We start from the raw sequence: 115,343 nt of genomic DNA on the forward strand, positions 1-115,343 counted from the left end.
CAGAAGTAGAAAAACCAGAAGTAGAAAAACCAGAAGTAGAAAAACCAGAAGTAGAAAAACCAGAAGTAGAAAAACCAGAAGTAGAAAAACCAAATGAAAATAAAAAACCAGATGCTGAAACAATTAAAGATGGTGAATACAGCATCAATTTTAAAGCATTAAAAGATCAAACAGACGAAATTTCAATGATGAACACATATACAAAAAGTCCAGGTGTGCTAAAAGTAAAAGATGGTAAGAAGTATGTATCATTTACATTAACGAGCAGTTCTTGGATTACAAAATTTGAATTTGAGAAAAATGGTTCGTTTGTTGATGCAAAAGTAATAAGTGAAGATAAAAAAGCTGATACACGCGTAGTGGAAGTAGAAGTACCAGATTTATCGAAAAAGTTAAATGCAAAAGTAAAAGTAGATATCGATTCAATGAATTATCACCATTTTTACGATATTCAATTTGCATTTGATAAAGGTAGCATTAAGCCGTTAGATAACCAAGGTGGAAATAACAACCAAGGTGGAAACGACAACCAAGGTGGAAACGACAACCAAGGTGGAAACGACAACCAAGGCGGAAATAACAACCAAGGTGGAAACGACAACCAAGGCGGAAATAACAACCAAGGTGGAAACAACAACCAAGATAATAACACAACAATTGATCCAAAAGCTCTTAAAGATGGTGAATACAGCATTGGCTTTAAAGTGTTAAAAGATCAAACAGATGAAATCTCAATGATGAACACATACACAAAAAGCCCAGGTGTATTAAAAGTAAAAGATGGTAAGAAATACGTATCGTTTACATTAACAAATAGTACATGGATTACGAAATTTGAATTTGAGAAGAATGGTTCTTTCGTTAATGCAAAAGTGTTAAGTGAAAATAAAGAACAAAATACAAGAGTAGTAGAAGTAGAAGTAAACGATTTGTCTAAAAAATTAAATGCAAAAGTAAAAGTAGATATTGATTCAATGAATTATCACCATTTCTACGATGTTCAATTTGTATTTGATCAAGACAGTATTAAAGCTTTAGGGAACCAAGGAGGAAACGACAACCAAGGAGGAAACGACAACCAGGGTGGAAATGACAACCAAGGTGGAAATAATAACCCGAAAGTAATAGTTGATCCGAAAAATTTAGTAGATGGCCAATATGATATTACATTTAAAGTATTAAAAGATAAAACAGATGAGATTTCAAAGATGAATGACTATGTTGTAAATCCAGCGAAATTAATCGTAAAAGATGGTAAAAAATACATTGAGATGACGCTGAAAAATAGTGCGTGGATTACGAAATTCCAAACGGAAAACAAGGAACTATTCGCTGATGCGAAAGTAGTAAGCGAAGATAAAAATGCAAATACGCGAGTAGTACAGTTTGAAGTAGAAGATCTATTTAAAAAATTAAACGCAAAAGTAAAGGTAGACATCGATGAGATGAACTACCATCATTTCTACGATGTACAAATTCAATTTGATACAAATAATATCGGCGCGTTAGGAACTATTAAAGAGGAACCGAAAAATCCAGTGACTACACCGAAAGTAGATAATGTAAAAACAGTAGGTGCTCCTGATTTTAACCGAAATGCAGATGGTCAGAAGAAAAAAGAAGATACAAAAAATGATTCGAAAAAAGAGAAAAACTCAAAAACTGCAGATACAGCACAACTTGGTTTATACATGGTGTTACTGCTAGGTTCACTTGCTTTACTAGTTCGTAAATATAGAGCAGGTAGATTGTAATTTTTGGAGTCTTGATGCATGTTCGCGTGCATCAAGACTTGTTTCATATTGTATGGAAGGGAGTGGTGATTGAGAGTGAAGAAAATCGTAAGTGTACTAATGGCTATCATTTTGTTAATGAGTATAGCCGGGTGCTCATCACCAAAAAAAGAAACAGCAAAGCAGGTAAAGAGTGAGAGTAAGGAGCGCGTTGTTGCAACAACAGTGGCTGTTACTGAAATTATGGATGCGTTAGAAGTAGATTTAGTCGGCGTTCCAACAAGTTCTAAAACTTTACCGAAGCGATATAAAGGTTTACCTGAAGTTGGGAATCCAATGAGTCCAGATATGGAAAAGGTAAAGTCATTAAAGCCTTCAGAAGTGTTATCTGTGACAACACTTGAATATGAATTAAAGCCAGTTTTTGATGGTGTGAGTATGAAAGCAAACTTTTTAGATTTAACGAGTTTAAAAAATATGCAAAGTTCTATTAGCGATTTAGGTAAGAAATATGGACGTGAAAAGCAGGCTGAAGCAGTAGTAACTAAGTTAGATAAAAAGGTTGCTAGCATTCAAAAGGAAGTAAAAGGAAAGAAAGAACCGACAGTGCTAATTTTATTAGGTGTGCCGGGCAGTTATTTAGTAGCAACAGAGCATTCTTATATTGGAGATTTAGTGAAACAACTAGGTGGTAAAAATATTGTACAAGGTGAACAAGTAGAATATTTAGCTTCTAATACAGAGTATTTAAAGAAAGCTGATCCAGATATTATTTTACGAGCAGCTCATGGTATGCCTGATGAAGTTGTAAAAATGTTTGATAAAGAATTTAAAACAAATGACATTTGGAAACACTTTGCTGCGGTTAAAAATAACCGTGTTTACGATTTAGAAGAGCGTTTATTTGGAACGACAGGCAATTTAGCAGCAATTGAAGCGTTAGATGAATTGAAAAAAATGATGTATCCGTGATGCATTTTAATATAAAGGAAGAGCAGAATGAATAAAAAAACTTGGAGTTTCCTCATTGTTACTGCATTGCTCATTGTTATGACATCATTGTCAGCGATGAAAGGGAGTTTAGAAGTAGGTATTGTTGAACTTGTGCAAGGGATATTTACAGGTGGGAATGAAGATGTTGAAGTCATTAAAGATTTACGTTTCCCGCGTATTATTATTGCGCTGTTCACTGGAGCGGCTCTTGCTGTTTCAGGGGTGCTTTTTCAAGCTGTTATGAAGAATCCACTCGCTGATGCTGGGGTAATCGGTATATCTTCAGGAGCTAGTTTTATGACACTCGTTATTATTACATTGTTCCCGCAATTCTTTTTCTGGACACCCGTATTCGCCTTTTTAGGTGGTGCGTTTGCGTGTTATCTCGTTTATTCGTTTTCATGGAAGTCAGGGTTAAGCCCGCTTCGCATTATTTTAATTGGTATTGCCATTAACGCGATGTTTACTGGATTAAATGAATCATTCGTTACGATTTGTGGATATTTTATTAAGAGTATTAAGCAAACGACGACTTCTAACATAACAATGAAGACGTGGGGCGATGTAGAAATAATGGTGACTTATGGAACGATTGGTCTTATTCTTGCTCTGTTCGTAGGAGCTTGGTGTAACTTATTATCGCTACAAGATAAGACTGCGAAAAACTTAGGCTTGCACGTGACGAGAGTTCGTCTTATTATTTCTGCCATTGCAGTACTCTTAGCGGCAGTATCAACAGCGATTGCAGGTGTTATTGCTTTTGTAGGATTACTAGTTCCGCATATTTCAAGACAATTAGTCGGTTCAGACCATAAAGTACTAATTCCATTTTCTGCTCTTGCAGGCGCGTTATTAATTTTGACGGCGGATACGATTGGAAGGTTAATTGTGCCACCTAACGAAATTCCAGCAGCAACAATTATGGCGGTTATTGGTGGTCCATTCTTAATATTCTTGCTTAGAAAGAGTGATAAAGTTCATGGAAATTAAAAATGTAACCTTTTCATACGATAACGTAACAAATCGTTTAAAGTCTGTTAGTAGTGAAATAGAAATTGGGAAAATTACAACAATCATTGGCCCGAATGGATGCGGGAAATCAACATTACTTAGTGTCATGTCTAGAAATCACGTTCCTAGCAGTGGAGAAGTAATACTTGATGGGAAAGCGATTAGTGAATATAAACCGAAAGAGTTTGCTAGAAAGCTAGCAGTTGTCCATCAACAAAATGAGGCTCCAGCAGATATTACAGTGGAAAAGCTAATAAGCTTTGGGCGTATGCCATATAAAAATATTTTCTCTCCGCAAACAGATGAAGATAGAGAAGCGATAGAGCACGCACTAGTATGTACGAATTTACAAAGTAAGCGTGATAAGCCAATCTATGCTTTATCTGGTGGAGAGAGGCAGCGAGTTTGGATCGCAATGACATTAGCTCAAAATACACCAATGCTTTTCTTAGATGAACCGACAACATATTTAGATATTTACTATCAGCTAGAAATATTAGAGTTAGTGAAAGAGTTAAATGAAGTGTATGGGCTAACGATTGTAATGGTATTACATGATATTAATCAAGCCATTCGTTATAGCGACCATATTATCGTTATGAAAGATGGAGAGATCATTACGAAAGGTAATCCTAATGATGTAATAACAGAAGAAATGGTTAAAGCAATATATGGTGTAGATGTCATTGTAAAGCAGGATGAAGATACCGGATTGTACATGGTACCTATGGGAATCTAAAGGCTGAGCATAATCCGTTTTGAGGTGATAATTTGAATAGCAAGAAAGGACGGAAAAAGAATTCTTTTTTTCAACGCATACTTACAATTGCGTTTTTAGGAATCTTTTTCTATTCAATGTATGAGTTGGGCGGAATTTTCATGGATTATTATGAAAATCGTAAAGTAATGGCTGAGGCACAACATATTTATAAAAGAAGTCCAATGGAAGAAAAATCGGAAGACGGAGAGGTACGTAAACAGTTTCAGGATCTCCAGAAAATTAATCCAGAGATAGTCGGATGGATTACGATGGATGATACACAAATTAATTATCCAATCGTTCAAGCAAAAGATAATGATTACTATTTATTTCGTAATTATAAAGGTGAAGATATGAGAGCGGGAAGCATTTTTATGGACCATCGTAATGATGTGAAATCTCAAAATCGAAATACGATTTTATATGGTCATCGTATGAAAGACGGTTCTATGTTTGGGAGTTTAAAAAAGATGTTGGACGAAGACTTTTTCATGTCCCATCGTAAATTATATTACGATACATTATTTGAAGGATACGACGTTGAAGTTTTTTCAGTATACACGACAACAACGGACTTTTATTACATTGAAACGGATTTTGAAAATGATGCAGCATATACATCGTTCTTAAAGGAAATTCAAGAAAAATCACTGTACAAAACGGATACGGAATTGACGGCTAATGATGAAGTTGTAACACTTTCTACTTGTGACTATGCGCTTGATCCAGAGGCTGGAAGGCTAGTTGTACATGCAAAATTAGTAAAAAGAAATTAAAGAAAAAAGTATAGAATATGAGAAGTGATAGATAACGCTTCTCATATTCTATACTTTAAAAAAGAACTGTTTTTACTGTGCTGCAGCCATTGGCATACGTACAACTTTTACATCATAGTAAGCAATTTTATTATCAAGAATATATTCTGGCATCCCGCCTTGATGTGAATGAGCATCTTTAAATGCGGCGCTCTTTGTCCAACCTTGGAAATCTTCTTTTGCATTCCAGCGAGTGCTAATTGTTACTTCATCATAATCAACTGTATTTTGCGTTAAAAGAACTTCTAGACCTAAAAAGCCTGGCATCGTCTCAACTTTACCTACTTTATTAAAACGCTCAATTAATTTATGTCCATTTCCCTTTGTAATTTTAGCTGTATTTGTAACAATAATCATGTTTATTCCTCCTATAAATGTAGCTATATTTTCAAGAACTCATATACATTAAATGATAATGAAAATCATTATCATTGTCAATGGTAAATGTGAAATATATAATTTTTTTCTATTATTTTGGACAGTGAGATTTCCATTTCAAAACGTAGTAAATATGTGGCGGTTAAGTGCGAGAATGAGCGAGTTGTACTAGCAAAGCAATAATATGGTATAGTGAAACGAGGCTGTTTTTTCAGGCTCGTTTTTTAAATGCTTCCTATAGAGAAAGCATGCAAATGGAAAGGAAGTTATTATATGCGATCAGAAGTAACTATAAAAATAAAACCGAAATTTATAAAAGAAATTAAAAGTGGATATCCACTTATTTTAAAAGATGCAATTCAAAATTTAAACGATGTTCGTGAAGAAGGGACAATCATCAAAGTAGTAGATGAGAAGAACAACTTTGTCGGAAAAGGTTATTATGGAAAACAAAATAAAGGATACGGCTGGATTTTAACGAGAAAAGAGAGTGAACAAATTAATCAATCTTTCTTTGAAAGTAAAATCAAATCAGCCTTACATAAACGAAAACAATTTTATAAATCAAGTGATACGACAGCATTCCGTGTGGTGAATGGTGAAGGTGATGGTCTTGGCGGATTAATTATTGATTACTATGACGGATACTACGTAGTAAGTTGGTATAGTGAAGGGATTTACACTTTCAGAGATGAGATTATAGCAGCTCTTCAAAAAGTAGCAAACTTTAAAGGCATTTATGAGAAAAAGCGTTTTGATACGAAAGGGAAATACATTGAAGGTGATGATTTCGTAGCAGGAGAGCGCGGTGAGTTCCCGCTTATCGTAAAAGAGAATGGTGTGAACTTCGCTGTATATTTAAATGACGGAGCAATGGTTGGTGTATTTTTAGATCAGCGTAACGTGCGAAAACAAATTCGTGATAAATATGCAAAGGGAAGAACCGTGTTGAATATGTTCTCTTATACAGGTGCTTTCTCTGTATTTGCAGCGCTTGGCGGAGCGAGCAAAACGACGAGTGTGGATCTTGCAAATCGTAGTTTAAGTAAAACGATTGAGCAGTTTAGTGTAAATGAAGTTGATTATGAAGCACAAGATATTATTGTAGAAGATGTCTTTCTGTACTTCAAATATGCAGCGAAGAAAAAGATGAAATTTGATATGGTCGTACTTGATCCTCCAAGCTTTGCACGCTCAAAGAAATATACATTTAGTGCAGCGAAAGATTATAAAAATTTATTAAAAGAAACAATTGCTATTACAGAAAATAACGGGATTATCGTTGCTTCTACAAATTGTAGTGCGTTCGATATGAAAAAGTTTAAAGGCTTTATCGATACGGCATTTAAAGAAATGAATGGCAAATATAAAATATTAGAAGAACATTCTTTACCAGAAGATTTCCGTACCATTGATCAATTTAAAGAAGGAGACTATTTAAAAGTAGTTTTCATCGAGAAAATTAAAGGGTAATAAAGAAAAGGAGCTCGAGTTTACTTGAGCTCCTTTTCTTATTGAACGATATTTTGTACTCTACCGACTTGCCCGTCTTGCAATCGTACTTTAATGCCATGCGGATGGGAAGGGGAGTTTGTTAAAATATCTTTTACAATTCCACGTGTTAATTTGCCGGTGCGTTGATCTTGTTTTAATACAATATCAACTTCAAGGCCGGGTGCGATATTAGAACGTTTTTGTCCGTTCATTTATACACCTGTACGTCTACGTTGGTTGTTTGTTTTCTTCGTTTGTTGGTTTTGTAATTTTTTCGTTTCTTGGCTTTGATTTTTTGCATTTTGACCATTTCCATTTCCTTGCTTTTTCTTAGCAAGTTGTTCGCGCATTAAATCAGCTAAGCTTACTTTTTTATTCTCTGACATGATAAGTCTCCTTTATATAAAGTTAATTATGAACAATCGTAGTGAATTTCATCATATCATTGTTAAGGAAGGAAGGGAAGTTGGTTTGAAAATTCATATAATTGTTTCCAGCATTCATTCGTTGCGATACAATTGATATGTTAATGTTTGTAAAAAAGGGGATAGACATATGTCACATCATATTTTATTAGTTGAAGATGATATTTCAATTCAAGAGATGGTGGAAAAGTATTTAATAAAAGAGGGCTTTCAAGTTACAATCGCGTCTGATGGAGAGGAAGGCGTGAACACATATTTAAAAGGTTCATTTGATTTGATTATCCTCGACATTATGATGCCGAAGCTAGATGGATTAGAGGTTGTACGTATTATTCGTGAAAAAAGTGCAGTTCCGATTTTAATGATGTCGGCAAAAGATACAGATGTTGATAAAGCTGTTGGATTAGGACTTGGAGCAGATGATTACATTTGTAAGCCGTTTTCTATGATTGAATTGGCTGCACGTGTAAAAGCAGGTATTCGGAGGTCTACGAAATACTCGGCTACAGAAACAATAGAAAAAATGATTCAAATTGGTGATTTAACAATTGATCCAATTAATTTTACAGTTGAAAAAAACGGGAAGCCTCTCAAACTCACTTTAAAAGAATTTGAGATTTTAAAGCTATTCGTAAAGAACCAAAATCGTGTATTTACAAAAGCGCAAATATATATGTTAGTTTGGAATGAAGAGTATTACGGTGACGATAACGTTATTAATGTTCATATGAGAAGATTGCGTGAGAAAATCGAAAGTGATCCATCTAATCCAGAATATATTAAAACGTTATGGGGCATCGGCTATAAGTTGGAAGTGATGTAATATGGTCAATTTGTTAATAGGTATTATTTTTATATTGTTATGTGTTATTTATATGCAATATAGAATGAGAAAAAATAGTAGTAAAAATTTACGATACACATATGAAAAGTTAGAAAGTATTGTAAATGACAAAACAGGCGAGACGTTACTCGTTATGACAGATGATCTAGAATTGCAAAAATTATTAGTGGCAATTAATCAATTATTAGATGCAAAACAGAAAACGAATGCAGATCATGCAAAAGTAGAAATTTCGATGAGAAAAATGCTTTCAAATATTTCGCATGACTTGAAAACACCACTAACAGTTATTCTTGGATATACAGAAATGTTAAATAAGGATAAAACGATAAGTAAAGAAGAACAGCAAATATTACTTGAAAAAGTGCATACGAAAACACTAGAAGTGATGGAGTTAATTCATAAGTTTTTTGACTTGGCAAAATTAGAATCTGGTGACAAAGCAATTGAAATGACAAAAGTAAATATGAATGAAGTTTGCCGCGAGAAGATTTTATCTTTTTATGATTTAGTGACGACGAAAGGTTTTCAGGTTCATATTGATATACCAGAAAGAAATATATACGCACTTGGAAATGTAGAAGTATTTGGTAGGGTATTGAATAATTTAATATCAAATGCGATTACATATGGAGACGATGGAAAGGCACTTGGTATGACGTTAAGAGATGATGAAACGAGTGTGTATATAGACGTATGGGATAAAGGAAAAGGGATTGATGAATCTCATATTGATAAAGTATTTGAGCGTATGTACACACTTGAAGATTCAAGAAATAGATTGTACCAAGGAAGCGGTCTAGGATTAACGATTACGAAACGGCTTGTGGAAGCGATGGACGGAAAAATTCACCTCTCTAGTAAACCGTATGAAAAAACAATTTTTACAATTGTATTAACAAAGATGCAATTTTAGCTTGTAGAGCAGTAGATTCTACAAGCTTTTTTTCAGCGTAAGGAATTTGTAAGAAACGGGTAAGAAAAAAGAGATTTCCGTTGTCTATTATAGAAATATAGAGTATTGCGAAAGGGGAAAGTAACATGACATATATATTAAAAACAAACCAGTTAACGAAAGTGTTTAAAGGGAAAGAAGTTATTTCCGGTGTTAACATGCATGTGAAAAAAGGAGAAATTTACGGTTTTTTAGGACCAAACGGTGCTGGTAAAACAACGATTATGAAAATGATTACAAATTTAATAAAACCGACGAGTGGTGATATTGAAATCTTCGGTGAGAAATTAACAGATACATCTTATGAAGTATTAAAAAGAATGGGGACAATTATTGAATACCCAATCTTTTATGATAAATTAACGGCGAAAGAAAACTTAGACCTGCATTGTGAATATATGGGCTACTACGATAAAAATGCAATTGACCATGCTTTACATTTAGTGAAACTACAAGGGATAGATAATAAAAAAGTAAAAGATTTTTCATTAGGAATGAAACAACGACTCGGTATTGCAAGGGCAATCGTGACAAAGCCAGAATTGCTCATTTTAGATGAACCAATTAACGGTTTAGATCCAATTGGTATTAAAGAATTACGAGACTTATTTAAAATGCTCTGCAAAGAATACGGTATTACATTATTAGTTTCTAGTCATATTTTAGGTGAGATGGAACTAATGGCGGATACAATTGGTGTGATTCAAAATGGAAAACTAATAAAAGAAGTTTCAATGAAGAGTATTAACGGAAAACAAACAGAGTACATTGAAATCACTGTTCCTGATGTGAAACGTGCAGCTTATATTTTAGAAGATAAACTTGGTATAAAAAACTACAAAATAATGAGTGGAACCATGATTCGTGTGTATGATACGTCAGCGTCTCAGCAGGCCATTTCAAAAGCACTTATTATGAACGATGTGGAAATTGAAAGTATTAATAAGAAACATAGTTCCTTAGAAGAATATTTCTTAAATGTAATGGATGGAGAGGGTATTCATGCTTAATGGACTGTGGCTGAACCTGGTAAGTGGATTTATCGTAATGCTAATAAGTGGAATTTTATATTATAGAAAACCAGAGCGGAAATGGTTGTTCATTGTACTAGTGATAGGAATGTTAAGCTTCGTTACTGCTGGAATTAGAATGTTAGCAGCGTAGAGACAGGTATATAAAGAATGGAGGCGTAATTTATATGTTTAAATTAATGAAGCTCGAATGGAAGAAACATAAATTATCTAGTTACTTTAAAAGTGTAGCAATTTGTATTATAGCAATTTTCGCTGCAGTAAGCCTTATGGCATTGGGAATGAAAGCCGAGGAAGACATGCTCTTCTCTGACTTCACACAGAATATGGCTTTAGTAAATATTTTTATTAGGATAACATTCATTATTTTTAGTTCGGTCATTTTATCACGTTTAGTAATTGATGAGTATAAGAATAAAACGATACAACTATCATTTATGTATCCGCTTCAAAGGAAAATGCTAATGAGTGCGAAATTAACAATTGTTTTTTGTTTTTGTTTTGTGAGTACCATTATCGCGACTTTCATTATTAGTTTGCTCGTATATTTTGTGAGTCCAATGATGGGACTGATTGAAACACCAGCTACGATAGGTGAAATAATAGCTATCGTTCCAGGTACTATTATAAGTGCATTTATGATATCTGGTATAAGTTTAATTCCTTTGTTTTTTGGAATGAGAAAGAAATCGACACCGACAACGATTACTTCGGCAGTAATAATTGGTATGCTGATTAGTGGTAACTTTGGTCCTGGAAACGGTCAAGTAAGTATGTTTGATTTTATAGCTATCCCAATCGTGCTCTGTTTATTAGGAATTTTCATTAGCTATCTATCGTTTCGTAAAATTGACAAGATAGATGTGGCGTGAAGTAAGCCTAAAACAACAACGAACTGGGGTATAAATGGTGAAAAAAATAATAGTAATTGCAATATTATTCATTACAATTGCTAGTGTAGTTTTTGGTATTAAGGTATTTCAGGGGAAAGATTTTAAGAAAGAAAAGTCTTTTGAGATAAATAATATAAAAGCAATAGAAGTAGACATTGAAAACTGGAATCTTGAATTTAAAAGTACAGACGCTAATAAAATAGTAATTTCCGCTCAAGGTGAACAAGCAGATAAAGAGATAGATCCCGTCAAAATAGAAAATGATGAAAATAAACTTGTGATTAAGCAAAAACAAAAGGTGAACAGATTTTTTTATGGTTTTACGTTTAGGAAGAAAAATAGTATATCTATAGCTATTCCGAAGAAAGAAATAGATAAAATTGTATTAAATAATAAATCGGGTGATGTGAAAATAAACGATATAGTAGTAAAAAGCATCGTGACAAGAGGAAAATCTGGAGATGGAATGATTACAGGACTATCGGCAGAGAAGGGTGAATTTACATCCGAAAGTGGAGATTTAATGTTAAAAGATGGTTCATTACAAGAAGTAAATATAACTTCCACTACTGGTGATAATTATGTAAAAAATGTAAAAAACGAAAATATGAACATCACTTCAACATCTGGGGAAGTATTACTGAAAGATATGACAGAAGGAAAATCATTATTTGTAGAAACAAAATCAGGGGATATTGGCGTACGATATAAAGGTGTCCCGGCATCATTGAAGCTTATGGCTAAAAGTAATTCGGCTGACGTAATAGTGGATTTAAAAGGATTTAAGAAAGATAAAAGTACAGAAAAAATAAAAGTAGGAACCATTGGTGATGCAAAAAACAAAGTGGAGATTTTAAGTAAGACAGGGGTAATTTATATCGATTAAAATATAAATGAAAGGAGGACTATCATGCTACGTCTTATGAAGCTAGAAATGAAGAAGTTTAAGCTTGGATGGTATGTAAGGAGAGCGATTATTGCAAATATCGCTATACTGGCATTAATGATCTTTACGAGCATCGTTGCTCAAGTAGAAGGGGATCCGGAAATAAGGGATCCACAGATGATGTTGTTAACGGCTAGTACATTAGTAAGAGCAACATTTATTATTTTTGGTAGTGTGTTAATCGCAAGGTTAATAATTGGTGAATATAAAAACAAAACAATACTACTTATGTTTTCTTATCCTATTAATCGGAAGAAAATGATGATTAGTAAGTTGGTTATTACAGCAACATTAACATTTATAACAGTTATTGTATCTAACATTTTAGTAGTAGGAGTTTTCTTTGGGATAGATAGCTATTTTTCAATTCTTCCTAATCCATTTACAGTAGAGCAATTGACGCAAGAAGGAATAAAACTGGTTCCTTTAGCCATTGCCACTGCGGGAATAAGTTTAATCCCAATATATTTCGGAATGCGTAAACGTTCAGTGCCAGCTACAATTGTTTCGTCTCTTATCGTTGTATCAATTGCAATGAATACCAACCCAGCGTTTTCTACAGCAACTTTTCTTCCCCTTCAACTAGCACTTGCAGCAATTGGAGTTGTGATTGCATATTACGGCATTAAAAATATAGAGAAGGAAGATATAACTGTATGATAAGAATATACAAAAAAGAGTTGGCGTTACACCAACTCTTTTTTGTATATGTACGCTTCGTTACTACTCTGTAAATTTAGAGTGTGTGCTTAAATACTTTTGCACTTCTGGAGAAATGTTAAAGTTATTAGGACTTTTATATTCGATAGTAAACTCGCCGTCGGTACTTGTTTCAAAGGAGATTGCATAGCTATTCATTTTAGCATCGTAAGAAGTGTTTTTGACTTCTGCATCTAGATTAAAATATTTTGTAATATATTCTTTTGATTCCGTAATTGCTACTTGTTTTCCCCAAGGGGTACCATAATAGGTGAAATAAAGAGATACACTAATAACTCCAATAAGAGAAGTTAGTAAAATAGTTCCCATAGCTATTTTTTTATTTTTTGTATTCAATTTGGTTACTCCTCTTCGTAATATGTATTCATTTTAACCTATCTTTTCCATAAAACAACCATTTTTAAAAAATAGTTTCACATGAAACAAGTTACAGAAAAAGACAAGATATGTAAACATCTTGTCTTTTTTGTCGTTACATTTTAGGAGCTTCCATTCCAGCCGCAGCCCATTCTTCTTTTGCGGGGCCATATACGCCAGGAACTGTTAAGCCAGCTTGTCGCATTAAAACCGTCATTTGTCCGCGGTGGTGATTTTGATGATTAATGAGTGTCATTAAAAATATAGAATTCGGCATAGGGCGACCAAAGAAGTCATTAATAGTAGCTAAGTCTTTATCAGTCCATTTACTTTGAAGTGTTTCAACAAAAGCCGCGTTTACTTTACGGTATTCATCTGCAATTGTTTTTGCAGAAGTTGGAACAGGATAATCTTTCGATTCTCCTTCCAACTTTAGCCCTGTGCCAGATAGTATAACAGGAATTGCCGTCACGATGTGCCAAGCAACTCTACCTAACGTCCAATGTTCAGGTGCAATTTCCTGTGATAAAGATGCATCGGTTAATGAATCAAGCATTTTCTGAGTAGACTCTGCTTCGTATGTCCATGATTGCAAGAAGCCTTCAATTGTTTGGTACATTATTGTTATCCCCCTCTACTTATGTTCATAGATTAAGTTCGAGAAGAAATGACAAGTTCCCTTTATGTTTTAATGATGGTATTTAAAATTTTATATATAAATTTTATGATACTATTGAGTGTATATAGAATTATATTAATTTAGGGGGATATTATGAAAAGATTGATTTTAGGAATCATAATTTTATTTTTAATGGTAGGATGTAGCAATGAAACCTATAAAAAAGCAATGGATCAAGGGAAATTGGCGTTAGCGAGTAAAGAATATGACACGGCAGTAGCATCATTTGAGCTAGCATTAGAAGAGAAAAAGGATGATAAAGAAGCAAAGGTATTAAAAGACCAAACTACTAAGATGATAAGTTCGATAAAAGAGAAATCGAGTGGAAATATAGAACAAGCAATAGGTTTGTTTCAAGAAGTAGAAAAGATGAAAGATGGTTCCGCAATCCTTCAAAGTCAAGCGAAAGAACAAAAAGATTCGCTCATAGAGCATAAAGAGTTAAAAGGTCAATATATAGGTCAATTGGAAAAGGCAGAGAAGTTAAAGAATGATAAAAAGTATGAAGAGGCTAAAGGGATAGTAAATAAAATTGTTAACGATACTGGCCAAAATCAACAATTTATTTCGGAAAATCAACGGGCCGAAGAGCTGAATAAGCAAATAGATGGCTTACTAACTCAACAAGCAGAAGTTAAGAAAAAAGAGGAAGAGTTAAAAAATGAAAAGAAAAAAGAGGCTGATATTGGAAAGTTAAAGGGGTCTTGGATGTCATCAGAAAGTACAGACAGGCCAGTTGGGTTGGAAATAGAATCTATTAATAGTGAGAAAACAGGCGGAGAATTTATGGAACATAATATTTTTGGGAAAGGGACTACTATAGGAGACTTTCGAATATTAAGTGTGGACCAAGGGATTATTTCCATAGAGCTTGTATTTTTAATGGGAGAAAGAAAACAGAAGGTTGATTTGAAACTCGAGGAGAACACATTAACTGTACATCATGAGTTTATGGGAGGGACTAAATCTGTGAAATTAGTGAGATCAGAGTAATTTATCCCGCTATTCACCTGCAGTAAAATTCCCACCTCAAGATTCGGCTGGAGCAAAGAAGTTGGGTGGGAGATCCACTGCTCATAAAAGCCCAATTGGTTTGGGTTAATAATCAGTGGGGATGAAGAACCCCCCCACTAATTAAAGTTTCACTTTATTTAGTATATAAAAAGGAGGCTTCTAAAACGAAGCCGTCTTTTAATTAACCTTCTTCCCACTCTTCCTCATCAACCATAAGAAATAAGGCGCTCCAAGTACAGCGACGACAAGGCCAGAAGGGATTTCTTTCGGATATGCGATTGTACGTCCAAGTAAGTCAGCAACAGAAAGGAGGATTGCTCCAAATAGTGCTGAACAAACGAATAGTCTTTGATGGTTCATACCAACAACAATTCTTGCTAAGTGAGGTGCGACAAGGCCTAAAAAGGCAATTGTACCGACAGCAGCGATATTTACTGATGCAAGTAGTGTCGCTAGCACAATTAGAGCAAGACGTGTTTTATTTACTGGTTGCCCAAGTCCAGTTGCTAAATCGTCTCCCAGTACGAGAACGTCAAGTTGTTTTATTAAGAAAAAGATAATTAATACAAGAATTAGAGATGGATATAGAATGATATTTTCTAAGTGATTCCACCCTCTTGCATACGTACTGCCAGATAACCATGTTAAAGCAGCGGCAACATTCAAATTGGCTCTAACGATAAAGATTTGAATAATTGCTGAGCCAAGTGCAGAAATACCAATCCCTATTAAAGCAAGAGCTGTGGGGCTAAACCCTGATTTCCATGAGAAGAAGAGGACAATTCCTACTGCAAGTAGTCCACCAATAAATGCACCAATTGGTAGGAAGAAACCAGGAAGTGCAGGAAAGACATACATAACAGTTAAAGCACCGACACCAGCTCCCGATGAAATACCAATAATAGAAGGATCGGCAAGTGGGTTTCGTAATATACCTTGGAAAACAAGCCCACTTATTGCAAGGCATGCACCAGCAATAGCGGCAACGAGCATTCTTGGTAATCGAAGATTCATCATCATGTTTTTGTCAAATTGTGTTAATTGACCTGATATAACATTTGTAATGCTTTCGATATAAGTGTTACTACCGATTGTAACACCAAGAGCAATCGTCACAATACAAAGTGTGATAGATATAATGATTACCTTTTTATAAGAGTAATAGCGGGAACTAGCTCCAGCTGCATTCGCACCGTTATCATTCATATATTGTTTCGACTTCATCATTCGATAAACTAAGTAAATAAGCCAAGGAGATCCAATCATTGCTGTGACTGCCCCAACAGGAAGTTCTGCACCGGTTGGATCTATTAATCTACCGACAACATCTGCTCCAAGCAATAATACTGCCCCCCATAAGAAAGAAGAGAGAAGAAGAGTAAAGTGTTGACGGTATCCGATAAGGCGCATTAAATGAGGTGCAACTAAGCCGACAAATCCAATTGGTCCAACAACAGTAACAATTACTGCTGTTAAAAAGATTGCAGCAATGAAGGCGATAAGACGTGTTACTGCTGTTTTTTCACCAAGAGAAACAGCAACATCATCACCAAGTAAGAGAATGTTGAGTTTACGAGATATAAATAGTAAAACTAGGAAAGAAATAATGATAAATGGAAAAGCAAATTGAACGCCATCCCAGTTATTTTGAATAAGAGATCCAGCTCCCCATAAAAATAAACCAGCTGTTTCATTTTCATAGAAAAGCTGCATCGTTCCGGTAAAGGCAGAGAGCATTAATGTAACGACCATACCAGCTAATGCCATTCTGAGTGGGGTTCCCTTTTTTCCACCAGAAATACGGTATACAAATAAAGCAGTAATAGCACCGCCGATAAATGTGAACAGAAGAGAATTAATTTGTAAACCTTTCGGTAAGAAAATTGTAGCCGCTACTAGAAAGAAATATGCGCCAGAGTGAATACCCATTGTACTGGATTCAGCAAGTGGATTTTTCGTTAACGTTTGTAAAATAACCCCTGATGCAGCAAGAGCGCCTCCAGCTAAAATGGCAATTACGGCTCTAGGTAATCGAAGCATGATTAAAGTTTGATGTTCTAGCGATTGGTTCGGTGAGATAAGAGCATCAATAATCATACTATAGGAAATGTTTGCTTGACCTTGTCCGATATGAATAAAGAAAAGGAGGAGCAAGAGAGCTGCTCCTCCTCCGAATACAAGACTTGCTCGAAGTGTATGTTGTAAGCTATTCATTGTGTAATCACTTCTTCGCTGTCATTACATCTGCTACTTGTGTTGCTAAAGATGTTGCAGACTCAGGACCACCGAAAATCCAAGTGTCGCCTTTTAATTTATACATTTTGTTTTCTTTTTTGAACTTTAATTCTTCCCAAGCAGGGTTGCCTTTTAGTTGCGTGTCAAAAATGTTATCTTCATCCGCTACAATGTAAATGAAGTTTGAATCTTGTACACTTTGTAATGATTCTACAGTTGTTTGTTTGAAACCATCTGGCTCAGATTTTCCTGCTTCAAAAGTATTTGTTAAACCTAATTTTTTTGTAACTTGTAAAGCTAAAGAATTGTCAGTTAAGATACGGAATGTTGGTACGTTTTTAGCAGTAAATGCTTGTGCCATTGCGATGTTTTTATCTTTTAAGTCTGCTTTCTCAATTTTTGCTTTTGCATCAGCGAATGCTTTATCCATATCAGCTAATACTTTTTTACCTTCTTCTTCTTTTCCAACTGCTTTTGCAATTTGTTTAAATGTTTCTGTCATTTCAGCAAAGTGATCGTTATTGCTTGTTGATGGATCAAACATAACTGTTGGTGCAATTTGCTCTAATTCATTTTTAATTGCTTTACCACGGAATGAAGCTGTGATAATTAAGTCTGGTTTTAAACGGCTAATTTCTTCTAAGTTTGGTTGTTGACGTGTCCCTACATCTACAACATCTTTACTTGGTTTTGTTTTTGTATTTACCCATTTATTATAATTCTTAATGTCTGCCATCCCTACTGGCTGAACACCAAGTGCTAATAAGTCTTCTGAATATACCCACTCAAGTACAACTACTTTTTTCGCTGGTTTATCTAACTTCGTTTCCCCTTCAGCGTGTTTAATTGTTATAGCTTGATTTTTATTGTCCGCTTTTGTTTCTTTTTTCTCCTCTTTTTGCTGTCCGCATCCAACAGCGAATAGAAGAACTACTATGAAAATACTGAGAATTTTCTTCATCTTCTGCCCCCAAATTAAGTGTTTTTTGTAACTAGCACCATAAGTGAAAATGGTTATCAATTACAACACCCAAATCATACTATGAGGGTATTTTAAGTGTCAATATATTTTTAAAATTTTGACGAAAAATAACAAATTATATGAATTTTTATATATTATAGTCGTTATTTATCCCGTTATTTGCCCGGCTGTAAGATTCACATCTCAAAATTTGGATGGAGCAAAGAAGTTAGGTGGGAGTCGGGCTGATTAAAGTTTCACTTTATGGAGAGTAAGTCTCTTTACTAAAAAGATTGGCGAATGTGAAAAGTTTAAATGGGAACTTGGCTGTACGAAAGTGTAATGTGTATGGTTAATAATCTGTGGAGATGGGGCGAAAGTACAAGCAAAAGGAGTGAGAATCGCATGTAATAATTACTAGAATGTATGGAATAAACCTGTGTTTATCCCTAATAGGTAAAGTATTTCTTTGTTATTTAGATAGATGTTTTCTAACTCGGTGATTGTACTTAAAAGATTGCATGTAAAGGAAGTGATCAACATGTCTTCATGGAGCAATAACGTAAATGGATATTGTGGGTGTAATAATCAAAATGGTGTACATGTTGATTCATGCTGTTTTAGTTGCGATGGGACAGTTCCTAAGGTTGGTCCAACCGGTCCGACGGGGGCAACAGGTGGCACAGGCCCAACGGGGGCGACAGGAGTAACAGGCGACACAGGTCCAACGGGAGCAACAGGTCCAACGGGAGCAACGGGAGTAACAGGCGACACAGGTCCAACGGGAGCGACGGGAGCAACAGGCCCAACGGGAGCGACGGGAGTAACAGGCGATACAGGGGCAACGGGTCCAACAGGAATAACAGGAGCAACAGGCCCAACGGGAGCGACGGGAGTAACAGGCGATACAGGGGCAACGGGTCCAACAGGGGCAACGGGTCCAACAGGAGCAACAGGCCCAACAGGAGCAACAGGCCCAACGGGAGCGACAGGAATAACAGGGGCAACGGGTCCAACAGGAGCAACAGGCCCAACAGGAGCAACAGGCCCAACGGGAGCGACGGGAGTAACAGGCGATACAGGGGCAACGGGTCCAACAGGAGCGACAGGAATAACAGGAGCAACAGGCCCAACGGGAGCGACAGGAATAACAGGGGCAACGGGTCCAACAGGAGCAACAGGAGCAACAGGCCCAACAGGAGCAACAGGCACAAGTATAACGGCAACATACGCATTTGCAAATAATACGTCGGGTACAGCAATATCGGTACTACTAGGTGGAACAAATGTCCCGCTTCCAAACAATCAGAATATTGGTCCAGGTATTACGGTGTCTGGGGGGAACACAGTATTTACGGTTGCAAATGCTGGTAATTATTATATTTCATATTCAATTAATATAACGGCTTCATTATTAGTTAGTTCACGAATTACAATTAATGGGGCACCGCTTGCTGGGACTATTAATTCTCCTGCATTAGCAACGACATCATTTAGTGCGACAATTATTACGACTCTTGCGGCGGGGAGTGCAATTAGTTTGCAATTATTTGGTTTGTTAGCTGTTGCGACATTATCAACAACTACCCCAGGAGCGGTATTAACAATTATAAGATTAAGTTAATGACAAACTCTCTTACTCTTTTAAGATTAAGAGAGTTTCTACATATAATAAGAAGTTAATGAAGTAAAGCATAGTTATATAAAAGTCAGAATATTATGATTGTAACGTTATGGTGACTATAATATAATGAAAATAACCATCATGAATGAACATTCATTTATTTTTTATGTATTTGAAGGGGGAATGAAGGTGGAAAAACCATGGTTGAAAAGTTATCCAGAGGAAATTCCGAGTACGATTTCTTATGATATTCAGCCGCTTCATAGATATGTAGAACAGATGGCTTCTCGCTACCCAGAAAAGAAAGCGCTTCACTTTTTAGGGAAGGATATTACGTTTTCGGACTTCCATGATAAGGTGAAGCGGTTTGCAAATTATCTTCAAAAACTCGGTGTGGAAAAGGGTGATCGAGTTGCTATTATGTTGCCGAATTGTCCGCAAGCTGTAATTGGTTATTACGGTACATTACTTGCGGGAGGTATCGTAGTACAAACCAATCCACTGTATACAGAAAGGGAATTAGAATATCAGCTTCATGACTCGGGAGCAAAAGTAATTCTTTGTCTCGATTTAGTGTTTCCAAGAGTAACGAATGTTCAATCTGCTACAAAAATTGAGCATATTATCGTAACTCGTATTGCAGACTTTTTACCATTCCCTAAAAATCTATTGTATCCATTTGTGCAGAAAAAACAGTCGAATTTAGTTGTGAAAGTATCAGAGAGTGAAACGATTCATCTTTGGAATTCAGTAGAAAAAGAAGTGAATACGAATGTTGAGGTGCCTTGTGATCCTGAAAATGATCTAGCTCTTTTACAGTACACAGGAGGAACAACCGGATTTCCGAAAGGAGTTATGTTAACGCATAAAAACCTCGTCTCTAACACGTTAATGGGAGTTCAATGGTTATATAATTGCAAAGAAGGAGAAGAAGTCGTTCTTGGGGTTCTTCCATTTTTCCATGTTTATGGTATGACAGCTGTTATGAATTTAAGTATTATGCAAGGATACAAAATGGTCCTTATTCCAAAGTTTGATATGAAAATGGTTTTTGAAGCGATTAAGAAGCATAAAGTGACATTGTTTCCAGGGGCACCAACTATTTATATCGCTCTTTTAAATAGTCCGCTTTTAAAAGAATACGATATTTCTTCTATTCGTGCTTGTATTAGTGGATCAGCACCACTGCCAGTAGAAGTACAGGAAAAGTTCGAAAAAGTTACAGGTGGTAAACTAGTAGAGGGATATGGTTTAACAGAATCCTCTCCGGTTACACATAGTAATTTTTTATGGGAAAAGCGAGTGCCAGGTAGCATCGGAGTTCCGTGGCCAGATACAGAAGCAATCATTATGTCGCTTGAAACTGGTGAGGCATTACCGCCAGGAGAAATAGGTGAAATTGTAGTGAAAGGCCCTCAAATTATGAAAGGATATTGGAATAAGCCAGAGGAAACAGCGGCTGTATTGCAAGATGGCTGGCTCCATACAGGTGATGTTGGCTACATGGATGAAGATGGATTCTTCTATGTAAAAGATCGCAAGAAAGATATGATTGTCGCGAGTGGATTTAATGTGTATCCTCGTGAAGTTGAAGAAGTATTATATGAGCATGAAAAAGTGCAAGAAGTAGTGACAATTGGAGTTCCAGATCCGTACCGAGGAGAGACAGTTAAAGCATTTGTTGTGTTAAAAGAAGGTACGGAATGCTCTGAGGAAGAATTAAATCAGTTTGCACGTAAATATTTAGCGGCTTATAAAGTTCCGAAAGTATATGAGTTTAGAGATGAATTGCCGAAAACGACAGTAGGGAAAATTTTGCGCCGTGTTCTAATAGATGAAGAGAAGAGAAAGAATGAGGATGAGCAAACGGGCTAAGGCCCTTTCTTTTTGAAAAAATAGGATTGACACTTTTCTAAATAGTCAGTATTATAAGAATATGAATGACTATTCATTCAGTCATCTTCTTGAAGGGGACAGTAAAGTGAAGAAAAATAGACCGAAATACAATCAAATTATTGATGCGGCAGTCATTGTGATTGCGGAGAATGGGTACCACCAAGCGCAAGTTTCTAAAATCGCAAAGCAAGCTGGGGTAGCTGATGGCACGATTTATTTATATTTTAAAAATAAAGAAGATATATTAATATCCTTATTCCAAGAGAAGATGGGAGAATTTGTCGAAACAATTCGTCAAAAAACAGCAGGAATTGAAAGCGCTGTATCGAAGTTATTCATGTTGGTAGAAACGCACTTCTTGCTGTTGTCGCAAAATGATCCGCTTGCTATCGTTACGCAATTAGAGCTAAGGCAGTCCAATCAAGACTTGCGCCTTAAAATAAATGAAGTATTAAAAGGCTACTTACAAGTTATGGATGAGATTTTAGAGACTGGTATAAAACAAGGTGAATTTCAAGCAGATTTAAATGTTCGCGTGGCAAGACAAATGATCTTTGGAACAGTAGATGAAGTTGTGACCAATTGGGTAATGAGCGATCATAAGTATGATCTGGTCGCACTTTCAAAAACGGTACACGGGCTACTTATTGCAGCTTGTGGTTATCGTCAATAATGGGAGGGATCATGTTGAAATTCCTATCTGTAAGAGTTGAAGATCATATCGCGGTGGCGACGTTAAATCACGCACCAGCGAATGCGATGTCTTCACAAGTTATGCATGACGTTACTGAATTAATTGATCAAGTGGAAAAGGATGATAACATTCGTGTTGTTGTTATTCACGGTGAAGGACGTTTCTTCTCAGCAGGAGCAGATATTAAAGAATTTACATCTGTTACTGAAGCGAAGCAAGCAACAGAATTAGCACAGCTTGGACAAGTTACGTTTGAGTGTGTTGAAAAATGTTCAAAACCAGTTATTGCGGCAATTCATGGAGCGGCACTGGGCGGCGGCCTTGAGTTTGCTATGTCTTGCCACATGCGCTTTGCAACTGAAAGTGCAAAACTTGGTTTACCTGAATTAACACTTGGATTAATTCCTGGCTTTGCAGGTACACAGCGCTTACCACGTTATGTTGGGAAAGCGAAAGCTTGTGAAATGATGTTAACAAGTACACCAATTACTGGTGCAGAAGCATTAAAGTGGGGACTTGTTAACGGATTGTTCTCTGAAGAATCATTTTTAGATGATACGCTTAAAGTTGCAAAACAAATTGCTGGAAAAAGTCCAGCAACAACTCGTGCTGTACTAGAGTTATTGCAAACGACAAAATCGTCTCATTACTATGAAGGTGTACAACGTGAATCACAAATTTTTGGTGAAGTATTTACGAGTGAAGATGGAAGAGAAGGTGTAGCAGCATTTTTAGAAAAGCGTAAACCTTCATTTAGTGGCAGGTAGTTCAATTATTTTTTAATATAAATTAACAGAAAATTAAAATTGATAGAATCTTTCTGAAAAACAAGGGGGTAAATGGAATGAACATCTACGTACTCATGAAACGAACATTTGATACAGAAGAAAAAATCGTAATTAAAAACGGTGCAATTTACGATGGCGAAGCGGAATTCATCATCAACCCTTACGATGAATATGCAATTGAAGAAGCAATTCAAGTAAGAGATGCACAAGGTGGAGAAGTTACAGTTGTAACAGTCGGTGGCGAAGATAGTGAGAAAGAACTTCGTACTGCATTAGCAATGGGCTGTGATAAAGCGGTATTAATTAATATTGAAGATGATGTAGAAAATGGTGACCAGTTCACGACAGCAAAAGTACTTGCTGAGTATTTAAAAGATAAAGATGCAGATTTAATTTTAGGCGGAAACGTTGCAATTGATGGTGCATCTGGACAAGTAGGGCCACGCGTAGCTGAAGCGTTAAATATTCCATATGTAACGACAATTACAAAACTTGAAATTGACGGTACAAATGTGAAGATTGAGCGTGATGTTGAAGGTGATACAGAAGTGATTGCAACTGCATTACCAGTTTTAGTAACAGCACAGCAAGGTTTAAATGAACCTCGTTACCCATCGCTTCCAGGTATTATGAAAGCGAAGAAAAAGCCACTAGAAGAATTAGAATTAGATGATTTAGATTTAGAAGAAGATGATGTGGAAGCAAAGACAAAAACAATTGAAATCTATTTGCCTCCTAAGAAAGATGCAGGAAAAGTGTTACAAGGCGAGCTGCAAGATCAAGTAAAAGAACTTGTATCGTTGCTCCATACAGAAGCGAAAGTAATCTAATAAAATACGAAATTATATATGCAGGAGGGAAAATCTATGGCTCGTAAAGTATTAGTAATGGGTGAAGTTCGTGATGGATCGCTACGTAACGTTTCGTTTGAAGCGGTAGCAGCAGCAAAAACAATTGCAGAAGGCGGTGAAGTAGTAGGTCTTCTAATTGGAGACAGCGTTGCCTCTTTTGCAAATGAATTGATTCATTACGGTGCAGATCGCGTTGTGACAGTTGAAAATGATAAATTAAAATCATATACATCTGATGGTTATGCACAAGCGTTTTTAGCTGTACATGCTGAAGAAAATCCAGAAGGTATTGTCTTTGGACATACGGCACTTGGTAAAGATTTATCACCAAAATTAGCAGCGAAGCTTGAAGCTGGTTTAGTTTCTGACGTAACTGCTTTAGAGGTTGAAGGTGGAAATGTTATCTTCACTCGTCCAATTTACTCTGGTAAAGCATTCGAGAAGAAGATTGTAACAGACGGCATCTTATTTGCGACAGTGCGTCCAAATAACATTGCAACTCTGGAAAAAGATGAGTCTCGCAGCGGTGACGTATCTTCTATTACAGTTGATGTGAAAGATTTACGTACAATTATTCAAGATGTTGTCCGTAAAACAGCAGAAGGTGTGGATCTTTCTGAAGCGAAAGTTATTATCGCTGGCGGACGCGGTGTGAAGAGTGAAGAAGGATTTAAACCATTAAAAGAGTTAGCTGACGTACTAGGCGGCGCTGTTGGGGCATCTCGTGGTGCTTGTGACGCTGAATACTGTGAGTACTCATTACAAATTGGTCAAACTGGTAAAGTTGTTACGCCAGACTTATACATTGCATGTGGTATTTCTGGTGCGATTCAGCATTTAGCAGGTATGTCTAACTCAAAAATAATCGTTGCGATTAATAAAGATCCAGAAGCAAGTATCTTCAAAGTAGCTGACTACGGTATTGTTGGTGACTTGTTCGAAGTTGTACCTCTTTTAACAGAAGAGTTTAAAAAGTTAAAAGTACATTCATGATTTAAGTACCCTTGAGTTCCAAGTGAAGTACCCCTATATATAGAAAAAGGTGAGAGATCCCCTGTCTCTCATCTTTTTAGTATTTAATCCATATTTTTATATAGTATAAAGGAACATTTTTTTGTTACAATACATAACGATACATATTATTCGCCACGTATATAAGTTAATGATATACTCTTGGTAGAATATACTTGAAGGAGGAAATAAAATGGCAATTGTAAACGCAAATGACCAAAGCTTCGCAGCTGAAACTAGCGAAGGTGTTGTATTATTAGATTTCTGGGCACCTTGGTGTGGACCTTGTAAAATGATCGCTCCTGTATTAGAGGAAATCGATGCAGAACTAGGCGAAAAAGTAAAAGTAGTAAAAGTAGATGTTGATGAGAACCAAGAAACTGCTCGTCAATTCGAAGTAATGAGCATTCCAGCTCTTTTCGTATTAAAAGACGGTAAAGTAGTTGATCAAACGTTAGGTTACAAACCGAAAGAAGCGTTAGTAGAATTAGTTTCTAAACATTTCTAAAATAAAAAAGCTACCAGTTGGTAGCTTTTTTTATTTTCTTTTTTACAGTCTTTCCGTTACAATAAAAGAACGTATGTTGGGTGTTTGAGCATAGTATGTTTTCAAGGGAAAATAAAAATGCTAAGTATGTAGAAATGGAGGGAGACGAGTGCACGAACATTTGAAAGAGAAGTTGGCTATTTTACCAGATCAACCTGGTTGTTATTTGATGAAAGATAAGCAAGGAACGGTTATATATGTTGGAAAGGCAAAAGTGCTTAAAAATCGTGTGCGCTCGTACTTTACTGGTTCACATGATGGGAAAACACTGCGGCTTGTAGGAGAAATTGTTGATTTTGAATATATCGTAACCTCTTCGAATTTAGAAGCACTTATTTTAGAGTTAAATCTAATTAAAAAATATGATCCGAAATATAATATTCAATTAAAAGATGATAAAACATATCCTTTTATTAAAATTACGGCGGAGAAGCAACCGCGCTTACTCATTACTCGAAATGTAAAAAAGGATAAAGGAAAGTATTTTGGTCCTTATCCAAATGCACAATCTGCTCATGAAACGAAAAAACTGCTAGATCATATGTATCCACTTCGGAAATGTACGAATATGCCAGATAAAGTTTGTTTGTATTATCATATGGGTCAATGCTTAGCGCCGTGTGTGAAAGAAGTGACGGAAGAACAAAATAAAGAAATTGTAGATGAAATTATTAAGTTTTTAAATGGTGGACATAAAGAAGTTCGTTCAGAATTAGAAGTAAAAATGTATGAGGCCTCAGAGAAACTAGAGTTTGAACGTGCAAAAGAGTTGCGTGATCAAATTGCTCATATTGATGCGATTATGGAAAAACAAAAGATGATTATGAGTGACTTAGTGGATCGTGATGTGTTTGGATATGCAGTGGATAAAGGATGGATGTGTGTTCAAGTTTTCTTCGTTCGAAAAGGAAAGCTAATTGAACGTGATGTTTCTATGTTTCCAATTTACGATGAACCAGAAGAGGGCTTTTTAACGTTTATCGGCCAATTTTATGAAAACAGTAGTCATTTTAAGCCGAAGGAAATTGTCGTTCCAGGAAGTATAGACTCGGAATTAGTAGAGCGCTTTTTAGAAGTAGAAGCGACACAGCCGAAACGTGGTAAGAAAAAAGACCTTGTAGAATTAGCAAATAAAAACGCGAAAATTGCTCTTGAAGAGAAGTTTTACTTAATTGAACGTGATGAAGAACGAACGATTAAAGCAGTAGATCATTTAGGGAAGCAGCTTGGGATTGAAACGCCGTATCGTATTGAAGCGTTTGATAACTCAAATATTCAAGGAACAAATCCTGTTTCTGCAATGATTGCTTTTATCGATGGGAAACCGGCGAAGAAAGAGTATCGAAAATATAAAATTAAAACGGTTCAAGGACCAGACGATTATGAGTCTATGAGAGAAGTTGTGAGGCGCCGTTATACAAGGGCCCTTAAAGAAAATTCACCTTTACCTGATTTGATTATTATTGATGGAGGAAAAGGCCATCTAGCGGCTGCAAGTGATATTCTAGAGAATGAGCTCGGATTATATATTCCGATGGCAGGTCTTGTGAAAGATGATAAACATAAAACCTCCCATTTAATTATTGGGGACCCACCGGAACCTGTGATGCTTGAGAGAAATAGCCAAGAATTTTATTTATTGCAGCGTATTCAAGATGAGGTGCATCGATTTGCGATTACATTCCATCGTCAATTACATGGGAAATCTGTCATTCAATCAGCATTGGATGACATTCCAGGAATAGGTGATAAACGGAAAAAGGTATTGTTAAAACATTTTGGTTCATTAAAGAAGATGAAAGAAGCTTCTATAGAGGAATTTGTCGAAGCGGGTATGCCGAAAAATGTCGCGGAGACGATTTATACGTATTTAACAGATAAGAAGACGTTGTAGTTTACAACGTCTTCTGTTTTTTGGTATAATTTCTGAAGATTTAAAATAAATGAATCTAAATGAAAATACAAAAAAGTCAACTAAACTGATATGTCTAGTTGACTGTAGGTAATGCTTACACTTCAATGAGATCTTTTATATCCCATTTTACAAGAAATGTAATAGAGTCAGAACGTTTTTTCTTTTCTTCGTATGACTCTGCAACGACGTTCCGTTGCTTTTGAATTTGTTCAGCGATGAATCCAGCTTCTAGTTGATAAGAAGAATGTCGTTTTTGTTTTTGACGTTCTGCAATGAGTGTGCCTTTAAGTTGGAACTGCATTTCACGACGCTTATGTTCAATAATGCTTAAAGTGCCCCAGCCAGCTTTTTCAAAGAACTGAATGACTTCTTCAATTGTTTCTAGCGGATATTTTCTTGCAAGGTTTCTACCAGACCAGTATAAAATACCATCTAAATCGTTGCCGATTAAATCAGGTAGTAATTCTTCACGTAGCAATTCATAAGCGAAGGCGTTCAATGAAACATCTTCTAAAGATGTTATATCGATTGTATTTTTACTCACAATATTCCCCTCTTTCTATAGGGATTATTATATAACATTTTTCATTTATAAAAACAGATTTTTCTTTAGGGAAATCTGAATATCTAAGAAGAAAAAAAGAATTGCCAAATTATATGCAAATTATGTATACGTTTTCTTGACGCTTCGACAAAAATAGGGGTAAAATGAACTTGTTATCAAATTATGCTGAAATATTTCGAATAATTTTTTCAGTTTTTCTTATGCCAATAGTGAAAAAACATTATTGTTATAAATTAATCTGAAAACAGCAGTCAAACATTCAAGGGGGTAATGGGGACATGAAAGGCCGCGAGTATACGTTTCGTAAGTGGCACTCATTAATGGGGGTCATCCCGGTTGGTGTCTTTTTGACGCAACATCTAATTGTAAACAACTTTGCAACAAGAGGAGCAGAGGCTTTTAACAAAGCTGCAGGCTTTATGGAGCTCCTTCCATTCCGGTATGCGCTAGAAATTTTCATCATCTTTTTACCGATACTGTACCATGCTATATATGGCTTATATATTGCATTTACAGCTAAGAACAATGCGGTTTCTTACGGTTATTTCCGTAACTGGATGTTCGTTTTCCAAAGAATTTCAGGTATCGTTACGCTGATTTTCATTTCTTGGCACGTCTGGGAAACTCGTATTCAAGCAATGTTAGGTAAAGAGGTAAACTATGATATGATGGCAGATATTTTAAACAATCCAGCTATGTTTGCATTCTACTTAGTTGGTGTTGTTTCAACAATTTTCCACTTTGCAAATGGACTATGGACATTCTGCATCAGCTGGGGAATTACAGTATCTCCACGTTCACAAAGAATCTCTACTTATGTAACATTAGCTATTTTCTTAGGTCTATCTTATGTAGGTGTGAGTGCATTATTAGCGTTCATCGATCCACAGCTAGCAAATCAGTAAGGAGTGGGAGAGCATGAAAGGGAAACTTATAGTAGTCGGCGGTGGCTTGGCTGGCTTAATGGCAACGATTAAAGCGGCAGAAGCAGGAGTAAATGTTGAACTGTTTTCTTTAGTACCAGTAAAACGTTCACATTCTGTATGTGCTCAGGGCGGAATTAACGGTGCCGTAAATACGAAAGGTGAAGGGGATTCTCCATGGATCCACTTTGACGATACAATTTATGGTGGGGACTTCTTAGCGAACCAACCACCAGTTAAAGCAATGTGTGAAGCAGCACCTGGTATCATTCATTTAATGGACCGTATGGGTGTTATGTTCAACCGTACGGAAGAAGGACTTCTTGATTTCCGTCGATTTGGTGGAACGCAACATCACCGTACAGCATTTGCTGGTGCAACAACTGGACAGCAATTACTTTACGCATTAGATGAGCAAGTACGTCGTCACGAAGTAGCAGGACTTGTAACGAAATATGAAGGCTGGGATTTCTTACGAGCTGTTGTTGATGATGAAGGTGTGTGCCGAGGAATCGTTGCACAAGACTTACAAACTATGGAGATTAAAAGTTTCGGAGCTGATGCCGTGATTATGGCAACAGGGGGCCCTGGTATCATTTTCGGAAAATCAACAAACTCCATTATTAATACAGGCACAGCAGCTTCTGCTGTATATCAACAAGGTGCATATTATGCAAATGGTGAGTTCATTCAAATTCACCCAACGGCAATTCCTGGAGACGATAAATTACGTCTTATGAGTGAATCTGCACGTGGTGAAGGTGGACGTGTTTGGACATATAAAGATGGTAAACCATGGTACTTCTTAGAAGAAAAATATCCGGCTTACGGAAACCTTGTACCTCGTGATATCGCAACGCGTGAAATCTTTGATGTTTGCGTAGAGCAAAAACTAGGTATTAACGGTGAAAACATGGTGTACTTAGATCTTTCTCATAAAGATCCGAAAGAACTAGATATTAAACTTGGTGGAATTATTGAAATCTATGAGAAATTTACAGGGGATGATCCTCGTAAACTACCAATGAAAATCTTCCCAGCTGTTCACTATTCAATGGGTGGACTATGGGTTGACTATAAGCAAATGACGAGTATTCCAGGTTTATTTGCAGCAGGTGAGTGTGATTATTCTATGCACGGTGGTAACCGCCTTGGTGCAAACTCACTATTATCAGCAATTTACGGTGGTATGGTAGCAGGGCCAAACGCAATTGAATATATGAAAGGTCTTTCTAAATCATCAGATGCTGTTTCATCTACTGTATATGAGCAAAATGAATTAATCGAAACAGAGAAATTTAACAATATTTTAACGATGGATGGTAATGAAAATGCATATGTTCTTCATAAAGAGCTTGGAGAATGGATGACAGATAACGTTACAGTAGTTCGTGAAAATAAAAAGTTATTAGAAACAGATGCGAAAATTGAAGAGTTAATGGATCGTTACAAACGTATTAACATTAACGATACAGCGAGATGGAGTAACCAAGGTGCTTCATTTACACGTCAACTTGCAAATATGTTTGAGTTAGCACGTGTTATTACAATTGGCGCATATAACCGTAATGAGAGCCGCGGGGCGCATTACAAACCTGAATTCCCAAATCGTGATGATGCAAACTTCTTAAAAACTACTATGGCAAAATTTGAAGGAGAAGGAAATGCACCAGCATTCCATTACGAAGACGTTGATGTTTCATTAATTAAACCACGTAAACGTGATTATTCTTCAAAACATGATGTAGCTGCTAAGGGTGAAGAGAAGGGGGATAAACAACATGTCTGAGAAAACAATCCGCCTCATCATTACGAGACAAGATGGACCAGATGCACAAGAGTTTGACCAAGAGTTTGAAATTCCATATCGTCCTAATATGAATATTATTTCGGCGCTTATGGAAATTCGTCGTAATCCTGTTGATTCAAAAGGAAACCAAACAACTCCGATCGCATGGGATATGAACTGCTTAGAGGAAGTATGCGGTGCATGTTCGATGGTTATTAACGGAAAGCCACGTCAATCATGTACGGCTCTTATTGACCAATTAGAACAGCCAATTCGCTTAAAGCCGATGAAGACATTCCCAGTTGTACGTGATTTACAAGTTGACCGCAGTCGCATGTTTAATGCTCTAAAACGCGTTAAAGCTTGGATTCCAATTGATGGTACGTATGACTTAGGTCCAGGACCAAGAATGCCTGAGAAAAAGCGTCAATGGGCTTATGAGCTTTCAAAATGTATGACATGTGGTGTTTGCTTAGAATCATGTCCAAACGTAAACAGTAAGTCTGACTTTATTGGACCAGCGCCGTTATCACAAGCTCGTTTATTCAACTCACATCCAACGGGTGAAATGCATAAAGCAGATCGCTTACGTGCAATTATGGGAGATGGAGGACTAGCAAACTGTGGTAACTCTCAAAACTGTGTGCAATCATGTCCGAAGGGTATTCCTTTAACAACTTCAATTGCGGCATTAAACCGTGATACAACAATTCAATCGTTCAAAGATTTCTTTGGTAGCGATAATAACTATTAATAAATATTGCCTCTTCATCTTGAAGGGGCAATATTTATAACTTCATTTTTCAGTTTATTCTGTTTTTTTTTGGTAGGAAGGGGAGATAGCGTTGAAGAGAATTTCTTATATTGAAGACTTCGAGAAATGGGAAAGTGGTTTTTCATTTTACAATCCTGTAAAGGTTCGTTTTGGTGAAGTAGATATGTTTGGACATGTAAATAATGTCGTTGCTTTTACTTATTTTGAAGAAGCTCGTATCGGGTTGTTTAAAGAACTTGGATTTATGCAAGAGTGGACACATGCATCATCAGAAACGATGATCGTTGTTGCGGATTTACAATGTAATTTTATTAAGCAAATATATTTTGATGAACAGTTGAAGGTGTATGTAAAGGCAGGATCGGTTGGGAACTCTTCTTTAGATCTACATTATATGGTGAAGAATGCAGAAGGAGAGGTTTGTTTAGTAGGTCGTGGAATGATGGTTCAAGCGTCGAAAAAAACAGGAAGAGGCGAACCATGGCCTGAAGAATGGAAGAAGAAATTACTACAATGATAGAGTGAAAGAAAAATAAGAGAGCAATTTGCTCTCTTATTTTTTGTCTTCCATCGCTTCTTCTAATGTTAAGTGATGTTTATATAGGTATGTAGCGTATGGATTACCAACGTAGCGTAAGTGCCATGGTTCATATGCATATTCTGTTGTATCTGTTTTATCTTCTAAGTAACGAATGACAAAGCCGAATTCATGAGCGTGTTCCGCGACCCATTTTCCTTCTGCTGTCTCCCCGAAAATAGGCTCTAATTGAAATTTAGCTGTTTTTGAACTAATATCCATTGCTAAACCCGTTTGGTGTTCACTCGTACCAGGAATTGCGCTTACTGAATTAGCCTCAGCTTTTCCTTGACGTCTAACGTATGTATCATGCAACGATTTTTGGCGTTTGTATGAACGATAACCAGATACAGCTGTAAGATCAAGCCCTTCTTTTTTCGCAGCTTTGAACATGTTTTCAAGTGCCTCCGCAGCATCTTTACGTAGCAATGTTTTTTCTTTATCTTTTGGACTAGAAAATGGTACGTTTGGTCTCGTTAAGTCTTCAGGAATGTATCCATCTGGTAGTTTTCGATGTTTATTAATTAAGACAAGATTAGATTTTGGATTTGTTACAACTGAAAAGTCATTGTCTATTTTCTTTGCATTATGATCAGCTTTTGGAAAAGCAGGAATCTCTTCTTTTGGGTGGTTAGTATGTTTTTGACTTTCGACAGCTTTCGCTTCATTATGTAGTGGTGATTTAGAACCAAAGTAAGTGAAAGATGTGATACCGATTACAATAGTAGTGGCAGAAATAATTATTATCTTTTTCATAATGCCTTGTAATCACAGTCCCTTCTTAATAAAATGTGTATCGTTTTTTTATTATAAGTCTAGTTTGTTGGAAAAGGAATATAAGAGTCATAACGTAATAGAAATGCAAAGAAAATGTCAGAAAATGTGTGAATTTGTAGTATTTTTTTATATAATTCATTTCTTATCTTTCATGAATTGCATTTTTTATGTAATATATATACATAAGAAGATGTAGCGATTATCGAGAATAAAGAACTTCTTGTATAGACTAGGAGTGAATGGGAATGGATTTTGCAACAATTATTGGACTTGTTTTAGGATTTTTAGCAGTGGTAGTAGGGATGGTCGTCAAGGGCGCTGACGTAACAGCCTTATTAAATCCTGCCGCAGCATTAATTATTTTTATCGGTACATTTGCTGCAGTATGTATTGCATTTCCGATGAATCAACTAAAAAGGGTTCCAAAACTATTTAAAGTTCTTTTTGGTTCAAATAAAAAGGATTTAAGTTATGAACAGTTGCTAGAATTATTTGTTCATTGGACATCTGAAAGTAGAAAATACGGTATTTTGTCTTTAGAGCAACAATTAGACAAAATTCAAGATGAATTTCTTTTGCGCGGTATGAAATTTGTGATTGATGGCGTATCCGCAGAAGATTTAGAGCAGATTTTGGAATCTGAATTAGAGGCAATTGAAGAAAGACATGCAAAGGGAGCTGCTATTTTTTCACAAGCTGGTACGTATGCACCGACATTAGGAGTTTTAGGTGCTGTTATCGGTCTTGTAGCTGCGCTTGGTAACTTAACTGATATTGAAAAGTTAGGTCATGCTATTTCGGGTGCGTTTATTGCAACGATTTTTGGTATTTTTTCAGGTTATGTATTATGGCATCCATTTGCAAATAAGTTAAAGCAAAAATCTTCAGCTGAAATTGAGAAAAAACGTTTAATCATTGATTGTTTATTAATGTTACAAGAAGGTACATATCCGTTTATTATGAAGAACCGCATTTTAGGTGCACTTTCTGCAACTGAGCGTAAAAAGCTAGAAAAAGGAGCAGAAAAAAATGCGGAGTAAGAAAAATAGAAGAGGCAAAAAGAAAAAACATGATGAGCATATCGATGAAACGTGGTTAATTCCATATTCTGATATGTTAACGTTGTTATTTGCATTGTTTATCGTTTTATTCGCAATGAGTAGTATAGATGCTGCGAAGTTTAAACAGATGGCAGTTGCTTTTCGAAGTGAATTAGCTGGGGGAACAGGTAACAAAGAATTTTTAAGTGATCAAAAGCCAAATGAGGAAAAAGAATTATCAGCAAGTAGCCTTGAGGCAGAACAAGCAAAAAAACAAGAAGAAGCTAGAGCTAAAGAAAAAAAAGAGATGGATGAATTGAAAGCATTACAAAAAAAGATTGATCAATATATTAATGAAAAACAATTATCCTCTTCTTTTCAAACTAAATTAACTGAAAAGGGATTAATGGTGACAATATTAGAAAATATACTGTTTGATTCGGGGAAAGCAGATGTGAAATTAGAATCTTTAGGGATTGCGAAAGAGATGTCTAGCTTACTTGTTTCAGCGTCACCTCGTGAAATTACAGTATCGGGTCATACGGATAATGTCCCTATTGCCAATGCGCAGTTTGCGTCGAATTGGGAATTAAGTACGCAGCGGGCAGTTAATTTTATGCAAGTATTACTGCAAAATAAAGAATTACAACCAGAAAAATTTAGTGCGATTGGATACGGAGAATACCGTTCAATTGCTCCAAACGATACACAAGAAGGAAAGGCAAAGAATAGACGTGTGGAAGTGTTTATCTTGCCTTTAACAGAGAAAGTAAAATAAAAGAGGATGGCGAATGCCATCCTCTTTTATTTTACTTCAAATGATTTTAAGTTGTCGCGACGGATTTTATCTTTTTCTGCATCTGATTTTTTGAAATCATAATCATATAAAGCGCCTTCCCAATCGCCATACATTGGATTCGGGAAAATAATGAATTTCTCACCAAATTGTGCTTTTGAATCTTCTACTGTTTGGTTACGATCTTTTACAGATTTTCCATCAAAACCTGTGAAATCAGATAAGTTATCACCGAAGAATAAGACAATATCATGGGTTTGAGAAACGAGTTCACGGCGTTTTTCTTTTCCTTTTTCTTTCGGATCTTGTAGTAATATATGTTCTTTCGTTGCTTGAGGAGCACCTACACGCTCAAGATTTTTAATTGTTGCATCTAGTTGGTTCGTTTTACGATTTGAGATGTAGTAAATATCTACACCTTTAGACTCTGTATATTTTAAGAAATCAATTGCGCCTGGAAGGGCTTCAGCCTCAGCTTTATTAATCCAATCATCCCATTTGTAAGGATAGCCTTTGCCTGTTTTTACGCTCATTGCTTGATGAGGACTGTTATCTAAAACAGTTTCGTCTAAATCAAGTACGATAGCAGGTTTTTTCTCTGTCCCTTTTGCAAGAATTGCATCAAGCTTTAATTGACCAATGTTGTACCCTTGGTAGTAAAGTGCTTTCGTTTCACCGGCTGTTTGATACCATAAATCAGCCATTAATTGTTGTTCTGTTAATTTTACTTTCTCTTCTTTTGCCACTGTTTTCTCTGGTGTTCCTGAACATGCTACAAGTGATGTAGATAGAACCGCTACAGATAATAAAGTGGTAATGCCCCTCTTCATCTTCATATGTATCCTCCTTGATGTTAGAAAATCATTTTATATTATATATTAAAATATAATATTTTTATATGAACATTTGCATATTGTCTTTTGTATATGTAGTAGTATGTCCTATATTAGAAAGATGAACAAAGTGATGGGATTATTTTGATAGTTTTAACGTATTATCCGAAAGACGACTCCTTCCCAGGGCGTGTGTAAGACGATAGTCTAGTGGTAGGTGGGAGATGAATTTCGGTTTGGCGTAGCCAAACATTTGGTTTTCCTATTTATTTCGCCCCTGATATAATCAGTCTTATAAGAGGTAAAGTTTGGTATAACGATGAAGGTAGATAATAATCATGTAGTGTTCAAGTCGTGGAATCACCGTCATAGCTTATGGGAAATAAAGCGAAAAGTGAGGTGAATGGATATGACAAAGCAGAATAAGGCGTACAAGTTTCGTATGTATCCCACAGAAGAACAAGCACATCTTATACGTAAAACGTTCGGGTGTGTACGCTTTGTATATAATAAAATGCTGGCTGAAAGAAAGGAAGTATATGAAAAACACAAGGCGAATAAGGAAGAACTGAAGAAGCAAAAATTTCCTACGCCTGCAAAATACAAAGTGGAGTATGAATGGTTGAAAGAAGTTGATTCATTGGCATTGGCCAACGCTCAATTAAACTTGCAAGCTGCTTATAAGAATTTTTTTAGTGGTCAAAGTGATTTTCCTACATCCAAAAGTAAAAAGAGTAGAAAATCCTATACAACGAATCGAGTAAACGAAAATATTATGTTATTTCATGGTTATATCAAATTACCAAAATTGAAAATGGTGAAACTGAAGCAACATAGAGAGATACCGCAAAACCATATCATCAAATCGTGCACGATTTCCATGACACCAACTGGTAAGTATTACGTGTCTATTTTGACCGAATATGAAAAAGAAATCACTCCAAAAGAAGTAGAACGTGTAGTTGGATTAGACTTCGCAATGGCTGAATTATACGTGAGTAGCGAAGATGAGAAAGCCAATTATCCTCGCTTTTATCGTCAGATGTTAGATAGATTAGCAAAAGCGCAACGAGTATTGGCAAGACGTGTAAAAGATTCAGAGCGCTGGAATAAACAACGCATTCGTGTAGCGAAGTTGCATGAAAAGGTCGCCAATCAACGTAAGAATTTCCTTCATCACAAGTCTAAAGAATTAGCTGCGAATTTTGACGTTGTAGCAATCGAAGACTTACATATGAAAGGGATGTCACGAGCACTACGCTTTGGTAAAAGTGTAGCGGACAACGGTTGGCGGATGTTCACGGCATTTTTAGCATATAAGCTACAAGAACAAGGAAAACAACTTGTAAAGATAGATAAATGGTTTCCTTCTACAAAGATGTGTAGTCGTTGTGGAAATAAAAAGGAAATGCCATTATGTGAACGCACGTATGCATGTTCGTGTGGACTCACAATCGGCCGTGATTATAACGCAGCGATTAATATCAAAAAAGAAGCCATACGCTTATTAGCGCTGGCATAAATCGTAACAAAACAACCTTTGGAACAAGGGAGTTAGCTCGGCTGTCATAGGATAAATTCGTTAGCTATCAAAAGTAGCGATAAACCGAGAAGCCCTCACTTCCGGTAAGCTCGTAAGAGATACTAAGTGGTGGGTAGTTCACCTAAATAGAACAAATGATGGATTAATGACGGTGTTTACATATAAGAGGATGAAGTGTAGTGCTATATTTTTTCTTGAATAAACATAGTCTTTGAAAGAGAGTACGAATGATACTAAAGGGGAGGCTTTATACTTTGAGTTTACAAATTCAAAACTTAACGAAACAATTTGGGGAATCAAAAGCAGTTAACGGTTTGCAAATTTCGTTACCAAAAGGTGAAGTACTAGGATTACTTGGACGAAATGGTGCAGGGAAAACAACAACAATCAAAATGCTTCTCGGATTATTAACGCCTAATGAAGGTACGATTACGTGGGATGGAAAAGCATTTGGGGATAGTGGCGTAACAATTGGGTATTTACCAGAAGAAAGAGGTTTATATACAAAAAGTAGAGTAATAGATCAGTTGCGATATTTTGGTAGATTAGAAGGAATGTCGAAGAAAGAAGTAGATCAAGCTATTGATCATTGGTTAGAGCGTTTAGCGATACCAGAATATAAATTTAAAACGGCTGGAGAGCTTTCAAAAGGGAATCAGCAAAAAATCCAATTAATTGCTGCTCTTCTTCATAATCCGGAACTTCTCATTTTAGATGAACCATTCAGCGGCCTTGATCCAGTTAACGCCGGGATGTTAGCTAGTATTATTGAAGAACAAGTACAGAGCGGAAAGACGATTATTTTATCAAGTCATCGTATGGAACAAGTAGAGGCTTTTTGCCAACATGTATGTATTTTGAAAAAAGGTGAAGCAGTCGTAAAAGGACAGCTAAGTGATATTAAGAAAGAATACGGTTTCCGTAATTTAACGATTGAAGATACAGTAGAGAATGAAAAGGGATTAGAAGCTATACATGTATCGTATGAAAAACAACAAGGCCTTCTTTATGTGAAAGTACAAGACGATGCGGAAGCTCTCAAGATTTTGCAACAGTTGCAAGAGCAAGGTGTTAGCTTACGACAATTTAAAATGTTAGAGCCGACGTTAAATGAAATCTTTGTAGAGAGGGCGAAATAACGATGCGTAAATTTTCTCACGTATTTTCATTTTATTTTAGGGAAGCATTTTTATCTAAAAAATCATTAATTACGAGCGCGATTTTATTTTTAGTTGTGTTTGGGATTTTTGCATTTAATCATTTTACTTCAGGCGATGATAAAAATAAGGATAAAGATAAAATTGCAGTTGTAGTAGAGAGTTCCACATATAAAGTACAAAAAGATGAGCTAAATAAGCTATTGCCATCAGCAAAAATAACACTTGGTTCAAAGGATGATTTTGATAAACTGCATAAGCAAGTAGAAGAAGGCGATTTAGATGGTCTATTCCATGTGACGGAAAAGGGGGGGGCTCCATCGATTACATATATGTATAATGGATTTCCAAGCCAAGCAACTTCTGCAATTATGGCAGGATATTTAAAGCAACAATATACGATGGTGACAATTGCCAAAAATAATGTTTCACCAGAAATTGCACAGCAATTACAAACAGAAATTCAAGTAAAGCAAGAAGCGATAAAAGATCGTACATCTTCTTTCGGAATTGCCTATTTCTTTACATTTGCTTTATATATGTTTATTGTAGCGTTCGGAAATACAATCGCAATGAATATTGCATCTGAGAAGGCGTCACGTGTAATGGAAGTAATGCTTCCGAAAGTGAAACCTCTTACGATGATGTATGCGAAAATTTTAGCGGTTGTTTCAACGGCTTTATTGCAACTTGTCATATTGGCGTGTGGTTATCTTATTCCATATTTGTTAGGTTGGGTCGATTTAGAAAGTGCCTCACTATTTGGTATTCCAATTGACTTTACGAAATTAGATGCAAAGGTTGTAAGCATGTTTCTTGTTTATTTCATTACGGGATATTTACTTTATGCAATGATGTATGCTGCTGCTGGAGCTGTCGTGTCTAAGACGGAGGATTTACAAGCTGTATCTTTCCCGGTAATGATTTTAATTATGGCTGCATTCTTCATTAGTATTAAATCATTAAGTGATCCGAATAGTACTATCGTTGTTGTAAGTTCTTACGTTCCATTTTTTACACCGATGGTTACCTTCTCACGTATTGTAGCTGGTGAAGCAGGTATGCTAGAAATTACGATAACATTAGCAGTCTTATTGGCGACAATTGCGATATTAAATGCTGTTACAAGCCGCATTTACGTAAATGGCGTAATGAATTACTCAGATAAAGTGAAATTTAAAGATTTAGCGAAATTTATAAAGCGTCAATAATGAGAGAAAAGCATGATTTCCTATTGAAATCATGCTTTTTCTTTATGTATAAATTAAAAATAGTATATAATAATAAGAGTCGTCTTTTAATAGAATGAATAAAAAGGAGGGTGTGCAGATGGGGATTAGTAGTCGTTTTACAGTAGGTGTTCATATGCTGACATTACTTGCGATAGATCGAAACTCTCGCTGTACCTCTGAATGGATTGCCGGTAGTGTGAATACAAATCCAGTTGTGATTCGTCGCATTACAGGAATGTTGAAGAGAGCAGGACTTGTTGATGTACAAGCTGGTAAAGGTGGTACGACACTTGCTCGAGATTTAGAAGAAATTACATTACTTGATGTATATAAAGCAGTGGAAGTTGTAGAAGAAGGACAGCTATTTTCCTTCCATGAAAATCCCAACATTGAATGTCCAGTAGGAGCTAATATTCAATCAGTATTAGAAATTATTTTAATGCAAGCGCAAGAAGCGATGGAAAACGTGCTTGCAAATGTAACGGTAGATCAATTAGTTACAAATTTAAAGTCTAAAATGAAAGAATAAAAAAGCGAGCTTCCTCATAATGAGGGCTCGCTTTTTTTATTCAGAAATATTGAAAATTCTATTTTTCGGTATTTAAAATGAATTTACCTACGATAGCTGCGAAGATACCACCAAGAATTGGTGCTACGATGAATACCCATAGTTGAGAAAGTGCTTCTCCACCAACAAATAAAGCTGGTGCGATACTACGAGCTGGGTTAACAGATGTTCCAGTTAACGGAATTCCTAATAAGTGGATTAAAACTAATGTGAAACCAATTACTAGTCCAGCTAAAGAAGAACTTCCTTTTTTACCTGTTACAGCGACGATAACTAAAATAAATACGAAAGTTAAAATGAACTCAACTAAAAATGCTCCAGATAAACCAAGAGTTCCGAAACCATTTTGTCCTAAATTATCTAAAGGTGTTTTAGCAGATTTTAAAATTGTTACTAACGTTGCAGTTCCTAATAAACCACCTAAAATTTGAGCTAATACATAATAACAAAGTTCCATAGCGTTCATGCGTTTGTTGATGAACATAGCTACTGATACTGCTGGGTTAATGTGACATCCAGAAATTGTTCCGATGCTATATGCCATAGCTACAATAGATAAGCCGAAAGCCATAGCGATTCCTAATGTTCCAATTCCTTCGATTCCGCCGCCAGTGACAGCTACTCCAGTTCCGAATAATACAAGTACAAAGGTACCAATAAATTCAGCGATTGCTTTTTTTAACATAATTTACCTCCTATTAATGCGCATGAAACGTATTATAACATACGTTTTAGTATAAACAGCCAATGAAATACTATTCTGATAAGGCAAAATAGGGGGACAATAAAAAAGAGTATGGTTCATCTCTATAGAACCATACTCTTTTTTTATGCTGATTTTTTCTGTTTAACGGCTGGAATAGATCGGTTTAAAATACTATTTGCAACCATTCCTAACATAATAATAATCATTCCAAGTAGGGAAAGCCCGCCAGGAAACGAACCATTCAAGAAAACAATTTCTCCAAGTACGGTAAAGACCATCGTTCCAGCTTGTGTTGCTTCAACAGCTCCAAGTAAAGCCAGGTTATCTTTTGCTAAGTCAGTAGCAAAGAAAAATGTCATCGTTGCAATAACGCCGGAACATAATGCTAACAAAAATCCTTGAAGCATTTGGCTAGATGTTGGAATACCTGTAGTAGAAAATCCGTATACACCAAGCAAAATTGTTATAGGAAGACTTCCAATTGCCATTCCTAATACACGTTGGAACGTATCAAGGCGTCCGCCAACAAGCTCCATCATTTTTCGGTTACCGAACGGATATAAGAAAGCGGCTAATACGACAGGTAAAAAACCTGAAATGAACTGAGTCATTGTAATATGGCCTGCGGCAGTTGCTTGCATACAAATTACACCAAGTAAAATAAATAAAGCAACATATAAGCTACGAAGTGGAATTTTTCCACGTACAAGTTTCGTACCTGATTTTGTTTCTATTTTCACAAAAAATAGTGGTGATAGTAGTAAACCAGCTAAAATCGTAACTTGCCAAGTTCCAGCAACGAGCCAAGCTGGAGAAAAGACAGCTGCGAAACTTAATAAAGAATAAAAACCAATACCGGCAACAGAACCCCATCCGATCCACGCCAATGGATGTTTTTTTAACTCTTTCCATAATCCCCTAAAGTTTTTGCGAAATAAAACGATAAGGAATAAAATAGGGAGAGCAAATAAAAAACGGAAGGAAGCTGTCCAAGCCCAGCTCGTTCCAGATACATTCATTGCTCTATTAATAATAAAGGTTGCAGAAAAAAAGGCCGATGATAAAAGACCTAATAAAATTGCGCGCATGAAGTATAGCACTCCTTTCGAAAATAAATAATTATGTATAGTATGATATACTTTAATTTAATAAAAGTAAACTATTTTATACTTTGAGGTGGTTTTATATATGAAAGAAAATGAAGATATGCAAACGAAAGAAGTCATTCAACAAGTTGGACAATTATTGAGACAAATTCGAAATGAACAGAAATTAAGTTTAGAAGAATTAGCTCATAAAACAGGAGTTAGTAAATTAACATTAGGAAAGATCGAAAGAGGGGAAACAAATCCGACGCTAGCTGTCATTTGGAAAATAACGAAAGGGTTATCAATTCCTTTATCTAGATTAATGGTTTTTGGAGAACCAGTAGCCGTTGCGCGCTGTGGAGAAGGATTTGCAGTAGATGTAGGACAAGCATGGCATTTAGAAACGATGTTCCGTTATACGAAAGAAACAGGGATGGAAATGCACCGTGCTTGTTTACGATCAAATAGTATATATGAACCAGAAGCTCATCATGAAGGTGCGATTGAGCTTGTAACGGTAATGAAAGGGAAAGTGTCTATTCAAGTGGAGAATGATGTATATGAATTAAATGAGTTTGATTCCATTCAATTTGAAGCGAATAAGAAGCATATTTATAAAAATGAAGAAGAAGAAGTGGCGGTATTACATTTAACGATGAAATATTCTTCATGAAAAAATCCCCTATAGAAAAATCTATAGGGGATTTTGTATACACTATGCTCAAATATATGAAAGAATGTTATTAGTAAGAGCGTGGCATAAGTAATAAACAAATAAAATAAACTAAAAACCCCGTCCCAAAACATAAAACTGCAATGACCCAAAGTATGCGAATGAGAGTAGAGCTAATATCAAAATATTCTCCTAAACCACCGCATATACCAAATAGCATTTTATCAGTTTCGGATTTACATAATCTTTTTGACATCTTCCAATACACTCCTTTTTATAGCAAACTCTATACTTCTATTCTATATGGAAATCTATGAGGAGACTATGAGGTTGTATGACATTTTTTTAGGGAACAGTCATATTAATTGTCTTAATTTTCAGTTGATATTAAAATTATAGTAAGAGGTACTTTTAATAAAGGGTGGGGAAATAGAGATGACGGTATATTGGTTGACTAATGTAACGCTTGAATCGGGGTATACATATGAAGAGGGGAGAATTTCAAAAACAGAAACAGAGTTATGTAGTTTACTTATTGAAGAGGGACGAATTAAAAAAATTATAGCAGGGACTGTTCAAGAGGAAGGGGGACTCATTCTTGATGCTAATCGTTTATTAATTTTGCCCGCTTTCGAAGAGATGCATATTCACATTGATAAGACATATTATAGTGGTCCTTGGAAAGCTTGTATGCCAGCAGAAAGTATTTTTACACGTTTTAATGAAGAAGAAAAAATTTTACCAAAGCAATTAGCGACTGCCCAAAATAGAGCGGAAAATATGCTAGAGTTACTACTGCAAAATGGTGCAACGAATATTAGAACGCATTGTAATGTTGATCCAATTATTGGGCTTGGTAATTTGGAGGCGACGTTAGCGGCATTAGAAACATATAAAAATCGAGTGTCTAGTAGAATTGTTGCGTTTCCGCAACATGGATTATTGCGCAGTAATTCTGTACAACTCGTGAAAGATGCGATGCGTATGGGTGCTCATCTAGTCGGAGGCGTAGATCCAGCTACAGTGGATAATGACATTGAAAAATCATTACATACAATTATGGATATCGCAGTAGAATTTAATGCGGATGTTGATATTCATTTGCATGATGCGAATAATCTTGGAACATTTACGATGAAGAGATTGGCAAGTTTAACAGAAGAAGCAGGATGGCAAGGTCGTGTAACAATTAGTCATGCACTTGGACTTGGTGGTGTTACTGATAAAGAGGCTGAAGAAGTGGCAGAAAGACTCGCAAATGTAAATATTGATATTACTTCAACGGTACCAATTGGTAAACAAGTAATCCCAATTCCGTTATTAGATAAAAAAGGTGTTAAGGTTTCATTAGGAAATGATAGTATTACAGATCATTGGTCACCGTTTGGAACAGGTGATATGCTTCAAAAGGCGAATCGATTAGCAGAGCGTTTTGGGTGGAGTGACGAAAGGTCTTTAGGAAAAGCACTTCGCTTTATTACAGGAGGAAAAGAAACGTTAAATAATGAAGGGAAGCGAGTATGGCCGAATGTAGGGGATGAAGCGAGTTTTGTTTTGACAAATGCGACATGCGCTGCTGAAGCAGTAGCGCGTCAAACAGAAAAACGTTTAGTCGTGTATAAAGGAAATATTGTTGTTGGAAGTTTAAATGAGGTGGAATTAAATAATCTTGTGTAGAAGAATCGTTTAAATATTTTGAGGGGGGTTCTAATGGTAAGTCTAGAACTCTTCTTTTTTATTCTTACAGTATATTTTTTATAGGAAAGCTAGAAGGGATGAAAATTTTGGACAATCAACATAACCAAAATCATATTATGGGAACTTTGCAATGGTTTATATTTTTATTAGCAAATTCAATCGCACTACCAATTGTCGTTGGCGGATTATTTCATCTTACGACGGAAGAAATATTTTATTTAATGCAGCGTACGTTTTTTGTAGTTGGTATATCTTCTTTTTTACAAGGCTGGCTTGGGCATAGACTGCCAATTGCGGATGGGCCGGCTGGATCTTGGGTTGGTGTATTTACCGTGCTTGCTTATGCAACGGCCGGACAGGATCAATTACATAGTACACTGCAAATTTTAGAATTAGGAATGATAATCTCCGGTGTTATTTTAATAGGATTAGGAGTAACTGGTTTTATAGGACGTATTTTATTTTTATTTACGCCGCTTGTGACAGGGACGTTTTTACTTTTATTATGTTTACAATTAAGTGGTGTATTTTTAAAAGGAATGTTAGGGATTACAGCTACTATTTCTCAAATTGACGGATTTACAGCAATGATCGCGTTTAGTATATTTTTGTTCGTTATTATACTATCTAATTTCGGAAAAGGCTTTGTCAAAAGTTATGCAGTTTTAATAGGATTAATTAGTGGGTGGATTATTTTTCTCATTGCAGGAAAAGTGACAATCCCATCTCAAGTAACTCATTTTGTGCAACTTCCACATCTATTTGCTTGGGGACTTCCGAAATGGAATACAGGTATGGCTGTGTCAAGTTTCGTTATGGTATGTATTTTAGTTTCGAATACGGTGGCAGCTATTATAGCAATTAATCAAGCAACTATTCATAAAGCGACTATTGAACAAAAACAGTTGAAAGATGGAACATGGGTTGGGGGGATTTCACATATCATCTCTTCTGTATTTTCAACTGTAGGTGTCGTTCCGTTACCAGCAACGGCAGGATTTATACGTTTAACAAAACAAAAGTATATACGATCGTTCTTAATGGCATGTGCGTTACTAGTCGTAATGTCTCTTTTTCCAAGTATTATTCGTTACTTAGCATCTTTACCATCTGCTGTCGCATCGGCTGTTTTAATGGCTTCGTTCGTACAGTTAATTGGAATTGGATTTAATAATATAAAACAAGTGCCGATGAGTGAAAGGAATGTAACGATTTTAGGCGTTGCAGTATTATTTGGCAGCGGCGTTATGTTTTTGCCGTCTGGAGCACTCCAATCCTTGCCGTCTGTTATGCAATATATATTCGGTAATGGTTTATTTGTAGGTACGGTTGTAAGTATATTGCTAGAACAAATATGGCGCGTTGGAAAGTAAGTGGATAAAAAGAGTGTACGCACTGTATAAAAGTCTAAAATAACATAGGAAATAAAGCCCATTTTCATTCACCACCTGCACATTTCGTTCATACAATATCTTGACTAAATAAACACCCAACTTACACATACACAGCTCTGGCTTAAGCAAGGAGGGTTATACCAGTTGAAGGAAAAAGCGTATCAATCTAAACCTTTACTCACAAAGAGAGAAAGAGAAGTATTTGAATTACTGGTTCAAGATAAAACAACGAAGGAAATTGCAGGTGAACTTTTTATAAGTGAAAAGACAGTTCGCAACCACATCTCAAACGCAATGCAAAAGCTAGGGGTTAAAGGACGTTCACAAGCAGTTGTGGAGCTTCTTCGTATGGGAGAGCTCGAACTATAAGAAAGCAGCCGACTTTTATACAAAGAGTCGGCTATTTTTTTGTTTGCTTCACTTGCTATATGAATGATAAGAACACTCCATACATAAATAGGTAATAAGGAGGGGATAAGTTGAAAAGGATACTGTTAGTTTCAACAAGTGCTCATGATATGAATGGACACCCGACTGGTTTGTGGCTTGAAGAGCTCGCAGCTCCTTATCATTTATTTAAAAAGGCTAAGTTTGATGTTGATATTGTGTCAATAAAAGGCGGGAGAGTACCTATAGATAGAGTGTCTATTCCGAATGGTATACCTCGTGAATTCAAGCACGTAGCTTCTTTATTGCAAAATACGAGGCAGATTTCAAATGTTCATTTTTCGGATTATGATGCGGTTTTATTTGGTGGTGGGCACGGGGCGATTGTAGATTTTCCAGGTAATCCATATGTAGCAAATTTGATTGAGAATATGTATAAGAATAACCGGATTGTAGCGGCTGTTTGTCACGGAGTAAGCTCCTTAGTCGGTGTGAAAAATAAGGATGGCTCGTTTTTTGTTGCCGGTAAGCGTATAACAGGTTATACAAACGATGAAGAAAAAGCTGTACATTTAGAAAAGCGCGTTCCGTTTTTGTTAGAAAGTAAGTTGAAAGAAGAAGGAGCTTTGTTTTATGTAGCGCCTAATTTTACGCCGCATGTGGTAGTAGATGGGCATTTAATTACAGGGCAAAATCCACAGTCTAGCGTGGAAATAGGTAAGGCTATAAAAAGGGCTGTAAATAAATTATAGAAAAAGTACCCGCTACTAACAAAGGTAGTGGGTATTTTCATCCTAAAATTCCCCCCTCAAAATTGGTTTGTAACTGTCCAGTTGGTGATAATGGATTCTAGTTCTTTATGTATAGTATATGAAAATGTAATAAACTAAAAAAGCATAATGAGTATAATAACTTCATTTATAATCATTCGTGAATTTGCTATACTATTTTGTATGGACAAAAGGGGAGGCTCTTTTAAATGAGAAAAGTCGCATGTGCAAATACTTATATTAATAAAATAAAGCCCGTTATTAGAAAGACGAGTTTTAGCCAATTGAAAATAGATGAAATTGCGAAATATATGGATATTAGTAAAGCTACTTTATATAAACGTTTTTCTTCGAAAGATGAAATTATTGAGGCGATAGTAGAGGATTTTATGAATTATCTACTCGAAGGTGATGCGGACAATCAAGATGAAAGCATGTCTTTTGCAGAACGTTTCCAAAAGACGTTTATCCACTCTTTAAAATGTGTGACATATATTTCGGATGTTTTTTTGCAAGATTTGAAAGAAGCATATCCGCATTTGTCAGATCAATTAGTCGCTGCACAACAAAATCGTAATCATAATTTGCAAATGTTTTTTGAAGCGGGTATGGAACAAGGTTATTTTAATAAAATGAATGCGCAATTATTTATGGTACAAGATGATGTGATGTTACGACGTATTATAGATCATTCTTTTTGTATTCAGTACGATATTACTTTAAAGAAAGCGATACTTGATTTTTATCAATTAAAGAAGTATCAACTTTTTAAACCAGAGTATATAGAAGCAATTGATGATTCTGAAATTGAAAAAGAAGTTATTGCTATTTTGCAAATGATTTCGTAAAAAAGCAGATCTCCCTTAGTAGAGGGAAATCTGCTTTTTTTAGTACATATTATTTTTGCAACTGTTTTAATACTAATTCGGCTACTGGACCACCTGAAGCTGGGTTTTGACCAGTGATAACACGATTATCTTCTAGAGCAAAAGCTTCCCAAGGCTGTGCAGCTTTTTCGTAAAGTCCTCCATTTTTAATGAGTTCATCTTCTGTTAAAAATGGAACGAATTGATCTAATTCAGCTAATTTTTCTTCTTCATTTGAAAAGCCTGTTATCTTCTTACCGCTAATTAAACGATCCCCATTACTTAATGTAATATGAAATAAACCAGCAGCTCCATGACAAACGGAAGAAACAATACCGCCGTTTTCATAAATATTGCGGCTAATATTTTGAAGTTCTTTATTTTCTGGGAAGTCCCAAATAACCCCGTGACCACCTGCGTAATAAATAACAGCGTAGTCTTCTGGATTCACTTCACTTGGTTTCATTGTAGAACCGAGGCGATTCATAAACTCTTTCTTTTGGTACCATTCCCAATCGATGCTCTCCGCCATTGCTAAACTATGTGGATCAATTGGTGTATAACCGCCTTGTGGACTGACGTAATCAACTTCGTAACCCGCTTCTTCTACTTTTTTTGCGAAATGTACAGCTTCACCGAGCCAAAGTCCGGTAGCCCTATTTAAATTTGGGTATTTTTCTACGCTTGTTAATACAACTAACATTTTTTTCTTCATCATAATCCTCCTATAATGTCTCTTCTATATAAAAGTTCTGTATTCGTTTCATTTTATTAAGTTAAAAAATGCAAATTTGAATAATCATGCCAGTCCTCCTTATATCAGCTTCGAAATTAGTGTATAATAACTTTTGAACAAAGTAAACTAAAAAGACTAAATTAGTTTACTTTGTATGTTTTTCGTTGACAAACTGTAATGCTGAAACTATGATAGTTCCATGAATATCGAACAATATACGTGTTTCGTTTCGAATTCAATTTATCGCACGATAAATTAGCACCATTTATACATTTAATGAAGTTGTTTAGTGGTGATACAACATTTAAATGACTTCATTTTTTTATCAATAGTTTGACAGTTTTAAAATTGTAATCAGGAGAGTGTTACACATGGGGAAAGATATAAGTAACCATTCGAAATGGTTTGTTTTTACATTATGTTTTATTGTTTTGTTAGGACCGATGAACGCTGTGTTATTTAATGTAGCGTTAGAGGATATTGCCAATGATTTATCAATTAGTCAATCGAAAGTAAGTTGGGTTGTAGTAGGGTATTCTTTAGTCGTCGGTATCGGTTCGATGATATATGGAAAACTGGCTGATCGTTACAGTGTAAAAAGGCTATTAATTATTTCTATTATCATATTTGTAGCTGGTTCTATTGTTGGGTTTGTGAATCAATCTTATGAGATTATCATTTTCGCAAGGTTAGTGCAGGCGAGCGGAGGAGCAGCGTTTATTGCGCTTAGTATGATTGCGGTGGCAAAATTAGTTGCTCCAGCTAAAAAACCGGGTGCGTTAGCAATGATTAGTTCTTCTATTGCATTAGCGGTTGGTATTGGACCTTTAGTTGGTGGGGCAATTACAAATACGTTAGGGTGGCCGTATTTATTTTTATTTATGGTTATTTCAATGGTTGGTATTTTCTTGCTCGTAAAATTTATGCCAGAAGAGGTGCAACATACCGATGAAGTGTTCCACTTTGATTTCATTGGAGCAGTTTTATTATTTGTATTGATTACGACCGTTTTATTAGGAGTGAATATTAATAGTTGGCTTTTTGTGTTATCTGTTGCTTTCCTATTTTTATTCAAGGCTCATATGAAGAGAACAGAGTCGCCGTTTATTGATATTGAGTTGTTTACAAATAAACCATTACTGCGTTTAATAGCGGTCGGATTTATCATTAATGTGGCGTTATGTGCTAGTTTATTATTATTACCATTACTGTTAGGGAGAGGGCACGGATTGTCTCCGTTCGTTATTGGAATTGTATTGTTTGTTGCATCTCTCTTTGGTATTGTATCTAGTTTTATTACCGGAAAGATTATTCCTGCGTTTGGGAATGTGAGGATGATGTATGTAGCGTCTGTAGTTATGATCATTGGCTTTTTAATTTTAGGGATTATTCCAGACGGGAACTTACTCTTTATTTTATTTGCGGTTATTTTAACATTTATGAGTTATTCGGCAATTCAAGTATCATTAAACACATTTATTCCGAAAACATTAAATCCAGCTAAAGTTGGAGTCGGCCTTGGTTTATATAATTTAATTAACTTTTTCGGTATGGCATTCGGGCCAGCTGTAGCGAGCAAAATTATGGAATCTACAAATAGTTATCGATTGAATTTTATTTTGATCGTCATTTTAATTTCTGTTCATTTCGTCTTATTAATGGGAATGTCTTCTTTTCAAAAAAAGATGGAGCAATGAATATGCACTTTATATAGAAGAAACCGACTTTCTTATAGAAGGTCGGTTATTTTTCTATCTTGCAAATTATGAAAAAAAGGAGCAAAATAAAAAAGGTCCTAGTCTATACATGGGCAAATGAAAATTTTCATACAGAAGCATTTGAAGTGAGCGAACTTAAAGTGTGTAAAATATAATGATAAACATAAAAGATGATGAATGAGAAAACGGGTGATGAAGTTGAATAGAGCAATCGGTGTTATCGATTCAGGAGTTGGCGGTTTAACAGTAGCGAAGGAATTAATTCGTCAGTTGCCGAAAGAACGTATCATATATTTAGGAGATACAGCACGTTGTCCTTATGGTCCGCGTTCTCGAGAAGAAGTGCGTCAATTTACGTGGGAAATGACGGAGCATTTACTAGATTTAAATATCAAAATGTTAGTTATTGCGTGTAATACAGCAACTGCGGTTGTATTAGAAGAGATGCAAAAACAATTACCAATTCCAGTAGTGGGAGTTATTCACCCAGGATCACGTACAGCTTTAAAGGTGACAAACACGTATCATGTTGGGATTATTGGAACGATTGGAACTGTGAAAAGTGGTGCATACGAAGAGGCGTTAAAGTCTATTAATAACCGTGTTATGGTAGAAAGTTTAGCTTGTCCACCTTTCGTTGAACTTGTAGAGAGTGGGAATTTCGAAAGTGAAATGGCGTATGAAGTTGTAAGAGAAACGCTGCAACCACTGAAAAGTACCGATATTGATACACTTATATTAGGGTGTACACACTATCCAATTTTAGGACCTGTTATTAAAAAAGTAATGGGAGATAAAGTACAACTAATTAGTTCTGGTGATGAAACAGCACGTGAAGTAAGTACAATCTTATATCATAGTAAAATGTTGAATGAAGGAGAAGAACAAAGCGATCATCTCTTCTTAACAACAGGAAAAATAGGCTTGTTTAAAGAAATTGCATCAAAATGGTTCGGTCAACCGATTGAAAATGTGAAGCATATTCATTTAGAAAAAGAATAATAGTAGAATTCATATAAGTGAGCTCCTGAGAAATCAGGAGTTTTTTTGTTTTATCTTGCTATTTGCTGGGCAGTTAGAACCTCCACTGATTAAAGTTTCACTTTATAAGAGGCACAGCTTGTTCTAAAATGTGAAACGGCTCGTATACATAATAGTACAAACTTAGATTTTAGGGGGGAATGGCATGCCTAAATCCACTTTTAAATGGGTTGTTGGTGCTACTGTGAGCGCTGTTTTACTAACAGGGTGTGGCTTTATAAATCAGGAGAAAGCAACTGAACAAATTGATCCGCCAAAACAAGTTACGTATACAGAGGGTGGGAAGAAAGAAGTAGCTAAAAAAGATAAGCAAGGGCAAATGGTAAATAGAGAACTATACCTTGTTGATAAAAATGGTTATGTTGTACCACAAACGTTAGCTATACCTACTCCGAAAGCAAATGAGACTGTGAAGCAAACGTTAGAATACCTTGTGAAAGATGGACCGGTAACGAATTTATTACCGAATGGGTTTCGTGCAGTCATTCCGGCGAATACAACGATGACTTTAGATTTGAAAAAGGACGGGACGGCAGTTATTGATTTCTCTAAAGAAATGAAAAACTATGCGAAAGAAGAAGAGCGTCAAATCATTGAATCTATAGCGTGGACGTTGACGCAATTTACAGAGATAAAACAAGTGCAGTTCCAAATAAATGGTGAGAAATTGGCGAAGATGCCGGTTGCTGGTACACCGCTTGGTGAAGGAGTGAGCCGTGCAAATGGTATTAACTTCGATGATGAACAAGTAGCAGATGTAACGAATACAAAACCAGTCACACTATATTTCATGGCGCAAAATAATAATAAACAGCAATACTACGTACCAGTCACACGCCGCGTTGCGGAAGGAAAAGAAAATGATTATGCAGCAATTATAGATGAACTTGTAAAAGGTCCGATTCATCAATCACTCCTGAATGATTTTAATCCAGGCGTTAAGCTTATTACGAATCCGAAATTACAAGACGGAAATCTTACATTAAACTTTAATGAAAATATATTTGTAAACCCAGATAAAAATATGATCTCAAATTACGTATTGAAGTCGTTAGTTTTATCTTTAACAGAAAAGAAAGGTGTGAAAAATATTTCTATTGAAGTGAATGGAAAAGCAAATCTTATAGATGAAAAGGGCGGAAAGTTAATAAAACCTGTAGATCGTCCAGAAAACGTGAATACAGGTAGTTTTTAATCTTGAATAATTTGATATACTTAAGTAAGAAAGGAGAATTGCTTTTTGGGTTCTCCTTCTTTTATTGTATACATATCATACATTTAAATTTGGCTATACTAACGAGTAGTAATTAAGAGGAGGTTATTTTTATGCGAGTAGATGGTAGAGAGAAAACAGAATTACGCCATATACATATTCACACGAATTATTTAAAACATCCAGAGGGATCTGTATTAATTGAAGTTGGGGATACAAAGGTGATTTGCTCAGCAACAATTGAAGAGCGTGTACCACCGTTTATGCGTGGAGAAGGAAAAGGATGGGTAACAGCTGAATACGCGATGATTCCGCGTGCAACAGAACAACGTACAATTAGGGAGTCAAGCAAAGGGAAAGTAACAGGACGTACAATGGAAATTCAACGTCTAATTGGACGAGCATTACGTGCGGTAGTTGATTTAGAAGCGCTTGGCGAGAGAACAGTTTGGATTGACTGTGATGTTATCCAAGCAGATGGTGGAACGAGAACAGCTTCTATTACAGGTGCATATGTAGCGATGGTATTAGCTTTCGAGAAATTATTACAAGCAGAAAAAGTATCTAAAATTCCAGTAAAAGATTATTTAGCAGCAACGTCAGTAGGAATTGTTGAAGAGCAAGGTGTTGTTTTAGATTTAAACTATGCAGAAGATTCTAAAGCAGACGTTGATATGAACGTAATTATGACTGGAAAAGGCCAATTTGTTGAAGTGCAAGGAACTGGAGAAGAAGCGACGTTTAGTAGAGCGCAGTTAAATGAACTACTTGATGCTGCGGAAAAAGGCATTTTCCAACTGATTGATATACAAAAAGAAGCTTTAGGTGACATCGTATCTCATATAGAGTAGAGGTGGAAAGTATGAAACAAGTTGTTGTAGCGACAAAAAATATGGGAAAAGTACGTGAGTTTGCTGAGTTATTTGAGCGATTTGATTTAGAAGTGAAATCATTACACGATTTTCCTCATATTGAAGAAGTCGAAGAAACTGGTGAAACATTTGAAGAAAATGCGATCTTAAAAGCGGATAGTTTGAGTAGACAGTTGAATTCTATCGTAATTGCGGATGATTCGGGTCTTATTGTAGATGCTTTAAATGGAAAACCAGGAGTGTATTCAGCGCGTTTTGCTGGTGAACCGAAAAATGACCAAGCAAATATCGATAAAGTGTTACAAGAATTAAATGGCGTTGACTTTGAAAAGCGTAAAGCTCGTTTCTATTGTGCATTAGCAGTTGCTTTCCCTGAAGGTGATAAAAAGCCTGTCATTGTAAATGGGACATGTGAAGGATTTATCTTAGAACAACGCCGCGGAGAAAATGGCTTTGGATACGATCCGATTTTTTATGTGGAAGAATACAAAAAAGCAATGGCGGAATTAAGTTCAGATGAAAAAAATGCTATTAGCCACCGTGGCCGTGCTCTTCGTAAGTTAGAAGAAAAAATCCCGGAATGGTTTTTAGGAGAATAAGGGAGAGAGAATGATGAAAGCTTTAATCGTAAGCGATAGTCATAGCTCTGTGAAGGAATTACAGCAGTTGAAAGAGAAATATGAAGGGAAAGTAGATATCATGATTCATTGCGGTGATTCAGAGCTAACGCCTGCTCATGAAGAACTGCAAGGTTTCCATGTTGTAAAAGGAAACTGTGATTATGCTAACTTTCAAGATGAAATTGTAACTGATGTAGATGGAATTCGCTTCTTAGTAGTGCATGGACATCGCCATAATGTGAAAATGACATTACAAACGCTAGCGTACCATGCTGAAGAAGTGGGAGCGCAAGTTGCATGCTTCGGACATTCTCACGTATTAGGTGCGGAATTAATCGAGGGCGTTTTATTTATTAATCCAGGCAGTATTTTATTACCACGTCAGCGTGTAGAAAAGACATTTGCTTTATTAGAAATGGATGAAAATCAAATGGAAGTTCGTTTTGAAACGTTAGACGGACAACTAGTTGAACAAGCAGTTTTTAAAAGAGGATAAGAAAATTTATCCTCTTTTAAAAAAGGTGTTGACTTTATGTGTGGTTATACATATAATAAATATTGTCGATAGGGCAACGGCGCTAACGAAGAAAAGAAAATAACATATGCGGGTGTAGTTTAGTGGTAAAACAAGAGCCTTCCAAGCTCTGGTCGAGAGTTCGATTCTCTTCACCCGCTCCATGTCCCAGTAGCTCAGCCGGATAGAGCATACGCCTTCTAAGCGTACGGTCGGGAGTTCGAATCTCTCCTGGGACGCTAAAAAAACCTTGTTATCTTTTGATAACAAGGTTTTTTGTTTGTCTATAAATTGATGTATGTGCAAGAGGTTTAAAAATATTATAACGGGATATATGATAATGAGTATATGCAACAGATTAAAGTGCATTAAAAAGAGCGCTTAAAAACGCTCTTTGCTAGTCAGTTATATTATTTGTTTGTTCAGGCTCATCAAATGGTTTATGCACGTATTGAAAACCATATCCAGATTCTCTTAATTGTTTACTTAAAATATTATCAAACTCTTTACCATTCTAGTACGATTGAGCAGCAGTTATCGGAACTTATCCCCGGCAGTGTGTTACAATTAATAGAAGCGGAAAACGAGAATCTCCAATTGACTGGACCTGTGATTGGTTAGAGGGTTTAAGAAGGTCGTATAAAAAAGGGAGATGGCGCAAAGATGGCGAGATCAAACGAGAATAATTTAACGGAGAAATTGGCAGAAGGTCACCGAAAATATGGTGACGGCAACTTTACAGTACAGAACATCGGTGATGAAACTAACCCGAATTGGACTGTTGTAAAAAATGTGAGGAAGGGATCGGCAGGCATTCGCGAAGGAGAAGATATATTAAGACTGCGATCAAAATATATAAAATAGTACGGAAATGGGCGGAGCGGGAGTTCGAATCTCTCCTGGGACGCTAAGAAAACCTTGTTATCTTTTGATAACAAGGTTTTTTGTGTATTTTAAATTAGTTGTTAATAAACTTGTCAAAGACAAAACCATAATCTTTCACATTATATTGTTTCTTCGTATCAACAAGCCAGTTAAAGGCAATCTCGTTCATTTCTTTAAATTGCTCTGCTAAATTTACTTGTGCGTTTGAAATACGGCTAAAGGCATTAGATGCCATATCTAAACTTTTATGTGCATATTGTAATGTAATATCGTTGTCGTATGAAATTTCTTCGATTTTAAGTAAAGCCTTATATAAATCTTTTAATTCTTCAATATGTTTTTTATGAACATCAATTGAGTAATGTTCATCGCCCATTTGAAACTTAATTTCTACATCTAAATCAATCGTTCCTGCAGTTTCAAGTGCTACGTTTTTAATTTGATATTTGCTATAACTAAAGCGGCGTAGTGTACGTTTTTTACTTGTTGCGCTTGTACCGTCTAAGTGAATTAACCCTTTGTTTGTGAAGCAATATTCATCTGATTTGGATTTAATTAGAAAGTAAATTTTCTCCCCATCTTCATGCATCACATAATCATCAGCATCAACCTTATCATAGTCTTTAGGTGTAATGACAGAACCTACATCGCTTAGTCCTAATACATCTGCCGCCATTTTTTTAAACATATATAATCCCCCTTGTAAATTAAATTCTTAATTGTACAAAAATATATTAACACGATTTTCACCAGTTGTTTTCTTGTAATACGAAAATATCTGAAAGTAAGTTAAGAAAAGTAACGAATAATTATTTTGATTCTAAATTATTTAGTAAATCTATTAGTTTAAGAGTCGATTCGTTCAAAAATAACTAAAAGAAAAAAGTTGATTTTACAAGTGATTATAGAGAAATTCCGTGAAAGCACCTCAAGCGATATGAGGTGTTTTTCAATCTCTCTTTGAAATCTTACAATTCTGTAAGGTAACTGTAAGGTAGTTCGATGGTAAGAAATTGCTAATCTTTTATAATGAAGATAACAACGATAAAACGAGGAGGAAGAAATGATGAAAGGATTAGTTGTAACGGGCTTAACGGTTGCTTTTGGATTTGTAGCGTATGAGAAATTAACGTATGTAGTTGATGTTGTGAAACATTTGATCGCTTAGAGAAAACAGCCATGAGAGGGAAAGGGAATGAGTGAATGAATGGAATGGTTATTTGGAATTATAGGTACTTGTAGTGTAGTGTTATTGTTCTTTGTCCCAAGTGGTATACTTAGTTCGACAACAAGTTTGTTCTTCTTAAGTTTGTTTGCTTGTACGATGCTTATTATTATGTTTTTAATGAAGCGAAGTAAACCAATCTTCTATTTTAGCATGATTGTTATGGCAATTATTGTTCTCCAAATTATTACCCTTGTAATATACCCCACAATTATAAAAGCTTTCCATTAATGATGAATCCTCTGCGCTTGTTGCTGGGGATTTTTATTTGTACAATTTTAATTTTTAGTAGAAATTTATTCGTATTGGAATGTAAAAATTAAATATTTTTATATTTCAAACAAATAGTTTAGGGATGTTGTGTTCTCATTACGCATTTGATATATTTACTTTGAACATAATTAAAATCAAGAAAAAGAGGCGGACGTATGGATAAAAAAGAAAATACGGTCGTATTGTTTCCACAACTATCAGAGCGCTATATTGATGAAGGTTTTTTAGCGCTGAAAGAGCGGGAATTCGAAGATGCATTGCGTTGCTTTGAAATATTACGTCAGTATAATGCGGAAACGGAACAAACGGAATTAGCTTCAGTTATTTGTTTACTCGAATTAAAACGTATGGAAGAAGCGAAAGACAAATGTGAACAGTTGCTTAAAACAGGAGTTGTCTTATTTGGTGATATTCTTGAAACGTACGTAACTATTTTAGTTCAAACAAATGATTATGAAGGTGTTATTGAAACTGTTGAAAAGGTTTTACAAACGAAAGATATAATGCCTGATCAAAAGGAAAAATTAGCGCAGCTTGCTTTATTTGCAGAAGGTATGCTAAATGAGGGAGACGCATCGCTAGTGGATTCAAATTTTGAATTGGATGAGTTTACTAATGAAATTTTTGGAGAAAACTTTGGACAGAAGCTAAGAGCGATTCAGCGACTTTCGTTAAAAGACTTAGATCTTGCATTACCTGTTTTAAAGAAATTTTTAATAGACGAAGAGCAGCACCCCTATTTGAAAACTTCTATTTTGTATAAAATGATAGAAAGTCAGGTAGAAGAAGAAATAGAGGTAGAAAAGTTTGGAAATACGATTAAGGTGATTCCAGCATTTACAGGTCATAATGAGGAGCAATCCAATAACATTATACATAAATTATCAAGCCGATTAGAGCAAAATTATCCCGATATATTTGAAGCAATGGTTACATATTGGAAAGAGTTGCAAATTAGCGTTTTCCCATTCGCTCTATTAATGGATAAAGAAGAGATTTGGTCAGCTGTTTTAGAGAGAATTGGAAGAAAGCGTTTCGGATTGGCTATAGATGAAGAAGAGCTTATGGCAGCATATAATATCGAATTGGAAGAGTTTCATATTGCCTATCAATGGTTATTACGTGTTGAAAGAGAAGGATATTTGCCCGTATAATTATGAAAAAGAATCGTTCAGTTCTTGAAACGAGCATATTCTATGTTATAATGTAAGGGTTGCAAAAGGCAGAAATCTGCCTGTTTGTAAGAGAAGAGAAGTGTAATTCTCTTACTTAATATGTTTCATATTATTCTCGAACAAAATATACCGTAGTTGTCTTCTGGGCAATTAGTAGATTGGAACATTATATCTGAAAGCTTTTGCTAGAGGATTATTTGTGTATTTGTTATTTCAAAAAAGAGATAATGAAGATCTTAATCTATAGAGGTATGTGCATACATTATTATAGTTGGAGGGAAAGAATAAATGTCTACAAAATGGGAAAAATTAGAAGGTAACGTTGGCGTTTTAACAATCGAAGTTGATGCTAAAGAAGTAAACAACTCTATCGACGCTGCGTTCAAAAAAGTAGTAAAAACAATTAACGTACCAGGTTTCCGTAAAGGAAAAATGCCTCGTCCATTATTCGAACAACGCTTTGGTATTGAATCTTTATACCAAGATGCTTTAGATATCATTTTACCAAAAGCATACGGTGAAGCGATCGAAGAAGCTGGTATCTTCCCAGTTGATCATCCTGAAATCGACATCGAGAAGTTCGAAAAAAATGCTAACCTTATCTTCACTGCAAAAGTTACAGTGAAACCTGAAGTTAAATTAGGTGAGTACAAAGGTTTAGCAGTAGAAAAAGTTGAAACAACTGTAACTGACGAAGATGTAGAGAACGAATTAAAATCTTTACAAGAGCGTCAAGCTGAACTAGTTGTTAAAGAAGAAGGAACTGTTGAAAACGGTGATACAGCTGTAATCGACTTCGAAGGTTTCGTTGATGGCGAAGCATTTGAAGGCGGAAAAGGCGAAAACTACTCTCTAGCAATCGGTTCTGGTACATTCATCCCAGGTTTCGAAGAGCAAGTAATCGGTCTTAAATCTGGTGAGTCTAAAGACGTTGAAGTATCATTCCCAGAAGAGTACCATGCTGCTGAATTAGCTGGCAAACCAGCAACATTCAAAGTAACAATTCACGAAATCAAAACAAAAGAACTTCCTGAGTTAAACGACGAGTTCGCTAAAGAAGCAGACGAAGCGGTTGCAACTCTTGATGAATTAAAAGCAAAACTTCGCACAAACTTAGAAGAAGGCAAAAAGCACGAAGCTGAGCACAAAGTACGTGACGAAGTAGTAGAATTAGCTGCTGCTAACGCTGAAATCGAAATTCCAGAAGCTATGATCAACACTGAGTTAGATCGTATGGTTCGTGAATTCGAGCAACGTTTAAGCCAACAAGGTATGAACCTTGAGCTTTACTACCAATTCACAGGTACTGACGCTGACAAATTAAAAGAGCAAATGAAAGAAGATGCACAAAAACGTGTAAGAATCAATCTTGTTCTTGAAGCTATCATTGAAGCTGAAAACATCGAAGTTACTGAAGAAGAAGTAACTGCAGAAGTTGAAAAAATGGCTGAAATGTACGGTATGCCAGTAGACGCTATCAAGCAAGCTCTTGGAAGCGTAGACGCTTTAGCTGAAGATCTTAAAGTGCGTAAAGCTGTAGACTTCTTAGTAGAAAACGCTGCATAATAAAATAACAAGGCACGATTTTAATCGTGCCTTGTTTTATAAATATAGAAATATATTTATAAAACTTTTCGATGGAGAAGGAAAAGTTCCTTTACAAGTCGAATATACATATTTCAAAAGTTTTAAAATTTTTTTATTTGTACATAACTAGTCATATTATTTGTATTTCTCGCCACGTAGTGACATAATATGTATTTACATACGATACATTTATCGTGTACATACGAAGGCAAGAGGTTAGCACTTTGTAAGGGGTGTGAAAATATGTTTAAATTTAATGATGAAAAAGGGCAATTAAAATGTTCTTTCTGTGGTAAAACACAAACGCAAGTTCGAAAGTTAGTGGCAGGTCCAGGTGTTTACATTTGTGACGAGTGTATCGAACTTTGTACTGAAATTGTACAAGAGGAGCTTGCGAAGGACGAAGAAGTAGAATTCAAAGATGTACCGAAACCGGTAGAAATTCGTGAAATCTTAGATGAGTATGTCATCGGGCAAGATAGCGCGAAAAAAGCACTAGCGGTAGCGGTATATAACCATTACAAACGCATTAATTCTAACAGCAAAATTGATGATGTAGAATTAGCGAAGAGTAATATCGCACTTATCGGGCCAACAGGTAGTGGTAAAACATTACTTGCACAAACGTTAGCGCGTATTCTAAATGTTCCATTTGCAATCGCGGACGCAACATCTTTAACAGAAGCTGGATATGTTGGGGAAGATGTAGAAAATATCTTACTAAAATTAATTCAAGCAGCTGATTATGATGTAGAGAAAGCGGAAAAAGGAATCATTTATATTGATGAGATTGATAAAGTGGCACGTAAGTCCGAAAATCCATCAATTACACGTGATGTATCTGGTGAAGGTGTGCAGCAGGCACTTCTGAAAATTTTAGAAGGTACTGTAGCAAGCGTTCCACCTCAAGGTGGTCGTAAGCATCCGCACCAAGAGTTTATTCAAATTGATACAACGAACATCTTATTCATTTGTGGTGGAGCGTTTGATGGCATTGAGCCGATTATTAAACGTCGCCTTGGTGAGAAAGTAATTGGATTTGGTTCTGAGAAGAAAAATGCTGATGTAAATGAGAAGCATGTTTTATCTCACGTATTACCAGAGGATCTTTTAAGATTTGGTTTAATTCCAGAGTTTATCGGTCGTCTTCCAGTTATTGCGAACCTAGAGCCACTTGATGAAGATGCTCTTGTTGATATTTTAACGAAACCGAAAAATGCACTTGTTAAGCAATTCCAAAAACTATTGGAGCTTGACGATGTTGAGTTAGAGTTTGAAGAAGGTGCACTAATCGAAATTGCGAAAAAAGCAATTGAACGTAAAACGGGTGCTCGTGGACTTCGTTCTATTATTGAAGGCTTAATGCTTGATGTAATGTTCGAACTTCCATCTCGTAAAGATATCGAGAAGTGTATTCTTACAAAAGAAACAGTAGCTGATAATGAACCGCCAAAATTGGTGTTACAAGACGGTACTGTACTTGATACAAAAACATCTGCATAATGCGAAAGGGAAACAGCAATTTTTATAATTGCTGTTTTTCTTTATGTTTAGCTACGTTCCTCCGCGGAAATACTAAGAGATAAAATATTGCGGGAGGAAATAAATAATGAGCTGGACAAATATATTTTTAGTTGTTCAACTTGTTTTTGGTGTAATTGTCGGATTATATTTCTGGCATTTACTTCGAAATCAACGAACACAAAAAGTTTCAATTGATCGAGAATCGAAAAAAGAATTAGAACAGCTTCGTAAAATGCGTGAGATTTCTTTAACAGAGCCGCTAGCAGAAAAGGTGCGTCCTACAACCTTTTTAGATATTGTAGGGCAAGAGGACGGGATTAAGTCCTTAAAAGCGGCTCTTTGTGGTCCGAATCCGCAACATGTAATCATATATGGCCCGCCAGGTGTTGGGAAAACAGCGGCAGCACGTCTTGTATTAGAAGAAGCGAAACGAAATCCTAAATCTCCATTTCGTACGAATGCAACATTTATTGAACTTGATGCGACGACAGCTCGGTTTGATGAACGTGGTATCGCAGACCCTTTAATTGGTTCGGTGCATGATCCGATTTATCAAGGTGCTGGGGCGATGGGGCAAGCAGGTATTCCGCAACCGAAAAAAGGTGCTGTAACAGATGCGCATGGTGGTATTTTGTTTATTGATGAGATTGGCGAACTCCATCCGATTCAAATGAACAAAATGTTAAAGGTGTTAGAAGATCGAAAAGTATTTTTAGAAAGTGCGTACTATAGTGAAGAAAATACGATGATCCCAACATATATACATGATATTTTCCAAAAAGGCTTACCGGCAGATTTTCGCTTAGTTGGAGCAACGACACGTTCGCCAGAGGAAATTCCTCCTGCTATTCGGTCACGTTGCTTAGAAGTATTTTTCCGTGAATTAGATACGGAAGAGATTCAAAAAGTAGCGAAAAACGCCGCGGAAAAAGTGGAAATGCAAATAGGTGAAAATGGTATTGAAATGATTGGGATGTATGCAAGAAATGGACGAGAGGCGATTAATCTCGTACAAATTTCTGCTGGTATGGCGATAAATGAAGAACGTTCTTTCATTAAAGATGAAGATATAGAGTGGGTTGTTCACTCAAGTCAGCTTACGCCGAAATACGAAAAGCACATTTATCCGATTCCAAGGATTGGTCTTGTAAATGGTCTTGCTGTATACGGACCAAATACAGGTGCGTTATTAGAAATTGAAGTAACAGCAATTCCGGCGAAAGATAAAGGGTCGGTAAATGTTACCGGAATTGTAGAAGAAGAAAGTATTGGTAGTCAAACGAAATCGATTCGCCGTAAAAGTATGGCAAAAGGCTCTGTTGATAATGTATTAACAGTACTTCGTTCTTTAGATGTGTTGCCAGAAGGATACGATATACATATTAATTTTCCAGGTGGTATCCCAATTGATGGACCTTCTGCAGGAATCGCTATGGCAACAGGTGTATATTCTGCGGTGCATCGCACATATGTAAATAATGAAGTAGCGATGACAGGTGAAATAAGTATACACGGAGAAGTAAAGCCTATTGGTGGCGTGTACGCAAAAATAAAAGCTGCGAAAAAAGCGGGAGCTAAGAAAGTCATTATTCCTGCTGAAAATATGCAACCATTTTTGTATACGATAAAGGGAATCGAAATTATTCCTGTCCGTAAATTAAAAGAAGTATTTGAGTTAACGTTTATGCAAGAAAATATGCATAGAGAGCTAGATGTACATACTAACGTAGACGAAACAGATGCACAATCTATGTAAAAATAAACAATAATAAAATTTGCCAGACTTCGTTTAAGTTTGTATGCTTAATCGGAGTCTTTTTTCTTTTCGTGAGGTAGAAAAACAAGCTATTTACAATTGCGAGGAATCTCAGCAATTGCATCTAGGTGTATTGTAATATAAAATAGTTGAACAGGAGTTTAATTTATTATGGAGGTGCTATGTCTAGTATGAATACGAACGAAAGAATCGTGCCCCTCCTACCATTAAGAGGCGTTCTCGTATATCCAACGATGGTTTTGCATCTTGATGTAGGACGTGATAAATCGATACAAGCACTAGAGCAGGCGGCAATGGATGAAAATATCATCTTTTTAGCAATGCAAAAAGAAATGAATATCGATGATCCGAAAGAAGATGACATATATAGTGTAGGTACAGTGGCGAAAGTAAAGCAAATGCTAAAATTGCCGAACGGTACGCTTCGTGTCCTTGTGGAAGGTTTACATAGAGCAGAAGTAATAGAGTTTATCGAAGAAGAAAATGTAGTACAAGTGTCTATTAAAACGGTAACTGAAGAAGTAGAAGATGATTTAGAAGAGAAAGCTCTTATGCGTACGTTACTGGAGCATTTCGAACAATATATTAAAGTTTCGAAAAAAGTTTCAAATGAAACATTTGCAACGGTAGCTGATGTAGAGGAACCAGGGAGATTAGCTGATTTAATTGCTTCTCACTTGCCGATTAAAACGAAGCAGAAACAAGAGATTCTAGAGATTGTATCTGTAAAAGAACGATTACATACACTTATTTCAATTATTCAAGATGAACAAGAGTTACTTAGCCTAGAAAAGAAAATTGGGCAACAAGTGAAACGTTCAATGGAGCGCACGCAAAAAGAATATTTCTTACGTGAGCAAATGAAGGCGATTCAAACTGAACTTGGCGACAAAGAAGGTAAGGGCGGAGAAGTAGAAGAACTTCGTGAAAAAATTGAACAGTCAGGAATGCCTGAAGAAACAATGAAGGCTGCGTTGAAAGAATTAGATCGTTATGAAAAGTTACCAGCAAGTTCTGCGGAGAGTGGTGTTATTCGCAATTATATTGATTGGTTATTAGCGCTTCCGTGGACAGAGGCAACAGAAGATATAATTGATCTTGCTCATTCGGAAGAGATTTTAAATAACGATCATTACGGTCTTGAAAAAGTGAAAGAGCGTGTACTTGAATATTTAGCTGTACAGAAGTTAACGAATTCATTAAAAGGACCTATCCTTTGTTTAGTAGGCCCTCCTGGGGTCGGAAAAACGTCGTTAGCGCGTTCAATTGCAACATCATTGAATCGTAACTTTGTCCGTGTATCTCTTGGTGGTGTGCGTGATGAATCTGAAATTCGTGGTCACCGCCGTACATATGTTGGAGCAATGCCAGGACGCATTATTCAAGGTATGAAAAAGGCGAAAACAGTTAATCCAGTCTTCTTATTAGATGAGATTGATAAAATGTCTAACGATTTCCGTGGAGATCCATCAGCAGCATTACTTGAAGTATTAGATCCAGAACAAAACCATAACTTCAGTGATCATTACATTGAAGAACCATATGATCTATCGAAAGTTATGTTTGTAGCAACTGCTAATACACTTTCAAGTATTCCAGGTCCGTTACTTGACCGTATGGAAATCATTTCGATTGCTGGCTATACAGAACTTGAAAAAGTACACATTGCTCGTGAGCATTTATTGCCGAAACAATTAAAAGAGCATGGCTTACGAAAAGGTAATTTACAAGTACGTGATGAAGCGCTTCTTGAAATTATTCGTTATTATACACGTGAGGCTGGTGTTCGTACGCTAGAACGCCAAATTGCAAAAGTTTGCCGTAAAGTAGCGAAAATTATCGTTACAGCAGAACGTAAACGTATCGTTGTGACAGAGAAAAAGATTGTTGATTTACTTGGTAAACACATATTCCGTTATGGGCAAGCTGAAAAAACAGACCAAGTTGGTATGGCAACAGGTCTAGCTTACACAGCAGCAGGCGGCGATACACTTGCAATTGAAGTTTCTGTAGCGCCAGGAAAAGGGAAACTAATTTTAACAGGGAAACTTGGGGATGTTATGAAAGAATCCGCACAAGCTGCGTTTAGTTATATACGTTCTCGTGCAGAAGAGCTTCAGATTGATCCGAATTTCCATGAGAAAAATGATATTCATATTCATGTTCCAGAAGGAGCAGTTCCGAAAGATGGACCGTCAGCAGGTATTACGATGGCAACGGCACTTATTTCTGCACTAACAGGTATTCCTGTAAGTAAAGAAGTAGGTATGACAGGTGAAATTACACTTCGTGGTCGTGTATTACCAATTGGTGGCTTAAAAGAAAAAACATTAAGTGCTCACCGCGCAGGCTTAACAAAAATTATTTTGCCAGCAGAAAACGAGAAAGATTTAGATGATATTCCAGAGAGCGTAAAAGAAAACCTTACGTTTGTGCTTGCATCTCATTTAGATGAAGTATTGGAGCACGCATTAGTAGGAGTGAAACAATGAAAGTAACAAAAGCAGATATTGTAATTAGTGCTGTTAAACCAGAACAATATCCAGACAGTGATTTACCAGAAATTGCATTAGCAGGTCGTTCAAATGTCGGGAAGTCTTCCTTTATTAATAAAATTTTAAATCGTAAAAAGTTAGTGCGTATTTCTTCTAAACCAGGAAAAACGCAAACGCTGAACTTTTTCTTGATCAATGAGATGATGCATTTTGTTGACGTTCCAGGTTATGGATATGCGAAAGTGTCTAAATCGGAGCGCGCGGCATGGGGGAAAATGATTGAAACGTACTTTACAACGCGTAAGCAATTAGACGCAGCTGTATTAGTAGTTGATTTACGTCACCAACCGACAAGTGATGACGTGATGATGTATGATTTCTTAAAGCATTATGAAATCCCAACAATTATTATTGCGACGAAAGCTGATAAAATCCCGAAAGGGAAATGGCAAAAGCATTTAAAAGTTGTAAAAGAAACGCTTGCTGTTGAAATTGGCGATGAAATCGTTCTATTCTCTTCTGAAACAGGACTTGGAAAAGAAGAAGCGTGGAAGGCAATTCATAAAATGACAAAAACAAAAAACGCGTGACGAATGTCGCGCGTTTTTTTCTTTATATAAGCTGTTAACGTACGTTTAATGTAACTTCAATATTACCTCGTGTTGCTTTAGAGTAAGGACATACACCGTGAGCCGCTTCTACAAGTTCTTGTGCTTCGCTATGTGAAACGCCAGCGACATGTACATCAAGCACGGCAGATAGGCCAAAACCACCATCTGTATCTTTTCCGATAGAAACGTGAGCGGTTACTTCTGTACTTTCTACTTTCATACGTTTTGTACGAATGACAAGTTGTAATGCACTATCGAAACAAGCTGCATAACCAGCTGCAAATAGTTGTTCTGGATTTGTTGCTTCTCCACCTGCACCACCTAGTGCTTTCGGCATTTTCACATCAAGATTTAATATGCCATCATCTGAAACTACTTTCCCATTTCTTCCACCTGTTGCTGTTACTGAAGCAGTATATAATTTATCCATATTTATTCCCCTTTTCCATCATTAATTGTTTTCATTGTTTCAATTAGTTTATTTAGTTGAATTAATAAAGAGCGATATTCTTGCTCTGTAATTCCTAAGTTTGTAGCCATTGTTGTCGGTAATGAACAAGCCTTTTCCTTTAAATTTTTACCTTGTTCTGTTAATTCAATACAAACTTTTCGCTCGTCTTCTTTGGAACGAACACGTTTTACAAGTGTTAATGATTCCATTCGTTTTAACATAGGTGTTAACGTACCGGAATCTAAAAATAGACGCTCTCCAATTTCTTTTACTGTTAGTCCATCTTGCTCCCATAGTACGAGTAAAGTAATGTACTGGGGATACGTAATACCCATCTCTTCTAAATAAGGTCGATAAAAACGAGTAACCTCTCTAGAACAGGCATAAATAGAAAAACAAAGTTGGTTATCTAGATGCAAAGAGTCCTCTGTCATACATAACTCCCTTCTTATTAAGTTGTGCACAATTTAATCTTGTAAAATCAATATAACGAAAAAGAAATAAAATGTCAAATACATTGTATTGAGAAAGTGTTTGCTACATTTTGGAACAATCATACATATTTTCCTTCATGATGAAAGAAGATAGGAAAGATGATGTTATAATTTATATGGAATAGTTTCCATCACTTGATTATGAGGACTTTTTTTGGTAACGTACAAATAGAGTTATTAATTTATAATCATTATAAAGTAGAAGTTTTTTTATTAGTTTGCTGAATCTCCTTTATTACATACGGAGAATAATTAAAAAATAATCGGTTGTTCACACGATTGTCAGATTCATAAGAGGAAAGTTGTATTATGATAGTAGATAAAGTGATAAAACGGGTGAAGGGGGACATGCTGCGTGCATATTCTTGTTGTTAGTGTAAATTATCGAACAGCCCCTGTAGAATTTCGTGAGAAACTCACATTTCAGGCAGCAGAGCTAGAGCGAGCGATGACTACATTACAAAATCAAAAGAGCGTGTTAGAGAATGTCATTGTATCAACTTGTAATCGCACTGAGATTTATGCTGTTGTCGATCAATTACACACGGGACGGTATTATATTAAGAAATTTTTAGCTGATTGGTTTCAGCTTGAAATAGAAGAAGTCGCACCATATTTAACTATTTTTGAACAAGATGGTGCAATAGACCATTTATTCCGCGTAACGTGCGGTTTAGATTCTATGGTAGTGGGAGAAACACAGATTTTAGGCCAAATAAAAGATAGCTTTTTAGAAGCACAACAAGTTAAAGCAACAGGCACAATTTTTAATGAATTGTTTAAGCAAGTCATTACATTAGCAAAACGTGCCCACTCAGAAACAACAATTGGTGAAAGTGCGATGTCTGTTAGTTATGCTGCTGTTGAGCTTGGAAAGAAAATATTTGGCGAGTTAACGGATTGTCACGTGCTTATTCTTGGTGCTGGTAAAATGGGCGAACTTGCACTACAAAACTTATATGGAAGTGGTGCTCGTAAAGTAACAGTTATGAATAGGACGCTTTCGAAAGCAGAAGTAATGGCTGAGAAATATATGGGACATGCAAAATCGTTAAGCGAATTACAATGTGCATTATTAGAAGCAGATATTTTAATTAGTTCAACTGGTGCATCTGAGTATGTCATTACGAAAGAGATGATGACAAAGGTGGAGAAAATGCGCTCTGGTCGTCCTTTGTTTATGGTTGACATTGCAGTGCCACGTGATATTGATCCAGCGATTGATGAGCTAGAAGGTTCTTTCTTGTATGACATTGATGATCTGCAAGGAGTAGTGGAGGCAAACCGTGCTGAGCGTTTGAAAGAAGCAGAGAAAATTCAATTTATGATTGAAGAGGAAATTGTTCTATTTAAAACGTGGTTAAGTACACTTGGTGTTGTTCCATTAATATCAGCTCTTCGTGATAAGGCACTTGCAATCCAAAGTGAAACGATGGTAAGCCTAGAGCGAAAAATACCAAACCTTAGTGACCGTGAGAAAAAAGTTATTAGTAAGCATACGAAAAGTATTATTAATCAATTATTAAAAGACCCAATTTTAGTAGCAAAAGAAATAGCTGCTGAAGAGGGAGCGAGCGAAAAACTAGCGTTATTTGCAAAGATTTTTGATTTAGAAACGGAAGAAGTAGAGAGTCGTGCGGAAGAAGTAGAACATAAAAGAGTGTGGACACCATCCGTTCCATCTTTATAATTTGGAAGGATGATCGGATGAGTTTTTTAAATAACAGTATTATTTATCATATTGCAATTATTTTATATGCTTGTAGCATTAGTTTATATTTTATAGATTATTTCCAAAGTAACCGAAAGGCGAACCGATTTGCTTTTTGGTTACTTTCGATTGTATGGGTATTGCAGTCTATTTTTATGTTGCTTAGGGCGACAGATTCAGAAACGAATCCCATTTTAACTTTATTATCAGGGATTTATTTTTATGTTTGGTTATTGATTACGATGTCGTTAGTCATAAATCGATTTATGCGCGTTGACTTTTTAGTCTTCTTTACAAATGTTGTTGCATTTGGCGTAAGCGCTTTTTCTATTTTTACACCGCTCGGAAAGATGTCGCCAGTACTTGCAGAGCAATTAGTTTCAGAACTTGTATACGTGCATGTTGGAATGGCGATTATTTCTTATGCAACGTTTACGGTATCGTTTATTTTTTCTATTATGTATTTACTGCAATATCGCCTATTAAAAAAGAAAAAGTGGAATGCGAGATTAAGAAGGTTAGGGAATTTACCGAAGCTTGAATCTACGTCTTACGGATTAAATTTATTTTCTGTTCCATTTTTCTTACTAGCAATTTTATTGGGGTGTATATGGGGATATACAAAATTGGACAATTTCCATTGGTATGATACGAAAGTAATCGGATCTTTTGTCGTTCTATTTGTGTATTGCACAGGTTTATATTTACGAGCGGCAGATGTGTTGCAAGGTAAGAAAATTGTACAGTGGAATATCGGATCGTTTCTCGTAATGCTAGTAAACATTTTTCTATTAAGCAGTTTATCCAATTTCCACTTTTGGTATTTATAATGAGGAGAGAGAATTATGCGCAAAATTATTGTAGGGTCACGAAAGAGTAAACTAGCATTAACGCAAACAAACTGGTTTATTGATCAGTTAAAAGCGCTAGGTCTACCATATGAATTTGAAGTGAAAGAAATTGTCACAAAAGGTGATGTTATTTTAGATGTTACTCTTTCAAAAGTAGGCGGAAAAGGCTTGTTCGTTAAAGAAATTGAGCATGCGTTACTTACGAAAGAAATCGATATGGCTGTACATAGTATGAAAGATATGCCGGCTGTACTTCCAGAAGGTTTAATGATTGGCTGTACACCAAAGCGTGTTGACCCTCGGGATGCTTTTATCTCAAAAAATGGAGCATCGTTTAAAGAGTTAGCGGAAGGTGCTATTTTAGGTACGAGTAGTTTAAGACGTAGTGCACAGCTACTCGCTGCGAGACCAGATTTACAAGTGAAGTGGATTCGCGGGAATATCGATACACGTTTACGTAAATTAAAAGAAGAAGATTACGATGCGATTATTTTAGCGACAGCTGGATTACAAAGAATGGGCTGGGATGATGAAGTTATTACAGAACATTTAGATGAAACGTTATGTGTACCTGCTGTAGGACAAGGTGCATTAGCGATTGAATGTCGTGAGGATGATAAGGATTTATTGCAATTGTTAGCGCATATTAATGATGCGATAACAGAAAGAACAGTGGCAGCGGAGCGAGTATTTCTTCATAAACTTGAAGGTGGATGCCAAGTTCCAATCGCTGGATATGCAACCCTTATAGAAAACGATGCAATCGAATTAACAGCTCTTGTCGGCTCTATGGATGGCTCTGTTTTATTAAAAGAGACAGTAGTGGGTACTAATCCTGAAGAAGTAGGATTAGAGGCCGCGGACCGTTTAATTAAACAAGGCGCCAAAGAACTCATTCTTGCTGCAAATAAGGAGCAACAATAAATATGAACGCTCTCGCTGGAAAAACGGTATTGATTACACGTGCCCAGCATCAAGCGAAACAAATGAGTGTAGCAGTGAAAGAAAAGAGCGGAATTCCATTGGAAATTCCGCTTTTGCGTATGGAAGGTATGTCTCATAGGCAAATTCAACATATTGAAGAGCAGCTACATTCATACGACTGGGTTATTTTTACGAGCAGAAATGGTGTAGCTTTTTTTCTAGATAGTTTAAAAAAGAAACTACCACTAACCATTAAAATCGCTGCGGTAGGTGTGAAAACAAAATTAGAGTTAGAAAAAAGGGGCTATCAAGTTCATTTTGTCCCGAATTCATTTGTTGCAGAAGCATTTGCCGAAGAGTTTCTAAAAGAATTAAGTGGAAATGAACGTATTTTATTTCCAAAAGGAAATTTAGCAAGAGATGTAATACCAGTTAAACTTCGGGAAATTGGTGTTTCTCTAGATGAGTTGATCGTATACGGTACGAAAGTGAATGTAGAAAAAAAGCAAGAGCTTATAGCAGCGTTGAAGTTAGGAGCAGTAGACATTATTACATTTACGAGTCCTTCAACTGTTACTAGTTTTGTTCGTTTACTTGAGGGTGCAAACTGGAGAGAATGGACAAAAAAATGTACAATTGCTTGTATAGGACCTATTACGGAAAAAGAGGCAAGTCGTTATTTTCCGTCTGTTATTGTGCCGAAAGAGTACACTGTAGAAGCATTACTACAATGTGTTTGTGAATCTATAAAATGAAAGAATGGGGATAGAAATCTATGAACTCTTTACAATTTAATCGTCATCGTCGTTTAAGACAAAGCGGGGGCATGCGTGCGCTTGTGCGTGAAACGTTTTTACATACGGAAGATTTTATTTACCCTATTTTTGTATTAGAAGGTGAAAATGTTCGTAATGAAGTTCCTTCTATGCCAGGCGTATATCAAATTTCTTTAGATTTATTGCAAGCTGAAATGCAAGAAGTTGTTGATTTAGGTATTCGTTCTGTTATTGTATTTGGTTTACCTGCTGAAAAGGATGAAGTTGGATCATCAGCATATTGTGATCATGGAATTGTACAACGTGCTATTCAGCAAATTAAAGGTGATTTCCCTGAGCTAGTAGTAGTCGCAGACACATGTTTATGTCAATTTACAAGCCATGGTCATTGCGGTGTAATTGAAGATGGTATTATTTTAAATGACGAGTCTCTTGCAGTTCTTGCGAAAACAGCTGTAAGTCAAGCGAAAGCAGGAGCGGACATTATTGCGCCATCAAACATGATGGACGGCTTCGTAACAGCAATTCGCCATGCATTAGACGAAAGTGGTTTTGGACACGTGCCAGTTATGTCGTACGCTGTGAAATATTCATCAGCATTTTATGGACCATTCCGTGATGCTGCGCACGGTGCACCGCAATTTGGTGACCGTAAAACATATCAAATGGATCCGGCAAACCGTATGGAAGCATTCCGTGAAGCAGAATCAGATGTAATGGAAGGTGCAGATTTCTTAATCGTAAAACCAGCTCTTTCTTACTTAGATATCGTTCGTGATGTGAAAAATAACTTTAATTTACCAGTTGTCGCTTATAATGTAAGTGGTGAATATTCGATGATTAAAGCGGCAGCGCAAAATGGCTGGATTAATGAAAAAGAAGTTGTTCTTGAAAAATTAATTAGTATGAAACGTGCAGGAGCAGACTTAATTATTACGTATCATGCGAAAGATGCAGCAAAATGGTTACAAGAAGGAGGCGCTAAATAATGAAAAAGTTTGATAAATCGATTGCGGCGTTTGAAGAGGCACAAGACTTAATGCCTGGTGGCGTAAATAGCCCGGTTCGTGCTTTTAAATCTGTTGGGATGAATCCGTTGTTTATGGAGCGTGGAAAAGGCTCTAAAGTATATGATATTGATGGGAATGAATACATCGACTACGTATTATCATGGGGGCCTTTAATTCATGGTCATGCAAATGATCGTGTTGTAGAAGCGTTAAAATCTGTTGCTGAAAGAGGTACAAGCTTCGGTGCACCAACAGAAATTGAAAATAAATTAGCAAAACTTGTTATTGAGCGCGTGCCATCAATTGAGATTGTGCGTATGGTTAACTCTGGAACGGAAGCAACAATGAGTGCACTACGTTTAGCTCGTGGTTATACAGGTCGTAATAAAATCTTGAAATTTATTGGTTGTTACCACGGTCATGGTGATTCGCTATTAATTAAAGCTGGTTCTGGTGTGGCGACTTTAGGTTTACCAGATAGTCCTGGTGTACCAGAAGGTGTAGCGAAAAATACGATTACAGTAGCTTATAACGATTTAGAAAGCGTAAAATACGCGTTTGAACAATTCGGTGATGATATTGCTTGTGTAATTGTAGAACCAGTAGCAGGAAATATGGGGGTTGTTCCTCCGCAGCCTGGATTTTTAGAAGGTCTTCGTGAAGTAACAGAACAAAACGGTGCATTGCTTATTTTTGATGAAGTAATGACAGGGTTCCGAGTAGCTTATAATTGTGGCCAAGGTTATTATGGCGTAACACCTGATTTAACATGCTTAGGTAAAGTAATCGGTGGTGGTTTACCAGTAGGAGCATACGGTGGTAAAGCAGAAATTATGCGCCAAGTTGCACCAAGCGGACCGATTTACCAAGCTGGTACTTTATCAGGTAATCCACTTGCAATGGCAGCAGGTTATGAAACGTTAGTACAGTTAACGCCAGAATCATATGTAGAATTTGAGCGTAAAGCTGAAATGTTAGAAGCTGGATTACGTAAAGCAGCTGAAAAACATGGCATTCCACATCATATTAACCGTGCAGGTTCTATGATTGGTATTTTCTTTACAGATGAGCCCGTTATTAATTACGATGCAGCAAAATCTTCAAACTTAGAATTCTTTGCGGCTTACTATCGTGAAATGGTAGAACAAGGTGTATTCTTACCGCCATCTCAATTCGAAGGTTTATTCTTATCGACAGCACATAGTGACGCAGATATTGAGGCGACGATTGCAGCAGCTGAAATTGCAATGTCAAAATTAAAATAATGTATTAGAGAAAAATCGCTCTCCATAAGGGGGGGCGATTTTTTTTTATTCATAAAGTAAGCTTTCCCTACATAAATCTGTAATGACATATAGTTTGGGAGGGGGAAAAGAAGTGGCTGCAGATCATTCGTTACGATTTTCATTAAAAGAATCTGTTTGGTTCCAAAAGGGACAGGAAGTCGATGAACTTTTGTCAATTTCGTTAGATCCAGACGTTGAGATAGAAGAGCTTGATCATGAAGTAATCGTGAGAGGGCAATTAGATTTAACGGGAGAGTATGTTGCACGAAAAGATGATTCGGCGTATTCATTAAGAGAACTATCGCCAGCAAAGTCAATTGATTATGTAGAAACAAGGGAAGATGGGGTTAATGAACTTGTTCATTCCTTTCCGCTTGAAATATCAATTCCGAGAAATCGAGTGAAAGTAATTGAAGAGCTATATGTATCAATTGAGGAATTTGATTATGAATTAAAGGAAAATGGTTGCTTACAATTATTAGCGGATATATCTATTACCGGTTTGTGTGATGAAGAGAGAAACGAGGATGAAGCTGAAGAGGAAGAAACGGTGTATGCCGAGTTAGAAGAAGATTCAGCGCAAGAGGATGAAAATAGACCGGCGCCGCATGTAGAAGAACCAGCATATAAGGAATCAGATGAGTGGGAAGATTACGCATTTGAACCGTTCCAATTAGAGGAAAGAAAAGAGCAGGAATTAGAAGAAGAGAAGATAGAGGAACATGAGTTTGTGGAGCGTGAAGAGGAGCAAGAAACAACGCCGCAATTTGAATTGTTTGGGCGAAAAGATTTCAAGAAAGAAAAAGCGAAAAAGCAGGAAGAACAAGAAGAAGAGTACTCACAGCGAGATGAAAATGCGCTTTATTTAACAAAACTATTTACGAAAGAACCGGAAGAAGAATTTACAAAGTTAAGAATGTATTTCGTGCAAGAAGGGGATACAATTGAATCTATTGCAGAACGTTATGAAACGTCTGTGCAAAATGTGTGCCGTGTCAATCAAACAGAAGATATATTTTTAAATACGGGGCAAATTATTTATATTCCCGTTTCAAGGGTAAAGGCGAAATAAGGAAGTGAGTGTTTTCACTCGCTTCTTTTCTTAGAGGCTATGTTTTGAATAGAAAGGGTTATTCGTATGGATATTGAATTACGAAATCACTATGAACCTATCGTGAGGCAATATAGATTGGATACGCAGCATATGGAAGAGCACGGAAGCGTAATGAAAATTTATACGAATCAAGGTCCATATGCACTCAAGAAAATAGAAGGCAGAAAGTTAGAGCGGAATAATTTTCTGCATCATATTCAATATTTGAAGGAGAAAGGTTTTTCAAATTATGTACCTATATACCACGCGACGGATGGAAATTATATTTTAAGTGACGGGACGTATAATTATTATTTAATGCCTTGGTTAGAACGTGCAGAAGGAAACGGCGAGGATAATGATCAATACCATAAAATGTTTCAGACACTTGGAACGTTGCATCAAAAAACTGTGAAGGAAGAAACATATACGGAAGAAGATTTAGAAAAACATTATACAACTATATCCGATCGCTGGGAAAATGATGGTGAGATGTTAGAAGAGTTTCTCGTAGAATCTGAATCAAAATGGTATATGTCCCCGTTTGAATTACAATATTGTACGTACTATCATCATGTAATGAGAGCGCGTGAATTTGCAACGAAGCAATTAAATGAGTGGAACGATGCGATGAAAGAAAAAGAGAAAACACGTATTACTTTTGTGCATGGTAACGTGTCACTTAATCATTTTTTATTTGACTATGAGCGAAATGGCTATTTTATTAGTTTGGAAAAATCGAAGTTTGCAACGCCTGTGCAAGATATAGTAGGTTTTTATTCACGGTCTTTAAACACATATCCAATCGCAAGAAGTGATCGGTTTGAATGGTTTCAAATGTATCAAAAAAATTTCCCTTTTACGAAAGAAGAGCAACTACTTATGTTTGCGTATATGACGTATCCATCGCAATTTATTCGGCAAATCCAGTCTTATAAGAAAAGAAGAGATAATCGCAACGAGGAAAATGAACTGCGCGGAGTAAAGAGTTTGCAACAATCGCATTGGCTCGTTAGCAATATAGAATATTTCCTGTCACAATTACAAGCTGCCCAGCAAGGGAACGGGTAAAGTAAAACTTTAATCAGCGGGTGGCTCCAACCTAACTTCTTTGCTTCAGCTGAATTTTGAGGTGGGGTCTTATTGCCCGCAAATAGCGGGATAAAGAAGATAAGTAGAGAATGCTACTTATCTTCTTTATATTCACCCGAAAAGTCATAGTTTTAAATTTATCTTGACGAATAAGGTTTCGTTTTTTACACTATTGTATATAATAATTAACAATCATATAAATGCCTTGAAGGGGAAGAGTATAACATGAAACGTCTTCAGAGAGGAGAATCAGTAGCTGGGAGATTCTCTAGATAGTTATGTTAGAAGGTAGCCCTGGAGCATCTTTTCTGAACAGAATAGTTCTCATTAGGAAAAGACGGATTTGTCCGTTATCAAATTAAGAGTATAAGCAAATTATGAATTTGTTTGTAAATAAAGGTGGTACCGCGATGTCCCTCGTCCTTTTTGGATGAGGGACATTTTTTATTTTAAGGAGGGAAAATAATGTCAAACACGGAAAAGAATTTACCAACTAAATATGATCATATGTCCGTTGAAGAAGGCCTTTATCAATGGTGGCTTGAAGGCAAATATTTTGAAGCAACAGGAGACGAGAAGAAACAACCGTATACAATTGTAATTCCACCTCCGAACGTAACTGGTAAGTTACACTTAGGTCATGCTTGGGATACAACTCTTCAAGATATTTTAACTCGTACGAAGCGTATGCAAGGTTACGATGTGCTATGGCTTCCAGGAATGGACCATGCTGGTATCGCAACACAAGCGAAAGTAGAAGGAAAACTTCGTGAAGAAGGTATTTCACGTTACGATCTTGGCCGTGAGAAATTCCTTGAAAAAGCTTGGGAGTGGAAAGAAGAGTACGCTTCTCACATTCGTCAACAATGGGGGAAAGTCGGTTTAGGACTAGACTATTCTCGCGAACGTTTCACATTAGACGAAGGTTTATCTGATGCGGTTAATAAAGTATTCGTTCAATTATACGAAAAAGGCTTAATTTACCGCGGTGAATATATTATCAACTGGGATCCAGCAACACGCACAGCTCTTTCTGATATTGAAGTAATTCATAAAGAAGTTCAAGGTGCATTCTACCATATGAACTATCCGTTAACAGACGGTTCAGGTCACATTCGCCTTGCTACTACTCGTCCAGAAACGATGCTTGGTGATACAGCGGTAGCAGTTCATCCAGAAGATGATCGTTACAAACATTTAATCGGAAAAACAGTTACACTTCCAATCGTAGGTCGTGAGATTCCGATTATTGCTGATGAGTACGTAGAAAAAGACTTCGGAACAGGCGTTGTAAAAATTACACCAGCTCATGACCCGAACGACTTTGAAGTAGGTAACCGTCATGACTTACCACGCATCTTAGTAATGAACGAAGATGGATCGATGAACGAAAAAGCTGGTAAATATAACGGTATGGATCGTTTCGAATGCCGTAAAGAATTAGTGAAAGACTTACAAGAAGCTGGCGTATTAGTAGAAATCGAGCCACATATGCATTCAGTAGGTCATAGTGAGCGTAGCGGTGCAGTTGTTGAGCCTTACTTATCAACACAATGGTTCGTAAAAATGGCTCCACTTGCTGAAAAAGCAGTAGCGCTTCAACAAAAAGAAGAAGAAAAAGTAACGTTCGTACCAGAGCGTTTTGAAAACACATATTTACGATGGATGGAAAATATTCATGACTGGTGTATTTCTCGTCAATTATGGTGGGGACACCGTATTCCAGCTTGGTACCATAAAGAAACTGGTGAAGTATACGTAGGTACAGAAGCACCAGCAGATATTGAAAACTGGAATCAAGATAACGACGTACTTGATACATGGTTCAGTTCAGCGCTATGGCCATTCTCAACACTTGGTTGGCCAAATGAAGATTCAGCAGACTTCAAACGTTACTATTCAACAGATGCACTAGTAACGGGTTATGACATCATCTTCTTCTGGGTATCTCGTATGATTTTCCAAGGTTTAGAGTTTACAGGCGAGCGTCCATTTAAAGATGTATTAATTCACGGTTTAGTTCGTGATGAGCAAGGTCGTAAGATGAGTAAATCTCTTGGTAACGGTATTGACCCAATGGATGTTATCGAGAAGTACGGTGCAGATGCAATGCGCTATTTCTTATCAACAGGAAGTGCACCAGGTCAAGATTTACGTTTCAGCATGGAAAAAGTAGAATCTACTTGGAACTTCATTAATAAAATTTGGAACGCATCACGTTTCGTATTAATGAACATGGATGATATGAAGTATGAAGAAATCGATTTAACTGGTGAAAAATCAGTTGCAGATAAGTGGATCTTAACTCGCTTAAACGAAACAATCGAGAGTGTAACACGTAACATGGATAAATATGAGTTCGGTGAAGCTGGTCGTTCATTATACAACTTCATTTGGGATGATTTCTGTGACTGGTACATTGAAATGGCGAAACTTCCACTATACGGTGAAGATGAAGCAGCTAAGAAAACGACTCGTTCTATTTTAGCTTACGTATTAGATCAAACAATGCGTCTATTACACCCATTCATGCCATTCGTAACAGAGAAAATTTGGCAACATTTACCGCATGAAGGCGAATCTATTACAGTAGCTGCGTGGCCAACAGTTCGCGAAGATTTACAAGATACGGAAGCTGCGGCAGAAATGCACCTTCTAGTTGATATCATTCGCTCTGTTCGTAATATTCGTGCAGAAGTAAATACGCCAATGAGCAAAAAAGTTCAAATGCAAATTAAAGCAAAAGATGAGGCTGTACTTGCTCAACTTACGAAAAATAGCTCTTACATTGAGCGTTTCTGTAACCCAAGCGAATTAACAATTCAAACGGACTTACAAGCGCCAGAAAAAGCAATGACTGCAATCGTATCAGGTGCAGAGTTATTCTTACCGTTAGCTGATCTTATCAATCTTGATGAAGAGAGAGCTCGTCTTGAGAAAGAACTTGAGAAGTTCGATAAAGAAGTAGAACGTGTACAGAAGAAACTTTCTAACCAAGGTTTCGTAGCGAAAGCTCCTGCAGCGGTTATTGAAGGAGAGCGTGCGAAAGAGCAAGATTACCTAGAAAAACGCGAAGCAGTTCGTCAACGTCTAGCAGATCTTGAAAAGTAAAAATATTTTTAGAGACTCACTATATTGGTGAGTCTCTTTTCTTTGCGTATAATAGAACTATGAAAGTTGTCTTTTGAAAGGGGAAAAGCATACGTGATACATACATACGAAGAAGCGATAGGGTGGATTCATAGCCGATTGAAATTTGGTATTAAACCAGGATTAGAAAGAATGAATTGGATGCTAGAAGAGCTCGGAAATCCAGAGCGTCATATAAAATGTATTCATCTTGCTGGTACAAATGGAAAAGGTTCAACGTTAACATATATGCGTTACATGTTAGAAGGCGCGAAATATAAGGTAGGAACGTTTACCTCTCCTTACATCGAAACATTTAATGAACGCATTAGTGTGAATGGAACACCAATTGCAGATGAAGAGATTACTGAACTCGTAAAGATGGTAAAACCAGTCGTGGAAAAACTAGATGAAACGGATTTAGGGGAAGCGACTGAGTTTGAAATTATTACTGTTATGGCAATTTGCTATTTCGGTAAAGTCAATTTCTGTGATGTTGTTTTATTTGAAACAGGGCTCGGTGGACGTTTTGATTCTACCAATGTTATACACCCTGTTCTCACGATTATTACGAATATCGGTCACGATCATATGCATATTTTAGGGAATACACTAGGAGAAATTGCATATGAAAAGGCGGGGATTATTAAGTCTGGTGTGCCGGTAATTACTGGTGTAAAAGATGAAGAAGCTTTGCAAGTCATTCAAAATGTTGCACAGGAAAACCATGCAAACTTATACGAACTTGGCAAGCATTTTACAGCGTTACATAAACAGTCTAACGAAGATGGGGAACAGTTTGATTTTACTTGTCCTTTTACCGCATTTGAAGATTTGCAAATCTCAATGAAAGGTATTCATCAAGTAGGAAATGCAGCGCTAGCACTTATGGCAGTAATGTATGTAAAAACATATTTATCATTTTTAATTGAGGAAGAGGGAATAAGAACGGGATTACGGGAAGCGTATTGGATTGGGCGCTTTGAAAAGCTACAAAGTAACCCGGATATTATTATAGATGGTGCTCATAATCCAGAAGGTATCGAAAGCCTTGTGAAAACAGTAGAAGCGCATTACAAAGATAAAAATGTAATAGTTTTATTTACTGCCCTTGGTGATAAACAATTGCATAACATGGTAGGCCGATTAGAAACCATTGCAGATGAAATGATTTTTACAACATTCGCCTTTGATCGTGCTATTTCTGCAGACAAGCTTGCATCATATTCACAAAAAGAATCAAAATTAGTTTTTGAAAATTGGAAAGAGGCAATTGATACAAAAGTTGAAATGATAGGGGAAAATGATGTTTTTGTCATAACAGGTTCTCTTTATTTCATTTCTGAAGTTCGAAAATATATTTGCGAGAAAAACTAGATAGTCTTTGCTATCTAGTTTTTTTGTTCTACAAATGAAGTCAAATGCATACATATAAGATAAATATATAGGGTTATTTGGCGAATTCCTCTGACAAATATCTCGTTTTTTTATGAAATGAATATGATATGATGCGGACAACGATAAGAGGTGAGGTGTGAGTGTATGGACAAGCAATCACGAACGATCTCAGTGAAAGTGAATGGAACAGAAGCGAAGTATGAGGAAAAAAAGAAAGATGAATTTGAATGGATGGTAGTAGAAAGTGAACGACCGAAAAATGTTGTTCCGTTTCAAAAAGCGAAATCAATGTCTGTGGAAAAATACCGAAAGAAGTGGAGTAATACATTAATTGTAATCGTTGCAACTGCAATCATTATCGGTACGGCGTTTGGAATGGGGATGCTTCATTTACTTACTGGACAAGGAACGACAGGAGGAAGTGAAGTGACAGCTTCAAGGCCGACTGGAAATGGAGAATCAAAGGTGGGTGGAACGGCAGAACAAACACCAGCACCGAAAGAAGAAAAACAAAAGGCGCAGACAGGAACGTCATTGGATCCGATGAAATTATTCTTTGTTCAAGGGGGGCTTTATTCTTCTGAAGAAAAGGGACAGGCAGCTCTTGAAGAATGGAAAGGCAATGGGGGCATTGGTGCTTTGAGACCGAGCGGGGATAAGTATGCAATAGTTGTTGGTATTGCTAGCGATGAACAGGCTATAAATCAATTAATGACTAAGTATAAAAATGATGGTGTCTCCGTTTTAAAAAAGAACTGGGATATAACAGATAAAGCATTGCTGAAAGATGATAAAGAAGTAGGAACATTTTTAACAAAAGTGCAGCCATTATATACTCATTTAGCAAAATATGCTTCTAGCGTACAAGTTGGTGGAAAAAGCAGCGCAAAAGATATAGAAGTGATTGAAAAAGAATGGAAAGCGATTGAAAAAGAAGGGAAAAGTATGAAGCGAGAAGAAGCAAAGAAACTGTATATGTATACGTCGGTAGCTGTACAAACAGTAAAAGATGGGAAAATGGATAAGGAATCTTTGGCGAAATTAAATCAAGTTATTATTGATGGCTTACTCTCGTATGAAAAAATTGTTTCGTAGAAAGTGAAATGATAGGATAATAAAATGAGTAAGAAAGAAGTACATGTACTTCTTTCTTTTCTTTTGAATTTAGAGCAAAGTGCTTTCTCTATGACAGGAATATAATCGTATGCAATAAAGAAGTGTTATTTTTAGTTAGAGAAATTAATATTTCTTTCATTTGTGGGCAAACTATTCCTTTGATACGATTGATATAAATTGTTCTGCTTCATGTGAGAAAGGAAGGAGAAAATATGAAAAAAATAATTTTAGCTTCAGGGTCACCTCGGAGGAAGGAATTGCTTGAGTTAGCTAGCGTACCATTTGAAATCGTTGTAAGTGAAGTAGAGGAAACAATTGGTGCATATTCATCGCCTTCTGATATTGTAATGTCGCTTGCCTTGCAAAAAGCATCAGCGGTTGCAGAAAATAATAGTGATCACATTGTGTTAGGTGCAGATACAATTGTTACATATGAGTCGCGTATCCTTGGTAAGCCTTCTAATGAGGATGAGGCGAAAGAGATGTTACAATTACTATCTGGGAAAACACATGAAGTGTATACAGGTGTTGCGATTATATCAAAAGAAAAAACGGTTACTTTTTATGAGCGTACAGAAGTTACGTTTTGGGAATTAACAGAAGAGGAAATTGATACATACGTCGCGTCGAAAGAACCTCTTGATAAAGCAGGTAGTTATGGGATTCAAGGTAAAGGGTCTATTTTCGTTCAACATATTCAAGGGGACTACTATAGTGTAGTTGGCTTACCAATTGCACGTCTCGTTCGAGAATTAAAACAATTTGATATTGATGTAACCCATGCGTAAAATTGCATGGGGTTTTCTTTGAGAGAACAAATAAAGGGGTGGAGAGATGAACGGTATTCGTGATGTTGTAAGAGAAGAACAACCACGGGAGCGTTTATTGTTAGAAGGTGCTGGAAGTTTATCAAATCGAGAGCTCCTTGCAGTGTTACTCAGAACAGGTTCTAAAGAAGAAACAGTTTTAAAGTTGTCAGATAAAATTTTACACCAATTTGATGGCTTACGTATGTTGAAAGATGCAACATTAGAAGAGCTAATTAGTATACATGGTATTGGGATTTCAAAGGCATCGCAACTTATGGCAGCCTTTGAGCTAGGCAGAAGAATGGTACGTTTAGAATATCAAAATAGATATAGTATTCGAAGTCCAGAAGATTGTGCGAAATACATGATGGAAGAAATGCGCTTTTTACAACAAGAGCATTTTGTTTGTGTAAATGTAACATAAACACTAATAAAATTCTATATCTAATACTTCTGTAACTCCGTCTTTTTTATCAATTTTGATATTCTCTATGAACATATTCATAAATTGTTTTTTCTCATTGGATGATAAATATGACCAATTACTTTTAATATTATTTATAATTTCTTTTATAGCATTATCATCTATATTTTCGTTTTCATTGGCACTTAAAGATTTCAACTTTTCTTTTATCGATTCTAGCGCTTGTTTCGTTTCTTTCATTCGATTGGCAAACTCTTCATCTGTCATTAGATCGTTTGACCATGCTTTTTGAAACTTTTCTCTTTGTCGTTCTACTTTAGATAATTGTTTCTTTAAGATATCAATTTCATTGTCTTCTGTTTGGAATTTCGGTACCTGTTTGAATCTGTATTTTTCAATGTAATCTAAAAAGGCTACCTCTATTTTTTTCTCACTGGAGGAAAAAGCCTTTTTCTTATTTAGAACACAAGCCTGACAACGATATCGATTATGTTCAATATCTTGATTATCTTTTTTTCTATGATACATTACTCTTTCACAAGTTAAATGATTTCCGCAATTGGGGCAAAGTAATTTCATTTGAAAAATGAAGATAGAAGTGGTTTTACGCTTTTTAAAATTTTGGCGACTAGATAGTAGTTGTTGAACCTTCATAAATCTATCTTTCGTAATGATTCCTTGGTGCGCATTCTCTATTATCTCATTAGACCACCTTATCGCTCCGTACATGGCGTGATTAGAAAGAATATCTAATATGGTGCGTATATGCCATTTGTAACCTCTTATGGGCTTAATATAGCCGTCTAAATGGTCGGCGAGTTGTCTGATAGAGTAACCCTCTTCAATTTTTCTTACCATATCTAAAACTACTTTGCTTTCTTCTGGATTTATAATTAATTTGCTATACTCATTTTTATCAAATCCAAATGGGGCTTTTGCTGAATATTCTCCTTGGCGAGCCTTTTCTAATTGTCCCATTCTTACACGTTCACCTAAATTTTCTCTTTCCCATTGAGCTAATGCAGCTACAATTGTAATAAACATTCTCCCCATAGCCGTGGAAGTATCATAAACTTCTGTTGCTGATTTAAAAGCACAATTGTATTTATCGAATGTATCTAGTAGTTTGTATAGGTCCATAACAGAACGTGTTAGACGATCTAGACGATAAACTAAAACAGTATTAATTAATCCTTTTTTGATATGGTCTAACATTATGCTTAATTGTGGGCGATTCGTATCCTTTGCTGATACGCCTTCATCTACATAAAATTTAAAATTATCCCAGTCTTGTGCCACGCAATATGCTTTTAGCTTCTCACGTTGAGCTGAAATAGAGAAACCATCTCGTACTTGTTCTTCAGTGCTTACTCTTATATAAATTCCAACAGTCACTATTTATCTCTCCTTTTAAAAAGAGGACAGCTGTACGGGCTGTCCATTAAATTCCTAGCGCTAAAGATTTAATTAATATAGGTATTAGTTTAATGTAGCTACGTACATTACTACTTTACCGTGTATTTTTATATTCGCAGCATCTTCATAAGGAACTGTGTAATCAAAGAAACGATTGTCGTATGAATCCGGTCGGAATATTAATCGTTTATTTTGTTTATCATTAAAGAAACGTTTTACAGAATAATCGCAGCCGTTACTAAAAACAACTATGTCATTATCGTAAAGTTCCTCTAAAGCAACTTCTTTTACGGCAATCAAAGAGGTATGTGGTATAACTTTATTCATCGAGTCACCATTAACACGAGTCATAAAGATATCTTCTCTACCTGCCCATTTCCCCATTAATGAATCAGGAATATGTATAGTTTCCAAATCCATTTCTGTCATTCCATCAATTTCTAGAGGTAAACCAGCTGAAATTGCAGTTGGAACATAAGTATATGAAGATTCGCGTACTAAAGAAATAGTTGGAGTATTTGGTTTATACACTTCATTTGTTGGTGGGAACAAATCATTAATTGATATATCCAATGCTTGTGCTATTGCAAATAATACATCTTGTTCAGGTTCGTTTGTCCCATTTTCATAAGATGAAATTGTATTATGTTTTTTTCCTATTCGTAATCCTAATTCTTTTTGGGTCATTTTCTTTAGTTTCCTAAAGTTTTTAATTTGTTGACCTACATATTTAGAAACGTCTTGTTTCATGAAGTTTCACCTCCTTTCTTGATCCATTATATCATATTTCATGAAGTTTTAAACTAAAAATTTCATGAAACAAGAAAAATAATATTAAATTTCATAAAATATGAAAATTATTGTTGAATTATGTCATAACTTCATGTAATATGAAGTTGTCGAAAGTGAGGTGAATTATTTTGCAAGACAAACTGGTGTCTTTACGTATGTATAATAGGTTAACTCAACAGGATATGGCTGATTTAATAGGTGTAGATAAGAGAACTTATGTTAATAAAGAATATGGAGTTACTCAATTTAAAGCTAATGAGATGTTTTTAATTGCTCAGAGATTCGGTAAAGGAATTGAGGAAATTTTTTTGCCAACTAACTTCATGAAACATGAAGTTTATGAGGCGGATGGTGAGATAGATGGAACGAACTATATTGGATAATCCGCCAAGTGAGGAAACGGCGTTAAAAATGGCTGAGTTTTTTATGAAAACTTCAGTTCCTCGTATTTTAGCAGCTCGTCAGGCTGAAAAAAATAAAAAAGAGGTGACCAATGATGAACGGAGTATTATCCGCAAGTAAATTAATGAAAGCATCAGATGTTGTAAAAAGATGTGCAGAAATGAGAATGAGCCCAGCGTTATTACTTATTACTGAATTAGAAGCAAAGTGTCAGCTAAGGGAAATGAACCGTAAGGTTTCAAATCGAAGGGAGGTGAGTTAAGTGGAAAATGAGGTTAAAAAAAGAACTGATTTAATCGGTTTAACAGGATCTGTTACAAGAAAGTTAACTATTATCGATGCACAGGAATATCCAACTGGAGTTTCTGTTCGTGTAAGTGACAACATGGGTGAGGAATACAACATGGATTTAGAAGATGTTGATTTGGATTAAGGAGAAACCGCCAGTTGGGGCTGACGGTTCAATAAAAACACATGTTGAGGTCATTATAGCATGAAATTTGGTGATGTAAATGAAACTATTTCCGCACCAAGATAGAGCGCTGAACGATACATATAAACATAATCGCGTTGCGTACTACCTTGATATGGGGCTAGGAAAGACCTTTGTAGGCTCTGAAAAGATGTGGGAACTGAATACACCGTATAACTTATTAATCTGCCAGAAGTCTAAAATAGACGACTGGAAAGAGCATTTTGAACAACATTATGACTACAAAGTAATTGTGTTCGACAAACAACGTATGGAAGAAATTCCAGAAGAAAGTGTGTTAATCGTCAATTATGAACGAGCTTGGAGACGTGATGCGTTATTGAAGCTAAATAACTTCACACTCATGTTGGACGAGTCTTCAAAAATTAAAAACGATAAGTCTAAACAAACTAAGTTCATTTTGAGATTGAATGCTGAAAACATCATATTGCTATCAGGAACACCGACAGGTGGAAAGTATGAAGAACTATGGTCACAACTTCACTTGTTAGGTTGGAAGATTAATCAAAAGCTGTTCTTAAAGCAATTTGTGGTCCAGGAATGGGACGACAGAAATAGTAAGTACAAGATCACCGGCTATAAAAATGTCGAACGTTTAAAAGCGAAATTAAAGCAATACGGTGCGGTGTTTATGAAGACCGAAGAAGTATTTGATTTACCAGAAACAACAGATGTGAAAGTAAAAATCCCTGGTACCAAATTGTATAAGGAATTTAAAAAGCATCACATTTTAGAGATCGGTGAAGAGTTACTGATTGGTGATACACCTGCAGCAAAGAAATTGTATTTACGACAATTAGCCGGCAGTTATAACGAAAACAAATTGCAGTATGTAAAAGACCTGGTTGAAAGCACGAATGACCGAATTATTATCTTTTACAACTTTAAAAAGGAATATGAAGCATTAGTGGATCTAATTGAAAAACCAATTAGTACAGTTAACGGAGATCTCAAGGATTTAAGCGCATATGAGAAATTCGAAAACAGTGTAACTTTGATTCAATATCAAGCTGGAGCAATGGGATTAAACCTACAGAAAGCCAATAAGATTGTTTATTTCACGCTAACAGATAAGAGTGAGTTATTTGAACAAAGTAAGAAACGAACACATCGTATTGGACAAGAAAGACCTTGTTTCTATTATTACTTGCTTACAGATGGATCAATAGAATGGCGCATGTTAGATGTACTAAAAGAGCGCAAGGATTACACAGATGCGTTATTTGAGAAGGAGGAAGATGTAATTGATAGTAAATAAACCACAATTTGATACGGAAAACATTAGAAGTGGTACTGCATATTGGTTGAACAAATTTAACCATAGAAGATATTCAGAAATTAGTACACCCTGCATTGTTAAATTTGTAAAACCATTAAGTATTGTAGTTGGTTTTTATGATGAAAAGCAAAAGTCATTTAATGAGTTAACTATTGATATAAAAAGTATTGTTGATGAGACATTTGAACTTACTCCAATGATTAGAAGGGCGGACGATGTAAATGAATGAAGTACAAGCTTTTGAAAATAAGTATTTAGCGGTTATGACAGCAATTGCAATTCATACGCAACAAGAAAAGAATCTTGCTGAGCAATCCAAAAAACTAAAAGCTGAACTTGAAAAGGCAATGGATGAACACGGTATCAAGTCTATTGATAATGACTTAATCAAGATTACTAGAGTTGGAGCTACTACTTCAACATCATTAGATATAACGAAATTAAAAGCTGAAGAACCAGATCTGTATGGTGAGCTACTTGGTGATTATCCAAAAGTATCGAACCGAAACGCACACGTGAAATTTACGGTGAAGTAAATGAGAGAGTCAGCGTTTCAAAAACAAGTCATTAAGTTTTTAAAAGAAAAAGATGTTTGGCACGTAAAGTATTGGGCTGGTAGTCAGTACACGAAAGAAGGTATTCCGGACATTCTAGCGTGCATCGATGGAGTGTTTCACGGGATTGAATTAAAAACGGATGTTGGAGTACCTAGCAAATTACAACTCTATAACATTCGTAAAATTAATGATTCAGGCGGTGAAGCTTACATTTTAAGGCCGAAGGACTTTGAGTCTTGGAAAGAGAGGTGGTTCTGATGGATAAACCAAAGGAAAAGCAAGTCTTAATTGAAATTGGTAATGTTCGTGTAAAAGAGTATGACAGTTTAAATGTTGTAGTAGAAAGGCTTGAAAAACCTTCTAGTAAGTCAAACATTAAATCTGTATCGAAGTGGAGATTTAAAGGGTATTCAAAGAGTATTCATAGTGCTTTAAAATTCATCGTTAACAGTGAGTTGTTAATCGATAAGAGCAAAGTGGAAGACTTACAGTCATATGTTGAACAGGTTGAGAGATCTAATGAGGAAGTGCTCAATGCTGTTAAGGAAGTGATTGAATGACCCAGTACTCTTACTCACGAGTATCATTATTCAATGATTGCCCATATCATTTTGGATTGCGATACATCAATAAACTCACAGAGATTCCTGATTTAACAAGGGCTGATAATGCTTTAATCATTGGCCATGCATTACATACAGGAATTGAACATGATGTAGAAACAGCGTTAAACGAATACTATAATTCATTTCCAGTAATGAATGATGCAATTGTAGAAGAATCTATGAAACTTGAAATTTTGATTCCAAAAGTACATGAGTTTCTTGAGAAAAATTTCGTGGATTGCGAGTTGATCCATGAATATAAAATCGATAAACCTAACTACATTGGATTTGTTGATTTAATTGTACAAGCTCCTGATGGTACTTGTATGGTAATTGATTTTAAGTATTCCAATCACATCAAGAACTATATGGACAGTGCTCAATTACACATATATAGGGATTACTTGAAGCAAGATGGATTCAATGTTGAAAGACTAGCATACTTGTTTGTTCCTAAAACGAGTATTAAGCAAAAGCAAGATGAAGATTTACACACGTTTAGAAAACGGTTGGTTCAAGCAGTTGAAGAATCAAACCTTACTTTTGTACCAATTGAGTTCGATGAAATGAAGACAATTTATTTTCTGAATAACATTGATGAAATTGAAAAAACAAAAGACTTTTCTAAGAAAAATAAAAGTAAAAACTGTTTCGCTTGTAACCCACGATTCAGACCAAATTATTTAGAAGCCATTGAAAATACCAAAGGAGAGATTGAAATGATTTTACCTAAAAATGAACGCCGTGAAAGAAAGATTGATACGAAGCCGGACCTATGGATTTATGCGGATAGCTACACTGGGAAAAGTACATTTGTAGATAAAGTTGATAACGTATTGTTCTTAAATACGGATGGTAATACAGATAACACAACTGCACCTGTTATTTCAATTAAAGATGAAGTAACGAAAAAAGGACGTGTTACAAGTCGTAAATTAGCTTGGGATTTATTTCTTGATGTAGTTGCTGAATTAGAAGCTGAGGAAAATGATTTTGAAGCTGTATCAATTGATTTGGTCGAAGACCTTTATGAACATTGCCGTGTGTATGTATTTGATAAAAACGGATGGGAGCATGAATCAGATGGATCTTACGGTAAAGGTTGGTCAATGGTAACAACTGAATTTAATAATGCTATGAAACGTTTGAAAGCATTAGGTTACCAAATTATTTATATCAGTAAAGAAAAGGTTGAAGAGTACACGCTTAGAGGTGGAGCGAAGCGTACAACATTTAAACCAAATATCAATGATAAAGTAGCGAATTTCCTTTCTGGAACTGTTGATTTAACATTACGTGCTTATGTAGATGCTGATGATAAACGATTCTTACAGCTTGCTAAGAAACAAAATGTATTCGGTGGTGGTCGTTATGACTTCCAAGTGGATACAATCCCATTGGATATGGAAGCATTCATTGAAGAGTTAACTGCAGCACAAGGAGATACTGCAGGTGAAACTGAAAAGCCAAAACGTGAGCGTAAGAAAAAAGAAAAGCCACAAGATGAAGAAAATGTGGCCAAAAAAACTATGTACTTCCAACATGAAGGATCTGAAGATTTTGTTGTAGTTAAAAAGGGTGAGTCATTAGATTTCTTAGAGGATGACATTTTTGATGAACGTACTAAAAAAGATTATGAAAAATGGCTTGCTGAAAATGAAGAAGAGCCTGCAGATGATGAACCAGAAGAAAAGCCGAAGCGTGAACGTCGTTCTCGTAAAGCTAAAGAAGAAAGTGAAGAACCTGCAGTAGAAGAAAAACCAAAACGTCAACGTCGACAACGTAAGCCGGTTGAAGATAATACACCGCCAGGTGAAGTCAATGGTAATGTACTGACTGAAGAAGAAGCGCCTAAACGTAGAACTAGAAGAAAGAGAGGAGAATAATCATGGCAGTAAAAGAACTGAATTCAAAAGAAAAACATTATGCAGATACTCGTGAAGAAGCTGAAGAAATCGTTGAGGAAGCGAAAGATGATGTGTATTTAAAATCATTCCAAATCAGTGAAAAGCACAACAAATACGGTACTTACTTCTTGGTGGATTTAGCTTTTAGTTATGATACACCGCGTGAAATTATGGAAAGTGCTGCAGCTAGGAAAGAAGTAGAAGAACATGGTGAACCACATGAAGGTGTGGAGTACAGTGTTAAACCGGATGGGACGACGGAAGTTGTTCCTGGGCAATTAGAAATGGATGAATTAAATGAAAACGAAGGAGACGAAGAATAATGGCTGAGAAAAAATTTGATTGGGGTAAATTTGATAAAAAAGTAGATTTAGAAGCTTTAACTGCCGATGTGCAGGAAGTAGAAGAAAACGGTGGTGGTGATTTCGAACCGCTTCCAGATGGTCAATATGAAGTAGCAGTTGAAAAATTAGAGCTTACCGAGTCTAAAAAAGGCGATCCAATGCTTACGATTTGGTTCAAGATTGTGGAAGGTGATTATGAAGGGCAACGTCTCTTCTATAACAAGGTGATGCAACCGCAAAATGATAAGGCGTTTGGATTCCAGGTCCACCAAAATAACGAAATGTTACGTGCGTTATGGGACTGTGATAAAGATGATGTTAAGTTCACTAGTTTTGGAGAGTATGCGGATCTAGTACTTGATATTCATGAAGACATCGATAGTCAATTTGAATACTTACTAAGTAAAGAAACAGATAAAAATGGCTTTGATCAATTCAAGATTTTAGAAGTGTTTGAAGTTGAATAAATGAATAAGGGGAGCCGATGAGCTCCCTTTTATTTTGGGGTGATAAAGATTAATCCATTAGATGAAATTACTAAAATTGCACCGCAGCTACCATTAAAAGTTTTAGAGGATATTACGAAAAGAATCAGTGATTGGATTGTAAGTGGTGGTAAAAATGATGATCCTTACATTGAAATGCAGTTACGATATGCAAAGCGTTTTATAAAGGAGTGATAGAATGCTTTTCTATGACTTTGAAGTGTTCGCAAATGATTGGTTAGTAGTTATTGCAGATACCGACAATCAGTCGGAAAAAGTATTTGTTAATAATGAACAAGCATTAATTGATTATTATCATGAGCATAAAAATGACATATGGATTGGTTACAATTCAAGACATTATGACCAATTTATTTTAAAAGCAATTATATGTGGATTTACACCACAGGCTATTAATGAATGGATTATTATCGATCATCAACCAGGATGGAAGTTTTATAAAGACTTTTGGAAAATACAGCTGTATAACTTTGATGTTATGACGAATAAGTTTCGCTCTTTGAAACAATTAGAAGGATTTCAAGGTCATGATATTCGTGAAACGTCAGTGTCATTCAATATAAGCCGGGAATTAACAGAAGAAGAAATTGAAGAAGTTATTAAATATTGTCGTCATGATGTACATGAAACAATGCACATTTTCATGGAGACAATTACAGAATTTGAATCACAAGTTGAGCTATTAAAAATGTTTAATCTTCCGTTAAGAAACATTTCGAAAACGAAAGCTCAATTAAGTGCATTTATCCTGGATTCAAAACAACCTGCAGTTCCAAGAGACGATGAATTTGATTTTACATTTCCAGATACATTACAAATTAATAAATACACTGAAGTCCTGGACTTCTATAAAGAAAATAAAGATTACAACAAAGTACTTGAATTAAACGTTGCTGGTGTACCGCACTTGTTTGCTTGGGGTGGTTTGCATGGTGCAAGGAACAATTATTACGGTGAAGGTTACTTTCTTAATATCGATGTAGAGAGTTATTATCCGGCACTTATGATTGAGTATGATTATTTATCCAGGAATGTAAAAGACCCTGCAAAGTTTCGTGAAGTTCGTGATACGAGGTTAAAATATAAAGCTGCTAAAGATAAACGTCAGGCACCATTAAAGATTGTAATCAATGGTACATATGGGGCCATGAAAGATAAATATAATGGGCTTTACGATCCACTTATGGCGAACAATGTTTGTATTGGTGGAATGACATTGCTCCTGGATCTAATAGAAAAGCTTGAACCACATTGTGAGATTATCCAATCAAACACCGATGGTGTCCTGGTTAAATTACGTCATTACGATGATTACGATTTAATTGATGATATTTGTTATGAGTGGGAACAACGTACAAGAATGGGATTAGAGTTCGATGAGTTCGTAAAAGTAATTCAAAAAGACGTTAATAATTACATCTTAGTGGATGCTGACGGTAACTATAAATCAAAAGGTGCGTATGTAAAGAAATTGAATCCACTTGATTATGATTTACCAATCGTGAATGAAGCGGTCGTGAATTACTTCGTAAAGGGCATTGATCCAGAAGAAACCATATTTAATTGTACTGAGTTAGTGAAGTTCCAAAAGATCGTGAAAATTAGTAGTAAGTATAGTCATGCTAGATACGGCACCAGAAGAATGAATGAAAAGGTATTTCGAGTGTTTGCTAGTGTAGACGAAAACGACAAACAGTTATTCAAAGTAAAAGATGGTGTTGCTGAGAAAATAGCGTATGTTCCGGAACGATGTTTCATTTTTAATGGTGATATTAAAAATATGAAAGTACCATCCAAGTTAGATTACTGGTGGTACTGGACATTGGCTAATAAACGAATCGATGACTTTTTAGGAGAGGATAAATGATATGAAATTTGATGAAGAGTTTCTTAAAACTAGAATAGAAGTAATGGAAAAGTTTCCTCCAAAGGATGCGGAAAGTTATTTCTATAAAAAAGGCTGGTTAGATGCGTTAAATGAGTTACTAAAAATGATTCAGGATGGAACATTACAAAGTAAGTAGGTGCAACAGTTATTGTATTGCGAAAGTAGGTGATGAACATGTACAAGGGTTATTTAAAAGGTAATGGGAAACATGCTGCAAGTAAGTTTAAAGATGGGGCAAAACTATTATCCTATCATACAGCAAGAAAAGAAGATTCATTTGTTGGCATTCTGGATGATGAATATATCATGGTCGATGTCGATGATATAGCTGAAGCTGAAACATTATTAGACATTATCGAAGATAAGAACATTAATTGTTCCGTATTGGAAACGACAAACGGCATGCATTTTTATTTCAAAGGATATGATATAACGGCCAATAAAATAAAATGGTTCTCCAATATTGGTATTCTTTGTGATTATAAATTAGGTATTAAGAACACCGCTGATCCACTCAAGATTGATGGTAAAACTCGTAAATGGTTAAGAAAATGTACGGAGCATGATTCATTACCAAGTTGGTTATATCCATACAACAAGAAAAATCCGAACCTTACCAAAATGGGTGAAGGTGATGGACGTAATGATAAATTATTCACTTACATTTTAAAACTGCAGTCACAAGGAATGGCTAAAAATGATATTAAAGAGACCATTTCTATTATAAATAACTACATTTTAGAAGAACCAGTTACACAAGGTGAACTAAATGTAATCTTACGTGATGAAGCATTCATGAAGGAGTCCTTTTATATAAAGGGTTCCTTCCAACATGAAAAGTTCGGTGATTTCTTGATCAATGAACATCACATTTGCAAAGTCACTAATGTTCTTCACATCTATAAAGATGGTGTGTATTCGGACAAGCAAGAAGACATTGAAGAAGCGATGATTCGTCACATTCCAGCGTTGAAGAGAATGCAACGACAAGAAACAATTGCTTATCTACAGTTAAAGGCAAAAAATAAAAATTTCGCCTCTACCAAATATGTAGTTGTTAAAAATGGCGTATTTAATTTAGAAACGTGGCAACTAGAAGATTTTACACCTGAAATTATCACACGTAATAAAATACCTGTTGCATATATTCCGGGTGCTTATTATGAGGTAACTGATAAAACATTTAATAAAATAGCTGTGAATGACAAAAAGATTCGGGCCATTTTAGAAGAGATTCTTGGATATATTTTATTCCGGAGGAATGAGTTTGCGGCAACGTTTATTCTTACTGGTGATGGTAGTAATGGTAAATCATCGTATTTGAAAATCATTCGTAAATTAATAGGTTCAGATAATGCATCGTCATTAGATTTGAACGAGTTGGACCAGCGTTTTAAAACTGCTGAGTTATTTGGGAAGTTAGCAAACATTGGTGATGATATTGGTAAAGGGTATATCAAAGAATCTTCGATATTTAAAAAGCTTTCTACTGGTGAAACATTAAACGTAGAAAGAAAGGGTAAGGATCCATTCGACTTTACGAATTACGCAAAACTAATCTTTAGTGCAAATGAAATGCCGCGGATTAACGATTTTAGTGATGGGTTAGGGAGAAGGCTTCAGATCGTTCCGTTTAAAGCGAAGTTTACACCGAACGATGATGATTATGATCCTTTTATTACTGATAAGCTACTTAGTGATGAATCAATGCAATATGTATTGAATCTAGCGTTAAAAAGTTTGAAACGATTACTTGTTGAAAAGAAATTTACGAAATCAAAAGCGGTTGAAGCTGAATTGATTAAATATCAAGAGGAAAACAATCCGATTATTAGTTTTGTAAATAATGAGGACGTTGAATTGGAACGTGCTGTAGTGGGTGATGTTTATCTACAGTATAAAGTGTATTGTGCGGAAAATGGTTTTCAATCAGTTAGTAACGTGAACTTTAGTAAGCAAGTAACACAATTATTTGGTTATAAATCACATGTTCAAAAAGTAGACGGCAAAAGTAAAAGAATCTTTATTAGTGAATAATTTTTACGTCCGTGACTTTTTTCGGTCAAAAACATAGGGTATTTGACCGTTTTTGGTCACGAAAAACACTATACTTTCACTAATATATGGTAAAAGTGAACCTCGGTTACAGTGAAATGCGTAACCAGTTACAGATACCTGTAACCGTTCAAACCTAGTCATATCAAGGGTTTAAGAGGTGCGGTTACAGGGTTACAGTGAAAATCACTTTCTTTTAAAATATATAGTTGAAAAATAAAAAGATAAATATATAAAAGAAATTTAGGGGGTAAATGCGTAACCGTGATGTTTTAAAAACACTATGAATCCAATTGTATCAAGGGTTCAAGGCGGTTACAGGGGGTTACAGTAGGTTACGCATTTTACTCTAAAAAGGTAGGTGAATCATCATTTTTGACTGGCTGAAAGACTATCAGAAATTAGAAGAAGATATTGAGTACTTAAATTACAACTTAGATAAAACAAAAGCTGAATTAAAACGCTGGATCAGTGGTGATTTGCGAGAGGTGCGTTTAACTGCTGAATCAGAAGGTGCAAAGGTAGAGGAACGTATTGAAGCAATTGAATATGAATTAGCACATAAGATGAATGATATGTATAAACTCAAAAAGTTAATTAGCAAGTTCAGAGGTTTAGATAATAAAATCCTTAAAATGAAATATGTAGACGGTATGACATTGGAACAAATAGCTGAAGAAATTAGTTATAGTTCTAGTCATATAAAAAAGAAACATGCTGAAATAATTCGGTTGATTAAATTCGTAGAACGAGAAGGTATCATTTAGGTTCACTCCTAAAGTGAATCGAAACTCTTGAAAATATCGATTATAGTAATAACATAAGAAATTGACGAAAGGGCAACTGGTGCACGGTTGCTCTTTTATTATGTAAAAATTATATAGGTGGTGTTAAGTAAATGATTACTGAAATTAGAAAAACAATATCTGGTACAGAGTATTGGGATAACAAAGAAAAGCGAAGTCTATTTGTTCCAACTGGTGAAGAACCAGGATTCGAAGTGACTAAAAATCCTGAAAGTATGATTGCTAAGTTTGCTGATGATAAAGTAGTTGACGTTAAAGTAGATGAACTATCTTTAGATGATATGACAGTAAAAGAATTACGTGATCATGCTGCATCGATTGATGTTGAGATCCCAGCCGATGTTAAAAAGAAAGAAGATATTATTAAGTTACTATCATGAAGTACTGTGCTGAGCAAGGCTGTAAGACATTAATCGATAAAGGACGATACTGTCTCAATCATAAACGTAAACAGAAGAAGACAGTTGTCTATTCAAAGAACAGATCATTCTATCGTACAAAAGCATGGCAAGATTTGAAGTCATTCTGTTATCAAAGAGATAAAGGATTGTGTCAACGATGTGGAAGGTTCGTGTTTGGTAAGCAAGCACATCATCATCATATTGTTCCGATTAAAATCAATCCTTCATTAAGATTAGATCCGGATAATATCGATACACTTTGTTCTAAGTGTCATCCGATTGTAGAAAGAGAAACAAATGAAAAATACCAGGAAAAGAAAAAGTTCGACTGGAAACTATAAGCCCCCCTATCGAAAAAAGAAACTCTGGCCTTATGGGGGGATAGGGAGTGGGGGTGCAAACGCGCACCTCAAAATGGTTTTTTGAAAAAAATTCGTTTTTTTTAGGTGGTGATTTAAGGAATGGCCAGAAAATCGAAGGTCGTAATTGAAGCTGAAAAGAAAAAAGAATTAGAAGCGCAGCGTATTATGGATGTTTTGGTTGAAGCCGGAACTTATTCGCCAGCGCTTGATCCATTGATTGAAGTTTATCTTGATGCAGTTGAGATATACAGTGTCAAATATGGACTTTGGAAGAATTTAAACTTCCCAACTGTCCAAAAAACAAAGAATGTAAATGGTGATGTGAAAGAATCAAAGCATCCATTGGCTCAACAAGTTGAAGTTTGGTCCAAACAAAAAGCGAAGTATTTGGGGCAATTAGGACTGGATGGGAAGAACAAAGATTTACTTAAAAAAAGTGGGGTTCTTCTCGAAAAAGGAAAAGCTGAAAAAGAATCCACGGAGCTTAACGATAACAACAAATTATTGCAGTTTAGAAAGATGAAAAGTCGATGATTGATTTTGAAACAAATTACGCTGATATATTCGTTTCGGAAGTAGATGCAGCCCCACACTTATATCCTGATTCTATTAAATTGGCAATCAAACGATATAAGAAATGGAAGAAACGAAAAGATATTTGGTTTGATGTTGAAAAAGCAAATGCGATGATTTATTTCACAGAAACATTCTTAAAACACGCAAAAGGAAAATGGGCAGGACAGCCATTAATTTTAGAGTCGTGGCAAAAATTTTACTTTGCTAACATTTATGGATGGCAAAAATATAATGAAGATGGTAAAGCGGTGCGAGTAATTCGTACGGCTTATTTGCAGGTTCCAAAGAAAAACGGAAAAACAATTATGGGCGGCTCACCAGTCATTTATGCGATGTACGGAGAAGGTGTAAAAGGCGCTGATTGTTATATTTCCGCTAATACTTTTGAACAATGTCAAAATGCAGCCGGGCCAATTGCTTTAACGATTGAAAATAGTCCTGATTTACGTCCGGATACGCGTATCTACAAAGGTAAAGAAGATACGATTAAGTCAATTAAGTACACATTTGTGGAAGATGACATTAAATATGCAAATGTAATCAAGGTTCTTACAAAAGATAACGCAGGTAACGAAGGTAAAAACCCGTATATCAATTATTTTGATGAAGTTCATGCTCAAATGGACCGTGAACAATACGATAATTTACGTTCAGCCCAAATTGCCCAGGAAGAACCACTCAACATCATCACTTCCACAGCAGGGAAGAATACCGGCTCACTTGGAACTCAAATTTATACTTATGCAAAAGAAGTTATGGATAAAGATAAAGACGATTCTTGGTTCATGATGATCTATGAGCCGAATAAAAAGTTTGATTGGGAAGATCGTGATGTTTGGCGAATGGTTAACCCGAACATGGATGTATCAGTTAACATGGAGTTTCTTGAAAATGCATTTAAAGAAGCTCAAAACAACAGCTTTAATAAGGCAGAATTCTTATCAAAGCATTTAGATGTATTTGTTAACTATGCTGAAACATACTTCGATAAAGACCAATTGGATAAAATGCTTGTTGATGATTTAGGAGATATTGAAGGGTTAACTTGTGTTATCGGTGTGGATTTATCAAGACGTACCGATTTAACTTGCGTATCGTTAAATATTCCAACATACGATGATGAAGGTCTTTCATTGTTAAAAGTAAAACAAATGTATTTTATTCCGGAGTTTGGAATTGAAGATAAAGAACAGCAAAGAAATGTTCCATATCGGGAATTAGCTAAAAAAGGATTTGTTACAATTTGTCCTGGTAAAACGGTGGATGAAGAAATGGTCAATCAGTACGTTGAATGGGTATTTGAGAACTTTGATTTACGTCAAATTAATTATGATCCAGCGCTTGCTGAAAAGCTTGTTGAGAAGTGGGAAATGCTTGGTATTCAATGTGTTGAAGTTCCGCAGTATCCAACCCATATGAATGAACCATTTGATGATTTTGAAATTTTATTGCTTCAGGACCGAATTAAAACTGATAATCAATTATTAATTTATTGTGCAAGCAATGCAAAAGTAATAACTAATATTAATAATTTAAAGACACCATCTAAACGTAAATCACCGGAGCATATCGATGGTTTTGTGGCGATGTTAATTGGCCATAAAGAAACATTAAATATGATGGAAGACGCTGTTCCAGATGAAGATTACGATGAATATTTAGATGATATTTATAGATAAGGAGTGAATGAGAAATGAAAAATAAAAAGCAAGTAGAAAATATAAGAAATCAATTAATTAAATTAGGAAGAGAGGTCGCCGTTCAGCACACGACGACGCAATTTCCTGATTGGTGTTTATTGAAGATAGGACTTCATAAAGTTCAAGGCCTACCATATGAACACTATTATTATGAAGGACTACTTGAGCCTAAATCAAGTGACGAACAGAGTAATTAAAATGATCTATTATCGTGTCTTAACCAATTTACCATACCGTCAGCAAGATTAAGTCCAGCCCAATGTTTTTTTACTTCAATAACAAAAACTGTATCATTTTCATCAACAACCTTCTTTAAATCATCTCTAATTTCTGAGGCTGATTGAGAAGCATCGATTAGCCAAAATGATTCAAATCGTTTGGAATAATTTCGATAAGACTTTAATTGTTCATGAAGCTTTTCGTAATCTTGACCTGGTTTATGTAAATCATAAGTTACCGCATAAACAGCCATACTATCACCTCCTTATTAGGGTGATTTTACCATATTATTAATTTAAAAGAAAAATATAAGCATATATAAATAGAAAGGCGGTGAGAAAGTGGGTTTAAGGAATAGGTTTTCAAATTTTTTAATTAGACAGGCTGAAAAGCGCGGTTTGTTTGAAGATATTTTCAATAACGTTGTTCGTTATGGTGGTAGATATGCAGGCGATGATCATATCTTGGAATCTAGCGATGTTTATGAATTGCTACAAGATATAAGTAATCAAATGATGTTGGCTGAGATTGTTGTGGAAGACAAAGACGGTAAGGAAATTAAAAATGATTCAGCTCTTAAAGTTTTAAAGAATCCAAACAATTATCTTACACAGTCTGAGTTCATTAAATTAATGACTAATACTTATTTGCTTCAAGGTGAGGTCTTCCCAGTTTTGGATGGTGACCGATTACATTTAGCATCTAATGTTTATACAGAATTGGATGATAAATTGATAGAACATTTTAAAGTAAACGGAGAAGAAATTCCATCATTCATGATTCGTCATGTGAAAAATATTGGTGCTGATCATCTAAAAGGAAAAGGTATTCTTGATTTGGGCAAAGATACGCTTGAAGGTGTGATGTCGGCTGAGAAAACTTTAACTGACAAGTATAAAAAAGGTGGATTACTAGCATTTTTACTTAAGTTAGATGCTCATATTAATCCACAGAACGGTGCACAGTCCAAATTAATTAAAAAGATTTTAGATCAACTGGAATCCATCGATGATGCAAGGTCAGTTAAAATGATTCCACTAGGAAAAGGGTACTCAATAGAAACGCTTAAAAGCCCGCTAGACGATGAAAAGACACTGGCCTATCTAAATGTATATAAAAAGGATTTAGGTAAGTTTTTAGGCGTAAATGTGGACACTTATACGGCCTTGATTAAGGAAGACCTCGAGCAAGCAATGATGTATTTGCATAACAAGGCAGTTAGACCAATAATGAAAAATTTTGAAGACCATTTGAGTCTTCTTTTTTTCGGGAAAAATTCGGACAAACGTATCAAATTCAAGATTAATATTCTTGATTTCGTTACTTATAGCATGAAAACAAACATTGCTTACAACATTGTTCGAACTGGTATTACATCGCCAGATAATGTTGCAGATATGCTTGGGTTCCCCATGCAAAATACACCTGAATCACAAGCAATTTATATTTCGAATGACTTATCAAAAATTGGTGAGAAACAAGCTACAGATAATTCACTGAAGGGGGGTGATGGAAATGGCAAAGACAAAGGAAACACGGACATTTGACATCACCAAATTAAGTACCAGGGATGCTACGGAAGAACAACCTTCCAAGATAACTGGTTATGCAGCTGTATTTAATTCAAAAACAACTATTGGTGGATGGTTTGATGAAGTTATTGAGCATGGAGCGTTTGCTCGTTCTCTCTCTGAGAATGGTGATATCAGAGCGTTATTCAATCACAACTGGGATAATGTCCTGGGTAGAACAAAAAGCGGTACATTGAGACTAGAGGAGGATGAAAAAGGGCTTAAATTCGAAATTGAATTACCTAATACATCTGTTGGTCGAGATTTAGCAGAAAGTATGTCCAGGGGTGATATTAACCAGTGCTCATTTGGTTTTTGGATAACAGAAGAGAACTGGGATTACAATGTTGAACCAGCATTAAGGACCATTAAAGAAGTAGAATTGTATGAAATATCGGTTGTTTCAATACCAGCTTATGACGATACGGAAGTATCTTTAGTCCGCAGCAAAGAGATTGGTAAAGAAATAGAGCAACGAATGAAAATGATCAAACAAATAAATCAAATCCTGGGGGAAAAGTAAAATGAACAGACAATTATTATTAGCATTACAAAAACGAAGCAATGAAAGATTAGTAGAATTACGTACACAAGTTGAAAATCCTGAATTACGTGCAGAAGATTTACCGGCAATTCAAGAAGAAATCGATGAAATTAACAAGCAATTACAAGAAGTTGCAGATGCTTTAGCAAACCTTGAAGATGATGGTGGAGGTGAAGAAGGAAACGAAGATAATGAAGAAGGTACTGGGGAATCTGGTACTGAAGGTTCTGGTGAAGGTGGAGAAGGTCGTACTGGAAATCCTGAGGGCGGAGAAAATAGAACTGGTTTAACAGCAGAACAACGTCAATCAGCAATGGCAGCTATTGCAACAGGTCTTTCTACTCGAGGTCATAAAACTACTAAAAAGAAAGAAAAAGAAATTCGTTCAGCGTTTGCTAATTTTGTAGTTGGTCGAATTAGTGAAGCTGAAGCTCGTTCACTTGGTATTGAAGCTGGGAATGGATCAGTAACTATTCCGGAAGTAATTGCTTCTGAAATTATCACGTATGCTCAAGAAGAGAACTTACTACGTAAATATGGTTCAGTTCATAAAACAGCAGGTGATATGAAATATCCTGTTCTTGTTAAGAAAGCAGATGCAAATGTACGTAAGAAGGAACGTAAAGATAATGATGAAATCGTAGCAACAGATATTGAATTCGATGAAGTTTTACTTGATCCAGCTGAATTTGATGCACTTGCTACTGTTACTAAAAAGTTATTAAAAATGACAGGTGCTCCAATTGAGCAAATCGTTGTGGACGAGCTGAAAAAGGCTTATGTTCGTAAAGAAATTAATTACATGTTCAATGGTGATGATGTAGGTAATGAAAATCCAGGTGCGTTAGCAAAAAAAGCGGTAGCGTTTAAGCCTTCTAATCCAGTTGATTTAAAAGCAAAAGATGCAGGGCAATTAATGTATGATGCATTAGTTGAAATGAAAAATACACCTGTTACAGAAGTAATGAAAAAAGGACGTTGGATTATTAACCGTGCAGCATTAACAGCAATTGAAAAAATGAAAACAACTGATGGATTCCCATTACTACGTCCAATGACACAAGTAGAAGGTGGTATTGGAAATACGCTTATTGGCTATCCTGTGGACTTTACTGATGCGGCAGACGTAAAAGGAAAACCAGATGTTCCAGTTTTATATTTTGGTGATATTTCAGCGTTCCATATTCAAGATGTAATTGGCGCTATGGAATTACAAAAATTGATTGAAAAATTTGCTGGTACAAACAAAGTTGGATTCCAAATTTACAACTTATTAGATGGCCAATTAGTTTATTCTCCATTTGAGCCAGCTGTGTATCGTTTTGAAGTGCAAGCTACAACTGAAGGTAAATAGGTTATGAATGACTTAATTGAGAAATTAAAATCTCATATTCATTGGGAAGAGGGCATGGATGATTCTTTGCTCTCTTTTTATATTGATCAAGCAAAGACTTATGTAAAGAATGCGACAGGCAAACAGACCGAGTATTTAATTATTATTGTCGCTGGTCTTATCTATGATTACAGAGTCTCTGAAAAAGAATTAGAACAGGCACTTGATGCTTTAACACCGTTCTTTGTCCAGGAGGTTTATGCCGATGAAGAGAAAGACGAATAAACTCAAATGGATGGGCGAGCTACTTAAATTAGGAGAGACCATTGATCCGGAAAATGACCGAGTTGTTATGGGCTATCCTTTAGAACGGACACTTCGTTATAACAACATTGGAGTTACGGCCACTGATAAATTTACAACGAAAGATACGAATGAAATTGTAAAGAAAATTGAAGTTCGTATTGATCGTGATATTGAAAACAACCAAAAGGATTACCGTGTAAAAGTTGGTGGCCGTATCTATGATATTGAGCGTATTTATGTACGTGAAGAAGACCGATTGATGGAGGTGTCATTGTCCTATGCAAATTAGCTTTCAAGAGTTACGAGACATCATGAAGAAATCTGGTATACCAGTTTATCGTGATAGTGCACCTACAACAGCAAGTTATCCTTACATTGTGTATGAATTTGTGAATGAGCAACATAAAAGAGCTTCTAATAAGGTCCTAAAAGATATGTCGCTTTATCAAATTGCAGTCATTACAAATGGAACTGAAAAAGATTACGAGCCATTAAAGGCTGTTTTTAATGAAGCAGGCGTGTCTTATTCTCAATTTGATGGAATGGGTTATGACGAGAATGACGACACTATCACGCAGTTTATAACGTATGTGAGGTGTATCCAGTAATGGCTTCAAATAACAATGGTTTTGCTGAAGCTTTAGAAGATATTAATACGCTATTACGTGTGAATAAAAAGGTCGAACTGGATGTATTGGACGAAGCAGCGAAGTATTTTGCGAGTAAATTAAAACCAAAAATTAAAGCATCTAGTAAAAACAAGCGGACACATTTAAGAGATAGTCTAAAGGTTGTTGTAAAAGATGATCGTGTATCTGTGGAGTTTAAAGATGAGGCCTGGTATTGGTACTTAGTTGAACATGGCCATAAAAAAGCAAATGGTAAGGGACGTGTGAAAGGAAAACACTTTGTTCAGAATACCTTTGATGCAGAAGGTGACAAAATTGCTGATATTATGGCACAAAAAATAATTGATAGAATGTGAGGATGATATACATGACAGTTGAAAATAAAGAAATTCAATATTCGGTAGGGATTGAAGATTTATATCTGTGCTTGATGAAGGGAAATGAAACTTCTAGTGCACTGCCAACTTATGAGGATATCGTTTATAGACAAACGAATATTTCTGATTTAACGATTTCCACTACTTCTACTAATTTTACAAAGTGGGCATCTAACAAAAAAATTATTAACATTGTCAAAAATACAGCGTTTGGATTAGCTTTTAATCTTGCTGGTCTAAATCGTGAAGTAAAAGATAAAATCTTTGCTAAAACACGTAAAAAAGGTGTGTCTTTTGAAACAGCGAAGGCGAAGGCATATCCAAAGTTCGCAGTAGGTGTTGTATTTCCTTTAAATGATGGAACAAAAATATTACGTTGGTATCCAAAATGTACGGTTGCTCCAGTAGAAGAATCTTGGAAAACACAAGGTGATGAAATGACGGTGGATGATATTGCTTACACAATTACAGCAGATCCATTGTTATTTAATGATGTAACACAAGCTGAATTAGATACTGGTGATCCAGAGGCAAAAGGAATTAAAGCTGAAGATTTCTTAAAACAAGTCATTTGTGATGAATCTCAATTAACACAACTTGGTGGAACATCGACGCCAGGGAAATAAGGAGTGATAGTATGGCACGTTTAAGTGATTTAGTTAACGTTAATATAACTAGAAATAGTATTAAAATACAGGGTGTTACAATCCCTGTTGTTTTTACTTTTGAATCTTTTCCTTATGTGGAAGAGGCGTATGGAACACCTTATCATGAATTTGAAAAAGAAATGAATGATATGTTAGGAAAAGGTCAATTTAGCCTGGGAGAAAATGAAGCGAAATTGATGCGTGCATTAATTTATGCGATGGTACGTAGCGGCGGTACAGAATGTACATTAGCTGAATTGAAAGGTGCCATTCCTATGAATGATTTACCTGATATCTTCATCGTTGTATACGAAATTTTCAGTGGCCAAACTTTCCAAACTTCTGATATGGAGAAGCTGAAGCAAGAAAAAAAGTAAAAAACATACTGACTAAAAACGAGGAATCTCAGTCCGAATTGGACTGGGATTTTTATTTTTATGTCGGTAATACATTGCTTGGTTTGAGTATGGGTGACTTCTGGAAAATCACACCTGCACATTTTTTAAAACAATTCATTATGCATCTCAGATACAACAATCCGGATGCATTACATGAGCAGAAAACGAAACAGATCTACACGCTAGATCAAACGCCATTCCTATAAGAAATGAGGTGAGAAAATGCCTGGGAATAGTAAAGAAAGAAACGTTGTTCTTAATTTTAAAATGGATGGCCAAGTTCAGTATGCAAATACATTGAAACAAATCAATATGGTTATGAATAATGCAGCGAAAGAATATAAAAATCATATTGCAGCAATGGGCCAAGATGCGACAATGACTGATAAACTTCTTGCTGAAAAGAAGAAGCTTGAAATTCAAATGGAAGCAGCCAAGAAACGTACAGCTATGTTACGTGCTGAATATCAAGCTATGTCCAAGGACACAAGTACAACCGCCGAACAACTCAATAAAATGTACGGGAAGTTGCTTGATGCAGAACGTGCTGAAACTTCTCTTGATAATGCAATGAAAAGAGTGAATGAAGGTCTTTCTGAGCAAGCAATTGAAGCGAGGGAAGCACGCGGAACTTTACTGGATTTACAAGAGAATTCTAAGAAACTTGAAGCAGAACAAAAGAAACTAACAAGCTCTTTTAAACTTCAGAATGCTGAATTAGGAGCAAACGCTAGTGAAGCTGATAAGTTGGAATTAGCGCAGAAACAACTACGCCAGCAAATGGAAATGACTGATAGGGTCGTCCACAACTTAGAACAACAATTAAGTGCAGCAAAGCGTGTGTATGGTGAGAATTCTACCGAAGTGCAGCAACTTGAGGCTAAATTAAACCAAGCAAAAACGACATTAAAGCAATTTGAAAACTCCTTACAGAGTGTTGGGCGGAGTGGTTCACAAGCGGCGGATGGTATGGCGGAAATTAATAAGAAACTTGATATGAACAATTTAATGGAAGCCGCTGAAGTTCTACAAGGAATATCCGAAAAAATGATTGAAATGGGAAAGTCAATTGTAAATACAGCAATAGAGTTTGATGGATCGCAGAGGAAAATTCAAGCTTCATTAGGGTTGACCGGAAAAGGTGCCGAAAATCTTCAAAAGATTGCTGTTGATACATGGAAAAAAGGTTTTGGTGAAAATCTTGAAGAGGTAGATAATGCGCTTATAAAAGTTTATCAAAATATGCGCGATGTTCCACATGAAGAATTACAAGGTGCATCGGAAAACGTTTTAACCTTAGCTAAGGTTTATGATGTTGATTTAAACGAAGCGACTCGTGGTGCAGGGCAGTTGATGAGTCAATTTGGTTTATCTACACAAGAAACATTTGATTTACTTGCTGCCGGTGCTCAAGAAGGTTTAAATTATTCGGATGAGTTATTTGATAACCTCTCTGAATATGCACCTTTATTCAAACAAGGTGGTTTTAGTGCTCAAGAAATGTTTACGATTTTAGCAAATGGAACAAAAAGCGGTTCGTATAACTTAGACTATATCAATGACTTGGTGAAGGAATTCGGTATTCGTGTACAAGATGGTTCGAAAGGTGTATCAGAAGGATTCGGCGATTTATCTGAAGAGACACAAAAAGTATGGAAGTCATTCAATGAAGGTAAGGGAACCGCAGCGGATGTATTTAATGCTGTGTTAGGCGATCTTCAAAAGATGGATGATAAAGTAAAGGCAAACCAGATTGGTGTTGCTTTATTTGGTACCAAATGGGAAGACATGGGTGCTGAAGCGGTGCTAAGCCTAAACGATGTACATGGTGGTCTTGGTGATGTAACTGGACGTATGGATGAAATGAAGAAACTTCAGGAAGAATCTTTGGGGCAGCAATTTCAAAAAGCATTAAGAGAAACGCAGGCTGCGTTAGAACCACTTGGAAAGAAATTTGCAGAATTAGCTAAAGATATTTTGCCCCCAATTGTTGATGGAGTTAAAGCTGTAATGGATTGGTTTAGCAAATTGTCCGAAGCCGATCAAACGCTTTTAATCGTGATGGGTGCACTGAGTACGGCGTTTATTATTTTAACCCCAATTGTAGCAGCTCTAGCTGTTTCATTTGGTGCGTTGAATCTGGCGTTTTTACCTGTGATAGCTACCATTGCAGCAGTTTCCTTAGTGATAACTGGTATTATCATGTTAATAAAAAACTGGGGTGCCATAACGGATTGGCTTTCTGAAAAATGGTCCCAATTTAAAGATTGGTTTGGTGAATTGTGGGATAGCATAGTTCAAACCTGTGAAGATGCTTGGTCATCCACAGTTGATTTCTTTTCTGGAGCCTGGTCGGATTTTTTAAATATGGTCAATGAGTTCTTTGAACCTATCGGTCAATTTTTTACTGATCTATGGACTGGAATTTCTGATACGGCATCGGAAATATGGACAGGTATTACTGATTATTTTTCAGAATCGTGGTCTTCATTCATTGAATTAGCAGATAGTATATTGTCTCCTTTAGGTGAATTTTTCAGTGGATTGTGGACGGGTATTGTTGAAACGGCAACTTCTATTTGGGATCAATTAACGACAGCTTGGCAAGAAACATGGGATACAATACTCACAGTTTTAGATCCGATTATTTCAGCAGTCTCCACAGTTTTAGAAGCAGGTTGGCTACTCATTCAAGCAGGGGCACAAATTGCTTGGGCGGCAATATCTCAATATATTATACAGCCGATCCAGGAAGCGTATGATTGGATAAGTGCGAAAATTGGTGAATTAGTCACATGGCTTAGTACGCAGTGGGAACTTATAAAGGCTGCTGCACAAGTTGCTTGGGGCTTATTTAAACAATATATTACTCAACCTGTTCAAGAAGCATGGGATTGGGTTAAAGAAAAGTTTGGCGATTTAGTCTCTTGGCTAAATTCGCAATGGGAAACAGTTAAATCATATACTTCTGCAGCATGGAATCTAGTAAAACAATATGTCATTCAGCCTGTTCAGGAATTGTGGAATGCAACGAAAGAAAAATTGAATGATTTAGCGAATTGGATACTAGGTAATTGGGCCAAAATCCAATCTTATACACTTACGGCATGGAATCTAGTTTATAAATATATTATTGATCCAGTGATTTCAGCTTATAATTCTGCAAAAGAGAAGTTCAATGATATGTACAATACGGCACGGGAAAAATTTGATTCTGTAAAGAATGCAGCGCAAGAAAAATTTGATGCAGCAAAGAGATTTATCGTTGATCCGATAAAAGATGCGGTAGATAAAGTAAAGGGATTCATTGATAAAATCAAAGGGTTTTTCAGTGATTTGAAATTAAAGATTCCGAAACCGGAAATGCCTAAAATGCCACACTTTAGTCTGCAGACTAGTACGAAAAATATTTTGGGTAAAGACATTACTTTCCCATCTGGGATCGATGTGCAATGGCGTGCAAAAGGAGGTATCTTTACTAGACCTACCATTTTCGGTATGAGTAATGGTCAGTTGCAAGGTGCAGGAGAAGCGGGGCGAGAAGCAGTTTTACCGTTGAATAAAAAGACATTAGGTGAGATTGGTGAAGGGATTGCAGCAACAATGTCTACTGAACCAACTGTAATTAATATTTATAATCCTTCAGTAAGGGATGATCGTGACATCGACCGCATGGTCGGAAAAATAGATGATGCACTTGCTCAAAAAGGGCGTAATTCAAAAATAGGAATAGGGAGGACTTAAATTGCTAGACATAGGTATCGATAATCAGTTGGCAAGTGACTACGGAATATGTATAGTAGGACGCCCTGTTATTCCCACAGCAGAACAAGAAGTAGAACATATTGAAGTGTCTGGTAGACATGGTTCACTTACAAAAAAAGGGGCGTTTAAAGACGTCCCTTTAAAAATAAAGTTCAATATGCTTGAAGAAGAAAATATTAAGCCGTTAGTGCGACGTATGAAGGCTTGGTTGATGAATGGAAAGACATTATATTTTACTGATGATGATGTGTATCGAAAAATTAAACATGTTGTAGTAGGTGATATTGTAAATGAAATTGAAGAACATGGTGAATTTGAAGTGGATTTTAAGTTAGATCCCTTTGAATATACAGAGGATGTAAATCTAAAGCTTACCAAACCTGGTGTAATTTATAATCCAGGTACAATTGAATCTGATCCTAAGTTTTGGATTGTGGGAAATGGTACTTTCCGTATAACAATTAATGACGTCTCTTTTCAAATAAAAGATGTGAATGGTTCTGTTGTCATAGACTCAGAAGTACTTGAAGCATATACAGATACCATATCAATGAATAATAAAATGGTTGGGCAGTTCCCTATATTCAACGTAGGAGAAAATACAATAGAGTGGTCAGGAGCAATTCAATTCATGGAAATTCGACCTAGGTGGAGATATAAATGATTATTTTATATAAACCAAATGAGACTGATTTTACACACAATGGTATAGGAGCTTTAGATAAAAATATTTATAACGCAACTGTTGAGGAAGAACTCAATGGTTTATTTTTATTTTCATTTAGTTATCCATTGTTTGCACCACGTGGTCTGGAAATAGAGGGAATGAGCATCATTAAAGTTCCAACTCCTGATGGTGAACAACTATTTCGAGTGGCAGCTCCTAAAGTCAGCATGGGTGAGATTACAGCACAATGTTATCACATTTTTTATGACTTAACAGAAAATCTAATTGAAGACATTTTTGCTGAAACAACAAATGGTAATGGAGCTATGAATCGTATGTCAGCAGGATGCCAATACAAGCATCCTTTTCAGTTTTATTCAGATGTACCAAAGATAGCCAGTGCACGTATTGTCCGTAAAAATCCTGTGGAAGCATTATTGGATTCTAGTCAAGATAATTCATTTGTTAATCGTTGGGGAGGCGAATTAAAACGAGATAATTTTGATGTAAAAATGCTACAAAATCGTGGTATGGATCGTGGGGTAGTGATTCGTCATAAGAAAGATTTACTAGGGTATGAAGGTAATGTGGATTGGAAAAGTCCCATAACTAGAATCATGCCACAAGGTTTTGATGGGTTATTTCTTCCTGAAAAATATGTGGATAGCCCACTTATAAATAAGTATCCTCATCCTAAAATTAAAGTGATTGAATTTAAACATATTAAAGCTGCTATTGGTGAAAATGCTGACGATGAAGATGCAGTTCCGTTAGAAGAAGCGTATAGATTATTACGACAGGCCGCCAAAGATATGTTTACGATTCAAAAGGTTGATCAGCCTAAAGCAAATTATAACGTTAAATTTCAGGAATTATCACAAATGGAAGAGTATAAGGATTATAAGCATTTACAAAGTGTTTATATGGCAGATACTGTTACGGTTGAACATCAAGAAGATGGTATTGATATAAAAGCGAAGGTAATTGCTTATAAATATGATCCAATAAAAAAAGAGTATCTGGATATAACCATTGGTAACTTCAAAGAATCCTTTACGGACGTTTCCGGTAGGGTTGACCTGGTACAAGAAGAGTTATCCAATATGCCAAGCTCTATTTTAGATGCAGCAAAAGCAAATGCTACAAGTCTTATTAATTCAGGATTTGGAGGACATGTCCGCGTTTATCCAGATCGTATTTTAATTATGGATACGAAAGATGAAAAGAGTGCTAAAAAGGTTTGGCAATGGAACTTGAATGGATTAGGGTATTCTTCCACAGGTGTGAATGGCCCATATGGAACTGCCATTACAAGTGACGGAAGAATTGTTGCTGATTTTATTACTGCAGGTACGTTGAGTGGAAATCTTGTACAAGGTGGAGAAATAACAGGTGCGACATTACGAACTTCAGATAGTGTCAACTATGTAAATATTTCAAAGCAATTTATACGCTTGTATGAGTCATCTAAAACAAGGGTGTTTGTAGGGTATTACAAAAATAGTAGAAATGAAATACAACCAACTCTTATTTTAGGCGGAGATTCAGATTCCACAGGGGCAAATGGTGCTATTATGGTGTACCAATTCTCAGATACGAGCGTTAAGTCTGGTGGAATCGGAATTACAAAAGGACTCGAGGGTAATGGATACTTGAATGCAGCTTCTTTATACTTTTCGCAAACAGGGAATGCAATGCTTGATGCTGATAAAACGATTGTCCTAAATGCTCAAAGTGATATGAGGTTTAAAGTCAAAGACCAGTTTCGCTTTTATCGTAATGACAATTGGATTGCGAGTATTGGGGTTTCATCTGGAGGGGATACAGATATCGTACTTCCAAATGCGATGATACGAAATTCGAGTTACGAAAATGGTTATATTCAAATAAAAACAGCACTTGGATCGTATTATCATGGAATAATTGCTTCAGACTTCAAAGTTTCTTCAAAAGAAACATATAAAACCAATATCCGGCCTATTGCATTCAGTGCACTTGAAAAAGTAATGGAATGGGAAATTAAACAGTACAATTTGAAAAATGATATTCCAAAACTGTATGAGATGCGTATGAATCGTAAAGAAGGAGAGCCAACGATTACTACAGATGCAATTCCTACGCATTATGGTTTAGTTATTCCAAAAGAAGCAGAGGAAAATGGTGTAGGCCTATATGGAATGCTTTCACAATTGACGAGCGCATTTCAAGAGCATGTGATAAAAACGGATGCTAGATTGGAAGAATTAGAGCCATTAAAACCTAAAGGAAACATAAAGCATAGGAACAGAATAAAACGTCAGAGAAGACCGTCTAGACACGTAAAAAGGAGTAGCTAGAAAGAGGTGTAGTCATGCGAAATGAGGAAATTATGATAGATTTAGCAGATCCTGTGTTTACAAAAACAATTCGTTCTCGGCAGAATGACAAGAATGGATTGAAGCTTACTGTGTACGTAAGAGAAAAAGGGGAGAAGGTGGATTTAACAGGATATGTGGTTAAATATGAAGCGACAAATCACACAGGAGTATTCATTCGAGATGATGCTCAAATAGTTGATGCAAAGAATGGTGTGTTTTCATATACGTTTACAGCTCAAGCTGTTTCCACATCGGATGATTGGACAGCTTATTTTGTTATGGAAAAAAATACAGAACGAATGAGTACACCAGACATTCGTATTACATTAAGGCGTGATGTGAAAGAAGGAAATATTAAAATCGAAAACTATATTTCTGAGTTTGAGATTATTAAGAAAACGTTAGACGAGCTGCAGAAGAAATTAAATGCTATGGATGTTGTTAAGAAAAGCGGAGACACCATGACAGGTGACCTAGGGATGGACCCAGGTAAATCAGTTCAGTTTAAATCAAGTGGAAGTACTAATAATAATTATGTTCTTAGAGGTCAAGCGGGACAGAATAAGCTAGTACTCTCAGATATCACGTCAAATAAGTTTATTTGGGATTACTTCAGTGACACGGATACTTTCACAGTTGTATCTAACACGAACCTCTTAAAGAAAACAGGAGATATTATAACAGGGCTTTTAAAGTTCCATTCTCTGGGTCAAATGTTGATGACTCAACCTGATTCAGCGACAGGTCCTTCTGCTCGTGGGTTACACTACGCGGATAAAGACACAGACGGAAGCGTTAATCGTGGCGGAATTGGACGTTTCAAAGGGGCTAACAACGGTGATGAATATCTGTACATGGGGTTCGGTACGAATCCTTGGGATTCTCAAAGTGGTTTAATAGTTCGTCCTGATGGATCAGCAACCTTGAAAGGTAAAAAAATAGCAACCGCTGATAATGATACAGGATGGATTAACCTTCCTACAACTGGGGTAGAGAATGTTACTGATAGAATTTTGAAGTGTAAAAGAAGTGGAGAACACGTTAATGTAATTGGTTCTATTCGAAATGCGCAAAACGCAACAGTATTTGCTACACTTCCAGTTGGATGTAGACCTGTTCAAGACATTGCGGTTCCAGCTATTATGATAACTGGAGGAGTGAATACAAACTTTTGTGAAGTTACAGTAAAAAAAGATGGTGGGATTTTCGTGAATGGTGTTCAAAGTGGAAGTACTTTTCATATTGCAATGAACTTTTTAATTTAGATATTACAGATTAAGCGTGCATAAGCAGGCTTTTTTATTTTGCTAAAAAGGAGATGAGAACAGTGGAGGAACAGATTTTCAATTCAATGATTCAACAAGGAGCATTCGCAGCGTTATTTGTGTGGATGCTTTTTACTACGCAAAAAAAGAATGAACAGCGTGAAGAACAGTATCAAAAGGTAATCGAAAAAAACCAGGCAGTCATCGAAGAACAGGCAAAAGCATTTGGTTCACTTTCAAAGGATGTATCAGATATTAAACAAAAAATTATGGGGAATGGTGACGGAAAATGAAAAAATCTATCAAATTATTAGCCTCAATTTCTACTGCAGCTATCATTGCATTTACTTCAACAGGTAGTGTCTTTGCTGATCGAGAAATGATTATTCCGGGGTTACCTAAAGTCGAATATCGCAATGGGTATGGAGCGTATGAAGGTGTAGTAGCACATTCTACAGCAACTCCTGAAGCGCCTGCTATTAATATCCGAAACTATGAAGCAAGAACATGGCGTTCTGCATTTGTGCATTATGCAACAGATTGGGATGAAACAATTCAAATTGCTTCTACTAAGTATCAAGCATGGGGAGCAGGTCCGGCAGCTAATAAACGATTTGTTCATGTAGAGCTCTCTGAAACTAGTGACTCTATTAAATTTAAAAAATCATATGAAAGATATGTAAAGTTACTTGCTAAAATTTTAAAAGATAGAAATATCCATCCATCCATTGGATTGTGGACGCATAAAGACATTACGTATAAGCTTGGTGGCACAGATCACGAAGATCCGATTGACTATCTTCGCAGTCATGGTGTATCAGAATCACAATTTAGAGCAGACGTACAAAAGGCGTATGAAGGCGAAACAGTTACGGTTAAACCAAAGCCACAGCAACCAAATGAAGTACCTGGTGTTATTAATGAAGTGGGAGTAGCGTATATTGATGGGTATAATGTAAACCTTCGTTCTGGTCCATCCACAACAAATAGTGTTATTCGTAAATTACAAAAAGGTGAAGCATATAAAGTTTGGGGTAAAGTAGGAAACTGGTTGAATCTTGGAGGAAATCAGTGGGTTTATAATGATTCATCATACATTCGCTATAAAGAAGAATCTTCATCTGTGGAAGGTAAACGTGTAGTTTCTAAAGTGAATGACTTACGATTCTATTCAAAAGCTTCCTGGGCTGATAGAGATGTTGCAGGAACTGTCGATGAAGGATTAGGATTTACAATCCTTGATAAAGTATCTGTAAATGGCTCTTCACAATATAAAGTAAAGAATAGTAGAGGTAGCGTATTCTATATTACAGCTAGTTCTTATTATGTAGAAATTAAACAGTAAACATAAAAAGTGCCGGCTCTTAATTGAGTCGGCTTTTTTGTTTATTAACTTGCAAATAATTTTAGATAGGTGAATATTAAACTAACTACTGCAATTCCTGTTCCTATAATCCAACGTACTGATTCGTTCTTGTTCTTTCTGTGATATTCACGTTCGTCACGAAACATTAATTGTATGTTTTTTTCGGTAAGTTGCAGGCTATTATTTAATTGTTCTTTTAGATCATCAAGATCTTTATGAGTAACATAATTGTCCATTCCGCCGCCACCTCCGCTATTATTTTGTTCAGTAAGTTTTTTATTTCTATACTGTGGTAATTCTACAACTTTTCTTGCATCTCCCATAATTATAGCACCTCTTTAATTACAAATGGAATTTTGGTATTAAATATTGGATTAGTACGAATAGACTCTGTTATTCCCATTTCATCAGGTTTTTTGTAGGTAAAGCTTATTTGCAAATAATAATAATTACTTACGAAATCTATTTCAGTAAAATCATCATCAATTGGAATTTCTAGCTCTATACGGTCAATATCGGATTCAATGGTTCTTTGTTCTGAATCATATTCAACCATATAACTTCTAACAATTATCGTATCCTCTCCGCCAAATTGATGATATAAAGTTATGTATAGTGCTGTATAATCAAGCGTTTCATGTATATATGGAATTGTTCTTCGAGTAAGTCCATCAATTGTGCATGAGATGTTAAGGGTATTATTTTTTTCTTTATATAATACTAATTCGGATGAATCTTTTTCGGTAAAGAGGTTAATAGAAGTTATTGCGGGTTTGAAGTTATAAGAACTCATTTGTTATGCCCTCTCTGTTATTAGATTTGAAGTTAGATATTTTTCTAGAGAAAAAATTATAAATCAGAAATTCTTCTAACTTGTTTTTCTTTCTTCTTAAAATTCTTCTTATACTGTTTAAAGTCTTGTTTATCCACTCTGAATTTCTCTCCAGTAGCAACGTTTTTAACCAGGTAAGTTGTGCGTTTGAATTCCCTAATGTAATAGATAATTAATCCCACTAAAAGGGATATACACAATGTAAACGGAATGGCAATGAGACAGAGAACGATAATGATAGCTGAAATTTTATCTGACTCATAAACTCTTTTTAATACTATACGTTTCCCATTTGCAGCTTGAGCTTGCTCTAATTGTTGCATACGTTGTAGCGATGCAATCGTGTCATAACTCATGGAATAACCTCCTTAAAATAATACCTAAATCATACCAATTTCATGTAACAACTGTAAATATTACA

Annotated in this window: 125 protein-coding genes, 2 tRNA genes, 1 pseudogene and 1 other annotated feature (1 of these 129 running past the window's edge); of the genes and pseudogenes, 104 read left to right on the forward strand and 24 right to left on the reverse strand. The window is 36.0% G+C overall.

The features are described 5' to 3' along the window. The 5 genes from MRP26_RS26010 to srtB all read left to right on the forward strand — a co-directional run. The coding region (locus MRP26_RS26010) for an NEAT domain-containing protein (protein ID WP_242807063.1) at positions 1-1,754 on the forward strand (1,754 nt) is incomplete at its 5' end. 69 nt (positions 1,755-1,823) lie between these two features. Further along, positions 1,824-2,705 (forward strand): heme ABC transporter substrate-binding protein IsdE, encoded by an 882-nt coding sequence (gene isdE, locus MRP26_RS26015; RefSeq protein ID WP_242807065.1) that lies wholly within the window; start codon positions 1,824-1,826, stop codon positions 2,703-2,705. Between the two features lie 27 nt (positions 2,706-2,732). Continuing rightward, entirely contained in the window at positions 2,733-3,716 is a 984-nt protein-coding gene (locus MRP26_RS26020; RefSeq protein ID WP_001036841.1) for a FecCD family ABC transporter permease, read from the forward strand. Beyond that, a complete protein-coding gene (locus MRP26_RS26025; protein WP_197242805.1) occupies positions 3,706-4,476 on the forward strand; it encodes an ABC transporter ATP-binding protein in 771 nt (256 codons plus the stop codon). Before MRP26_RS26020 ends, MRP26_RS26025 begins: the two co-directional genes overlap by 11 nt. A gap of 32 nt (positions 4,477-4,508) precedes the next feature. Continuing rightward, the gene (gene srtB / locus MRP26_RS26030; RefSeq protein WP_043938374.1) at positions 4,509-5,273 is read left to right on the forward strand and encodes a class B sortase; all 765 of its coding nucleotides are present in this window, start codon (positions 4,509-4,511) and stop codon (positions 5,271-5,273) included. Positions 5,274-5,345: 72 nt separating this feature from the next. Here the strand turns inward: srtB and isdG are convergent, their stop codons facing one another. After that, positions 5,346-5,669: a heme oxygenase gene (isdG, locus tag MRP26_RS26035; RefSeq protein WP_000587818.1), complete on the reverse strand. Its 324-nt coding sequence runs from the start codon at positions 5,667-5,669 to the stop codon at positions 5,346-5,348. 294 nt (positions 5,670-5,963) lie between these two features. Between isdG and MRP26_RS26040 the strand changes: the two genes are divergently transcribed. Next, a complete protein-coding gene (locus MRP26_RS26040) occupies positions 5,964-7,163 on the forward strand; it encodes a class I SAM-dependent rRNA methyltransferase (protein WP_053563583.1) in 1,200 nt (399 codons plus the stop codon). 38 nt (positions 7,164-7,201) lie between these two features. Here MRP26_RS26040 and MRP26_RS26045 read toward each other — a convergent pair whose 3' ends face one another. Further along, positions 7,202-7,396, reverse strand: a complete 195-nt coding sequence (locus tag MRP26_RS26045; RefSeq protein WP_001014310.1) for a YwbE family protein — start codon at positions 7,394-7,396, stop codon at positions 7,202-7,204. Next, the gene (locus MRP26_RS26050) at positions 7,397-7,570 is read right to left on the reverse strand and encodes a hypothetical protein (protein WP_001293578.1); all 174 of its coding nucleotides are present in this window, start codon (positions 7,568-7,570) and stop codon (positions 7,397-7,399) included. It abuts the gene before it with no gap. A gap of 169 nt (positions 7,571-7,739) precedes the next feature. Here MRP26_RS26050 and MRP26_RS26055 point away from each other — a divergent pair, with 169 nt between their 5' ends. From MRP26_RS26055 to MRP26_RS26085, 7 genes are all read left to right on the forward strand, one after another. Further along, positions 7,740-8,432 (forward strand): response regulator transcription factor, encoded by a 693-nt coding sequence (locus tag MRP26_RS26055; RefSeq protein ID WP_197242803.1) that lies wholly within the window; start codon positions 7,740-7,742, stop codon positions 8,430-8,432. 1 nt (position 8,433) lies between these two features. After that, entirely contained in the window at positions 8,434-9,369 is a 936-nt protein-coding gene (locus tag MRP26_RS26060; RefSeq protein ID WP_075719097.1) for a HAMP domain-containing histidine kinase, read from the forward strand. A gap of 125 nt (positions 9,370-9,494) precedes the next feature. Then, complete coding sequence (locus MRP26_RS26065) at positions 9,495-10,418, forward strand: ABC transporter ATP-binding protein (RefSeq protein ID WP_043938371.1); 924 nt, start codon at positions 9,495-9,497, stop codon at positions 10,416-10,418. Continuing rightward, complete coding sequence (locus tag MRP26_RS26070; RefSeq protein WP_000931813.1) at positions 10,411-10,572, forward strand: hypothetical protein; 162 nt, start codon at positions 10,411-10,413, stop codon at positions 10,570-10,572. Before MRP26_RS26065 ends, MRP26_RS26070 begins: the two co-directional genes overlap by 8 nt. Before the next feature lie 34 nt (positions 10,573-10,606). Then, a complete protein-coding gene (locus tag MRP26_RS26075; RefSeq protein ID WP_000475542.1) occupies positions 10,607-11,311 on the forward strand; it encodes an ABC transporter permease in 705 nt (234 codons plus the stop codon). Between the two features lie 34 nt (positions 11,312-11,345). Beyond that, positions 11,346-12,218 (forward strand): DUF4097 family beta strand repeat-containing protein, encoded by an 873-nt coding sequence (locus tag MRP26_RS26080; protein ID WP_141544996.1) that lies wholly within the window; start codon positions 11,346-11,348, stop codon positions 12,216-12,218. A gap of 24 nt (positions 12,219-12,242) precedes the next feature. Continuing rightward, entirely contained in the window at positions 12,243-12,938 is a 696-nt protein-coding gene (locus MRP26_RS26085) for an ABC transporter permease (RefSeq protein ID WP_197242802.1), read from the forward strand. A 63-nt stretch (positions 12,939-13,001) separates the two neighbouring features. On the opposite strand, the gene MRP26_RS26090 is transcribed toward MRP26_RS26085, so the two are convergent. After that, positions 13,002-13,334 (reverse strand): YfjL-like protein, encoded by a 333-nt coding sequence (locus MRP26_RS26090; protein WP_197242800.1) that lies wholly within the window; start codon positions 13,332-13,334, stop codon positions 13,002-13,004. Between the two features lie 136 nt (positions 13,335-13,470). After that, positions 13,471-13,974, reverse strand: coding sequence for a DinB family protein (locus MRP26_RS26095; RefSeq protein ID WP_197242799.1), 504 nt, complete (start codon positions 13,972-13,974; stop codon positions 13,471-13,473). Positions 13,975-14,127: 153 nt separating this feature from the next. Here MRP26_RS26095 and MRP26_RS26100 point away from each other — a divergent pair, with 153 nt between their 5' ends. Further along, positions 14,128-15,027 (forward strand): tetratricopeptide repeat protein, encoded by a 900-nt coding sequence (locus MRP26_RS26100; protein ID WP_025709896.1) that lies wholly within the window; start codon positions 14,128-14,130, stop codon positions 15,025-15,027. Positions 15,028-15,225: 198 nt separating this feature from the next. Here the strand turns inward: MRP26_RS26100 and fhuB are convergent, their stop codons facing one another. Continuing rightward, positions 15,226-17,262 (reverse strand): Fe(3+)-hydroxamate ABC transporter permease FhuB, encoded by a 2,037-nt coding sequence (gene fhuB / locus MRP26_RS26105; protein ID WP_197242798.1) that lies wholly within the window; start codon positions 17,260-17,262, stop codon positions 15,226-15,228. Between the two features lie 7 nt (positions 17,263-17,269). After that, complete coding sequence (locus tag MRP26_RS26110; RefSeq protein ID WP_000722821.1) at positions 17,270-18,244, reverse strand: ABC transporter substrate-binding protein; 975 nt, start codon at positions 18,242-18,244, stop codon at positions 17,270-17,272. A 541-nt stretch (positions 18,245-18,785) separates the two neighbouring features. On the opposite strand from MRP26_RS26110, the gene MRP26_RS26115 reads away from it, so the two are divergent. The 8 genes from MRP26_RS26115 to uvrC all read left to right on the forward strand — a co-directional run bounded on the left by MRP26_RS26115 (position 18,786) and on the right by uvrC (position 27,549). Continuing rightward, the gene (locus MRP26_RS26115) at positions 18,786-19,868 is read left to right on the forward strand and encodes a BclA C-terminal domain-containing protein (protein WP_242807067.1); all 1,083 of its coding nucleotides are present in this window, start codon (positions 18,786-18,788) and stop codon (positions 19,866-19,868) included. A 189-nt stretch (positions 19,869-20,057) separates the two neighbouring features. Next, a complete protein-coding gene (locus MRP26_RS26120; RefSeq protein ID WP_000414744.1) occupies positions 20,058-21,743 on the forward strand; it encodes a long-chain-fatty-acid--CoA ligase in 1,686 nt (561 codons plus the stop codon). A 106-nt stretch (positions 21,744-21,849) separates the two neighbouring features. Further along, the gene (locus MRP26_RS26125) at positions 21,850-22,437 is read left to right on the forward strand and encodes a TetR/AcrR family transcriptional regulator (protein ID WP_000742223.1); all 588 of its coding nucleotides are present in this window, start codon (positions 21,850-21,852) and stop codon (positions 22,435-22,437) included. An 11-nt stretch (positions 22,438-22,448) separates the two neighbouring features. After that, the gene (locus MRP26_RS26130; RefSeq protein ID WP_197242796.1) at positions 22,449-23,225 is read left to right on the forward strand and encodes an enoyl-CoA hydratase; all 777 of its coding nucleotides are present in this window, start codon (positions 22,449-22,451) and stop codon (positions 23,223-23,225) included. A gap of 77 nt (positions 23,226-23,302) precedes the next feature. Further along, complete coding sequence (gene etfB / locus MRP26_RS26135; RefSeq protein ID WP_063245278.1) at positions 23,303-24,076, forward strand: electron transfer flavoprotein subunit beta; 774 nt, start codon at positions 23,303-23,305, stop codon at positions 24,074-24,076. Positions 24,077-24,112: 36 nt separating this feature from the next. Beyond that, positions 24,113-25,090 carry an electron transfer flavoprotein subunit alpha gene (gene etfA / locus MRP26_RS26140; RefSeq protein ID WP_000101946.1) on the forward strand — a complete coding sequence of 326 codons (978 nt, stop codon included), beginning with the start codon at positions 24,113-24,115 and terminating at the stop codon, positions 25,088-25,090. 211 nt (positions 25,091-25,301) lie between these two features. Then, positions 25,302-25,616 carry a thioredoxin gene (gene trxA / locus MRP26_RS26145; RefSeq protein WP_001018944.1) on the forward strand — a complete coding sequence of 105 codons (315 nt, stop codon included), beginning with the start codon at positions 25,302-25,304 and terminating at the stop codon, positions 25,614-25,616. A 148-nt stretch (positions 25,617-25,764) separates the two neighbouring features. Next, positions 25,765-27,549 (forward strand): excinuclease ABC subunit C, encoded by a 1,785-nt coding sequence (uvrC, locus tag MRP26_RS26150; protein ID WP_242807069.1) that lies wholly within the window; start codon positions 25,765-25,767, stop codon positions 27,547-27,549. Positions 27,550-27,664: 115 nt separating this feature from the next. On the opposite strand, the gene MRP26_RS26155 is transcribed toward uvrC, so the two are convergent. Next, positions 27,665-28,114, reverse strand: coding sequence for a YslB family protein (locus tag MRP26_RS26155; protein ID WP_000042214.1), 450 nt, complete (start codon positions 28,112-28,114; stop codon positions 27,665-27,667). A gap of 299 nt (positions 28,115-28,413) precedes the next feature. On the opposite strand from MRP26_RS26155, the gene sdhC reads away from it, so the two are divergent. The 4 genes from sdhC to MRP26_RS26175 all read left to right on the forward strand — a co-directional run bounded on the left by sdhC (position 28,414) and on the right by MRP26_RS26175 (position 32,139). After that, complete coding sequence (gene sdhC / locus MRP26_RS26160) at positions 28,414-29,040, forward strand: succinate dehydrogenase cytochrome B558 (protein WP_000678354.1); 627 nt, start codon at positions 28,414-28,416, stop codon at positions 29,038-29,040. Between the two features lie 13 nt (positions 29,041-29,053). Beyond that, complete coding sequence (sdhA, locus tag MRP26_RS26165) at positions 29,054-30,847, forward strand: succinate dehydrogenase flavoprotein subunit (protein WP_000676743.1); 1,794 nt, start codon at positions 29,054-29,056, stop codon at positions 30,845-30,847. Beyond that, entirely contained in the window at positions 30,840-31,601 is a 762-nt protein-coding gene (sdhB, locus tag MRP26_RS26170) for a succinate dehydrogenase iron-sulfur subunit (protein ID WP_001291830.1), read from the forward strand. The genes sdhA and sdhB overlap by 8 nt, the downstream gene beginning before the upstream one ends. 91 nt (positions 31,602-31,692) lie before the next feature. Further along, a complete protein-coding gene (locus MRP26_RS26175) occupies positions 31,693-32,139 on the forward strand; it encodes an acyl-CoA thioesterase (RefSeq protein ID WP_098680149.1) in 447 nt (148 codons plus the stop codon). 36 nt (positions 32,140-32,175) lie between these two features. On the opposite strand, the gene MRP26_RS26180 is transcribed toward MRP26_RS26175, so the two are convergent. Next, complete coding sequence (locus MRP26_RS26180; protein WP_053563591.1) at positions 32,176-32,955, reverse strand: M15 family metallopeptidase; 780 nt, start codon at positions 32,953-32,955, stop codon at positions 32,176-32,178. Between the two features lie 266 nt (positions 32,956-33,221). Here MRP26_RS26180 and motA point away from each other — a divergent pair, with 266 nt between their 5' ends. Together motA and motB are read left to right on the forward strand one after the other, a co-directional pair. Next, positions 33,222-34,016, forward strand: coding sequence for a flagellar motor stator protein MotA (gene motA, locus MRP26_RS26185; RefSeq protein ID WP_000344862.1), 795 nt, complete (start codon positions 33,222-33,224; stop codon positions 34,014-34,016). Then, positions 34,006-34,794, forward strand: coding sequence for a flagellar motor protein MotB (gene motB / locus MRP26_RS26190; RefSeq protein WP_001256741.1), 789 nt, complete (start codon positions 34,006-34,008; stop codon positions 34,792-34,794). Before motA ends, motB begins: the two co-directional genes overlap by 11 nt. A gap of 26 nt (positions 34,795-34,820) precedes the next feature. Here motB and MRP26_RS26195 read toward each other — a convergent pair whose 3' ends face one another. Continuing rightward, complete coding sequence (locus MRP26_RS26195) at positions 34,821-35,648, reverse strand: 5'-nucleotidase, lipoprotein e(P4) family (protein WP_088024425.1); 828 nt, start codon at positions 35,646-35,648, stop codon at positions 34,821-34,823. Between the two features lie 406 nt (positions 35,649-36,054). Here MRP26_RS26195 and MRP26_RS26200 point away from each other — a divergent pair, with 406 nt between their 5' ends. The 4 genes from MRP26_RS26200 (at position 36,055) to MRP26_RS26215 (ending at position 40,106) form a co-directional block, all read left to right on the forward strand. Next, entirely contained in the window at positions 36,055-37,167 is a 1,113-nt protein-coding gene (locus MRP26_RS26200; RefSeq protein WP_197242794.1) for an RNA-guided endonuclease TnpB family protein, read from the forward strand. A gap of 275 nt (positions 37,168-37,442) precedes the next feature. After that, a complete protein-coding gene (locus MRP26_RS26205; protein WP_000058130.1) occupies positions 37,443-38,327 on the forward strand; it encodes an ABC transporter ATP-binding protein in 885 nt (294 codons plus the stop codon). 2 nt (positions 38,328-38,329) lie between these two features. Further along, on the forward strand, positions 38,330-39,556 hold the full coding sequence (locus tag MRP26_RS26210) for an ABC transporter permease (RefSeq protein WP_001224987.1): 1,227 nt from the start codon (positions 38,330-38,332) through the stop codon (positions 39,554-39,556). A gap of 118 nt (positions 39,557-39,674) precedes the next feature. Beyond that, a complete protein-coding gene (locus tag MRP26_RS26215; protein WP_000512998.1) occupies positions 39,675-40,106 on the forward strand; it encodes an Rrf2 family transcriptional regulator in 432 nt (143 codons plus the stop codon). A gap of 58 nt (positions 40,107-40,164) precedes the next feature. Here MRP26_RS26215 and MRP26_RS26220 read toward each other — a convergent pair whose 3' ends face one another. After that, positions 40,165-40,830 carry an aquaporin gene (locus MRP26_RS26220; RefSeq protein ID WP_000913213.1) on the reverse strand — a complete coding sequence of 222 codons (666 nt, stop codon included), beginning with the start codon at positions 40,828-40,830 and terminating at the stop codon, positions 40,165-40,167. A gap of 143 nt (positions 40,831-40,973) precedes the next feature. Continuing rightward, positions 40,974-41,939, reverse strand: a complete 966-nt coding sequence (locus MRP26_RS26225; protein WP_001201639.1) for a DMT family transporter — start codon at positions 41,937-41,939, stop codon at positions 40,974-40,976. Between the two features lie 100 nt (positions 41,940-42,039). Here MRP26_RS26225 and MRP26_RS26230 point away from each other — a divergent pair, with 100 nt between their 5' ends. After that, positions 42,040-42,612 carry a helix-turn-helix domain-containing protein gene (locus MRP26_RS26230; protein WP_000661921.1) on the forward strand — a complete coding sequence of 191 codons (573 nt, stop codon included), beginning with the start codon at positions 42,040-42,042 and terminating at the stop codon, positions 42,610-42,612. A 70-nt stretch (positions 42,613-42,682) separates the two neighbouring features. Here the strand turns inward: MRP26_RS26230 and MRP26_RS26235 are convergent, their stop codons facing one another. After that, positions 42,683-42,868: a PspC domain-containing protein gene (locus MRP26_RS26235; RefSeq protein WP_000044337.1), complete on the reverse strand. Its 186-nt coding sequence runs from the start codon at positions 42,866-42,868 to the stop codon at positions 42,683-42,685. Between the two features lie 179 nt (positions 42,869-43,047). On the opposite strand from MRP26_RS26235, the gene MRP26_RS26240 reads away from it, so the two are divergent. From MRP26_RS26240 to MRP26_RS26260, 5 genes are all read left to right on the forward strand, one after another. Continuing rightward, a complete protein-coding gene (locus MRP26_RS26240) occupies positions 43,048-44,289 on the forward strand; it encodes an amidohydrolase family protein (RefSeq protein WP_197242793.1) in 1,242 nt (413 codons plus the stop codon). A gap of 98 nt (positions 44,290-44,387) precedes the next feature. After that, a complete protein-coding gene (locus tag MRP26_RS26245) occupies positions 44,388-45,683 on the forward strand; it encodes a purine/pyrimidine permease (protein WP_197242792.1) in 1,296 nt (431 codons plus the stop codon). A 165-nt stretch (positions 45,684-45,848) separates the two neighbouring features. After that, on the forward strand, positions 45,849-46,073 hold the full coding sequence (gene gerE / locus MRP26_RS26250; protein WP_000659484.1) for a spore germination transcription factor GerE: 225 nt from the start codon (positions 45,849-45,851) through the stop codon (positions 46,071-46,073). Between the two features lie 149 nt (positions 46,074-46,222). Next, positions 46,223-46,843: a type 1 glutamine amidotransferase domain-containing protein gene (locus tag MRP26_RS26255; RefSeq protein WP_197242926.1), complete on the forward strand. Its 621-nt coding sequence runs from the start codon at positions 46,223-46,225 to the stop codon at positions 46,841-46,843. 227 nt (positions 46,844-47,070) lie between these two features. Further along, the gene (locus MRP26_RS26260; protein ID WP_001233012.1) at positions 47,071-47,709 is read left to right on the forward strand and encodes a TetR/AcrR family transcriptional regulator; all 639 of its coding nucleotides are present in this window, start codon (positions 47,071-47,073) and stop codon (positions 47,707-47,709) included. 49 nt (positions 47,710-47,758) lie between these two features. Here the strand turns inward: MRP26_RS26260 and MRP26_RS26265 are convergent, their stop codons facing one another. Further along, positions 47,759-48,442 (reverse strand): type 1 glutamine amidotransferase domain-containing protein, encoded by a 684-nt coding sequence (locus MRP26_RS26265; RefSeq protein WP_197242790.1) that lies wholly within the window; start codon positions 48,440-48,442, stop codon positions 47,759-47,761. 392 nt (positions 48,443-48,834) lie between these two features. Here MRP26_RS26265 and MRP26_RS26270 point away from each other — a divergent pair, with 392 nt between their 5' ends. The 9 genes from MRP26_RS26270 to MRP26_RS26310 all read left to right on the forward strand — a co-directional run bounded on the left by MRP26_RS26270 (position 48,835) and on the right by MRP26_RS26310 (position 55,305). Next, positions 48,835-50,160: an MFS transporter gene (locus MRP26_RS26270; protein WP_078401067.1), complete on the forward strand. Its 1,326-nt coding sequence runs from the start codon at positions 48,835-48,837 to the stop codon at positions 50,158-50,160. A gap of 213 nt (positions 50,161-50,373) precedes the next feature. Continuing rightward, entirely contained in the window at positions 50,374-51,183 is an 810-nt protein-coding gene (racE, locus tag MRP26_RS26275) for a glutamate racemase (protein ID WP_000774005.1), read from the forward strand. Positions 51,184-51,367: 184 nt separating this feature from the next. Then, on the forward strand, positions 51,368-52,417 hold the full coding sequence (gerM, locus tag MRP26_RS26280; protein ID WP_001126743.1) for a spore germination protein GerM: 1,050 nt from the start codon (positions 51,368-51,370) through the stop codon (positions 52,415-52,417). A gap of 131 nt (positions 52,418-52,548) precedes the next feature. Next, complete coding sequence (rph, locus tag MRP26_RS26285) at positions 52,549-53,286, forward strand: ribonuclease PH (RefSeq protein ID WP_001261762.1); 738 nt, start codon at positions 52,549-52,551, stop codon at positions 53,284-53,286. Positions 53,287-53,297: 11 nt separating this feature from the next. Then, on the forward strand, positions 53,298-53,906 hold the full coding sequence (locus MRP26_RS26290) for an XTP/dITP diphosphatase (RefSeq protein WP_000815949.1): 609 nt from the start codon (positions 53,298-53,300) through the stop codon (positions 53,904-53,906). Between the two features lie 13 nt (positions 53,907-53,919). Beyond that, the gene (locus tag MRP26_RS26295; RefSeq protein WP_000645488.1) at positions 53,920-54,423 is read left to right on the forward strand and encodes a metallophosphoesterase; all 504 of its coding nucleotides are present in this window, start codon (positions 53,920-53,922) and stop codon (positions 54,421-54,423) included. A gap of 108 nt (positions 54,424-54,531) precedes the next feature. Further along, positions 54,532-54,605, forward strand: a tRNA-Gly gene (locus tag MRP26_RS26300). 1 nt (position 54,606) lies between these two features. Next, positions 54,607-54,680 (forward strand) — tRNA-Arg (locus tag MRP26_RS26305). Between the two features lie 424 nt (positions 54,681-55,104). After that, the gene (locus MRP26_RS26310) at positions 55,105-55,305 is read left to right on the forward strand and encodes a cytoplasmic protein (protein ID WP_088021607.1); all 201 of its coding nucleotides are present in this window, start codon (positions 55,105-55,107) and stop codon (positions 55,303-55,305) included. A gap of 94 nt (positions 55,306-55,399) precedes the next feature. Here the strand turns inward: MRP26_RS26310 and MRP26_RS26315 are convergent, their stop codons facing one another. Next, the gene (locus MRP26_RS26315; RefSeq protein ID WP_000473868.1) at positions 55,400-56,014 is read right to left on the reverse strand and encodes a PH domain-containing protein; all 615 of its coding nucleotides are present in this window, start codon (positions 56,012-56,014) and stop codon (positions 55,400-55,402) included. A gap of 519 nt (positions 56,015-56,533) precedes the next feature. Here MRP26_RS26315 and MRP26_RS26320 point away from each other — a divergent pair. The 7 genes from MRP26_RS26320 to ysxC all read left to right on the forward strand — a co-directional run bounded on the left by MRP26_RS26320 (position 56,534) and on the right by ysxC (position 65,972). Continuing rightward, entirely contained in the window at positions 56,534-56,782 is a 249-nt protein-coding gene (locus MRP26_RS26320) for a hypothetical protein (RefSeq protein ID WP_001983650.1), read from the forward strand. A 197-nt stretch (positions 56,783-56,979) separates the two neighbouring features. Then, complete coding sequence (locus tag MRP26_RS26325; RefSeq protein ID WP_000358255.1) at positions 56,980-57,978, forward strand: hypothetical protein; 999 nt, start codon at positions 56,980-56,982, stop codon at positions 57,976-57,978. A gap of 309 nt (positions 57,979-58,287) precedes the next feature. Continuing rightward, on the forward strand, positions 58,288-59,565 hold the full coding sequence (tig, locus tag MRP26_RS26330; RefSeq protein ID WP_000105215.1) for a trigger factor: 1,278 nt from the start codon (positions 58,288-58,290) through the stop codon (positions 59,563-59,565). 264 nt (positions 59,566-59,829) lie between these two features. Further along, positions 59,830-61,089 carry an ATP-dependent protease ATP-binding subunit ClpX gene (gene clpX / locus MRP26_RS26335; protein ID WP_000472289.1) on the forward strand — a complete coding sequence of 420 codons (1,260 nt, stop codon included), beginning with the start codon at positions 59,830-59,832 and terminating at the stop codon, positions 61,087-61,089. 106 nt (positions 61,090-61,195) lie between these two features. Beyond that, complete coding sequence (gene lonB, locus MRP26_RS26340) at positions 61,196-62,866, forward strand: ATP-dependent protease LonB (RefSeq protein ID WP_000119173.1); 1,671 nt, start codon at positions 61,196-61,198, stop codon at positions 62,864-62,866. 182 nt (positions 62,867-63,048) lie between these two features. Next, a complete protein-coding gene (lon, locus tag MRP26_RS26345; protein WP_000097288.1) occupies positions 63,049-65,379 on the forward strand; it encodes an endopeptidase La in 2,331 nt (776 codons plus the stop codon). Continuing rightward, the gene (ysxC, locus tag MRP26_RS26350; RefSeq protein ID WP_000869118.1) at positions 65,376-65,972 is read left to right on the forward strand and encodes a ribosome biogenesis GTP-binding protein YsxC; all 597 of its coding nucleotides are present in this window, start codon (positions 65,376-65,378) and stop codon (positions 65,970-65,972) included. The genes lon and ysxC overlap by 4 nt, the downstream gene beginning before the upstream one ends. Positions 65,973-66,006: 34 nt before the next feature. Here ysxC and MRP26_RS26355 read toward each other — a convergent pair whose 3' ends face one another. Both MRP26_RS26355 and MRP26_RS26360 read right to left on the reverse strand, forming a co-directional pair. After that, the gene (locus MRP26_RS26355; protein WP_000359774.1) at positions 66,007-66,423 is read right to left on the reverse strand and encodes an organic hydroperoxide resistance protein; all 417 of its coding nucleotides are present in this window, start codon (positions 66,421-66,423) and stop codon (positions 66,007-66,009) included. A gap of 2 nt (positions 66,424-66,425) precedes the next feature. Then, complete coding sequence (locus MRP26_RS26360) at positions 66,426-66,878, reverse strand: MarR family winged helix-turn-helix transcriptional regulator (protein WP_016080166.1); 453 nt, start codon at positions 66,876-66,878, stop codon at positions 66,426-66,428. 415 nt (positions 66,879-67,293) lie between these two features. Between MRP26_RS26360 and hemA the strand changes: the two genes are divergently transcribed. The 13 genes and pseudogenes from hemA to MRP26_RS26425 all read left to right on the forward strand — a co-directional run. Next, a complete protein-coding gene (gene hemA / locus MRP26_RS26365; protein WP_000547868.1) occupies positions 67,294-68,628 on the forward strand; it encodes a glutamyl-tRNA reductase in 1,335 nt (444 codons plus the stop codon). Positions 68,629-68,645: 17 nt separating this feature from the next. After that, positions 68,646-69,479 (forward strand): cytochrome c biogenesis protein, encoded by an 834-nt coding sequence (locus MRP26_RS26370; RefSeq protein WP_000009005.1) that lies wholly within the window; start codon positions 68,646-68,648, stop codon positions 69,477-69,479. 15 nt (positions 69,480-69,494) lie between these two features. Continuing rightward, a complete protein-coding gene (gene hemC, locus MRP26_RS26375; protein WP_242807071.1) occupies positions 69,495-70,424 on the forward strand; it encodes a hydroxymethylbilane synthase in 930 nt (309 codons plus the stop codon). Positions 70,425-70,426: 2 nt separating this feature from the next. Further along, positions 70,427-71,179, forward strand: coding sequence for a uroporphyrinogen-III synthase (gene hemD / locus MRP26_RS26380; protein ID WP_197242789.1), 753 nt, complete (start codon positions 70,427-70,429; stop codon positions 71,177-71,179). A gap of 20 nt (positions 71,180-71,199) precedes the next feature. Next, complete coding sequence (gene hemB, locus MRP26_RS26385; RefSeq protein WP_089171803.1) at positions 71,200-72,189, forward strand: porphobilinogen synthase; 990 nt, start codon at positions 71,200-71,202, stop codon at positions 72,187-72,189. After that, positions 72,189-73,475 (forward strand): glutamate-1-semialdehyde 2,1-aminomutase, encoded by a 1,287-nt coding sequence (gene hemL / locus MRP26_RS26390; protein WP_000712942.1) that lies wholly within the window; start codon positions 72,189-72,191, stop codon positions 73,473-73,475. The genes hemB and hemL overlap by 1 nt, the downstream gene beginning before the upstream one ends. Before the next feature lie 82 nt (positions 73,476-73,557). Continuing rightward, positions 73,558-74,568, forward strand: a complete 1,011-nt coding sequence (gene spoVID / locus MRP26_RS26395; RefSeq protein ID WP_003271973.1) for a stage VI sporulation protein D — start codon at positions 73,558-73,560, stop codon at positions 74,566-74,568. A 66-nt stretch (positions 74,569-74,634) separates the two neighbouring features. After that, positions 74,635-75,660, forward strand: a complete 1,026-nt coding sequence (gene ysxE, locus MRP26_RS26400; RefSeq protein WP_000350660.1) for a spore coat protein YsxE — start codon at positions 74,635-74,637, stop codon at positions 75,658-75,660. A 217-nt stretch (positions 75,661-75,877) separates the two neighbouring features. Continuing rightward, positions 75,878-76,109, forward strand: a binding site (T-box leader). 37 nt (positions 76,110-76,146) lie between these two features. Further along, entirely contained in the window at positions 76,147-78,792 is a 2,646-nt protein-coding gene (locus tag MRP26_RS26405; RefSeq protein ID WP_000072222.1) for a valine--tRNA ligase, read from the forward strand. A 93-nt stretch (positions 78,793-78,885) separates the two neighbouring features. After that, on the forward strand, positions 78,886-80,187 hold the full coding sequence (locus tag MRP26_RS26410; protein ID WP_197242786.1) for a bifunctional folylpolyglutamate synthase/dihydrofolate synthase: 1,302 nt from the start codon (positions 78,886-78,888) through the stop codon (positions 80,185-80,187). Between the two features lie 165 nt (positions 80,188-80,352). Further along, positions 80,353-81,303 carry a stage II sporulation protein B gene (locus MRP26_RS26415; protein WP_197242785.1) on the forward strand — a complete coding sequence of 317 codons (951 nt, stop codon included), beginning with the start codon at positions 80,353-80,355 and terminating at the stop codon, positions 81,301-81,303. Positions 81,304-81,536: 233 nt separating this feature from the next. Continuing rightward, on the forward strand, positions 81,537-82,112 hold the full coding sequence (locus MRP26_RS26420; RefSeq protein ID WP_029443367.1) for a Maf family protein: 576 nt from the start codon (positions 81,537-81,539) through the stop codon (positions 82,110-82,112). 46 nt (positions 82,113-82,158) lie between these two features. Then, positions 82,159-82,545, forward strand: a pseudogene (locus MRP26_RS26425) (UPF0758 domain-containing protein); the annotation flags it as partial. Between the two features lie 15 nt (positions 82,546-82,560). Here the strand turns inward: MRP26_RS26425 and MRP26_RS26430 are convergent. Together MRP26_RS26430 and MRP26_RS26435 are read right to left on the reverse strand one after the other, a co-directional pair. Then, positions 82,561-83,952, reverse strand: coding sequence for a recombinase family protein (locus MRP26_RS26430; protein WP_242807073.1), 1,392 nt, complete (start codon positions 83,950-83,952; stop codon positions 82,561-82,563). An 84-nt stretch (positions 83,953-84,036) separates the two neighbouring features. Next, positions 84,037-84,723 (reverse strand): helix-turn-helix domain-containing protein, encoded by a 687-nt coding sequence (locus tag MRP26_RS26435; RefSeq protein ID WP_098213899.1) that lies wholly within the window; start codon positions 84,721-84,723, stop codon positions 84,037-84,039. A 170-nt stretch (positions 84,724-84,893) separates the two neighbouring features. Between MRP26_RS26435 and MRP26_RS26440 the strand changes: the two genes are divergently transcribed. The 22 genes from MRP26_RS26440 to MRP26_RS26545 all read left to right on the forward strand — a co-directional run bounded on the left by MRP26_RS26440 (position 84,894) and on the right by MRP26_RS26545 (position 98,843). Continuing rightward, positions 84,894-85,148 (forward strand): helix-turn-helix transcriptional regulator, encoded by a 255-nt coding sequence (locus MRP26_RS26440; protein ID WP_242807075.1) that lies wholly within the window; start codon positions 84,894-84,896, stop codon positions 85,146-85,148. Continuing rightward, a complete protein-coding gene (locus MRP26_RS26445) occupies positions 85,126-85,287 on the forward strand; it encodes a hypothetical protein (protein ID WP_165375031.1) in 162 nt (53 codons plus the stop codon). Before MRP26_RS26440 ends, MRP26_RS26445 begins: the two co-directional genes overlap by 23 nt. Then, positions 85,259-85,429 carry a hypothetical protein gene (locus MRP26_RS26450; RefSeq protein ID WP_180227020.1) on the forward strand — a complete coding sequence of 57 codons (171 nt, stop codon included), beginning with the start codon at positions 85,259-85,261 and terminating at the stop codon, positions 85,427-85,429. Before MRP26_RS26445 ends, MRP26_RS26450 begins: the two co-directional genes overlap by 29 nt. Further along, on the forward strand, positions 85,430-85,600 hold the full coding sequence (locus MRP26_RS26455; protein ID WP_176520345.1) for a hypothetical protein: 171 nt from the start codon (positions 85,430-85,432) through the stop codon (positions 85,598-85,600). Between the two features lie 79 nt (positions 85,601-85,679). Then, positions 85,680-86,918: an SNF2-related protein gene (locus MRP26_RS26460; RefSeq protein WP_242807077.1), complete on the forward strand. Its 1,239-nt coding sequence runs from the start codon at positions 85,680-85,682 to the stop codon at positions 86,916-86,918. Then, entirely contained in the window at positions 86,905-87,168 is a 264-nt protein-coding gene (locus tag MRP26_RS26465) for a hypothetical protein (protein ID WP_242807079.1), read from the forward strand. Before MRP26_RS26460 ends, MRP26_RS26465 begins: the two co-directional genes overlap by 14 nt. After that, complete coding sequence (locus MRP26_RS26470) at positions 87,161-87,475, forward strand: hypothetical protein (protein WP_242807081.1); 315 nt, start codon at positions 87,161-87,163, stop codon at positions 87,473-87,475. The genes MRP26_RS26465 and MRP26_RS26470 overlap by 8 nt, the downstream gene beginning before the upstream one ends. After that, the gene (locus MRP26_RS26475; RefSeq protein ID WP_033699198.1) at positions 87,476-87,754 is read left to right on the forward strand and encodes a nuclease; all 279 of its coding nucleotides are present in this window, start codon (positions 87,476-87,478) and stop codon (positions 87,752-87,754) included. It begins immediately after the preceding gene. Continuing rightward, positions 87,754-88,056, forward strand: a complete 303-nt coding sequence (locus tag MRP26_RS26480) for a hypothetical protein (protein ID WP_242807083.1) — start codon at positions 87,754-87,756, stop codon at positions 88,054-88,056. The genes MRP26_RS26475 and MRP26_RS26480 overlap by 1 nt, the downstream gene beginning before the upstream one ends. Beyond that, positions 88,053-89,987, forward strand: a complete 1,935-nt coding sequence (locus MRP26_RS26485) for an AAA family ATPase (protein ID WP_242807085.1) — start codon at positions 88,053-88,055, stop codon at positions 89,985-89,987. Before MRP26_RS26480 ends, MRP26_RS26485 begins: the two co-directional genes overlap by 4 nt. A 2-nt stretch (positions 89,988-89,989) precedes the next feature. Continuing rightward, on the forward strand, positions 89,990-90,331 hold the full coding sequence (locus tag MRP26_RS26490; protein ID WP_242807087.1) for an organic solvent tolerance protein OstA: 342 nt from the start codon (positions 89,990-89,992) through the stop codon (positions 90,329-90,331). After that, positions 90,331-90,819, forward strand: coding sequence for a DUF669 domain-containing protein (locus MRP26_RS26495; RefSeq protein WP_097919382.1), 489 nt, complete (start codon positions 90,331-90,333; stop codon positions 90,817-90,819). The genes MRP26_RS26490 and MRP26_RS26495 overlap by 1 nt, the downstream gene beginning before the upstream one ends. 39 nt (positions 90,820-90,858) lie before the next feature. After that, entirely contained in the window at positions 90,859-91,032 is a 174-nt protein-coding gene (locus MRP26_RS26500; protein WP_242807124.1) for a DUF6877 family protein, read from the forward strand. Between the two features lie 4 nt (positions 91,033-91,036). Continuing rightward, positions 91,037-92,725, forward strand: a complete 1,689-nt coding sequence (locus MRP26_RS26505) for a hypothetical protein (protein WP_242807089.1) — start codon at positions 91,037-91,039, stop codon at positions 92,723-92,725. Position 92,726: 1 nt separating this feature from the next. After that, entirely contained in the window at positions 92,727-92,882 is a 156-nt protein-coding gene (locus tag MRP26_RS26510; RefSeq protein WP_172107512.1) for a hypothetical protein, read from the forward strand. A gap of 38 nt (positions 92,883-92,920) precedes the next feature. Continuing rightward, positions 92,921-94,783, forward strand: a complete 1,863-nt coding sequence (locus tag MRP26_RS26515) for a DNA primase family protein (RefSeq protein ID WP_242807091.1) — start codon at positions 92,921-92,923, stop codon at positions 94,781-94,783. A 389-nt stretch (positions 94,784-95,172) separates the two neighbouring features. Further along, positions 95,173-95,568, forward strand: coding sequence for a hypothetical protein (locus MRP26_RS26520; RefSeq protein ID WP_098558383.1), 396 nt, complete (start codon positions 95,173-95,175; stop codon positions 95,566-95,568). A gap of 131 nt (positions 95,569-95,699) precedes the next feature. Beyond that, a complete protein-coding gene (locus tag MRP26_RS26525) occupies positions 95,700-95,987 on the forward strand; it encodes a hypothetical protein (protein WP_242807093.1) in 288 nt (95 codons plus the stop codon). Beyond that, positions 95,984-96,349, forward strand: a complete 366-nt coding sequence (locus tag MRP26_RS26530) for an HNH endonuclease (protein ID WP_000872542.1) — start codon at positions 95,984-95,986, stop codon at positions 96,347-96,349. The genes MRP26_RS26525 and MRP26_RS26530 overlap by 4 nt, the downstream gene beginning before the upstream one ends. Positions 96,350-96,469: 120 nt before the next feature. Next, on the forward strand, positions 96,470-96,904 hold the full coding sequence (locus MRP26_RS26535; RefSeq protein WP_242807095.1) for a P27 family phage terminase small subunit: 435 nt from the start codon (positions 96,470-96,472) through the stop codon (positions 96,902-96,904). After that, complete coding sequence (locus MRP26_RS26540; protein WP_242807097.1) at positions 96,901-98,625, forward strand: terminase large subunit; 1,725 nt, start codon at positions 96,901-96,903, stop codon at positions 98,623-98,625. Before MRP26_RS26535 ends, MRP26_RS26540 begins: the two co-directional genes overlap by 4 nt. A 14-nt stretch (positions 98,626-98,639) precedes the next feature. Next, positions 98,640-98,843 (forward strand): hypothetical protein, encoded by a 204-nt coding sequence (locus MRP26_RS26545; RefSeq protein ID WP_079245955.1) that lies wholly within the window; start codon positions 98,640-98,642, stop codon positions 98,841-98,843. Here the strand turns inward: MRP26_RS26545 and MRP26_RS26550 are convergent. Continuing rightward, positions 98,840-99,118, reverse strand: coding sequence for a hypothetical protein (locus MRP26_RS26550; RefSeq protein ID WP_079245954.1), 279 nt, complete (start codon positions 99,116-99,118; stop codon positions 98,840-98,842). The two genes, MRP26_RS26545 and MRP26_RS26550, sit on opposite strands and share 4 nt — an antisense overlap. Before the next feature lie 88 nt (positions 99,119-99,206). On the opposite strand from MRP26_RS26550, the gene MRP26_RS26555 reads away from it, so the two are divergent. The 15 genes from MRP26_RS26555 (at position 99,207) to MRP26_RS26625 (ending at position 114,069) form a co-directional block, all read left to right on the forward strand. Further along, positions 99,207-100,412, forward strand: a complete 1,206-nt coding sequence (locus MRP26_RS26555) for a phage portal protein (RefSeq protein ID WP_242807099.1) — start codon at positions 99,207-99,209, stop codon at positions 100,410-100,412. Continuing rightward, positions 100,381-100,959: an HK97 family phage prohead protease gene (locus MRP26_RS26560; protein WP_242807101.1), complete on the forward strand. Its 579-nt coding sequence runs from the start codon at positions 100,381-100,383 to the stop codon at positions 100,957-100,959. The genes MRP26_RS26555 and MRP26_RS26560 overlap by 32 nt, the downstream gene beginning before the upstream one ends. Position 100,960: 1 nt before the next feature. Further along, positions 100,961-102,334 carry a phage major capsid protein gene (locus MRP26_RS26565; RefSeq protein ID WP_242807103.1) on the forward strand — a complete coding sequence of 458 codons (1,374 nt, stop codon included), beginning with the start codon at positions 100,961-100,963 and terminating at the stop codon, positions 102,332-102,334. Positions 102,335-102,337: 3 nt separating this feature from the next. Further along, a complete protein-coding gene (locus MRP26_RS26570) occupies positions 102,338-102,598 on the forward strand; it encodes a head-tail connector protein (protein WP_042596659.1) in 261 nt (86 codons plus the stop codon). Beyond that, entirely contained in the window at positions 102,579-102,908 is a 330-nt protein-coding gene (locus MRP26_RS26575; RefSeq protein WP_426966037.1) for a head-tail adaptor protein, read from the forward strand. The genes MRP26_RS26570 and MRP26_RS26575 overlap by 20 nt, the downstream gene beginning before the upstream one ends. Continuing rightward, entirely contained in the window at positions 102,898-103,227 is a 330-nt protein-coding gene (locus MRP26_RS26580; RefSeq protein WP_242807107.1) for a hypothetical protein, read from the forward strand. The genes MRP26_RS26575 and MRP26_RS26580 overlap by 11 nt, the downstream gene beginning before the upstream one ends. Then, positions 103,227-103,604: an HK97-gp10 family putative phage morphogenesis protein gene (locus tag MRP26_RS26585; RefSeq protein WP_000157916.1), complete on the forward strand. Its 378-nt coding sequence runs from the start codon at positions 103,227-103,229 to the stop codon at positions 103,602-103,604. The genes MRP26_RS26580 and MRP26_RS26585 overlap by 1 nt, the downstream gene beginning before the upstream one ends. A gap of 11 nt (positions 103,605-103,615) precedes the next feature. After that, positions 103,616-104,251, forward strand: a complete 636-nt coding sequence (locus MRP26_RS26590) for a major tail protein (RefSeq protein WP_000215489.1) — start codon at positions 103,616-103,618, stop codon at positions 104,249-104,251. Positions 104,252-104,262: 11 nt separating this feature from the next. Continuing rightward, on the forward strand, positions 104,263-104,649 hold the full coding sequence (locus tag MRP26_RS26595) for a hypothetical protein (RefSeq protein ID WP_000113348.1): 387 nt from the start codon (positions 104,263-104,265) through the stop codon (positions 104,647-104,649). 243 nt (positions 104,650-104,892) lie between these two features. Beyond that, positions 104,893-108,414 carry a phage tail tape measure protein gene (locus MRP26_RS26600; protein WP_242807108.1) on the forward strand — a complete coding sequence of 1,174 codons (3,522 nt, stop codon included), beginning with the start codon at positions 104,893-104,895 and terminating at the stop codon, positions 108,412-108,414. A gap of 1 nt (position 108,415) precedes the next feature. Continuing rightward, on the forward strand, positions 108,416-109,099 hold the full coding sequence (locus tag MRP26_RS26605; protein WP_088029331.1) for a phage tail domain-containing protein: 684 nt from the start codon (positions 108,416-108,418) through the stop codon (positions 109,097-109,099). Next, on the forward strand, positions 109,096-111,438 hold the full coding sequence (locus tag MRP26_RS26610) for a phage tail spike protein (RefSeq protein WP_242807109.1): 2,343 nt from the start codon (positions 109,096-109,098) through the stop codon (positions 111,436-111,438). The genes MRP26_RS26605 and MRP26_RS26610 overlap by 4 nt, the downstream gene beginning before the upstream one ends. 14 nt (positions 111,439-111,452) lie before the next feature. Continuing rightward, complete coding sequence (locus MRP26_RS26615; RefSeq protein ID WP_242807110.1) at positions 111,453-112,724, forward strand: BppU family phage baseplate upper protein; 1,272 nt, start codon at positions 111,453-111,455, stop codon at positions 112,722-112,724. 62 nt (positions 112,725-112,786) lie between these two features. Beyond that, a complete protein-coding gene (locus MRP26_RS26620; RefSeq protein ID WP_242807111.1) occupies positions 112,787-113,017 on the forward strand; it encodes a BhlA/UviB family holin-like peptide in 231 nt (76 codons plus the stop codon). Then, positions 113,014-114,069, forward strand: coding sequence for an N-acetylmuramoyl-L-alanine amidase (locus MRP26_RS26625; protein ID WP_242807112.1), 1,056 nt, complete (start codon positions 113,014-113,016; stop codon positions 114,067-114,069). The genes MRP26_RS26620 and MRP26_RS26625 overlap by 4 nt, the downstream gene beginning before the upstream one ends. Positions 114,070-114,113: 44 nt before the next feature. On the opposite strand, the gene MRP26_RS26630 is transcribed toward MRP26_RS26625, so the two are convergent. The 4 genes in view from MRP26_RS26630 to MRP26_RS26645 are tightly spaced (at most 60 nt apart) and all read right to left on the reverse strand, a layout consistent with a single transcriptional unit that may run on beyond the window. Then, a complete protein-coding gene (locus MRP26_RS26630; protein ID WP_242807113.1) occupies positions 114,114-114,413 on the reverse strand; it encodes a hypothetical protein in 300 nt (99 codons plus the stop codon). Positions 114,414-114,415: 2 nt separating this feature from the next. Beyond that, positions 114,416-114,883: a hypothetical protein gene (locus tag MRP26_RS26635; protein WP_242807115.1), complete on the reverse strand. Its 468-nt coding sequence runs from the start codon at positions 114,881-114,883 to the stop codon at positions 114,416-114,418. A gap of 56 nt (positions 114,884-114,939) precedes the next feature. After that, positions 114,940-115,278 (reverse strand): hypothetical protein, encoded by a 339-nt coding sequence (locus MRP26_RS26640; protein WP_242807117.1) that lies wholly within the window; start codon positions 115,276-115,278, stop codon positions 114,940-114,942. Between the two features lie 60 nt (positions 115,279-115,338). Continuing rightward, a protein-coding gene (locus MRP26_RS26645) for a helix-turn-helix domain-containing protein (protein ID WP_242807118.1) crosses the window boundary here: on the reverse strand, positions 115,339-115,343 show its final stretch. It continues 829 nt past the right edge of the window; the window shows 5 of its 834 coding nt (coding positions 830-834); its start codon lies off the right edge, out of view; it ends in the stop codon at positions 115,339-115,341.

The sequence above is a fragment of the Bacillus sp. CCB-MMP212 genome (assembly GCF_022748145.1).
GTDB lineage: Bacteria > Bacillota > Bacilli > Bacillales > Bacillaceae_G > Bacillus_A > Bacillus_A cereus.

Bases quoted from the DNA above. Each gene is read 5' to 3' on its own strand.
- MRP26_RS26615 (WP_242807110.1), top strand. From the start codon at position 111,453: ATGCGAAATGAGGAAATTATGATAGATTTAGCAGATCCTGTGTTTACA.
- clpX (WP_000472289.1), top strand. From the start codon at position 59,830: ATGTTTAAATTTAATGATGAAAAAGGGCAATTAAAATGTTCTTTCTGT.
- sdhA (WP_000676743.1), top strand. From the start codon at position 29,054: ATGAAAGGGAAACTTATAGTAGTCGGCGGTGGCTTGGCTGGCTTAATG.
- MRP26_RS26630 (WP_242807113.1), bottom strand. From the start codon at position 114,413: ATGGGAGATGCAAGAAAAGTTGTAGAATTACCACAGTATAGAAATAAA.
- MRP26_RS26050 (WP_001293578.1), bottom strand. From the start codon at position 7,570: ATGTCAGAGAATAAAAAAGTAAGCTTAGCTGATTTAATGCGCGAACAA.
- MRP26_RS26540 (WP_242807097.1), top strand. From the start codon at position 96,901: ATGATTGATTTTGAAACAAATTACGCTGATATATTCGTTTCGGAAGTA.
- MRP26_RS26625 (WP_242807112.1), top strand. From the start codon at position 113,014: ATGAAAAAATCTATCAAATTATTAGCCTCAATTTCTACTGCAGCTATC.
- MRP26_RS26290 (WP_000815949.1), top strand. From the start codon at position 53,298: ATGAAACAAGTTGTTGTAGCGACAAAAAATATGGGAAAAGTACGTGAG.
- MRP26_RS26360 (WP_016080166.1), bottom strand. From the start codon at position 66,878: ATGACAGAGGACTCTTTGCATCTAGATAACCAACTTTGTTTTTCTATT.
- MRP26_RS26110 (WP_000722821.1), bottom strand. From the start codon at position 18,244: ATGAAGAAAATTCTCAGTATTTTCATAGTAGTTCTTCTATTCGCTGTT.
- MRP26_RS26485 (WP_242807085.1), top strand. From the start codon at position 88,053: ATGACCCAGTACTCTTACTCACGAGTATCATTATTCAATGATTGCCCA.
- MRP26_RS26235 (WP_000044337.1), bottom strand. From the start codon at position 42,868: ATGTCAAAAAGATTATGTAAATCCGAAACTGATAAAATGCTATTTGGT.
- ysxC (WP_000869118.1), top strand. From the start codon at position 65,376: ATGAAAGTAACAAAAGCAGATATTGTAATTAGTGCTGTTAAACCAGAA.
- MRP26_RS26525 (WP_242807093.1), top strand. From the start codon at position 95,700: ATGATTACTGAAATTAGAAAAACAATATCTGGTACAGAGTATTGGGAT.
- MRP26_RS26180 (WP_053563591.1), bottom strand. From the start codon at position 32,955: ATGAAAAAGATAATAATTATTTCTGCCACTACTATTGTAATCGGTATC.
- MRP26_RS26445 (WP_165375031.1), top strand. From the start codon at position 85,126: ATGGAACGAACTATATTGGATAATCCGCCAAGTGAGGAAACGGCGTTA.
- MRP26_RS26595 (WP_000113348.1), top strand. From the start codon at position 104,263: ATGGCACGTTTAAGTGATTTAGTTAACGTTAATATAACTAGAAATAGT.
- MRP26_RS26045 (WP_001014310.1), bottom strand. From the start codon at position 7,396: ATGAACGGACAAAAACGTTCTAATATCGCACCCGGCCTTGAAGTTGAT.
- MRP26_RS26635 (WP_242807115.1), bottom strand. From the start codon at position 114,883: ATGAGTTCTTATAACTTCAAACCCGCAATAACTTCTATTAACCTCTTT.
- MRP26_RS26310 (WP_088021607.1), top strand. From the start codon at position 55,105: ATGGCGAGATCAAACGAGAATAATTTAACGGAGAAATTGGCAGAAGGT.
- MRP26_RS26550 (WP_079245954.1), bottom strand. From the start codon at position 99,118: ATGGCTGTTTATGCGGTAACTTATGATTTACATAAACCAGGTCAAGAT.
- fhuB (WP_197242798.1), bottom strand. From the start codon at position 17,262: ATGAATAGCTTACAACATACACTTCGAGCAAGTCTTGTATTCGGAGGA.
- MRP26_RS26255 (WP_197242926.1), top strand. From the start codon at position 46,223: ATGAATGGACACCCGACTGGTTTGTGGCTTGAAGAGCTCGCAGCTCCT.
- MRP26_RS26095 (WP_197242799.1), bottom strand. From the start codon at position 13,974: ATGTACCAAACAATTGAAGGCTTCTTGCAATCATGGACATACGAAGCA.
- MRP26_RS26040 (WP_053563583.1), top strand. From the start codon at position 5,964: ATGCGATCAGAAGTAACTATAAAAATAAAACCGAAATTTATAAAAGAA.
- MRP26_RS26580 (WP_242807107.1), top strand. From the start codon at position 102,898: ATGCAAATTAGCTTTCAAGAGTTACGAGACATCATGAAGAAATCTGGT.
- MRP26_RS26085 (WP_197242802.1), top strand. From the start codon at position 12,243: ATGCTACGTCTTATGAAGCTAGAAATGAAGAAGTTTAAGCTTGGATGG.
- MRP26_RS26510 (WP_172107512.1), top strand. From the start codon at position 92,727: ATGAAATTTGATGAAGAGTTTCTTAAAACTAGAATAGAAGTAATGGAA.
- MRP26_RS26075 (WP_000475542.1), top strand. From the start codon at position 10,607: ATGTTTAAATTAATGAAGCTCGAATGGAAGAAACATAAATTATCTAGT.
- MRP26_RS26415 (WP_197242785.1), top strand. From the start codon at position 80,353: ATGGACAAGCAATCACGAACGATCTCAGTGAAAGTGAATGGAACAGAA.
- motA (WP_000344862.1), top strand. From the start codon at position 33,222: ATGGATTTTGCAACAATTATTGGACTTGTTTTAGGATTTTTAGCAGTG.
- MRP26_RS26025 (WP_197242805.1), top strand. From the start codon at position 3,706: ATGGAAATTAAAAATGTAACCTTTTCATACGATAACGTAACAAATCGT.
- MRP26_RS26585 (WP_000157916.1), top strand. From the start codon at position 103,227: ATGGCTTCAAATAACAATGGTTTTGCTGAAGCTTTAGAAGATATTAAT.
- MRP26_RS26565 (WP_242807103.1), top strand. From the start codon at position 100,961: ATGAACAGACAATTATTATTAGCATTACAAAAACGAAGCAATGAAAGA.
- MRP26_RS26600 (WP_242807108.1), top strand. From the start codon at position 104,893: ATGCCTGGGAATAGTAAAGAAAGAAACGTTGTTCTTAATTTTAAAATG.
- MRP26_RS26560 (WP_242807101.1), top strand. From the start codon at position 100,381: ATGGCAAAGACAAAGGAAACACGGACATTTGACATCACCAAATTAAGT.
- MRP26_RS26225 (WP_001201639.1), bottom strand. From the start codon at position 41,939: ATGCGCGCAATTTTATTAGGTCTTTTATCATCGGCCTTTTTTTCTGCA.
- MRP26_RS26495 (WP_097919382.1), top strand. From the start codon at position 90,331: ATGGCTGAGAAAAAATTTGATTGGGGTAAATTTGATAAAAAAGTAGAT.
- MRP26_RS26065 (WP_043938371.1), top strand. From the start codon at position 9,495: ATGACATATATATTAAAAACAAACCAGTTAACGAAAGTGTTTAAAGGG.
- MRP26_RS26490 (WP_242807087.1), top strand. From the start codon at position 89,990: ATGGCAGTAAAAGAACTGAATTCAAAAGAAAAACATTATGCAGATACT.
- hemB (WP_089171803.1), top strand. From the start codon at position 71,200: ATGAACTCTTTACAATTTAATCGTCATCGTCGTTTAAGACAAAGCGGG.
- MRP26_RS26080 (WP_141544996.1), top strand. From the start codon at position 11,346: ATGGTGAAAAAAATAATAGTAATTGCAATATTATTCATTACAATTGCT.
- hemL (WP_000712942.1), top strand. From the start codon at position 72,189: ATGAAAAAGTTTGATAAATCGATTGCGGCGTTTGAAGAGGCACAAGAC.
- MRP26_RS26060 (WP_075719097.1), top strand. From the start codon at position 8,434: ATGGTCAATTTGTTAATAGGTATTATTTTTATATTGTTATGTGTTATT.
- spoVID (WP_003271973.1), top strand. From the start codon at position 73,558: ATGACATATAGTTTGGGAGGGGGAAAAGAAGTGGCTGCAGATCATTCG.
- MRP26_RS26115 (WP_242807067.1), top strand. From the start codon at position 18,786: ATGTCTTCATGGAGCAATAACGTAAATGGATATTGTGGGTGTAATAAT.
- MRP26_RS26215 (WP_000512998.1), top strand. From the start codon at position 39,675: ATGGGGATTAGTAGTCGTTTTACAGTAGGTGTTCATATGCTGACATTA.
- MRP26_RS26220 (WP_000913213.1), bottom strand. From the start codon at position 40,830: ATGTTAAAAAAAGCAATCGCTGAATTTATTGGTACCTTTGTACTTGTA.
- ysxE (WP_000350660.1), top strand. From the start codon at position 74,635: ATGGATATTGAATTACGAAATCACTATGAACCTATCGTGAGGCAATAT.
- sdhC (WP_000678354.1), top strand. From the start codon at position 28,414: ATGAAAGGCCGCGAGTATACGTTTCGTAAGTGGCACTCATTAATGGGG.
- MRP26_RS26320 (WP_001983650.1), top strand. From the start codon at position 56,534: ATGGAATGGTTATTTGGAATTATAGGTACTTGTAGTGTAGTGTTATTG.
- etfA (WP_000101946.1), top strand. From the start codon at position 24,113: ATGGCTCGTAAAGTATTAGTAATGGGTGAAGTTCGTGATGGATCGCTA.
- trxA (WP_001018944.1), top strand. From the start codon at position 25,302: ATGGCAATTGTAAACGCAAATGACCAAAGCTTCGCAGCTGAAACTAGC.
- rph (WP_001261762.1), top strand. From the start codon at position 52,549: ATGCGAGTAGATGGTAGAGAGAAAACAGAATTACGCCATATACATATT.
- MRP26_RS26590 (WP_000215489.1), top strand. From the start codon at position 103,616: ATGACAGTTGAAAATAAAGAAATTCAATATTCGGTAGGGATTGAAGAT.
- etfB (WP_063245278.1), top strand. From the start codon at position 23,303: ATGAACATCTACGTACTCATGAAACGAACATTTGATACAGAAGAAAAA.
- hemC (WP_242807071.1), top strand. From the start codon at position 69,495: ATGCGCAAAATTATTGTAGGGTCACGAAAGAGTAAACTAGCATTAACG.
- racE (WP_000774005.1), top strand. From the start codon at position 50,374: ATGAAGTTGAATAGAGCAATCGGTGTTATCGATTCAGGAGTTGGCGGT.
- MRP26_RS26195 (WP_088024425.1), bottom strand. From the start codon at position 35,648: ATGAAGATGAAGAGGGGCATTACCACTTTATTATCTGTAGCGGTTCTA.
- MRP26_RS26245 (WP_197242792.1), top strand. From the start codon at position 44,388: ATGAAAATTTTGGACAATCAACATAACCAAAATCATATTATGGGAACT.
- MRP26_RS26470 (WP_242807081.1), top strand. From the start codon at position 87,161: ATGAATGAAGTACAAGCTTTTGAAAATAAGTATTTAGCGGTTATGACA.
- MRP26_RS26230 (WP_000661921.1), top strand. From the start codon at position 42,040: ATGAAAGAAAATGAAGATATGCAAACGAAAGAAGTCATTCAACAAGTT.
- gerM (WP_001126743.1), top strand. From the start codon at position 51,368: ATGCCTAAATCCACTTTTAAATGGGTTGTTGGTGCTACTGTGAGCGCT.
- MRP26_RS26020 (WP_001036841.1), top strand. From the start codon at position 2,733: ATGAATAAAAAAACTTGGAGTTTCCTCATTGTTACTGCATTGCTCATT.
- MRP26_RS26570 (WP_042596659.1), top strand. From the start codon at position 102,338: ATGAATGACTTAATTGAGAAATTAAAATCTCATATTCATTGGGAAGAG.
- sdhB (WP_001291830.1), top strand. From the start codon at position 30,840: ATGTCTGAGAAAACAATCCGCCTCATCATTACGAGACAAGATGGACCA.
- MRP26_RS26535 (WP_242807095.1), top strand. From the start codon at position 96,470: ATGGCCAGAAAATCGAAGGTCGTAATTGAAGCTGAAAAGAAAAAAGAA.
- MRP26_RS26435 (WP_098213899.1), bottom strand. From the start codon at position 84,723: ATGAAACAAGACGTTTCTAAATATGTAGGTCAACAAATTAAAAACTTT.
- MRP26_RS26200 (WP_197242794.1), top strand. From the start codon at position 36,055: ATGACAAAGCAGAATAAGGCGTACAAGTTTCGTATGTATCCCACAGAA.
- MRP26_RS26610 (WP_242807109.1), top strand. From the start codon at position 109,096: ATGATTATTTTATATAAACCAAATGAGACTGATTTTACACACAATGGT.
- MRP26_RS26515 (WP_242807091.1), top strand. From the start codon at position 92,921: ATGTACAAGGGTTATTTAAAAGGTAATGGGAAACATGCTGCAAGTAAG.
- MRP26_RS26265 (WP_197242790.1), bottom strand. From the start codon at position 48,442: ATGAAGAAAAAAATGTTAGTTGTATTAACAAGCGTAGAAAAATACCCA.
- motB (WP_001256741.1), top strand. From the start codon at position 34,006: ATGCGGAGTAAGAAAAATAGAAGAGGCAAAAAGAAAAAACATGATGAG.
- MRP26_RS26260 (WP_001233012.1), top strand. From the start codon at position 47,071: ATGAGAAAAGTCGCATGTGCAAATACTTATATTAATAAAATAAAGCCC.
- MRP26_RS26315 (WP_000473868.1), bottom strand. From the start codon at position 56,014: ATGTTTAAAAAAATGGCGGCAGATGTATTAGGACTAAGCGATGTAGGT.
- tig (WP_000105215.1), top strand. From the start codon at position 58,288: ATGTCTACAAAATGGGAAAAATTAGAAGGTAACGTTGGCGTTTTAACA.
- MRP26_RS26130 (WP_197242796.1), top strand. From the start codon at position 22,449: ATGTTGAAATTCCTATCTGTAAGAGTTGAAGATCATATCGCGGTGGCG.
- MRP26_RS26505 (WP_242807089.1), top strand. From the start codon at position 91,037: ATGCTTTTCTATGACTTTGAAGTGTTCGCAAATGATTGGTTAGTAGTT.
- MRP26_RS26240 (WP_197242793.1), top strand. From the start codon at position 43,048: ATGACGGTATATTGGTTGACTAATGTAACGCTTGAATCGGGGTATACA.
- MRP26_RS26055 (WP_197242803.1), top strand. From the start codon at position 7,740: ATGTCACATCATATTTTATTAGTTGAAGATGATATTTCAATTCAAGAG.
- MRP26_RS26100 (WP_025709896.1), top strand. From the start codon at position 14,128: ATGAAAAGATTGATTTTAGGAATCATAATTTTATTTTTAATGGTAGGA.
- MRP26_RS26405 (WP_000072222.1), top strand. From the start codon at position 76,147: ATGTCAAACACGGAAAAGAATTTACCAACTAAATATGATCATATGTCC.
- MRP26_RS26270 (WP_078401067.1), top strand. From the start codon at position 48,835: ATGGGGAAAGATATAAGTAACCATTCGAAATGGTTTGTTTTTACATTA.
- lonB (WP_000119173.1), top strand. From the start codon at position 61,196: ATGAGCTGGACAAATATATTTTTAGTTGTTCAACTTGTTTTTGGTGTA.
- MRP26_RS26450 (WP_180227020.1), top strand. From the start codon at position 85,259: ATGATGAACGGAGTATTATCCGCAAGTAAATTAATGAAAGCATCAGAT.
- isdG (WP_000587818.1), bottom strand. From the start codon at position 5,669: ATGATTATTGTTACAAATACAGCTAAAATTACAAAGGGAAATGGACAT.
- MRP26_RS26545 (WP_079245955.1), top strand. From the start codon at position 98,640: ATGAAAAATAAAAAGCAAGTAGAAAATATAAGAAATCAATTAATTAAA.
- MRP26_RS26295 (WP_000645488.1), top strand. From the start codon at position 53,920: ATGAAAGCTTTAATCGTAAGCGATAGTCATAGCTCTGTGAAGGAATTA.
- MRP26_RS26355 (WP_000359774.1), bottom strand. From the start codon at position 66,423: ATGGATAAATTATATACTGCTTCAGTAACAGCAACAGGTGGAAGAAAT.
- MRP26_RS26325 (WP_000358255.1), top strand. From the start codon at position 56,980: ATGGATAAAAAAGAAAATACGGTCGTATTGTTTCCACAACTATCAGAG.
- MRP26_RS26210 (WP_001224987.1), top strand. From the start codon at position 38,330: ATGCGTAAATTTTCTCACGTATTTTCATTTTATTTTAGGGAAGCATTT.
- lon (WP_000097288.1), top strand. From the start codon at position 63,049: ATGTCTAGTATGAATACGAACGAAAGAATCGTGCCCCTCCTACCATTA.
- MRP26_RS26530 (WP_000872542.1), top strand. From the start codon at position 95,984: ATGAAGTACTGTGCTGAGCAAGGCTGTAAGACATTAATCGATAAAGGA.
- MRP26_RS26475 (WP_033699198.1), top strand. From the start codon at position 87,476: ATGAGAGAGTCAGCGTTTCAAAAACAAGTCATTAAGTTTTTAAAAGAA.
- MRP26_RS26370 (WP_000009005.1), top strand. From the start codon at position 68,646: ATGAGTTTTTTAAATAACAGTATTATTTATCATATTGCAATTATTTTA.
- MRP26_RS26420 (WP_029443367.1), top strand. From the start codon at position 81,537: ATGAAAAAAATAATTTTAGCTTCAGGGTCACCTCGGAGGAAGGAATTG.
- MRP26_RS26070 (WP_000931813.1), top strand. From the start codon at position 10,411: ATGCTTAATGGACTGTGGCTGAACCTGGTAAGTGGATTTATCGTAATG.
- MRP26_RS26480 (WP_242807083.1), top strand. From the start codon at position 87,754: ATGGATAAACCAAAGGAAAAGCAAGTCTTAATTGAAATTGGTAATGTT.
- MRP26_RS26460 (WP_242807077.1), top strand. From the start codon at position 85,680: ATGAAACTATTTCCGCACCAAGATAGAGCGCTGAACGATACATATAAA.
- MRP26_RS26575 (WP_426966037.1), top strand. From the start codon at position 102,579: ATGAAGAGAAAGACGAATAAACTCAAATGGATGGGCGAGCTACTTAAA.
- hemD (WP_197242789.1), top strand. From the start codon at position 70,427: ATGAACGCTCTCGCTGGAAAAACGGTATTGATTACACGTGCCCAGCAT.
- MRP26_RS26640 (WP_242807117.1), bottom strand. From the start codon at position 115,278: ATGAGTTATGACACGATTGCATCGCTACAACGTATGCAACAATTAGAG.